88 protein-coding genes and 1 riboswitch (1 of these 89 cut by a window edge) are annotated in these 84,288 nt (G+C 60.9%); of the genes, 60 read left to right on the top strand and 28 right to left on the bottom strand.

Translation table 11 applies throughout. The features are described 5' to 3' along the window. Positions 1–304: 304 nt before the first annotated feature. The 3 genes from IG616_RS18615 to IG616_RS18605 all read left to right on the top strand — a co-directional run bounded on the left by IG616_RS18615 (position 305) and on the right by IG616_RS18605 (position 3,514). Positions 305–1,786: a methyl-accepting chemotaxis protein gene (locus IG616_RS18615; RefSeq protein ID WP_209007743.1), complete on the top strand. Its 1,482-nt coding sequence runs from the start codon at positions 305–307 to the stop codon at positions 1,784–1,786. A gap of 235 nt (positions 1,787–2,021) precedes the next feature. Further along, positions 2,022–2,477, top strand: coding sequence for a c-type cytochrome (locus tag IG616_RS18610; protein ID WP_192149680.1), 456 nt, complete (start codon positions 2,022–2,024; stop codon positions 2,475–2,477). Positions 2,478–2,593: 116 nt separating this feature from the next. Then, positions 2,594–3,514 (top strand): c-type cytochrome, encoded by a 921-nt coding sequence (locus IG616_RS18605; RefSeq protein ID WP_192149679.1) that lies wholly within the window; start codon positions 2,594–2,596, stop codon positions 3,512–3,514. Positions 3,515–3,567: 53 nt separating this feature from the next. Here IG616_RS18605 and IG616_RS18600 read toward each other — a convergent pair whose 3' ends face one another. Next, positions 3,568–3,909 carry a hypothetical protein gene (locus IG616_RS18600; protein ID WP_192149678.1) on the bottom strand — a complete coding sequence of 114 codons (342 nt, stop codon included), beginning with the start codon at positions 3,907–3,909 and terminating at the stop codon, positions 3,568–3,570. 161 nt (positions 3,910–4,070) lie between these two features. On the opposite strand from IG616_RS18600, the gene IG616_RS18595 reads away from it, so the two are divergent. Both IG616_RS18595 and IG616_RS18590 read left to right on the top strand, forming a co-directional pair. After that, positions 4,071–4,739 (top strand): Crp/Fnr family transcriptional regulator, encoded by a 669-nt coding sequence (locus IG616_RS18595; protein ID WP_192149692.1) that lies wholly within the window; start codon positions 4,071–4,073, stop codon positions 4,737–4,739. Between the two features lie 120 nt (positions 4,740–4,859). Then, positions 4,860–5,057: a YgaP family membrane protein gene (locus IG616_RS18590; protein ID WP_192149677.1), complete on the top strand. Its 198-nt coding sequence runs from the start codon at positions 4,860–4,862 to the stop codon at positions 5,055–5,057. 28 nt (positions 5,058–5,085) lie between these two features. On the opposite strand, the gene IG616_RS18585 is transcribed toward IG616_RS18590, so the two are convergent. From IG616_RS18585 to IG616_RS18570, 4 genes are all read right to left on the bottom strand, one after another. Continuing rightward, positions 5,086–8,871, bottom strand: coding sequence for an autotransporter domain-containing protein (locus tag IG616_RS18585; RefSeq protein WP_192149676.1), 3,786 nt, complete (start codon positions 8,869–8,871; stop codon positions 5,086–5,088). Positions 8,872–9,576: 705 nt separating this feature from the next. Next, the gene (locus IG616_RS18580; protein WP_192149675.1) at positions 9,577–11,661 is read right to left on the bottom strand and encodes a S9 family peptidase; all 2,085 of its coding nucleotides are present in this window, start codon (positions 11,659–11,661) and stop codon (positions 9,577–9,579) included. A gap of 48 nt (positions 11,662–11,709) precedes the next feature. Beyond that, positions 11,710–12,606 carry a hypothetical protein gene (locus IG616_RS18575; RefSeq protein WP_192149674.1) on the bottom strand — a complete coding sequence of 299 codons (897 nt, stop codon included), beginning with the start codon at positions 12,604–12,606 and terminating at the stop codon, positions 11,710–11,712. A 230-nt stretch (positions 12,607–12,836) separates the two neighbouring features. Next, entirely contained in the window at positions 12,837–13,973 is a 1,137-nt protein-coding gene (locus IG616_RS18570; RefSeq protein ID WP_246476306.1) for an MFS transporter, read from the bottom strand. Between the two features lie 212 nt (positions 13,974–14,185). Next, positions 14,186–14,398: riboswitch (cobalamin riboswitch) on the top strand. 411 nt (positions 14,399–14,809) lie between these two features. On the opposite strand from IG616_RS18570, the gene IG616_RS18565 reads away from it, so the two are divergent. Genes IG616_RS18565 through IG616_RS18555 form a run of 3 tightly spaced genes read left to right on the top strand, consistent with a single transcriptional unit; the run spans position 14,810 to position 17,704 of the window. Then, a complete protein-coding gene (locus IG616_RS18565; protein WP_192149673.1) occupies positions 14,810–15,589 on the top strand; it encodes an ABC transporter ATP-binding protein in 780 nt (259 codons plus the stop codon). 15 nt (positions 15,590–15,604) lie between these two features. Next, entirely contained in the window at positions 15,605–16,540 is a 936-nt protein-coding gene (locus tag IG616_RS18560; RefSeq protein WP_192149672.1) for an ABC transporter substrate-binding protein, read from the top strand. Between the two features lie 3 nt (positions 16,541–16,543). Then, the gene (locus tag IG616_RS18555) at positions 16,544–17,704 is read left to right on the top strand and encodes a FecCD family ABC transporter permease (protein ID WP_246476305.1); all 1,161 of its coding nucleotides are present in this window, start codon (positions 16,544–16,546) and stop codon (positions 17,702–17,704) included. A 250-nt stretch (positions 17,705–17,954) separates the two neighbouring features. On the opposite strand, the gene IG616_RS18550 is transcribed toward IG616_RS18555, so the two are convergent. Then, positions 17,955–18,806: an SDR family oxidoreductase gene (locus IG616_RS18550; protein ID WP_192149671.1), complete on the bottom strand. Its 852-nt coding sequence runs from the start codon at positions 18,804–18,806 to the stop codon at positions 17,955–17,957. A 113-nt stretch (positions 18,807–18,919) separates the two neighbouring features. Here IG616_RS18550 and IG616_RS18545 point away from each other — a divergent pair, with 113 nt between their 5' ends. Together IG616_RS18545 and IG616_RS18540 are read left to right on the top strand one after the other, a co-directional pair. Then, entirely contained in the window at positions 18,920–19,369 is a 450-nt protein-coding gene (locus IG616_RS18545) for a winged helix-turn-helix transcriptional regulator (protein WP_192149670.1), read from the top strand. 288 nt (positions 19,370–19,657) lie between these two features. Then, positions 19,658–21,451: an SDR family oxidoreductase gene (locus IG616_RS18540; RefSeq protein ID WP_192149669.1), complete on the top strand. Its 1,794-nt coding sequence runs from the start codon at positions 19,658–19,660 to the stop codon at positions 21,449–21,451. A 468-nt stretch (positions 21,452–21,919) separates the two neighbouring features. Here the strand turns inward: IG616_RS18540 and IG616_RS18535 are convergent, their stop codons facing one another. From IG616_RS18535 to IG616_RS18525, 3 genes are read right to left on the bottom strand one after another with little or no spacing between them, the layout of a single operon-like run. After that, on the bottom strand, positions 21,920–23,266 hold the full coding sequence (locus IG616_RS18535) for a sensor histidine kinase (protein ID WP_192149668.1): 1,347 nt from the start codon (positions 23,264–23,266) through the stop codon (positions 21,920–21,922). Then, entirely contained in the window at positions 23,263–23,928 is a 666-nt protein-coding gene (locus IG616_RS18530; RefSeq protein ID WP_192149667.1) for a response regulator transcription factor, read from the bottom strand. The genes IG616_RS18535 and IG616_RS18530 overlap by 4 nt, the downstream gene beginning before the upstream one ends. Further along, complete coding sequence (locus IG616_RS18525; RefSeq protein WP_192149666.1) at positions 23,928–24,284, bottom strand: PepSY domain-containing protein; 357 nt, start codon at positions 24,282–24,284, stop codon at positions 23,928–23,930. Before IG616_RS18525 ends, IG616_RS18530 begins: the two co-directional genes overlap by 1 nt. A 148-nt stretch (positions 24,285–24,432) precedes the next feature. Between IG616_RS18525 and IG616_RS18520 the strand changes: the two genes are divergently transcribed. Together IG616_RS18520 and IG616_RS18515 are read left to right on the top strand one after the other, a co-directional pair. After that, positions 24,433–24,714 (top strand): PepSY domain-containing protein, encoded by a 282-nt coding sequence (locus IG616_RS18520; RefSeq protein WP_192149665.1) that lies wholly within the window; start codon positions 24,433–24,435, stop codon positions 24,712–24,714. After that, complete coding sequence (locus tag IG616_RS18515; RefSeq protein ID WP_192149664.1) at positions 24,714–25,316, top strand: cytochrome b/b6 domain-containing protein; 603 nt, start codon at positions 24,714–24,716, stop codon at positions 25,314–25,316. The genes IG616_RS18520 and IG616_RS18515 overlap by 1 nt, the downstream gene beginning before the upstream one ends. Positions 25,317–25,585: 269 nt before the next feature. Here IG616_RS18515 and msrB read toward each other — a convergent pair whose 3' ends face one another. Beyond that, positions 25,586–26,008: a peptide-methionine (R)-S-oxide reductase MsrB gene (gene msrB, locus IG616_RS18510; protein ID WP_192149663.1), complete on the bottom strand. Its 423-nt coding sequence runs from the start codon at positions 26,006–26,008 to the stop codon at positions 25,586–25,588. A 198-nt stretch (positions 26,009–26,206) separates the two neighbouring features. On the opposite strand from msrB, the gene IG616_RS18505 reads away from it, so the two are divergent. The 12 genes from IG616_RS18505 (at position 26,207) to IG616_RS18450 (ending at position 38,005) form a co-directional block, all read left to right on the top strand. Beyond that, positions 26,207–26,845, top strand: coding sequence for a glutathione S-transferase family protein (locus IG616_RS18505; protein ID WP_192149662.1), 639 nt, complete (start codon positions 26,207–26,209; stop codon positions 26,843–26,845). A 1,391-nt stretch (positions 26,846–28,236) separates the two neighbouring features. Beyond that, positions 28,237–29,184, top strand: coding sequence for an ArsR/SmtB family transcription factor (locus tag IG616_RS18500; RefSeq protein WP_192149661.1), 948 nt, complete (start codon positions 28,237–28,239; stop codon positions 29,182–29,184). 511 nt (positions 29,185–29,695) lie between these two features. Then, positions 29,696–32,077, top strand: a complete 2,382-nt coding sequence (locus tag IG616_RS18495; RefSeq protein WP_192149660.1) for a putative monovalent cation/H+ antiporter subunit A — start codon at positions 29,696–29,698, stop codon at positions 32,075–32,077. Then, complete coding sequence (locus IG616_RS18490) at positions 32,077–32,496, top strand: Na+/H+ antiporter subunit B (protein ID WP_192149659.1); 420 nt, start codon at positions 32,077–32,079, stop codon at positions 32,494–32,496. The genes IG616_RS18495 and IG616_RS18490 overlap by 1 nt, the downstream gene beginning before the upstream one ends. Beyond that, positions 32,496–32,873 (top strand): Na+/H+ antiporter subunit C, encoded by a 378-nt coding sequence (locus IG616_RS18485; protein WP_192149658.1) that lies wholly within the window; start codon positions 32,496–32,498, stop codon positions 32,871–32,873. The genes IG616_RS18490 and IG616_RS18485 overlap by 1 nt, the downstream gene beginning before the upstream one ends. 4 nt (positions 32,874–32,877) lie before the next feature. Beyond that, positions 32,878–34,464, top strand: a complete 1,587-nt coding sequence (locus IG616_RS18480) for a Na+/H+ antiporter subunit D (protein WP_192149657.1) — start codon at positions 32,878–32,880, stop codon at positions 34,462–34,464. Then, entirely contained in the window at positions 34,465–34,941 is a 477-nt protein-coding gene (locus tag IG616_RS18475) for a Na+/H+ antiporter subunit E (protein WP_192149656.1), read from the top strand. It begins immediately after the preceding gene. Then, positions 34,938–35,294 carry a cation:proton antiporter gene (locus tag IG616_RS18470; protein WP_192149655.1) on the top strand — a complete coding sequence of 119 codons (357 nt, stop codon included), beginning with the start codon at positions 34,938–34,940 and terminating at the stop codon, positions 35,292–35,294. Before IG616_RS18475 ends, IG616_RS18470 begins: the two co-directional genes overlap by 4 nt. Beyond that, on the top strand, positions 35,291–35,635 hold the full coding sequence (mnhG, locus tag IG616_RS18465) for a monovalent cation/H(+) antiporter subunit G (protein ID WP_192149654.1): 345 nt from the start codon (positions 35,291–35,293) through the stop codon (positions 35,633–35,635). Before IG616_RS18470 ends, mnhG begins: the two co-directional genes overlap by 4 nt. Positions 35,636–35,977: 342 nt before the next feature. Then, positions 35,978–36,394, top strand: a complete 417-nt coding sequence (locus tag IG616_RS18460; RefSeq protein ID WP_192149653.1) for a Ros/MucR family transcriptional regulator — start codon at positions 35,978–35,980, stop codon at positions 36,392–36,394. Between the two features lie 388 nt (positions 36,395–36,782). Continuing rightward, positions 36,783–37,196, top strand: a complete 414-nt coding sequence (locus IG616_RS18455; protein WP_209007739.1) for a helix-turn-helix domain-containing protein — start codon at positions 36,783–36,785, stop codon at positions 37,194–37,196. Further along, positions 37,196–38,005: a DUF6456 domain-containing protein gene (locus IG616_RS18450; RefSeq protein ID WP_192149652.1), complete on the top strand. Its 810-nt coding sequence runs from the start codon at positions 37,196–37,198 to the stop codon at positions 38,003–38,005. Before IG616_RS18455 ends, IG616_RS18450 begins: the two co-directional genes overlap by 1 nt. Positions 38,006–38,025: 20 nt before the next feature. Here IG616_RS18450 and IG616_RS18445 read toward each other — a convergent pair whose 3' ends face one another. Together IG616_RS18445 and IG616_RS18440 are read right to left on the bottom strand one after the other, a co-directional pair. Beyond that, on the bottom strand, positions 38,026–38,460 hold the full coding sequence (locus tag IG616_RS18445) for a SufE family protein (RefSeq protein ID WP_192149651.1): 435 nt from the start codon (positions 38,458–38,460) through the stop codon (positions 38,026–38,028). Positions 38,461–38,847: 387 nt separating this feature from the next. Then, complete coding sequence (locus IG616_RS18440) at positions 38,848–39,342, bottom strand: DUF5330 domain-containing protein (RefSeq protein ID WP_192149650.1); 495 nt, start codon at positions 39,340–39,342, stop codon at positions 38,848–38,850. A gap of 331 nt (positions 39,343–39,673) precedes the next feature. On the opposite strand from IG616_RS18440, the gene IG616_RS23385 reads away from it, so the two are divergent. From IG616_RS23385 to IG616_RS18425, 3 genes are read left to right on the top strand one after another with little or no spacing between them, the layout of a single operon-like run. Further along, positions 39,674–41,479 carry an ATP-binding protein gene (locus IG616_RS23385; RefSeq protein ID WP_192149649.1) on the top strand — a complete coding sequence of 602 codons (1,806 nt, stop codon included), beginning with the start codon at positions 39,674–39,676 and terminating at the stop codon, positions 41,477–41,479. 14 nt (positions 41,480–41,493) lie between these two features. Continuing rightward, on the top strand, positions 41,494–42,300 hold the full coding sequence (locus IG616_RS18430; protein WP_192149648.1) for a peptidoglycan-binding domain-containing protein: 807 nt from the start codon (positions 41,494–41,496) through the stop codon (positions 42,298–42,300). Positions 42,301–42,357: 57 nt separating this feature from the next. Then, positions 42,358–42,744, top strand: coding sequence for a DUF1491 family protein (locus IG616_RS18425; protein ID WP_192149647.1), 387 nt, complete (start codon positions 42,358–42,360; stop codon positions 42,742–42,744). A 309-nt stretch (positions 42,745–43,053) separates the two neighbouring features. Here IG616_RS18425 and IG616_RS18420 read toward each other — a convergent pair whose 3' ends face one another. Further along, a complete protein-coding gene (locus IG616_RS18420) occupies positions 43,054–44,121 on the bottom strand; it encodes a DUF2336 domain-containing protein (protein WP_192149646.1) in 1,068 nt (355 codons plus the stop codon). A 339-nt stretch (positions 44,122–44,460) separates the two neighbouring features. Here IG616_RS18420 and IG616_RS18415 point away from each other — a divergent pair, with 339 nt between their 5' ends. Next, positions 44,461–44,676 (top strand): hypothetical protein, encoded by a 216-nt coding sequence (locus IG616_RS18415; protein ID WP_192149645.1) that lies wholly within the window; start codon positions 44,461–44,463, stop codon positions 44,674–44,676. Positions 44,677–44,722: 46 nt separating this feature from the next. Continuing rightward, positions 44,723–45,595: a hypothetical protein gene (locus tag IG616_RS18410; RefSeq protein WP_209007737.1), complete on the top strand. Its 873-nt coding sequence runs from the start codon at positions 44,723–44,725 to the stop codon at positions 45,593–45,595. A gap of 42 nt (positions 45,596–45,637) precedes the next feature. Here the strand turns inward: IG616_RS18410 and IG616_RS18405 are convergent, their stop codons facing one another. The 5 genes from IG616_RS18405 to IG616_RS18385 all read right to left on the bottom strand — a co-directional run bounded on the left by IG616_RS18405 (position 45,638) and on the right by IG616_RS18385 (position 50,399). Then, positions 45,638–46,006, bottom strand: coding sequence for a hypothetical protein (locus IG616_RS18405; RefSeq protein WP_192149644.1), 369 nt, complete (start codon positions 46,004–46,006; stop codon positions 45,638–45,640). After that, positions 45,981–46,421 carry a Panacea domain-containing protein gene (locus tag IG616_RS18400; RefSeq protein WP_192149643.1) on the bottom strand — a complete coding sequence of 147 codons (441 nt, stop codon included), beginning with the start codon at positions 46,419–46,421 and terminating at the stop codon, positions 45,981–45,983. Before IG616_RS18400 ends, IG616_RS18405 begins: the two co-directional genes overlap by 26 nt. 485 nt (positions 46,422–46,906) lie before the next feature. After that, on the bottom strand, positions 46,907–47,464 hold the full coding sequence (locus IG616_RS18395; protein ID WP_192149642.1) for a DUF1254 domain-containing protein: 558 nt from the start codon (positions 47,462–47,464) through the stop codon (positions 46,907–46,909). Then, on the bottom strand, positions 47,461–48,183 hold the full coding sequence (locus IG616_RS18390; RefSeq protein ID WP_192149641.1) for a DUF1214 domain-containing protein: 723 nt from the start codon (positions 48,181–48,183) through the stop codon (positions 47,461–47,463). The genes IG616_RS18395 and IG616_RS18390 overlap by 4 nt, the downstream gene beginning before the upstream one ends. Continuing rightward, a complete protein-coding gene (locus tag IG616_RS18385; protein ID WP_192149640.1) occupies positions 48,180–50,399 on the bottom strand; it encodes a PBP1A family penicillin-binding protein in 2,220 nt (739 codons plus the stop codon). Before IG616_RS18385 ends, IG616_RS18390 begins: the two co-directional genes overlap by 4 nt. Before the next feature lie 94 nt (positions 50,400–50,493). On the opposite strand from IG616_RS18385, the gene IG616_RS18380 reads away from it, so the two are divergent. The 3 genes from IG616_RS18380 (at position 50,494) to IG616_RS18370 (ending at position 51,627) form a co-directional block, all read left to right on the top strand. Next, entirely contained in the window at positions 50,494–50,985 is a 492-nt protein-coding gene (locus IG616_RS18380) for a YcgN family cysteine cluster protein (protein ID WP_192149639.1), read from the top strand. An 84-nt stretch (positions 50,986–51,069) separates the two neighbouring features. Beyond that, complete coding sequence (locus tag IG616_RS18375) at positions 51,070–51,333, top strand: type II toxin-antitoxin system ParD family antitoxin (protein ID WP_192149638.1); 264 nt, start codon at positions 51,070–51,072, stop codon at positions 51,331–51,333. Between the two features lie 3 nt (positions 51,334–51,336). After that, complete coding sequence (locus tag IG616_RS18370; RefSeq protein WP_192149637.1) at positions 51,337–51,627, top strand: type II toxin-antitoxin system RelE/ParE family toxin; 291 nt, start codon at positions 51,337–51,339, stop codon at positions 51,625–51,627. A 159-nt stretch (positions 51,628–51,786) separates the two neighbouring features. On the opposite strand, the gene IG616_RS18365 is transcribed toward IG616_RS18370, so the two are convergent. The 7 genes from IG616_RS18365 to IG616_RS18335 form a co-directional block, all read right to left on the bottom strand. After that, on the bottom strand, positions 51,787–54,084 hold the full coding sequence (locus IG616_RS18365) for a UvrD-helicase domain-containing protein (RefSeq protein ID WP_192149636.1): 2,298 nt from the start codon (positions 54,082–54,084) through the stop codon (positions 51,787–51,789). 1 nt (position 54,085) lies between these two features. After that, positions 54,086–54,922: a hypothetical protein gene (locus tag IG616_RS18360; protein WP_192149635.1), complete on the bottom strand. Its 837-nt coding sequence runs from the start codon at positions 54,920–54,922 to the stop codon at positions 54,086–54,088. A gap of 715 nt (positions 54,923–55,637) precedes the next feature. After that, positions 55,638–56,564 carry a bifunctional helix-turn-helix transcriptional regulator/GNAT family N-acetyltransferase gene (locus IG616_RS18355; protein WP_192149634.1) on the bottom strand — a complete coding sequence of 309 codons (927 nt, stop codon included), beginning with the start codon at positions 56,562–56,564 and terminating at the stop codon, positions 55,638–55,640. Between the two features lie 162 nt (positions 56,565–56,726). Further along, complete coding sequence (locus IG616_RS18350; RefSeq protein WP_192149633.1) at positions 56,727–56,960, bottom strand: hypothetical protein; 234 nt, start codon at positions 56,958–56,960, stop codon at positions 56,727–56,729. A gap of 184 nt (positions 56,961–57,144) precedes the next feature. Further along, positions 57,145–57,381, bottom strand: a complete 237-nt coding sequence (locus IG616_RS18345; protein ID WP_192149632.1) for a hypothetical protein — start codon at positions 57,379–57,381, stop codon at positions 57,145–57,147. Positions 57,382–57,551: 170 nt separating this feature from the next. Continuing rightward, positions 57,552–57,788 carry a hypothetical protein gene (locus IG616_RS18340; protein WP_192149631.1) on the bottom strand — a complete coding sequence of 79 codons (237 nt, stop codon included), beginning with the start codon at positions 57,786–57,788 and terminating at the stop codon, positions 57,552–57,554. 225 nt (positions 57,789–58,013) lie between these two features. Then, on the bottom strand, positions 58,014–58,655 hold the full coding sequence (locus IG616_RS18335) for a TetR/AcrR family transcriptional regulator (protein ID WP_192149630.1): 642 nt from the start codon (positions 58,653–58,655) through the stop codon (positions 58,014–58,016). 113 nt (positions 58,656–58,768) lie between these two features. Between IG616_RS18335 and IG616_RS18330 the strand changes: the two genes are divergently transcribed. Next, positions 58,769–59,353: an NAD(P)H-dependent oxidoreductase gene (locus IG616_RS18330; RefSeq protein WP_192149629.1), complete on the top strand. Its 585-nt coding sequence runs from the start codon at positions 58,769–58,771 to the stop codon at positions 59,351–59,353. A 47-nt stretch (positions 59,354–59,400) separates the two neighbouring features. Here the strand turns inward: IG616_RS18330 and IG616_RS18325 are convergent, their stop codons facing one another. Both IG616_RS18325 and IG616_RS18320 read right to left on the bottom strand, forming a co-directional pair. Beyond that, positions 59,401–61,002, bottom strand: a complete 1,602-nt coding sequence (locus tag IG616_RS18325; protein ID WP_192149687.1) for an FMN-binding glutamate synthase family protein — start codon at positions 61,000–61,002, stop codon at positions 59,401–59,403. A gap of 203 nt (positions 61,003–61,205) precedes the next feature. Then, complete coding sequence (locus tag IG616_RS18320) at positions 61,206–61,739, bottom strand: DUF3833 family protein (protein ID WP_192149628.1); 534 nt, start codon at positions 61,737–61,739, stop codon at positions 61,206–61,208. A 553-nt stretch (positions 61,740–62,292) separates the two neighbouring features. Here IG616_RS18320 and IG616_RS18315 point away from each other — a divergent pair. The 14 genes from IG616_RS18315 (at position 62,293) to IG616_RS18250 (ending at position 71,731) form a co-directional block, all read left to right on the top strand. Further along, a complete protein-coding gene (locus IG616_RS18315) occupies positions 62,293–62,844 on the top strand; it encodes a hypothetical protein (RefSeq protein ID WP_192149627.1) in 552 nt (183 codons plus the stop codon). Beyond that, positions 62,813–64,117 carry a DNA-packaging protein gene (locus tag IG616_RS18310; protein ID WP_246476303.1) on the top strand — a complete coding sequence of 435 codons (1,305 nt, stop codon included), beginning with the start codon at positions 62,813–62,815 and terminating at the stop codon, positions 64,115–64,117. Before IG616_RS18315 ends, IG616_RS18310 begins: the two co-directional genes overlap by 32 nt. A 526-nt stretch (positions 64,118–64,643) precedes the next feature. Beyond that, positions 64,644–65,858: a phage portal protein gene (locus tag IG616_RS18305; RefSeq protein ID WP_192149625.1), complete on the top strand. Its 1,215-nt coding sequence runs from the start codon at positions 64,644–64,646 to the stop codon at positions 65,856–65,858. Then, entirely contained in the window at positions 65,855–66,160 is a 306-nt protein-coding gene (locus IG616_RS18300; RefSeq protein ID WP_192149694.1) for a hypothetical protein, read from the top strand. The genes IG616_RS18305 and IG616_RS18300 overlap by 4 nt, the downstream gene beginning before the upstream one ends. A 241-nt stretch (positions 66,161–66,401) precedes the next feature. Next, positions 66,402–66,578 (top strand): hypothetical protein, encoded by a 177-nt coding sequence (locus IG616_RS18295; protein WP_192149624.1) that lies wholly within the window; start codon positions 66,402–66,404, stop codon positions 66,576–66,578. Further along, positions 66,575–67,132, top strand: a complete 558-nt coding sequence (locus tag IG616_RS18290) for an HK97 family phage prohead protease (protein ID WP_192149623.1) — start codon at positions 66,575–66,577, stop codon at positions 67,130–67,132. The genes IG616_RS18295 and IG616_RS18290 overlap by 4 nt, the downstream gene beginning before the upstream one ends. Then, positions 67,132–68,460, top strand: coding sequence for a phage major capsid protein (locus tag IG616_RS18285; RefSeq protein WP_246476302.1), 1,329 nt, complete (start codon positions 67,132–67,134; stop codon positions 68,458–68,460). Before IG616_RS18290 ends, IG616_RS18285 begins: the two co-directional genes overlap by 1 nt. A gap of 158 nt (positions 68,461–68,618) precedes the next feature. Beyond that, positions 68,619–69,188 carry a head-tail connector protein gene (locus IG616_RS18280; protein ID WP_192149622.1) on the top strand — a complete coding sequence of 190 codons (570 nt, stop codon included), beginning with the start codon at positions 68,619–68,621 and terminating at the stop codon, positions 69,186–69,188. Further along, entirely contained in the window at positions 69,185–69,505 is a 321-nt protein-coding gene (locus IG616_RS18275) for a phage head completion protein (protein WP_192149621.1), read from the top strand. Before IG616_RS18280 ends, IG616_RS18275 begins: the two co-directional genes overlap by 4 nt. Then, the gene (locus tag IG616_RS18270) at positions 69,502–69,918 is read left to right on the top strand and encodes a DUF3168 domain-containing protein (protein WP_192149620.1); all 417 of its coding nucleotides are present in this window, start codon (positions 69,502–69,504) and stop codon (positions 69,916–69,918) included. Before IG616_RS18275 ends, IG616_RS18270 begins: the two co-directional genes overlap by 4 nt. Positions 69,919–70,110: 192 nt before the next feature. Next, entirely contained in the window at positions 70,111–70,524 is a 414-nt protein-coding gene (locus IG616_RS18265) for a phage major tail protein, TP901-1 family (RefSeq protein WP_192149619.1), read from the top strand. A gap of 29 nt (positions 70,525–70,553) precedes the next feature. Further along, complete coding sequence (locus tag IG616_RS18260) at positions 70,554–70,910, top strand: gene transfer agent family protein (protein WP_192149618.1); 357 nt, start codon at positions 70,554–70,556, stop codon at positions 70,908–70,910. Between the two features lie 23 nt (positions 70,911–70,933). Beyond that, entirely contained in the window at positions 70,934–71,113 is a 180-nt protein-coding gene (locus IG616_RS18255; protein ID WP_192149617.1) for a phage tail assembly chaperone, read from the top strand. A 15-nt stretch (positions 71,114–71,128) separates the two neighbouring features. Beyond that, complete coding sequence (locus IG616_RS18250; protein WP_192149616.1) at positions 71,129–71,731, top strand: phage tail tape measure protein; 603 nt, start codon at positions 71,129–71,131, stop codon at positions 71,729–71,731. A gap of 23 nt (positions 71,732–71,754) precedes the next feature. On the opposite strand, the gene IG616_RS18245 is transcribed toward IG616_RS18250, so the two are convergent. Further along, positions 71,755–72,009, bottom strand: coding sequence for an HP1242/YdcH family protein (locus IG616_RS18245; protein WP_192149615.1), 255 nt, complete (start codon positions 72,007–72,009; stop codon positions 71,755–71,757). A gap of 95 nt (positions 72,010–72,104) precedes the next feature. Here IG616_RS18245 and IG616_RS18240 point away from each other — a divergent pair, with 95 nt between their 5' ends. From IG616_RS18240 to IG616_RS18180, 13 genes are all read left to right on the top strand, one after another. Beyond that, positions 72,105–72,743: a DUF2460 domain-containing protein gene (locus IG616_RS18240; protein WP_192149614.1), complete on the top strand. Its 639-nt coding sequence runs from the start codon at positions 72,105–72,107 to the stop codon at positions 72,741–72,743. 45 nt (positions 72,744–72,788) lie between these two features. Continuing rightward, the gene (locus tag IG616_RS18235; protein WP_192149613.1) at positions 72,789–73,685 is read left to right on the top strand and encodes a DUF2163 domain-containing protein; all 897 of its coding nucleotides are present in this window, start codon (positions 72,789–72,791) and stop codon (positions 73,683–73,685) included. Further along, positions 73,675–74,136, top strand: coding sequence for an NlpC/P60 family protein (locus tag IG616_RS18230; RefSeq protein WP_343072396.1), 462 nt, complete (start codon positions 73,675–73,677; stop codon positions 74,134–74,136). The genes IG616_RS18235 and IG616_RS18230 overlap by 11 nt, the downstream gene beginning before the upstream one ends. Beyond that, the gene (locus IG616_RS18225; protein ID WP_192149611.1) at positions 74,124–77,999 is read left to right on the top strand and encodes a baseplate multidomain protein megatron; all 3,876 of its coding nucleotides are present in this window, start codon (positions 74,124–74,126) and stop codon (positions 77,997–77,999) included. Before IG616_RS18230 ends, IG616_RS18225 begins: the two co-directional genes overlap by 13 nt. Then, positions 77,992–78,720, top strand: coding sequence for a DUF2793 domain-containing protein (locus IG616_RS18220; protein WP_192149610.1), 729 nt, complete (start codon positions 77,992–77,994; stop codon positions 78,718–78,720). Before IG616_RS18225 ends, IG616_RS18220 begins: the two co-directional genes overlap by 8 nt. Before the next feature lie 44 nt (positions 78,721–78,764). Continuing rightward, positions 78,765–79,706, top strand: a complete 942-nt coding sequence (locus IG616_RS18215) for a glycoside hydrolase family protein (protein WP_192149609.1) — start codon at positions 78,765–78,767, stop codon at positions 79,704–79,706. Positions 79,707–79,736: 30 nt separating this feature from the next. After that, positions 79,737–79,949 (top strand): hypothetical protein, encoded by a 213-nt coding sequence (locus IG616_RS18210; protein ID WP_192149608.1) that lies wholly within the window; start codon positions 79,737–79,739, stop codon positions 79,947–79,949. 93 nt (positions 79,950–80,042) lie between these two features. After that, entirely contained in the window at positions 80,043–80,411 is a 369-nt protein-coding gene (locus IG616_RS18205) for a VOC family protein (RefSeq protein WP_192149607.1), read from the top strand. Between the two features lie 12 nt (positions 80,412–80,423). After that, positions 80,424–81,122, top strand: coding sequence for a helix-turn-helix transcriptional regulator (locus IG616_RS18200; protein ID WP_192149606.1), 699 nt, complete (start codon positions 80,424–80,426; stop codon positions 81,120–81,122). A gap of 378 nt (positions 81,123–81,500) precedes the next feature. Further along, positions 81,501–81,767 (top strand): hypothetical protein, encoded by a 267-nt coding sequence (locus IG616_RS18195; protein ID WP_209007733.1) that lies wholly within the window; start codon positions 81,501–81,503, stop codon positions 81,765–81,767. Between the two features lie 42 nt (positions 81,768–81,809). Beyond that, positions 81,810–82,478: a winged helix-turn-helix domain-containing protein gene (locus IG616_RS18190; RefSeq protein WP_192149605.1), complete on the top strand. Its 669-nt coding sequence runs from the start codon at positions 81,810–81,812 to the stop codon at positions 82,476–82,478. Next, positions 82,468–83,916, top strand: a complete 1,449-nt coding sequence (locus IG616_RS18185) for a sensor histidine kinase (protein ID WP_246476300.1) — start codon at positions 82,468–82,470, stop codon at positions 83,914–83,916. Before IG616_RS18190 ends, IG616_RS18185 begins: the two co-directional genes overlap by 11 nt. Positions 83,917–84,076: 160 nt before the next feature. Beyond that, on the top strand, positions 84,077–84,288 hold the beginning of the coding sequence (locus IG616_RS18180) for an RT0821/Lpp0805 family surface protein (protein ID WP_192149604.1). The gene runs 217 nt beyond the window's last position; the window shows 212 of its 429 coding nt (coding positions 1–212); it begins with the start codon at positions 84,077–84,079; its stop codon lies off the right edge, out of view.

Genomic DNA, 84,288 nt, shown 5'->3' with positions numbered 1-84,288 from the left:
CGAAACAAGCCCCAGCATGAGACGAAACGGGCTATCTCTCAAAGATCCCAAAACTTGGACACCTGAAAACCTGAACTGCAAAAAAACAAACCCGCCGAAAACGACGGGTTTGTCAGCAGTCTGAGGCCCCGGACCGGATGGTTCGGGGCCTTTTTTGTTAATTCAGTGTAAGATGAATTATATATTTGATGATGTGTTTTGTTAATCAAGAGTTGTATTTATTATACTTACGCTGCGTCGCAATTTATTAATTAATTAATACATGTGAGGGAGATTGGAGTTAAGTTTCTTTTCGGAGGAAAGAATGTTGGGAATTTTGTCAAGTAGTATCGGCGATATCGTAGTGGAAGCACTTGGGAAAATTTCTCAATGCGTCATGATTGCTGACAAGAACTACAATATCGTCTATATGAACAAGGCCGTGCGTGATCTTCTCAAAGAGGCTGAAGCCGACATTCGTGAGAAGTTCCCTGACTTCGATGCCGACAAGCTCATTGGTCAGTCAATTGACCGTTTCCACGCAAATCCGGCAAGCCAAAGGTCCGTGCTTGCGGATCTCAGCGGCACTCACAGGGCGACGATCAAGATCGGAAAGCGCAGCTTTGATCTCGTTGCCACCCATGTCGGTTCTGGCAAAAAACGCCTGGGCATTGTTGTCGAATGGGCGGACGCAAAGGCGCGGCTTCTGAACCTGGAATATAGCGCCAAACTTGAGGCGCTCGGAAGGTCTCAGGCGGTCATCGAGTTTGATATCGAAGGAAACGTTCTAACCGCAAACGAGAACTTTCTGAACGCACTCGAGTATCGTCTCGAAGAGGTGCAGGGCAAGCACCACAGCATGTTCCTCTCGAAGCGCGATCGGGAAGCTGCGTCCTACGCTGACTTCTGGCGCCAGTTGCAGGCGGGGCAGTATCAAGGGGGCGAATTCTGCCGGATCTCGAAAACAGGTAAGGACGTCTGGATCCAGGCAACCTACAATCCGATCATGGGACCTGACGGCAAGCCTTTCAAGGTCGTGAAGTTTGCAAGCGACATCACTGAACAGGTCATGGATCGTAAGCGGAGAGCCGATGTCCAAAAAGTAATTGACGCAGACCTGACGGAAATCAGTATTGCGTTGTCGACGACTTCGGAGCAGGCGAACAGTTCCGCGACAGCGTCCGTCCAGACTGCCTCGAACGTGCAGGCCGTGGCAGCTGCGGCTGAAGAACTGGTCGCGTCGATCCACGAAATCAGCCGGCAGGTGAAAACCGCTCTGGAGGTTTCGGAAAAGGCGGTTGTCGAGGCGACGAAGTCCAGTGAGATTATGAATGGTCTCTCCGAGGATGCTAAGACCATTGGAAATGTGATCGAACTGATCGACAACATTGCCAATCAGACAAATCTGCTGGCCCTGAATGCGACGATCGAAGCCGCCCGGGCTGGAGAGGCAGGCAAGGGGTTTGCTGTCGTGGCGTCTGAGGTCAAAAGTCTGGCGTCTCAGACAAGCAGCGCAACCGAGGACATTTCCAAGCAGGTTCAGTCCGTTCAGCAGACCACGGAAGAAGCGGTCCATGCTATCGAGACGATCATGGCCATCATCAACCAGATCAGTGAAATTTCGGCGAGTATCTCCTCCAGCGTCGAAGAGCAGTCAGCCGTTACCGGAGAGATCTCTTCGAACATGCAGGCGGCGACCCAAGGTGTCGATTTGGTAACCACCAACATTCAGTCCATATCCTCGGCGACGACCCAAATCGATGCGGCGGCACGGAAAGTTCGCGAAGCATCAGCGTCCATTGCCTGACGGGCAATGGATGATCTGGGGTAGAATGGGAAGAGATGTGAGATCCGGCGATACCTGCAGCATTGGCCGCGGTAATCGAGGCTTCCAACTGTGCCGGCGCTTTGGCTGTCCTTGGGCAAAACAAACATTATTTTCCGCGCGGGATGATCACAGTGCCGTGAGGTCCCATTCCTGTCTTGCGCGCGACTTGGTGCCGCGTCAGGTTTATTCCCTCTGAGAGAGGGAGAGTTTTCACATGAGAAATTGGTTAGTGCACGGCCTTGCGGCTGGATTTGTCGTTGTGGGCGCGACGTCTGTCATTGCTGCAGGCGATCCTTTAGAGACCCGCAAGACCATTATGGATTCCGTTGCCGCTGCCGCAGGCCTTGGCGGTGGCATGATGAAGGGCGAAATCGCCTACAGCCCGGCAGCGGGCAAGGCTGCCATAGCCACCATGGCCGCGGCTTCCCACTCCTTCGGCAGCTTCTTCCCGGCAGGTTCGGATGCGGGCGACACCACAGCGTCTCCGGCGATCTGGTCTGATGCGGCCGGTTTTGAGGCGGCGCTTGCCAAGTTCGCTGCCACGGCGGACGCTGCCGTGCAGGCCTCCGGCAAAGATGGCCCTGCGGATGTCGATGCTTTCAAGGCCGCTTTCGGTCCGATCATGGGCAACTGCAAGTCCTGCCACGAGGCGTTCCGCGTCAAGAAATAAGCCGGTCAAACCGTGCCTGGTGCCTTGTCCCACGCGGGCAAGGCACCAGGCACGGCTTCGGTCTGCTGCCTGTTTGCGGGCGGCCTTGACACTCTCCCGTCAGCGGCGAGGATGATATGCTGAAGAAGATCCTGGGCCTTGGTGTTGTTCTGGCTGTTGCCGGTGCCGGAGCAGGGTGGTTTCTGAGTGCCTCCCGTTCCTTGCCGGAGGCAACCCTTGCAGCACTGCCGCAGGGCGACGCGGCCCGGGGCGAAGCGGTGTTCTGGGCGGGGGGCTGCACCTCCTGCCACTCGGCCAAGGGGGCGGAAGGCGAAGACAAGCTGAAACTCGGCGGTGGCCTGAAACTGGTGACGCCGTTCGGAACCTTTGTGGCCCCCAATATTTCAAGTGATCCCAACGATGGGATCGGCGGCTGGAGTCTTGCCACCTTTGCCAATGCCATGATGACGGGCACCGGCCCTCACAGCGAAAATCTCTATCCGGCCTTTCCCTACACCTCCTATGCCCGCATGGACGTGCAGGACGTGGCCGATCTGTTTGCCTTCATGAAGACCTTGCCTGCGGTTTCCGGCAAGGCGCCGCCTCACGAACTGGGCTTTCCATTCAACCTCCGCCGGGGCCTGGGGCTCTGGAAGCTGCTGAACCTTAAACCGGAGCCCGTGATCGCGGCCCCCGCTGCCGGTGCGGATGTGGACATGGCGGTCTGGCAGCGCGGCCGCTATCTGGTGGAAGGTCCGGGCCACTGCGGCGAATGTCACACCCCGCGTGATGCCATCGGCGGCCTCGATTATTCCGCTTGGCTGACCGGTGCTCCGGCGGCGGCAGGGGACGGCAAGGTGCCGGGTCTCGATCCCTCGTCGGAACTCGGCAACTGGAGCATAACGGACGTCGCCTATTATCTCGAAAGCGGCTTCACGCCGGACTATGACAGCGTGGGCGGGGAAATGGTCGAGGTGCAGGCCAATATGGCCAAGCTGCCCGCCAGCGACCGCGAGGCGATCGCGGTCTATCTCAAGGCTTTGCCCAACGCGCAATAGCCGTTCAGCGGGGCAGGGAGAGGCGTTCCGGCAACGTGCTTTTCCAGAAGGCCTTAGAGCGGCTGGCAGCGGTTGTAGATCGCCAGATCGATGTAGCCGGACATGTAGTTGAGGAAGGTCTGGCATTCCGCCTTGGTCTCGAAACAGCCTTCGCGCGAAACGTTGAAGGTGCGGTCGAAATCATAGGTCTTGCCGCCGATGATACCTTTCCAGCCCGGTTTTCCAGCCGGATAGGCCTTGCAGTCATAGCGGGTGCCGGTCGTCTGCGGGATCTTCAGCTTATTGTAGGTCGGGGCGAAGAACAGGTCCTCCAGGAAACCGGCCTGGGCAGCAGGCGCGGTGAGGGCGAAACTCAGAAAAGCGCCTGCCAGAACTGCGGTTACGGATTTTCTCATCTGGATTCTCTCTCTTCGGCCAATTGCCGTGATGCCTGCGGCCCAAGTAGCATACAGCCGGGCCTGTGCATTTGATATATGCCTTCAAGGCGGGGTTTCCACCGGGGCAGTGAAGAAACTGCCCTGCTTGTGCCGGAGCGCCGAAACAAGGTTTGAAGCAGATGGTGTGCGAAGCCGGAATTCTGGACCGTCTCGGTCTGGACGATATTTCCGAAAGCGAAAAGGCCATGCTGGCAAGGTCCGTTCAGCGGATATCCTTGCCTGAAGGCGCCGTGCTCTTTTCTCCGGGATCCGCCTGCACAGGCTGGATCCTGCTGGAGGAGGGATCCGTCCGCGTGTTCATGACCTCCAGCACCGGGCGCGAGATCATGCTCTACCGGGTTTCAGCCGGGGAGAGCTGCGTTTTGACGACCTCCTGTCTTCTGGGGGATGAGCTTTACTCTGCCACCGGCGTGACGGAGGCGGCAACCCGCGCGCTCTTGGTGCCTGCAGGCGCCGTCATGGAGTTGATCGGCCGCTCCGGCTCTTTCCGCAGGACCGTCTTTCAAGGCTTTGGCCACCGGATCGCGGAGATCCTGCACAAGATGGAAGAGGCGGTCTTTCACCCTATAGACGCCCGGCTTGCCGCCCTGCTGCTGGACCGGGCGGACGAGGGGCGTGAGGTGAAGGCGACCCAGGCGGAACTTGCCGCAGATCTCGGGTCCGCGCGTGAGGTCGTCTCCCGCCAGCTGGGAAAATGGTCCGAGCAGGGGCTTCTGGAGCGCGCGCGCGGCAGCATCCATCTGCTGAAGACGGACCGGTTGCGGCAGATCGCAGGCAGCTGCCCCTGACATTTTTTGCAAGGAGCGTGACTAAGTCACAGACCTGGCTGGGACGAAGGGCTAACCTTCCCCCGGATTCACCGGCACCCGCGCGGTTTCGCGTGCTGCCCAGCTGAAAGGAATGGTTCGATGAAAAACATGGGGTCGATTGACCGGATCTTGAGGATTATCGCCGGGATCGCGCTGGTTGCTTTCGCGCTTCTCGGGCCCGCCGAACTGGCTTGGAAATGGGTCGGCTGGATCGGCGTCGTGCCGATTGTGACCGCGCTGATCGGCTGGTGCCCGGCCTATACGCTCCTCGGCATCAAGACCTGCAAGGCCTCCTGAGAGGGAAGAGGGGGAGCTGTTGCCCCTCTCAGAACCGGTAAAGCAGGCTCAGCCGTCCAGAATGAGTCTGGGCGGAGGCGCCGAGTTCGCCCTGGTAGGTCAGGTTGAGCCCGAGGGTCTTGTCCTTTTCCAGTGACAGGCCCGCCTCGAACAGCGCCGTATCGCCGTCAATCGGCGTGCCGGTGACGGCAAAGGCGTTGCCGCCGCTTGCAAACCGCATGGTCGAGGAAGGCTCGACATCGCCGAAGGCATGGCGCCAGGCGAGCGAGCCGGTAAGCGAGGCGGAGATACCGTTCAACCTGGCAATCTCCACCTCACCGCGCAGACCCAGCGTGGTCACGCCCATGACATCATTGCTGCTGCCGCTGGTCAGCGCTGCTGCGCCGCCAGTTTCGGTAAACCCGTCCGTGTGCTGGTTGATGACGGCAATGCCGGCAAAGGGTTCAAAGGCCGCCGGGGCCAGATCAAAGGCATAGCCGATCTCCGCAAAGGCCTGGGCGGTGGAGGCGGTATAGTCCGCCTCCAGATGATCGGTGAAGCCGGTGAAGGCGACATCACGACGGGTAGCCAGATCATGCCACGTGTAGGCCGCGCCGAACCGCAGAGCCATCGCATCCATCTGCGTGCCCGCATAGGCCCCGATGTGATAGCTGTCTGCAGAGCCACTCGAGCGGTTTGCGGAGGACCTGAACTGGTTTCTGGAATAACCGGCCATCACGCCGGTGCGCCAGCCCTCGATAATTTCCGCATCAAAGCCGGTCAGGAACCCGCCGCCATAGCTTTCGGAGGACGCAGTTTTTGAGGTGGCGTCCACCTTGCCCCAGCCGCCGAAGGCTTCTCCCCACATCTCCGCATTGATCTGGCCCAGCACGGGAACCTCGCCCTTGCCGTGGAAGCCCATGGAGACCTGATCGCCCGAAGAGGCGCCAACCCCGCCGGTCGAAGTGACAATCCGCCGGGTCAGGACGCTGCGGCCCGTGTTGGCCCCGCTTATGAGCGAGCCTTGCATCGTCGCATGGCTTTCGCCGGAGAGCGCCTGGAAGCCTTGCTCCGTCTCTCCACCACGCATCGACTGAACGGCATCATGTAGGGTGCCAGAGCCGGTTCCTTCGACCGTATCCGCAACCGACTTCTGGTTGGGCGTCGAGGCCAGATCGGAGAAGGCCAGCAAAGAATTGTCCGGCGTGGTGGCGCGGTTCAGGGTGAGGGTTACGTCGCTTTCCGAATAGGCGACCGAGGCGTCAAGAAAAGCGAAGCTGTCCTCTACCTTATCGAACCTGCCGACCACCGCAGCCTGAGCCTCGATGATTGAATAGCTGGTGGAGGGGTTGTAAGCCGATCCGCCGTCCGTTTCGTCTGCAGCTAGGACAGAAAGCGTTACGCCGCTGTCAATCTCGATAAAATTTTCGGATATCAGTTTACCGGAGCCGCCAGAGGCATTCACTGCTGCCTGAAAGATAGATCCGGTGTTGAAGCCCACGGTTTTGACCGTCAAAGTGCCGACCGGATCGCCAGGAGCGAGCGTGCCCCCGGAGAAAACGGTCAAACCGTTTGCGCTGCCGGAACCGCTAAGAGTGCCACCGGAGCGAACGAGGAAGTAATTTTCATAGTCAGTGTTGGCTTCGAAGAGCACACCATCGTTGAGCCCCACGGCCCCGGGAAAATTGGAAGTCAGGTTCAGCGCACCTGTTTTGTAGATTTCCGCAACACCGTCCCCGTCTTCATAAAAACCACCTAAGCCCTGCGGGGTAAACCCATTATAATTTCCGGTCAGGGTGGTTACCCCGGAATAGAAGGCCAGCGTGCCAGATTCGTCGATAGAGTGATCGAACTGATAATCCATGTCCGTGTGGTTAAAGACGATGCTGCTGGTGTTGCCGCTAAGGCTGATCGAACTCGTATCCAAAACGCCTGGCGCAAGAGCCGTCTCGCCCGCGGCCGCTCCGATGTTCAGCGTACCCATTGGGCCGACTGAGATAAATCCGCTGCCGCCACCGGTTGAGAGGGTTCCGCCGTCAGAGACCGTCAGCGCACCCGCCCCTTGACCTCCGACGGTAAGGGAGGAGTTGCTGCCCGATCCGATATTCCATATCGACCCTGATCCGGCGATGACAACGGTTCCGTTGGATCCGGAGGCGTTGCCGATGACGGACTCACTGCCGTTGGCGCTTGTTAGCGTCGCCCCGTTGGAAATCCGCAGTGTACCGCCATCAACAGTGAGGCCAGCGGCCAAGGCTGATGTCCCGTCGCCGAAAAAGTCCAAAGTGCCAGCGGAAACAGACAGGTCTTGAAGGCTTGTTCCATTTGGCAAGACGCCCGTTACGATCCAGGTGGACGTACCGCTTTTGGAGTAGGCCTCGAAGCCGGAATATTGAGCGCCGATGCTGCTGAGGTCAAAGTTTGAGCTGGTGCTGCCGCCGAAGATCAGCGTGTCCTGGCTGCCATTGGCTACGACATTGCCGTTGAATACCAAACCGGCCTGGAGCTCCAAAGAGTTGGTGCCAGAGGTGAATTCAATCGCATTGGCCCGGGACTTCCCGTCTCCGGACAGGCCACCGGAAACCGTGCCGCTGTTGACGACCGTCAGATTGCTGCCGCTAATCCCGGCACTGCCTGCGCCTGCGGGTCCGGCGATTGTCCCGCTGTAGGGGATGACGGAAGCTCCTCCGCTTCCGCCAGAAATTGTGCCACTGTTGACGATGGTTGTGCCTGAGCCAGAAACGCCGATGCCACCCGTGCCGGCAGCTCCGCCAGCTAAGGGTATGATCATTCCGGTACTCGCAATGCCGGCAGCGCCGCCGCTGCCGCCAGCAATCGTGCCACTGTTCGTTATGGTTGAGCCCGCGGAAACAATTCCCGCACCACCTGCGCCCCCGTTGCTGACGTAGTAGGTATTCGCATTAAACGAAAGCTGAGTAGCGCTGCCCTCATAACCATTCCCACCGGCAATCGTTCCGCTGTTGATGAGGCTTATGTCAGTGCCGGAAACGCCGGCTCCTCCCATACCTCCTGAGCCATAGGCACCAAAACTATCTCCATCAATAGATTGTCCATCGCCGCCGGCACCGTTAAGGCCACCGCTTCCTCCGGAAATCGCTCCATCATTGGACAAGGTGAAATGACTGCCTGAGACCCCCACCCCACCTGTGCCGCCATTGCCACCACTGCCTCCATCTTTGTTGTCGCTCGTATTGCCTCCGCCGTCGCCGCCTACTCCGCCGGATCCTGCTGTGAGCGTCCCCTTGTTTGTGATTTTGGAATAGCTGACGTCCAAAGCCGCGCCGCCTGTACCACCTGTCCCGCCCGCAAAGCTGACGTTTGAACTGCTGGAATCGGCTCCAACTCCACCACGTCCACCATCTCCTCCGGTTAAATTTGCGGTGCTGGTGACCACAAAGCCGCGTACCAAAAGGGGCGTGCCGCCGTTTTGCCCGTTGCCGCCAATCTGACCCGCGGCGGATGATCCCGTCCCGCCCGGCGCTGCGGCAATCCCCCCGGACAATCCGGTGGTGACCGCCTGCGACAAGGAAGCTCCGGAAAGCTCCAGCGAGGATGCGTTGGTGTTAGAGAGCGAAGCGCCCGTGATCTCGACCGCTTGCTCCGCAGCAATTGTTACGTTGGCTTGAAGACCTGGCAGGGTTCCGCCGGTAACTGTGATGCTGGAGATGGCAGGAGCTATTTGGATGATATCACCATCGGCGGTCGCGCTCTGAATGGCCCAGCTCAGGCTGCCGCTAGTGTTGCCTGAACCGTCATCCGTGGATTGTGTGACCGTGAAGACTGCGGCAGAGGTCTGACCGGCGCTGGCAGCCAAGACAGCCGCCGCACAGAGCGCCGTTGAGGCAAGCAGCCGGGAGCTCAGAAGACCGGCGCGGCATCCGGACTTTGCAACACGGAGAGCCGACGGGAAGCCCGGCTTTGAAACGTCACGGGTTAAATTCCAAGACTGCTGCATCTGCCACCCCAAACCCGAGACTGAAATACTGCCTTGGCACCGCTGGTGCCGCCGGATCAGACCTGACAAAAAAAGGGCGGGCGCATGCATCGCTGCGTCCACCGTGCCGTGCCTGACCTGAGAAGATCCTCAGACCTCGAACACCATTTCCGCAATTTGCTTGGGAGACGCGGCAAAAACTCCCAAGAATGCGCCTTGGAGCTGCGCTCCCGCGCAAGGAATATCGCTTTACTTTAACTGGATGTTTCTGAACGGAAAGTGTCAGAACGGCAGCACAAAAGCTTATCCCCGACCATATTCGGCCCTTGCGGCGGGAGGCCGGGCGGGAGGGGGTATCGCGGCCGGAGGTTGGTGACAAAGGTATCAACCTCTCGATCGTCATTCCGGGCAAGCATCGCGCGACCCGGGACCGGTGAGCCAAAAGAGTACCGGTGTCAAACGGTTAACGACCAGAACGCATTGTCTCACCGGTCCCGGATCTCCGCTTCGCTGCGTCCGGGATGACAAATTTTGAGGTTTGTCAGCAGTCTGAGAGGGGGCATTGCCCCCTCTCAGCAGCTGTTCTTATGCCTTGCCGGTCACCATCAGGGCGAAGGCCTGGACGTGGGCGACTTCCTTCAGGCGGTCGAAGCGGCCAGATGCGCCGCCGTGGCCGGCTTCCATGTTGGTCTTCAGCATCAGCAGGCTATCACCGGTCTTGGTGGCGCGCAGCTTGGCAACCCACTTGGCGGGCTCCCAATAGGTCACGCGCGGATCGGTCAGGCCGCCGACGGCCATGATCGCCGGATAGTCCTTCGCCTCGACGTTGTCATAGGGCGAATAGGAGGCGATGTAGTCATAGGCTTCCGGATCGGTGACCGGGTTGCCCCATTCCGGCCATTCCGGCGGGGTCAGCGGCAAGGTGTCGTCCAGCATGGTGGCCAGAACATCGACGAAGGGCACCTCGGCGATGATGCCGGCGAAGGCCTCCGGCGCCATATTGGCGACCGCGCCCATCAGCATGCCGCCCGCAGAGCCGCCCTGGGCAACGATGCGGTCATGGGCTGTGAACTTCTCCGCCACCAGATGGCGTGCCCCTGCGATGAAGTCGGTGAAGGTGTTCTTCTTGTCCTTCCGGCGGCCATTCTTGTACCAGCGGAAACCCTTGTCCTTGCCGCCGCGGATATGGGCGATGGCATAGACAAAGCCCCGGTCCACCAGCGACAGGGCGTTGGTGTTGAAGCTGGCGGGAATGGAAATGCCATAGGAGCCATAGCCATAAAGCAGGCAGGGGGCGGAGCCGTCCAGCGGCGTGTCCTTGCGGTAGATCAGCGACACCGGCACGGTCTCGCCATCGGCGGCCGGGGCTTGCAGGCGGCGGGTCACGTATAGCCCAGCGTCATGGCCGGAGGGCACTTCCTGCTCCTTGCGCAAGACACGCTCCCGGGTCTCCACGTTATAGTCGTAGACCTGAGCCGGGGTGGTCATGGAGGAATAGGTGAAGCGGATGGTGCGGGTGTCGAACTCGTAGCCGTCGGACAGGCCCAGCGAATAGGCTTCCTCGTCAAACTCGATGGCGTGCTCGATGTTGTCAGCCAGGCGGCGGATGACGATGCGCGGCAGGCCGTTGTCCCGCTCCAGGCGGGTCATGAAGGTCTTGTAGACCGCATGGGACAGGATCAGGCGGCCCGGCGTATGCGGCACGAGATCCGTCCAGTTGTCCTTGCCGGGGGCTGACTTCGGTGCGGTGACGATCTTGAAGTCTTCCGCATCCCCGGCGTTGGTGAGGATGTAGAAAAGATCGTCGTTGTCCTCGAGCGAGTATTCGATGCCGGTCTCGCGCGGGGCCACCAGCTTGGGCTCAGCCAAAGGCTGATCCGCCGGAATGGTCCAGACTTCCGAGGTCTCGTGGTCGTGGATGTCGATCAGGATCGTATCGCCCGACTGGGTCCGGCCAACGCCCATGAAGAAGCCGGGATCCGTCTCTTCATAGACGAGGACGTCCTTTACCGGATCGGTGCCGATCTCGTGGCGGAACAGTTTGGACGGGCGGTGGTTGGCATCCAGCCGCACATAGAAGAGATACTTGCTGCAGGCAGAGAAGACCCCGCCGCCGCCGGTGTCCTCGATGCGCGTGGCGCTGTCCTCGCCGGTCGTCAGATCGCGGATGCGGACGGTGAAATACTCAGAACCCTTGTCGTCATAGCCCCAGGCGAGCAGCTTGTGGTCGTCCGAATGGCCCGCGCCGCCGAACTTGAAATAGGCCTTGCCCTCGGCTTCCTTGTCGCCATCCAGCAGAATTTCCTCGCCCGAGCCGTCGCGCTTTGAGCGGGTGAACTTCGGGTGCTGTCCGCCGGTGACGTATTTCAGGCCATAGAGATAGTCGCCATCCGGGGAGGGAACGGAGCTGTCGTCTTCCTTGATGCGCCCGCGCATTTCGGCAAAGAGCTTGTCCTGAAGCTCTTTGGTCGGCGCCATGATGGCGTCCTGATAGGCGTTTTCCGCATCCAGATAGGCTTCGATGTCCGGGCTGAGCGCCGCGCGCCCGTCGCGCATGACCTCCTGCCAGTTTTCGGCCCGCAGCCAGGCGTAATCGTCCTGCCGGGTCTTGCCATGGGTTTCAAGGAGGAGCGGACGCGCCTCGGCGCTGGGGGGAGTGAGCTTTGTCATCATGCTCAACGAGGTAGGATTTTTTGAAAGGCGCGGCAAGGGGGGCGATTACGCAAATAAACGCCAAGAAGGCTCTAGCTCAAATATGTAGTCATCTACATTCTGACAGAAAACTTTAACATCCCTCATTACCGACTCAAGGTATTTTTTTGTAAATATTTCCAGCTTATAGCCATCGACTGTATAGCCGTTCCTGTGAACACAGTCATGTCTATAGGCTACCGCTATTTGGAGGTTTGAAAGTAAATCCTGCTTAATTTGAAATTTTTTTCCTGAAATTATCTTCAATGTTGCGATTACTCTAGGGATGTTGTGGTAAAGAATTTCTCTCAGATGCTTTTGAGACTCGATTTTCACAATATCTTTCTCATTCATAATCTGAAATAAATTGAATTTCTTTGATCTTAATTCCTTGTCATTAGCTATTAGGTTCATTTGGTTTTTCTCGTTGAAAAGTGCAAATTTTGTAATTGTGTCTTGTAAATATGACTCCATTGATGAGATAGTTAGAACTAAAACCATGCGATATGTTGCTGAATTCGCATAATCTTGAGCGGTATTTCTATTTTCTTGCAGAATTTCCTTTGCTTCTTCTATGGATTTTTGTAGTATTTCGAGGGGGTTGTCTGGAATATCAAAGTTTGACCAGTTGTCTTCTGGGGCTTCGTCGAATGGATCCGCATCTACTATCTCTGCGTGCGAGCAATTCACGAGTGTCGATGGGTAGTCAAATAGGCTAGCGGTACAGTTGCCGGCGTTGTTTAATACAATTAAAGTGAACTCTTCGTTGCAGCTTTTGCACCTTACGTAAGCTTCGCCTTCGGCCTCTGTATCTTCGAGGGCCGCTTCATTCGCAATGAACGGGTCGGGAGCAGCTATATCTTCGGTAATGTGGTTTCCGCATTCAGGACAGGTAAACGATATATGAGAAATATAGTCTAACATTATGAAATGTTCGCTCGTCTTATAAGTCTAATTTCTGATTCTTAGAATAGTAATTTTTTCTTTCCTGTCAATTTGAAGATTTTTATCTTGGTTGATTGTTTTCTGTTACGAGAAATATTGTAATGAATTCTGTCGTTCTGATTCGAGACATGAACTTTGATTCCGAAACGTCTTGTTGTTGTAGGCCAAGATGCTTAGGTTGCTGATGAAGCTTCTCCTCCGCCATGGTCTCACGCCAGCGCTTCCTGCCTCTGCTTTCCCCGCAGCAGGACAAACACCATGATCGAGATATTCATCAGGTTCCAGGCGATGCCATCCAGGAATGCGGCCTCATAGGGACCGGTGAGGTCATCGATCCATCCGGACAGCCAGCCGCCAAGGGCCATACCAAGGATCGTTGCGGCAATGACCAGGCCGATGCGCTGGCCAGCCTCGTGGGCGGGCAGGTATTCGCGCACCACTATGGCATAGCTCGGCACGATGCCGCCCTGTGACAGGCCAAAGATCAGCGAAACGAGATAGAGCGAAGCCAGCCCGTCGAAGGGCAGGTAGAGGAACAGGGCAGCGCACTGGGCAAGCGAACCCAGCAGCAATGTACGCACGCCGCCGATGGCATCGGCCAGAACCCCGGAGAGAAGGCGGCTGACAACGCCGCCCGCCACCATCAGCGCCAGCATGTCCGCCCCGCGTGCGACGCCATATCCGAGGTCGACGCAATAGGCGACGATGTGGACCTGCGGCATGGACATGGCGACACAGCAGCCAAGGCCTGCCAGAAACAGCAGCCATTGCAGCACGGTGGGGGACAGGACGGGCTTGCCGGGCCCGGCACTTGCTCCACTCATGACCGTTGCCGTGTGCAGAGTCCTCTCCGGCGGCGGTTGGCGCAAGAACAGGGAAAGCGGCACCATGGTGACGAGGATGATCGCGGCGATGAGGAAATAGGTCGACCGCCAGTCGGTGCTGACCAGCGACCATTTGATCAGGGTTGGCCACAGGATGCCGGCGAGATAATTGCCGCTGGCAGCGGCTGCAACCGCTATGCCGCGCCGCTTTTGAAACCAGTGGGACAGATCAGCCAGAAGCGGACCGAAGGTTGCCGCGGTGCCTGTGCCGACCAGCAGGCCCTGCGCCAGCGAGAACAGCAGGATGTTGCTGGAAACGGCCGCCAGGGAGAACCCGGCAGCCAGCGCCAGTGCGGAGCCGATGACCGGCAGCAGCACCCCGGCCCGGTCCACCCATCGGCCGATGAGGTAATTGCCGAGGCCGAAGCCAATCATGGTCAGCGTATAGGGCAGTGAGGCGTCCCCCCGGTCGACGCCGAATTCGGTCTGCACCGCGGGCAGAACCACCACCACAGCCCACATGCCCGCTCCGCCTAGGGTGCTGAGCAGAATGCAGATGGCCAGACGGAACCAGGCCTGAGGGCCGTCAACCTGATTGACGGCAGCGGAGCTTGCGGCAGGTGATAAGAAAGGGGCTCCCGAGATGGACCCGGACACTAGCACCCGGTTGTAACAGCTGCCAAGCACTCTTCAGCAAAGGGGATGCTTGCGGAATTGACAAACCAACCGGGCCCGCTATGGTCCGTGCCGATGGTTCCCGGGGCCAAGGCTTGGACCGGGATGAAAAGGGAATACGGTAAGGTGTAGCCAAAAGGCGCCGAGTCCGTGACTGCCCCCGCAACTGTAGGCGGCGAGCAAACCTGAAGACGGCCACTGGAGTGATCCGGGAAGGCTCAGGGATGCAGCGACCCGCAAGTCAGGAGACCTGCCATCTGACTTTCACCCTCAACCCGGGCGGGGTGTCCCGGAGGAGCTGACAGAGATGGCAGTCGATTCCCCCTTCATGTGGTCCGGGTTACGGACATTTTCCGCAGCTGGCCTGCGCAGTCCCCTGGGCTGTCTGACCGTGGTTTTCTGCGCGCTTCCGCGCGCGGCCTAGGCGTCTGCGCTGAGGTCAGGACTTGTGTGCGGGCTGGTGCGGAGCGCGATCCCGTTCCTCTATCCGGACGGCAGCGGGCGCAGCAAACGGCCCTTCTGCCTTTTTTACGGGCGGCAGAGTATATGGGTTGAGTTTTGTAACGTAATAACATAACAAATTATCCGGTGGGTCGTCGCAACGCAAGATCAGGCGGGATCCGGGGAGCGTTTCCAGGGCATTGGAACCGGTGCTGATGAAAACAGGCAGGAGAGAGCGGCAGATGTGTGCTGCAAGGCTGGACATTGAAGAGGCAAGCTGGGGACCCAGCCGGGCTTTGACCCTGCTGCATCCGGTCAGTCTTGCGCTGGCGCCGGGGGCCTGTCTTGGTGTCGTCGGCGCAAATGGTGCCGGCAAGTCCACCCTTTTGCGTCTCATCTACCGCTATCTGAAGCCGCGCACGGGCCGCATCCTGCTGGATGGGGAAGATCTTTGGCGCATGAGCGCCCGCCAGGCCGCCCGCAAGGTGGCCGCGGTGCTTCAGGAGCAGCCGACGGATTTTTCCCTGAGCGTGCGCGAGATCGTCGCCCTTGGCCGCCGCCCGCATCTCTCGGGCCTTGCCGCGCCTTCTGGCCGGGATCAGGAGATCGTCTCCAGGGCTCTGTCGGACATGCAGTTGCACGGTCTGGCGGCGCGCAGGTTTGGCACGCTGTCCGGCGGCGAGCGCCAGCGGGTCATGGTCGCCCGGGCTCTTGCCCAGGAGCCGCAGCTGCTGGTTCTGGACGAGCCGACCAACCACCTCGACATCCGCCATCAGCTCGAAATCCTTGAACTGGTGCGCAATCTTTCGGTGACCATCGTCACCAGCCTGCATGACCTCAACATGGCAGCGAGCCTGTGCGATCAGGTTCTGATCCTGTCCTCTGGCCGGGCCTTGGCCTACGGGCCGCCGGCCGAGGTCATTACCCCTCATCATGTGCAAGCCGCCTTCGGCGTTGTCTGCCACCGGGAGCAACTGCACCCCAGCGGCCGCCCGCATCTCACCTTTTCGCTTTCCAACTGAACCGGACCCATTCTCATGAAACGCCTGTTGACCGCCGTTGCCCTTCTGCTTTCCGTCTCGCCCGTCCTGGCGCAAACCACGGTGAAAAGCTGCAACCGCGAGGTCACGTTCGATCATCCGCCCAAGGCTGCCGTCTCCAATGATGTGAACCTGACCGAGATGATGCTGGTTCTGGGCCTGCGCGACCGGATGGTGGGTTACACCGGCATTTCCGGCTGGAAGACGCTGGATGAAAAAATGCGCGAAGGCGTTGCCGAACTGCCGGAGCTTTCGGAAAAATACCCCAGCAAAGAAGTGCTGATCGGCGCGGATGCGGATTTCTATTTCGCCGGCTGGAACTACGGCATGAAGGTGGGCGGCGAGGTGACGCCGGAAACCCTCGAGCCGTTCGGTATCAAGGTCTATGAGCTGACGGAATCCTGCATCCACATCGGCAGCAAGCCCAAGGTGTCGATGGAGGACATGTACAATGACCTCCTGAACCTTGGCCGTATCTTCGATGTTGAGGACAAGGCGGAGGCGCTGGTCGCCGGATACCGGAAGGAACTGGCCGGTTTCCGCGCCTCCCTGAAGACCGGCAGCGAGCCGCTGAAGGTGTTCGTCTATGACAGCGGCGAGGAAAAGCCCTTCACAGCGGGCCGCTACGCCATGCCCACAGCCTTGATCGAAGCGGCTGGCGGCGTCAACGTGCTGGATGACTTTGAAAAGAGCTGGGCCACCATCGACTGGGAAACCGTCGTCGAAAAGAACCCGGATGTCGTGGTCATCGTCAACTACGGCAATGTCACTGCGGAGCAGAAACGGGACTTCATGCGCAGCAATCCGGCTCTGGCGAAGATCAACGCGGTGAAGAACAACCGCTTTGTCACGCTGGATTATGTCCAGGCGACACCCGGCCCGCGCAACATTGAAGCGGTCAAGACCCTCGCCACCGCCTTCTGGGGGCAGTGACGGATGCTGGACCGGACAGCCGGACAGGCGCTTGAACGGGAAGACCTGCACGCGACGGGCGGAATGCCAGCCATGTCCGGGCGGGCGGTCCTGCGGCCGGGAGATCTTCCACGCGAGCTTCCGGTACGGGCAGCGCATGCTTCTGACGGCAAGGGGCGTTTCCGGCTTGTGGTGCTCTGCTGTCTGGGCCTTCTCGTTCTGTCCTTCCTGGTCGCTGTCGGCACCGGCTCCGTTCCGGTGCCGGTCGGCCATGTGGCCGGCATTCTGATCAACAAGCTGCTGCCGGGAGCGGTGGAGCCGGTCTGGTCCGCCGGGCGCGAGGCCATTGTCTGGGACATCCGCATTCCAAGAGCGATCCTTGCCGCCTGCGTCGGGGCCGGGCTGGCTGCCGTCGGGGCCGCGCTTCAGGCGGTGACCCGCAATCCGCTGGCCGATCCGCATCTTCTGGGCATTTCAGCGGGCGGGGCCTGCGGGGCCATCACCGCGCTGCTGCACACGGGGCTGTTTCTGGGATTGCTCACGGTGCCGGTCATGGCCTTTGGTGGAGCGCTGTTGGCAACCGCCATGGTTCTGGCGGTGACACGGCTGACCGGGGCCACAAGTGCGGACAAGCTGGTGCTGGCAGGCGTTGCCGTGTCCTTCATCCTCATGTCCCTCGGCAACATGCTGATCTTCATGGGCGATCCGCGCGCGACCCATACGGTGATCTTCTGGATGCTGGGCGGACTGGGGCTGGCACAATGGAGCCATCTGGTCTTTCCGATCGGCGTTCTGGCGCTGACCGTTCCCTATCTCATCGCCCGCGCGGAAGACCTTAACGCCATGACCATCGGCGACGAGACCGCTGCCACCCTGGGCATCGCCGTGACACGTTTCCGGCTGACGATCTTTGTTGTCTGCTCGCTGATCACCGGCGTGATGGTGGCTTTCTCGGGCATCATCGGCTTTGTCGGGCTGATGGTGCCCCATATCGTGCGGCGGATCACCGGCGGCAGTTACCGCCGGGTGCTGCCTGCCTCGCTTTTGGCTGGAGCGCTGATCATGATCTGGGCGGATCTCGCCGCCCGTACCCTGCTTGCGCCAGAGGACATTCCGGTCGGCATCGTCACCGGTTTTCTGGGCGGCGTGTTTTTTCTGGGGCTGCTGCGGCGGCAGAGCGGGTGAGGCAAACCCAACTGCGGCTCCCCGCAGAATGGGTAAGAGACGGCCGGAAAACCTCTCCTCCGCGCCTTCCCGGACGCAGCGCAGCGGAGATCCGGGATCTGCAGCCCATTCGCCCGGATGAATAGGCGAAGTCGCTAGAGCAGGTCCCGGCTCAAGGCCGGGACAGCGCGTGTGACGCTGGCCCGGTTAGAACTTGTGTCATCCACCCTCCGGCCTCTTGAAGAGAGGGCCGGAGGATGGGCCGGACAGATCAGTGTGCCACGAAAGCCCGGACATAGTCCTGATAGGACAGGCTCTTGCGGCCAATCAGCTTTTCCAGATCCTCTGACGAACCATAGAGCGATCCCTTCGCCGCGTTGGCAGCGCTGTCGGAGATAATATTGGCAAAGCCTTCTGGCAGACCGGCCTGCAGCAGCATCTTGGCATAGTCGTCCTTTGCCATGTTGGTGTAGGGGATCTCCTTGCCGGAGGCTTCCGACAGGCTGGCCGCCAGCTCGCTCATTGTGAAGGCGGGGCTTCCGGCCAGTTCGTAGATGCGGCTGGAGCTGTCTGGATCAACGAGCACAGCGGCGGCAGCGTCCGCGTAGTCCTTGCGGGAAGCGGCTGCGATCTTGCCGTCACCGGCGGCACCGGTGATCGCACCATGCTGCAGGCCGGCGGCCAGAGAACTGTCGTAATTTTCCAGATACCAGCCGTTGCGCAGCAGAACATAGGCCAGCCCCGAGGCCTTCAAAGCTTCTTCCGTTGCCTTGTGTTCAACGGCCAGAGCCATCTGCGAGCTGTCCGCATGAAGAAGGCTGGTATAGGCGATCAGTTTCACGCCCGCTGTCTTTGCTGCTTCGATCACCGCCGTGTGCTGGGGAATGCGCTGGCCGATTTCGCTGCCGGAAATCAAAAGAAGCCGGTCGGCGCCCTTGAGCGCACCGGCGAGCGTTTCCGGCTTGTTGTAGTCGGCCTCAACAACCGAAACCGTGCTGCTGGCAAGGTCCTGCGCTTTTTCCGGGCTGCGCACCAGCGCGCGGACAGAAGAGGCGCCCTTGGTGGTCAAGGCTTCAAGAACAAGGCGGCCCAGCTGGCCATTGGCACCGGTCACTGCAATCATGTCGATCTCCATTTCGTGGCTGTGATTTTTGCGATGCAGTGACATATGTCTTGCAAACTTTCTTTTGGTAAGTACATACAAAAAGGTAAGTTTGAAAAAAGTTGGAGAGTGCCATGGGCGCACAGCCGCAAACCCGCGCAAACGCTGAAGGTTCCGCTGGTCAGGAGCGGGATCTTTCGCTCGATGGCATCCTGGGACGGGGCAGGGTTCTGAGCGAGCGCTGCCCCTCGCGGGAAATTCTCAGCCACCTGACGAGCCGATGGGGCGTTCTTGTGCTGATCGCGCTTTTGGAGCACACGCACCGCTTCTCCGAACTCAGACGCAAGGTCGGCGGCGTCAGCGAAAAGATGCTGGCCCAGACCCTGCAGACGCTGGAGGCCGATGGCTTCGTCCTGCGCCAGTCCTTTCCCGTCGTCCCGCCCCACGTGGAATATTCCCTCACGCCGCTCGGCGAGGAAGCTGCCCTGAAGGTGCGGGATTTCGTGGTCTGGGTTGAGGACAACATTGGGCGGATTCTGGAAATCCGCGAAACGATCGCCGGGGTGGGAGAGGGGGCGGAATAGGGGGCTTGTCCTGTATGTCCCTCTAGCTCCGCGATCATCTCGCACTTAATGCTGGATCCAATCCAACTTCCGTCGTCATCTTGATGTTGGAGATAATTCTAAGCCTTGCACTCTGCGCGTAGAAAATCTTTTCGTGATGCCGGGACTTGGATTAGCACCCCGTTCGGGGAGGATGACCGGAGAAGACTCGAACGTGCATCGCACCTGTGCTGTCGGTGCAGACTTGTGTGAGGTCTTGAGAGCCTACAAAACCTCCCCTGAATAAGACCTATTCGGTGCAGTCATGAGTTGCAGCAGGATGAGCGTGCGGCTAGCCTGAAAAGACACCTTTTCAGCAAAGTGATTTTCATGCTCATTCGCACATTTTCCGATATTCAAACTCTAATTGAAGCTGGAGACCTTTCTGAGGCCGAGCATACACTGATCCACAATTGCAAATCTGGCCGGTTGACCAAACTTGGCGATGGTACCTGTCCAGATGGACCAAGCGAAGGACGAACGATCCGCGCCGCGCTTCTACGTTATCTGATCCTCGGAGGTTGCGAGAAGTGCCAAGTTCATGAGTGGGGAGTAAAATTAGAAGGAGCGTGGATTTCTGGTCTGCTTGATCTGAGCTTTGCATCTTCTCGTGGTGCAACAGGTCTTATTAATTGCAACTTTGAGCACAAGGTCGTGGCGCTTAAGACAAGGTTTGAGTTTCTCAATATGACAGGTACTAAGCTGCCTGGCCTCTACGTCCAAGGTATCATCGTGATGGGAGATGTGTTTCTGCGTCGGTTGATAAATACGGGGGATGTCAATTTGGCCGGAGCTGAGATTGGCGGTCAATTGATCTTCACGGGAGCACAACTCGGCAGTGGCGACGGAAGGGCTCTCAACGCACAAGGTGTCAGAGTAAAAAGTGATTTGGTTCTTTGTGATCTAAAAAGCAAAGGTGAGGTTCGTCTCGCCGGTGCAGAGATTGTGGGTCAGCTGGATTTTACAGGAGCAGAGCTAGACGGTGCAGATGGCCAAGCTCTCAACGCGCAAAGATTGACTGTGGCTGGCGGCTTCGTCTGGCGTCAAATCAAGTCAGTCAAGGGGCGCATTGCTTTTAACAGCGCACAGCTTGGCGGGTTGGTAGACAGCGCTGCAAGTTGGGAGATGGTAGAAAATCTAAATCTGATAGGCTTAACCTATGAGAATCTAATTGGTCCGCTAGATCTGCGGTTTCGCAAATCATGGTTGAAAAAGGGCGCGCAATTTAATGGAAGTTTTTATCCTCAGCCCTACCAGCAGTTAGCCAGGTTCTACAGAGAAACTGGTCACCGACGCGAAGCTCGGGAAATCTTGATCGAGAAAGAGATCCAGCAGCGTAAAGCTGTGAGGGGACGATGGAGGGATGAGCTTCGTTTCCGTCGCAATTTGCGAAAATTTCTTGAACACGTAAACAATAAAGAGCCTCTGCAGGCACTTAACGTAAGTGCGACTAAGGTCGCGGAGTTGAGCGAGAACTGGGGAGAGTTGTTTAAACAGCGTTTTGGCAAGTCTGATTGGGTTCAAAATCGTGACCCTTTGGTTGTGAGTCTTCTCCGGCAGGATTTCCGAAATCAACTCCTTTGGGACAATGCAAAGACCGTCTTGCGCTTGTTATTTCATCGAAGCGCCGACCGAGTTTATCGATATGTTACAGGCTATGGCTACAAGCCGGGGCGGAGCTTGTTGGTTCTTGCGTTCCTGATTGCCTGCATGACGGCTTTGGCTCAAGTATCGTGGAACATGGGAGATCTGACGCCGAACTCCGATGTCATCCAGATCTCGTCGGAGTGGCAAAATCTGTCGAGGACGGAAGAGCGGCCTGCGGAAGTCTGGGCTAAGCAGTATGGAAGGGATTACGAGACCTTCGAACCCTTCTTCTATGCAGCAGATGTAGTGATCCCGATCATCAACATCGGCCAAACCGACGCCTGGGGCCCCTCGACCGAGAGAAGCTGGTGGGGCTGGTCGATGTTCGGTGTTCAGAAGCTCTTTGTTATTCTTGGCTGGGTTGTCACGGCCATAGCCGCTGCGTCCGTTACCAACATGATCCGGCGCGACGATTGAGCGCACGGCTTTCGTTGGAAAAAACGAAATGAAGAAGTAGTATTTTCATTGGTACGCCGCTCCCTCCGCACCGTCCTGCCATGGCTTGACCATGGCAACCATGCGGTACCCTTCCGGCTTAAAGCTGGGGGATACACGAAAGCGGCACGGCATATCCTCGTCTCCCCCCCTTGCGGGGGAGATGTCAGCGGCAGCTGACAGAGGGGGGTAAGGCATCCGCATATTCAGAAAGCCGCAATTTTCCGAGGGGCTTATACCCCCCTCTGCCCCCATTCAGGGGCATCTCCCCCGCAAGGGGGGAGACGGGAGCAAGTTGGAGTGCCTCAATATCCCATGACGCCCCTCTAAACCGAACAGTAATGGATCAAGTCCGGCAATGACGGAGAACGAGGGGCGTGTGAGGCGAATTCTGCCTTGCGGATGAGAAACCGGCCAAAACCTGAGTGCGGGACGAAACGGGCGGGGGAACTATCCCCGCCGCAGGCCCACCTTCGCGCAGGTGCCGTCTTCGCTGGAGGTGATGTCCAGCGATCCGTCCCAGGCGTCCAGAATGTCCTGAACGATGGCAAGGCCGAGGCCAGTGCCGCCGGGGGTCTCGTCCAGGCGGCCACCACGCCGGAGGATCTGGTCCAGCTTGCCCGGCGCAATGCCCGGACCATCGTCCTCAATGGACAGCGCGATCCTGTCGCTGGAATGTGCTGCCGATACCTTGATCCTTGTGCCAGCGTGGCGGGAGGCGTTCTCGATCAGGTTGCCAAGGATTTCTGACAGATCATCCGGATCGATCGCGGCCAGAAGGGCGTCCGGCAGCTCCGTGGTCCAGCTCAGCGCCTTTCCTTGCGGCGTGCGCTGGATGACAGACACCACCTTGAGAGCCGCCTCTTTCACATCGGCCCGGGCCGTGTTGCTGGCTGCGGCCATGCGGGCGCGGGCTAGCTCCCGGTCCACGTGGCGGCGCATGCCGTCGGCCAGGGTCTCAAGGTCATGTGCGACCTCCTCCTGACCAAGCGCCCGGAGCCGGGCAACATCGCCTGACAGAACCTGTAAAGGCGTCTTGAGCCCGTGGGCAAGATCCGCGGCGCGCGCCCGCGCCTTGCCGATCTGCTCTTCGCGGGCAGCCAGAAGCGCATCGACCTCGCTCGCGATGGGCTGGATTTCGGCAGGAAAGTCATCGCCCAGCCGTTCGGACGGGCTGGAATGGATGGCCTGGAGGGCCGTCCGGATGCGGCGGAGCGGGCTCAGGCCCACGGTGACCTGCACATAGGCGGCGCCGGTCAGGAACAGGGTCAGCAGCGCCAGATAGGGCATCAGGCTGATGGCAAATTCCTGGGACGCGGCCTGCACATCGGCAAGGCTCACGGCGGCGGCGACCTCGGCCTCCGCACTGCCCATGCGTGCGGGCAGCGTGATCCCGCGCTCAAGGATCAGAAGATCTTCCCCCGCTGGCCCCTTGCCCGTGTGCCGGTGCAAGGCACCATCGTTGAGGCTGTCTTCGGGCATCGGCATCACACCATCCCAAAGGGAACGGGAGCGCAGGGTCTTTCCACCGGCCTCTACCTGCCAGTAGCGCCCGGACAGCGGTGTGTCGAAGCGCGGGTCACTGGGCGGGCGGGCCAGGGTCAAGGCCCCGGTGGCGGGATCCCAGTCCACATTGCCGGCCAGCTGATCGAGAAGGATGAAGAGTTCCGCCTCCTCGCGCTGCTCCACATGGCGGGAGAACAGCAGCGTCAGACCCGCCGCCGACAGGGCAAGGGCAAGAACCGTCGAGACCGCGCCCGCCAGAAGCAGACGCAGACGGAGCGAGCGGCCCTTCATCCGGCTTCGCCGGACATCTGGTAGCCGAAACCGCGCCGGGTTTCGATCGTGTCCGGCCCGAGCTTTTTCCTCAGGCGTGTCAGCACGGCCTCCAGCGCATTGGGGTCGCGCGCATCGTCGTCGCCGTAAAGATGCTCCAGCAGCTCCACCGGCGGCACGGTCCGGTCCTTGTGATGCATCAGATAGGAGGTCAGGCGGTATTCCAGCGGGGTCAGGCTGATCGGCACCCCGTTGCGGGTCAGGCGCATCTGGCGCACATCCAGGCTCAGCGGGCCGATCTCGATCATCGGGCTGGCAAGACCGGCGGAGCGGCGGATCAGGGCGCGCACCCGGGCCGTCAGCTCCTCCATGCGGAAGGGTTTGGGCAGATAATCGTCGGCCCCCGCGTCAATGCCTTCCACCCGTTCGGGCCAGGAGCCGCGGGCGGTCAGGATCAGAACCGGCATCAGCCGCCCGGCGGCGCGCCAGCGCTTGAGCACCGACAGGCCGTCCAGCTGCGGCAGGCCCAGATCCAGCACGATCAGGTCATAGTCTTCCGTGTCGCCCAAGAACCAGGTGTCCTCGCCGTCCTCGGAGGTGTCCACCACATAGCCGGCGGCCTTCAGCGTGGTCGCCACATCCTCGCGGATGCGCGGTTCGTCCTCGGCGACAAGCACCCGCATCAGTCATCCTCCTCGGACAGGATGGCACCGCTGGCAGCATCCACATAGATCTCCCGTACCCGGCCGGACGGAGAGATCACCTTGAATTCGTAGACATAGCGGCCGTGTTCTTCTTCAAATTCCGTGCCGATGATCCGGCCGGGAAGGGACGGCCGCACCTTGGAAAGGATCTCTGCCAGCGGGCGCACCTTGTCGGCCTCCACCGCATGGCGTGCCCGCTCGTGATCTTCATCATCGGCGTTTGCGGTCTGCACGCCAGCTCCCAGCATCGTAACGGCAAGCAGAAGGCACGCATAAAGCGCCGTCCGGCGGGGCCGGGCTGAAACTGGGGGAGGGAAGGCGGACGCAAGAGTCATGATCCTTCTTACTACCGCAGACAAGCTGACAAAAGCCTGACAAAGCCCACAAGCGGGGCGTCAGTCAGGGTGTGCGAAACAGGGCCCGTCATCAACGAGCCCCGCCGCTCAACCCCTTCTAAGGCCGGGCCAGCACAGGAACTTGACCATGAAGAAGCTGATTGCCGCCACCGCTATTGCTCTTTCCGTTGCCGCCGCAGGCAGCGCCTTCGCCTCGGGCAAGGAGTACAAGATCGATGCGCCCCGCGACCAGTGGATGACCACCGACGCCATCAAGGCCAAGTTCAAGGCGGAAGGCTATGACGTGCGCAAGGTGAAGGAAGAAAAAGGCGTTTATGAAGTCTACGCCATCGATCCCAAGGGCGCCAAGGTTGAGCAGCTTGTTCATCCGGTGACCGGCGAAATCCTCGGCGCCGACAAGGACAACTGATGACCTCCTGCCCGGATACGTCTCCGGCGGGCGGCGGGATGCCGCCGGCTGGGGCGGACGGGACCGTCTCCCCGGCGTCTGCCGGGGGCATGGTCCGGGTGTGGGACCCCTTGGTGCGGATCTTCCATTGGTCACTCGTGGCTCTGGTTGCCATTGCCTGGCTGACCGGAGACGAGGTCCAGAAAGTGCACGAGCCGGTTGGCTATGTGATTGCCGGTCTCCTTGCCTTCCGCCTGGTCTGGGGTGTGATCGGCAGCCGTTTCGCCCGGTTCACGAGCTTTGTGCGTGGCCCCGGCACCACCCTTGGCTATCTGCGCGATATCGCCAGCCGCAAGGCCGGGCGCCATCTTGGCCACAACCCGGCCGGGGCGGCCATGATCGTGGTGCTGATCCTCGTGCTCTCGGGCACGGCGCTGACCGGCTACATGCAGACCACGGACACCTTCTGGGGTGTCGACTGGGTGTCGGAAGTCCATGAAGTTCTGGCGAACCTGGTTCTTGTTCTTGTCGCGCTTCACCTGCTTGGCGTCCTCGTGGCCAGCCTGGAGCATGGCGAGAATCTGGTGAAGTCCATGATCACCGGTCTAAAACGCCCCCTTTGACCGGGCCTCTTCATCAGAAAGGGCCGGAGACACAGCCTCCGGCCCTTGTTCTTTATGGTGGACCTGAAGGTCACAAGTTCTCTCCGCGCTGTCCCGGCCTTGAGCCGGGACCGGCATGAAAGCTCTGTATCATAAGAAAGAGGAGACGGCGTTAGATCCCGGATCTCCGCTTCGCTGCGTCCGGGAAGGCGCGTGCGGAAAGTGTGCCAGCCGTCCGATGGTCTGAAGATACTGTCCCCAGACCTTGCGGTTTGCCCGGATCCTGGCTGCTACCGCTCGTCCAAAGGCACGAAGGCCATGGCGTGGCCGTTGAGGCAGTAGCGCAGGCCGGTGGGCGGCGGGCCGTCCGGGAAGACATGTCCAAGATGCGCGTCGCATTTTGAACAGCGGATCTCCGTGCGCACCATGCCGTGCGACCTGTCTTCGATCTCGGTGACCGCGTCCGGTGTCACCGCCTTGAAGAAGCTCGGCCAGCCGCAACCGGCGTCGAATTTCGTATCGGACAGAAACAGCGGCTTATCGCAGCACACACAATCATAGCGGCCCGGCTCGAACGAGTTCCAGTAAGGTCCCGTGAAAGGCCGCTCCGTGCCATGCTGCCGGGTGATGTAGAACTGCTCAGCGGTCAACTGATCGCGCCAGTCGTCCAGGCTCTTGATCACCTTGCCGTCTTTTGCTGCAGCATCAACCATGGCGGGTTCCTTCACTCTTGAAAACTCTGGTGTCCACACATAGGCAGCACTTTGCGCTGCGGCAAGAGCACAGGCGGTCCGCGCCTTCACACTTGCGTGCCACCGGCGCGTGAAGTCTTTTCCCGCCCTCACGGCCCTGTTATGTCCGGGTGCGGGGATGGCAGGCCTGCCGTCCACCGCCGTCAGAAGGGGGATCTCATGTCTGGAATCGTTTTGTACACAAACCCGATGTCGCGCGGCCGTATTGTCCGCTGGATGCTTGAGGAGCTGGGCCAGCCCTACGAAACCCAGGTTCTGGACTTCGGGCCCCAGATGAAGTCGGCAGAGTATCTGGCGGTCAATCCCATGGGCAAGGTTCCGGCTCTCAGGCACGGCAACGCCATTGTGACCGAAACTTCCGCCTGCTGCCTCTATCTGGCCGCCGTCTTCCCCGAAGCCGGACTTGCCCCCGCGCCGGGAACCCCTGAAAGTGCGGACTATTTCCGCTGGATGCTCTTTGCCGCCGGGCCGGTGGAAGCCGCGCTCAACAATGCCCGGCTCGGGTTTGAGATTCCGGACAGCCCGCAGGCGCGCGGCCAATCGGGATATGGCACGCTGGAGATGACTGCGGACACGCTGGCCCTGATGCTTGCGGACGGGCGGGAGTATGCCACTGGCGGAACCTTCAGCGCCGCAGACGTCTATATCGGTTCGCTGATCCAATGGGGCCGGATGGTCGGCACCCTGCCGGACCGGCCAGGGTTCGCGGACTATACCGGCCGCTTGATGACCCGCCCTGCCGCCGTCCGGGCCAGAGAGCAGGACGACGCCCTGATGCCCCAGGACCATAAGGGCTGACGCCCGCCGCTTCGCGCCGACCTCTCCCAATCTTGGGAGAGGTGGCGGTGAGGCTTTTCGTGGGGAGGGGGGGGGCGTTGTCCGGAGATCCAGAGAGGGCCCGCCGACTGGCAGCTTTCCGCAGCCTGCCCCCTCCCCCTCCAGGAAGAGCGTTGGGGAGAGGGCTGGGGTGAGGGCGCGCGCTCAGATCTCCACCCGGTCATCCCCGGCTCGACCGGGGATCCACTCGCCCTTCCGGCAGAACGGAAGGGGCATTTTTCTGGGCCGTCCCACGATCCGCATCTTCCCTCTGGCCAGTCCTGTGAAGGGAAGTGGATCCCGCATCGAGTGCGGGATGACCCGTGCGGTGAGCCTCTGCCTTGCCCGCCTCCGCAGGGCGGATGTTCGCCCCGTCTGCCTCTCCTCCATCGTCATTGCAGCACTCGATGCCGCAATCCACTCCGTGACCTGTCCACCCAGAAAAGCCCCGGTTTGTGGGAAGATCACGGCATCGGGTCAAGCCATGGCAGGACGGAGGCGAGGGGCGTCATAACAAGGAGAGGGAAAACCTGGCCCCACTCTGCCCTTTAACCCTCACCCGCCGCTTCGCGCCGGCCTCTCCCAATCTTGGGAGAGGTGGCGGTGAGGCTTTTCGTGGGGAGAGGGTGCGTTGTCCGGAGATCCAGAGCTGGCATGCCGCCTCACCACTTGCCGCAGCCTGCTCCGTCTCCCTTCAGGGAGAGGGCTGGGGTGAGGGCTGGGGTGAGGGCTGGGGTGAGGGCGCGCGCTCAGGTTTTCGCCCCGGTCATCCCCGGCTCGACCGGGGATCCACTCGCCTGTCCGGCAGCACGGAAGGGGCATTTTTCTGGGCCGTCCCGCGATCCGCATCTTCCCTCTGGCCAGTCCTGTGAAGTGGATTGGATCCCGCATCGAGTGCGGGATGACCCGTGTGGTGAGCCTCTGCCTTGCCCGCCTCCGCAGGGCAGATGTTCGCCCCGTCTGCCTTTCCTCTTTCGTCATTGCAGCGCTTGATGCCGCAATCCACTCCGTGACCAATCCACCCAGAAAAGCCCCGGTTTGTGGGAAGATCACGGCATCGGGTCAAGCCATGGCAGGACGGAGGGGAGGGGGCGCACGGCGCGTTGAGAACGGGCTGCCTCCCAGTCCCTCACCCGCCGCTTCGCGTCGACCTCTCCCAATCTTGGGAGAGGTGGCGGTGAGGCTTTTCGTGGGGAGGTGAATATGTGGTCCGGAGATCGAGAGATGGCATGCCGCCTCACCACTTGCCGCAGCCCTCTCCCTCTTCCTTCAGGGAGAGGGCTGGGGTGAGGAGCAGAAAATGCACATTGGCAAATTTTATAAAGGCTGCGAGGTTTTGCAGGCGCAAAGGAAAGTGTCTAATAGGAGGTCTTATGTCCGATGAAGAAGAAATTCGCTCGCAACTATTTCACGCGCTTTCAAATGAGGTACGGCGCAAAATTTTGCTCCAAATTTCTAAAGGTCCTGCTTGCGTAAATGACCTGGCGGCGAACACGGGACGCAAGCCCGGTACCGTTCGCCGTCACCTATCCATTCTGCATGAGGCGGGTCTTGCCACATCGACCAAAGATGGGCCTGTTCGAAACTGGAGTTATGTCCCTGAAGCTACACAGTCCGTGCTGAAGTGGTGTCAAAGTTTAAAAAGCGTGGCAACTCCAGATGCCGCCACTCCGAATTATGTCGAATTCCTCGATCTTTTTGAGAAATCTTTTAGAAACCTCTGTATCGATTATGCTTTTGTTGTTGAATATCTTTCGCGCCATGAGCTTTTAGCGAAAGCTGACCGGAGCCTCGCTCAGCAGGCTCTTGATAATGCCTTTTGGACTTACCGTGATAGCTTGTATCTTGGAGTGGCGAAGTTGTTGGATGGTGTTCGGAATTCACTTTCCTTGAAGTCTTTTATATCCGGGAACATCGCTGCAGAGAGATGGAGCTTATCTGAATTTTCTGAAGCCTTTTGCGAGTGGAAACAAGATTTTAATGTTTGGACAAAAGGGGAGGGTATGACTACAGTTTTATTGTATCGAGATGAAAACATTGCGCATAGCTTGGAAAAAGGAGCAGGAGAAAAACGAAGATGGAGTAAAAGCTCCTACAAGAATTTCACTCAAAACTCCATGGGAGAATATCTGGGAACGAATCAGGAGCACTTGGAAGCATGCAAGGAAGGCATCTTACTGCTGGCTCGATTGATGACGCTTTGCGAACGCGGGCGAAACCAACCTTCCTATTTCGGCTTTAAACGGGCAGCTGAAAGAGATTTCGATAAAGAAGTTAGCGACTGCCGACGTGGCCATGCGGCTTTGATTGATCTTCTGTGAGCATTAAAAGGTTCTGTGCGACAGCCATTTTAGATTTTGTTTGTCTTGTTCATATTTCGATCACCTTTGAAAGGTCTTCGCCCTCCCCTGCGCCCCTTTCCCCCACTCCCGCCGCAAAACCGCCCCCTGACAGTATTTCCGCGCAGCTGTCCAAGAAGAAACCAGCCGCCAGCCGTGGGAAAAGGAACTCCTGCCGGTCAAGTGTGCACTGCGGGCGGGGCTGTGCGGGCGGGGAGGGGAAAAGTCTCGGGAGACTATTGAAAAGCATCGGCGCTCCTCCCAAGTGGGACGGGACTGCTGGCAATATTGCGCCTCAGTCTAAAGTCTAGCGGCCCATGAATAGTGGCGGGAGGTGGTTTTTCCTTGTTTGCGTTGCTGCCGAAACTGTTTCCTAACGCTTGCGTGCCATGAAGGGGCAAACTATGACAAGTGCCGTTAACCGGTTGGCGCAGGGGCGCCGATTCGACCCGCCGTCCGTCCAGTCCCTTCCGGAAAAAGTGACCGAGCCCGCATGACGACCGCCGCGATAGACACCACCATCCTGGCCATTCTGGCGCCTTTCGCCGCCGCGGCCGCCGCGCCCATTGCCACAAAGCTGCTCAAGCACAACGCAGCCTGGCTGCTGGCCCTGGTTCCGGCCCTCATCTTCTTCCATTTCGCAGGCTTCGTTGCCGCCGTGTCCGAAGGCCAGACCTTCGTGATCTCGCGCGAATGGGCGCCCAGCTACGGCATCAACCTGTCCTTTTATGTCGATGGCCTGTCGACGCTGTTTGCGCTGCTCATTTCCGGCATCGGCACCTTCATCATTCTTTATGCCGGCGGCTATCTGAAGGGCCATCCGCAGCAGGGGCGGTTCTTCTCCTTCCTGTTCCTGTTCATGGGCGCAATGATGGGCCTCGTGACCGGCAACAACCTGATCACGCTGTTCATCTTCTGGGAGCTGACCTCGATCACCTCCTTCCTGCTGATCGGCTTTGACCATCTCAGAGCTGCCTCGCGCCGGGCGGCGCTGCAGGCGCTGGTGGTCACGGGCGGCGGTGGGCTGGCCCTGCTGGCAGGGTTTATCCTGATCATCGGCGTGACCAAGGAAATCGAGATGTCGGTTCTGCTGCAGAACCCGGACATCATCAAGGACAGCGGCTGGTACCTGCCCATCTTCCTTCTGGTTCTGGGCGGCGCCTTCACCAAGTCGGCCCAGTTCCCGTTCCATTTCTGGCTGCCCAACGCCATGGAAGCGCCGACGCCGGTCTCCGCGTTCCTGCATTCGGCCACCATGGTCAAGGCCGGTGTCTATCTCTTGATGCGCATGCATCCGCTCCTGGGTGACACGGCGCTTTGGACCACGGTTCTGCCGCTCTTCGGCGGAGCGACACTGATCATCGGCACGCTGCTGGCCGTGCGCCAGACCGACCTGAAGCTGATGCTCGCCTATACGACAATGGCCTCCCTCGGCCTGCTGGTCATGCTGGTCGGCACCAGCACGGAAAAGGCGCTGGAAGGGGCGGTGCTTTATCTTCTGGCCCACTCCCTGTTCAAGGGGGCGCTTTTCATGGTCGCCGGCACGGTCGATCATGAGGCCGGAACCCGTGACATCACCCGTCTCGGCGGGCTGAAGGGCGCCATGCCCGTCACCTTCACGGCGGCCTGCCTTGCGTCCCTGTCCATGTGCGGCATGTTCCCCTTCATCGGCTTCATCGCCAAGGAAGTGCTTTATGAAGGCACGCTGGAAGCCGGATCCGGCGCGGCGCTGATCACCGCCACAGCGGTTCTCGGCAATGCCCTGATGCTGGTGATTGCCGCAGCCGTTGCCCTCAAGCCGTTCCTTGGCGCGAAGGTGGAAACGCCCAAGCATGCCCATGAAGGCCCGGTTCTGCTCTTCGCGGGCCCCGTCGCCCTGTCGGTCACCGGTCTTGTGGCCGCGCTTCTGGCTCATTCCACCGGCACGCTGTTCGTAGGCCCGATGCTGGCGTCGATCACCGGCCATGCGGCGGAAACGGAACTGCATCTGGTGCCGGCTCATGTCGCGGCACCACTGTTCCTGTCGCTGGGCACCTTTGCGCTCGGGTTTGTGTTCTATGTGCAGCTGACCCGGATGCGGGCGCTGATGACCAGCGTTCTGACCGCCATTGGCTGGGGTCCGGACAAGGGGTTCGACCAGTTCGTGGCAGGTCTCGTGTCTCTGTCCAACGGGGTGACGCGGTTCGTGCAGGGCGGCAAGATGCAGACCTACATGACGCTGACCTTCATCGCGACCGCTTTTGCCGTTCTGCTGCCGCGCTATGTGGCGGGCGGCTGGCCGGAGGTTCCGGCGATGCCGCAGTACACCTTCTATGAATGGGGCATCCTGTTCATCGCGGCGATTGGTCTGGTCGCGGTGCTCATCGCCAAGACCCGCCTGACGGCCATCGTGTCCCTCGGCATCCAGGGCTTTGCGGTGGCGCTGATCTTCATGCTCTTCGGTGCGCCGGACCTGAGCTTCACCCAGTTCATGGTGGAAACCCTGTCGGTGGTGATCCTGGCCCTGGTCATGACGCGCCTGAACCTGAACCCGCGCGATCACCGGCCCTTCGGTGCCGCGGTCATCTCCGCGGTCATCGCAGCGGGCGTTGGCATCGGCATGGGTCTGACCCTGATGGCGGTCACCCAGCAGCCGTTCGACACCCGCCTGTCGGATTTCTTCGCCAATTTCTCGCGCACCATCGCCCATGGCCGGAACATCGTGAACGTGATCATTGTCGACTTCCGCGGCTTTGATACGCTGGGCGAAATCTCGGTGGTGGTTCTGACCGGTCTCTGTGTGCTGGCTCTGATCCGGGTGCGCACCAGGCCGGAGGACAGGCTGACTCCGAAAGCGGGCACGGAAGCCCGCAACAAGAAGCTGGAGGCCCGCTGATGCGCACGATCATCTTCCGCACCGTTGCGCCCTATCTGGCGGCCCTGATGGTTCTGTTTTCCATCTTCGTGCTGCTGCGCGGCCATAACGAGCCGGGCGGCGGTTTCATCGGCGGGCTGATCGCGGCCTCCGCGCTGGCCATCTACGGTATCGCCTGCGGGGTAGCCCCGGTGCGCCGCGCCATCGTGTTCCACCCGATGAGCATCTCGGCCTTCGGCCTGTTCCTCTCGGCGCTGGCGGGTCTGCCGTCCCTGCTGCTGCACCAGTCCTACATGACCAGCCAGTGGGTCTCCTTCCCGTTCTTCGACGTGGAAGTGGATCTCTCCACCCCGATGATGTTCGACATCGGCGTCTATCTCGTCGTGGTGGGGGCGATCGCGTCCATTGCCCTGGCTCTGGAAGAAAGGGAGAGCGACTGATGGAAACCGGTCTTTCGGTCCTGATCGGCCTGTTCTTCGCCGTATCCGTCTATCTGATGCTGTCGCGCCAGCTGGTCCGGATCCTGCTCGGCATTGCGATCCTGGGCAATGCGGTGAACCTCCTGATCTTCACGTCCGGGCGGCTCACCCGGGCGGTGCCGCCACTGATCCCGGAGGAGTCCTATCATCTGCTGACCGAGGCAGCGAACCCGCTGCCTCAGGCACTGGTGCTGACGGCCATCGTGATTTCCTTCTCCTTCTTCGCCTTCCTCCTGGTGCTGGCCTTCCGCGCCTATCAGGAGCTGGGAACGGATGACGCCAATGAAATGCGCGTTGCCGAACCCGTCGACGAACCTGCTCCCCCGCAAGGATACTGACCGCATGGCCGGTGTTTCTCTCAATCCCGAACTCGTGGCCCAGGCCATGAACACCACGCCCGTCACCCCGGGTGACTGGCTGGTGATCGCTCCGTCGATCCTGACGATCCTTGGCGGCACTTTGTGCCTGATGGCGCGCAAGAACACGGACCTGCAGCCGAAGATCGGCATCGGGTTCCTTGGGCTGCTTGTCCTTGCCAATGCCGCCTTGCTGGCGCGGGTGATCGACCGCGGCGTTCTGACCATGGTCATGGGCAACTGGCTGCCGCCCTTCGGCATCGCCTTCACGGTGGATGCGCTGGGGGCAGGGCTGTCTCTGGTGGCCTCCATCGTTGCGTTCTGCGCGGGCCTTTATGCCTCCGTCTCCGTGGACGGAACCGGGCGGCGTTATGGCTTCTATCCGTTCCTGCTCCTGATGATGACCGGTGTGTCCGGCGCATTCCTGACCGGCGATATCTTCAACCTCTATGTCTGGTTCGAAGTGCTGCTGATTTCGTCATACGGTCTCCTGGTGCTCGGCAATGACCGCGCCCAGCTGGATGGCACGGTGAAATACGGCATCTTGAACCTGCTCGGCACCAACCTGTTCCTGGTGGCAACCGCGCTGCTTTATGGCGTCTTCGGCACGTTGAACATGGCCGATCTCTCCCAGAAGATCGCAGCTCTCAGCGGTTCGGAGACGGGAACCCTGTCGACGATTGCTGCGCTGTATCTTCTGGCCTTCGCCATGAAGGCGGCAGCTTTCCCGGTCAACTTCTGGCTGCCAGCCTCCTATCACACCCCGAACATTGTCGTTTCGGCCGTTTTTGCGGGCCTTTTGACCAAGGTTGGCGTCTATGCGCTGATCCGCGTCTTCGTGCTGATCATGCCGGCGGCCCGCGCCGATCTGGGCGATCTCATCGCCCTGTTGGCCATCGCGACCATGATCACCGGCGCCATGGGCGCGCTGTCGCAAGGCGAAGTCCGGCGCAGCCTCGGTTATATGATCATCACCGGCATCGGCTCCATGCTTGGCGGCATTGCTGTCGGCACGACCCTGGCGATTTCCGGCGCAATCTTTTACGCGGTGCATTCGATCATCGTCATGACGGCGCTTTACATGGCCGCAGGCATCATGCGCCTGATGGGCGGCTCCTACCGGCTGCGCGAGCTTGGTGGCCTCTATGCGGCGAGCCCCGCCTTCGCGGCGGTCTTCTTGATCCTCGGCTTTGCCGTCTCCGGTCTGCCGCCATTCTCGGGCTTCTGGCCGAAGATCATGCTGCTGGACGCCATGCTCAGCTCTGGCCGGATCTGGGTCGCAACCGCGCTTCTTGTGTCCAGCTTCCTGACGACCATCGCCATCGGCCGCATCTGGATCTATTCCTTCTGGCGCGGCGGTCCGGAAGGGATTGCTGACGGGACGGCCATTGCCCTGATGCCGTCCGACAAGGCCTTGTCATCTCCGGCCCTGTGGCTGTCGCTGGGCATCCTGACAGCTCTGGTGATCTTTATCGGCCTGCAGCCGGAATGGATGCTGCAGCTGGTCAGCCGCGGCGCAAGCGGTGTTGTCGAGCCCATGGGCTATCTGCGCTCAGTCTTTGGAGGGGCCTAAATGTCCGGCTTGTTCCTGATCAACATTCTGATGGCCCTGTCCTGGGCCGCGGTCACCGGCAGTTTCTCCGTCGTCAATCTGGCGTTCGGTTTTGTGCTGTCGCTCGCGGCTCTGTTCCTGATCCGCGAGCAGGTGGGCACCACTGCCTCGTTCCAGCGTGCGGGCAAGGTTGTCAGCCTTGCAGCCCTCTTCGTCTACGAGCTGGTTCTGTCGGCCTGGCGCGTTGCGCGTATCGTGATCCGTCCAAAGATCGAGCTGCAGCCGGGCATCATTGCCTATCCCCTGACGGTTGAGAGCGACTTCGAGATCACCCTGCTTGCCAATCTGATCACCCTGACGCCGGGCACCTTGTCCGTGGATGTCTCCGAAGACCGGCAGACCCTCTACGTGCACTGCATCGACGTGCCGGATCCGCAGGGAACCATTGATGACATCAAGAACGGTTTTGAACGCAAGATCCTGGAGGTGTTCCGATGACAGCCTTTGAGGCCTTTGCGGGCACATTCCTGGATGCCTGTGTGCATATCGCTCTGGCGATCCTGACGGTCTCCTTCATCCTGATCGTCGTGCGCACCATCAAGGGGCCGACACTTCCGGACCGGATCGTCGCGCTCGACATGCTTGTCGCTGTCGGGATCGGCTTTATTGCCGCCATCGGGGTCCTGACCGATTACTACCTGTATCTGGATATTGCGATTACTCTGGGTCTGGTCGGTTTCCTGGCAACGGTGGCCTTTGCCCGTTTCGTCCTGAACCGCGGCCTTGCCGGGGACAAGACGATCTTGCAGGAAGTCAAGGAAAGCATTGAACGCAGAAAGGCCGGGCAATGAGCGCGTTTGTCGACATTATCGTGGGCCTGATGCTGATCACCGGCGCCCTTTTCTCTCTCGTTGCTTCTGTTGGTGTTCTGCGTCTGAAGGACGTCTACATGCGCATGCATGCGGCCTCCAAGGCCGGCACGCTCGGTTCTGGTGTCATGCTGCTCGCTCTGGCCGTCTATGCCGGTGAGCTCAGCGTTGTCACGCGTGCCATTGCGGGCGTGGTGTTCTTTCTACTGACTGCGCCGATTTCCGCGCATCTCCTGGCAAAAGCCGCCTATGCGGTCGGTTACCGTCCTTGCGCAGACACCAAAATCGACGAGCTCAAGACGGTGATGCGTCCTAAAAACTGATGGGACAAACCTTACCTGCAGGGCAGAATTTCCTGTAGGCCCCGCCTTGTTTTGAACGATTTTGGCCACAATTACTGATGAATTCATTGTTCTGAATTCCGCCCGAAAGCTGGAGTTATTAGAGTTTCTACAGGAAACTAAGATAACAGAAACGAATTCTTTGTTTTTAGGGGTTGTCGACCGTTTCGCGCAGGGATATAAGTTCGCCATCGTTTCCGTTAAGTAGAATCGCTTTTCCATTCGCGAGCGCCGAAGTAAACCTGACTGTGCTCCGGGTCCTTGAAGCCAATCTTCTCGCTTGATGGGAAAATATTTCGAAAATGGCTACAGAACGGGTGAAAAATGACTGATAGTCCGGTAGATGCAAACCTTATTGATCTGACAGCAGATATTGTTTCCGCTTATGTCAGCAACAACACCGTGGCATCTTCTGATCTGCCGAGCCTGATCAACGAAGTTTACGGTGCTCTGCAGCGCACGTCCGGTACGGTGAGCGAGCCTGAGCCGGAGCCGCTGAAGCCTGCCGTTCCAGTAAAGAAGTCCGTCATGCCGGACTACATTATCTGTCTTGAAGACGGTAAGAAGTTCAAGTCGCTGAAGCGCCATCTGCGCACGCACTACGACATGACCCCGGAAGAATACCGCGAGAAGTGGGATCTGGGCGCCGACTATCCGATGGTTGCTCCGAACTATGCTGCAGCCCGTTCGGAACTGGCCAAGAAGATGGGTCTCGGCCAGCAGCGCAAGCGGTCCCGCTAAGCGCAGCAGGCGCGGAGACAGATTTCCACAGTCTTTCGAAATGAAAGAAAGCCGTCCGGTTTCCGGGCGGCTTTTTTATTCTCCGCAGGGTTCCGGCCACGCGAAACCGCCTGATTTGTCAGGTTTTTCGCAGGCGCGAAAACTTGTCCCTCAGCGCAGGTTGAGGAGGGCCGTGCGCACAATCAGATTCGGTTTCGGCGGCTGATTGAAAAATACAATTAAATTCAATTACTTAATTTATATTCGATGTACTTTATCACAAAGCGAGGATCGCACGGTTTTAAGGTTGCTAGGAAACTTATCCCTAACCATGAATTGCATTGCTACACTTGTAGGAAAATAAGCCTAGGTCGGGAAGGCTTGGATCCTGCGGGAGTGGAGGGGTGCAATGGCAGTAATGCGGCCTTTTGAAACGCGGCAGCCTATTGGGGGGTACGAGCGGAAATCATTTATCTGGCTGATCCGGCGCAATCGCATTCAGGCGCATCTGCATCTGGCCGAAGGCTATGCCGCCCGCGCCTATTGCATCATGCCGGAGGAACTCTACCGCAACACCCGGGGCAAGATGCATGTGTGCGAGGCGCGGCAACTCGTCATGTATATCGCCCATGTGGTGCTTGAGCTGTCTCGCTCGGAGGTGGCGCGCCGCTACAACCGGGACCGCTCAACCGTCGCGCACGCCTGCCGGACGATTGAAGAGCGCCGTGAAGATCCGGAATTCGACAGGCTCGTCAAATCCATCGAGGGCCTTGTGACGCTTGAAGACGATCCGGCAATCGGACATTTGGGAGGACTGGTGTGATGGTGGAAAAAGACACGGCAGCTGACGGTCTTCCGGGCAGGGAATTGGTCCGTCTCCTGAAGGTGCTAGCCTCGCCAGGGGGCGAAATCCGGCGCGACAGCGACACGGGAGAGACATGGCTTTGCGCGCCAAACCGGGCGCCGCGGCCTGTTGGCGAAGGCCTCTTGCGGTCCCTGACCTCGCGCGGGGTCCTTTCGGGCCGGGAAGACGGGCGCTTCTGCTTGTCGGGTACGGGGCGTCAAACCTTGCGCCGCTTGTTGAGCGGTGGCGGTTTTCAGGACCAGCACCGGGAAATGGCAGTTGAACCGCGCCCGTCGCCCTCAGGAGAAGGGGAGGCCATGGTAGGCATTAATCTCTCTGAGAGCCCGCTTGCCTGGCTGGCCAAGCGGCGGGATAGAAGCGGCAAGGCCTTGCTGGACAGGGCTCAGGTCGAAGCGGGCGAACGGCTGCGCGCCGACTATAGCTTTGCGCGCCTTATGCCCGCCATGGCCGGAGGATGGCGCGTGGAAGCGCCTCTGGGGCAAAGAGGGGCAGGGGGCGGTTCAGGTGCGGATATGACCGACGACGTTCTTGCTGCCCAGAAGCGGGTGGAGCGGGTGCTGGGCTCCCTTCAGCCGGTGCTGGCGGGCCTCCTGATCGACGTTTGCTGCCACCTCAAGGGGCTCGAAACCGTCGAGGCTGAACGCGGATGGCCAGCCCGCTCGGCCAAGGTCGTTCTGCAGATCGCTTTGGATGGATTGGCAGACCGCTATGGCTATAGGGTAACCGCACCGGACCGCTCAAGAAGGATAGTGGCCGAGCGGCATTGATCTGGTGAAGGCAACTGCTGTCAGACGGCTTCGGCGAGCACCCGTTCGGCATCGGCGCGGATGCGGCCGACCATGGACTTCAGGCCGTTGGAGCGCTGCGGCGTCAGATGCTCCTTGAGGCCGAGACGGTTGAACAGGGCGTCCACATCCGTCTCAAGCACATCAGCGGCGGTCTTGCCGGAATAAAGAGCCAGCACGATTGCGACCAGCCCCTGAACGATAAGCGCGTCGCTATCCCCGCGGAAGGTAAGGACGGGTCTGCCTTCGCTGTCCTTGCTCGTTTCCGTCACCAGCCAGACCTGCGAAACGCAGCCGCGCACCTTGTTGGCCTCGGTCTTCTCGGCTTCCGGCAGGCCGGGCAGCTCTTTGCCAAGATCGATCAGATACTTGTACCGGTCTTCCCAATCGTCGAGGAAGTCGAAGCTTTCGAGAATATCGTCCAGAGAAGTCGTCATGATCTGCGGCAGGCCCTGCGTGCGAACGGAGAATTGGGGGCGCTCCGGCAAGCCGCGGGCACCAAGTCTTTGCCTGATATAGACCCGGAGGGCGCTTCTGAAAACCGGAAGCCCGGAAAAACCCGGGAAAGTTTTTGTTCTTGCCTTTAAGGCGTGCGGTCTTCCGGCCAGGACGGGGACACTGCCGGGCGGGCCACTGAAAAGGCGCCGCAGATGGAATGGGCAGCATACCATCTGCGGCGTGCGGCAAGATCCGCTTCAGTGAGGCCGTCAAAACCGTTGCAGCGCAGGATCCTGGATCCGTTGCCGGTTCGGCAGGCGGTGGCGCAAACAACCGTTTTTCGAGAGGAGCGCCTGCTGCTCCCTAAAAACGGCCCCTCAAGGCTTTTAGCCTGCGCGAGGGTTGGGCCGGGGCAGCGGCCCAATTGGAGTTTCGGTCCGGACTTTCGCCGACTTGGCTGCTTTCCAGGGCAAGGTGAGATCCTGCTCAGTCAAGGTGCCGCCTTTGGGCGCAGCTTCCTTGGAGCCGTGAACCTCGATCACCTGTTCCGGAATAGAGCCGGTGACAAGGCCTGGCTGGTCGGAGAAGCCCTGACCGGTTCCGGACTTTTCGTCAGCGACTTGCGTGTCCAGGTATTCATAGACGATGCGGGCACCATCCCGGGCGCGGGCACCTATTGCAGAGATGGCCTCGCTGCCGGTTTCACACGCCGCTGGGTTGCGGTCGCAGAAGCCGCTGAGGTCAGATACGGCGGCTTGCGCAGCGAAATACGCGGCAACCGGATCAATTGATTTCGTTTCACTGTCGCTTCCTCCCGATCCAATCGGGATCAAGGCCAGTACCAGCGTCAGCCAGAACGCGGTCCTCAAGAGAAAGAACATGATGCTACCCTTAGAGTTCAGACTTTCGGCAGCGAAGTCCGCCACACCGGCGTCTGCGCTTTTCGTTATGAGGCCACATTAGCACCCACATCCGAAAGCCGGGTTGCATCCCATCGTGCGATTTTCATCAAATGAAACATGTATTTGAGCCAGTTTTTAGGCGAATTTGATTCAAATTTTACCGATTGGCCCGCAAGCCTCTGACAAGACTTCTTTTTTGCCTTCCTGGAAGCTCAAATCCCTATCCTTTATCGTTCCTTAAGTGGTCGGCGGCAAAAATGTTTCCACCAACTGGTTCTGTTGCCCGCGTTTTTGGGCTTGGTAGAGTAGCGTGCGTAACCACATTTCGACGTTTTCGGGTCTGACCGATTCCCTGGCCGTCTGGCTGGAGGCCTGGGTGCATCCGGCTGTGGCCGATGACCCCATTGCCTTGCCGCGCCATCGCTCGTTTTTGGCTGGATGTCTGGCGTCGGGCTCAATGGCTCTTCTGGTTCTCCCGCTTTATCTGGCGTTTTTCGGTGCCACCAACCTTCCGGCAGCGCTCGCGCTCGCCTGGATGCTGGCCCAGCTTCCGCTGGCTCTCTACCTGAGCCAGACCGGTGACCTCGTGCGGGCACATGCCGGGTCCGCCACGGTTTTCGCCTGTTTCCTGACCGGCATCTGCCTGATGACCGGGGGCGTTCATTCCTTTGCTCTTATCTGGCTGACCATTGTCCCCCTGGAAGCGGCCCTGTCGGGGGCGCGCAAGGTGATTGCCGGGGCAACAGCGGGATGTGCGGCAATCGTGCTGGCCCTGGCTGTTTTCCCCTCAGCGGATGCGGCTTATGAAGTGGCTGGCGGCAGCGGGCTGTTGATCTCGGCCATCGCCGCCTGTCTTTACATGAGCATTCTTGCATTCCGTCTGGCGGCTGATCAGGCGCGGTCACGTAGGCTTCTGGAGCAGACGGCGGCCCGTCAGCGCCTGTTCAACGGCACGATTGGCAGCGTCACCTGCACACTTTCCGACGATGGAACGACGGATGTGATCGGTGGCTCGCTTGAAAAGCTCCTGGATCTGAACCCGCGCCTTGCCCGTGGCGACTGGCTGTTCCAGCGGCTCCATGTCATGGACCGCCCGCTCTATCTGACAGGACTGTCCAATGTGCGCGAGACCGGCAAGGAGTGCCGTGTCGAGCTCCGGCTGCGCTACGGGGCCGCCCAGCCGGGCGAGGCGGGCCTTGCGGATTATGTCTGGACTGCCTTGACCATCCGCCCTGCCAATGGGCCGGATCTGGCTGAGGGGACCTTGTGCCTGACGCTTGAGGACATCACCGGCAGCCGGGCCCGCGACGAGGAACTGCAGCTGGCCTTCCGCAATGCGCAGGAAGCCAGTCTTCAGAAGACCCGGTTCATCGCCAGCGCCAGCCATGAGCTGCGCACCCCGCTCAACGCCATCATCGGCTTTTCCAGCATGCTGCGGAACGGTTCCGCCGAAGGCAGCAGTGGCCCGGCCGGGCGCGAATACGCCGACCTCATTCACCGCTCAAGCTTGCATCTCCTGCAGGTGGTGGACGAAATCCTCGACAGCTCACGGCTGGAAACCGGTTCGGTCAAGCTGGCCATCGAACCGGTGGATCTCGCCGATCTTGTACAGAGCTGCGCGGCCATGCTGAAACCGGAAGCCGAGGCAAATGGCGTTTTGCTGGTTCTGCCCTCCCTGGACGGTCTGCCGGCACTTGCCGCCGACAAGCGCGCCCTGCGGCAGATCCTGATCAATCTGGTCAGCAACGGCATCAAGTTTTCGCCCGAGGGCGGCAAGGTGGCGCTCGGCATCCGCCGGGAGGGCGCACTGGTGGTGCTGAGTGTGAGTGATGAGGGCGAGGGGATCGCCCGCGATCAGATCGAGCGGATTGGCCAGCCCTTCGCGCGCCTTGAGGGGCGCAACGCGGCCAGCACGCCCGGCTGCGGCCTTGGTCTTTCCATAGTCAAGGGTCTGGCCGCCCTTCATGGCGGCAGCCTGAAAGTGGAGAGCCGCCCAGGCAAGGGAACCCTTGCAGAAGTCTATCTGCCTGCGGCGAGCCGGAAAACCGGCAGCCGCGGGAATGGCCCAATCGAACAAGCCGGAGACAATCCGGCGGTAAAACGGAAAAGCGCATAACGGAGGCGCGGTGCATGAGCCGGAAACGGCGGCAGGAACAAGTGCGGGAGCCGGAAGGCTTGATGTCGCGGGCTGGCAGCCTGGCGCGGGACAATCCCGTGGCAGCTGGCGGGGCTGCCGTCATGGCCTTGACCGGGTGCCTGATCATTGCCAACGCGGTCGGCTTGCAGACCGGGCGTCATCCCGCTCCGCTGTACGCCACCCGCGAACGTCCCGTGATAATCGAGCCTCAGGACCGCAGAACGGCCGAGACGCCTGAGGTTTCGAGCCTTGTGCTTGAGCTGCAGAATGCCTTGCGCCGTGTCGGCATCTACGAGGGGCCGCTGGACGGCATCAATGGGCCTGCGACGGAGCGGGCCATCCGTCATTACGAGCGCCTTCAGGGCAAACCGGAAACCGGCCAGCCCAGCGAAGGGCTTCTGGCGCTGATCGTTCTGCAGGGCACGATCCCTGCTCCCATCGCAGGCGGGCCCGTTCCGGTGCCCAAACCCGCGGAGGAGGACACCTATGTGCCTCCCGTCCGGGTGACCGCCAGCGTTCCGGCCCCTGTGTCCTCTCCGTCTGCAAACACCGCACCTGTTCCGCCGGCGCCAGTGCCAGTGCTGAATGTGCCGCCGGAAAACCGGCGTCTGGCAAAGATCCAGGAACTTCTGTCAGATCTCGGTTATGGTCCCTTGCGGGCTGATGGCGTGATGGGAGAAAACACGTCCAGCGCCATCAGGCGCTTCGAGCTGGACCGTGGCCTGCCAATTACCGGAAATCCGTCCGACGCAGTTGTGGCCCGGCTGGAACTGGTCAGCGGCGCCACCATCCCCCAGTAAGGATCAGGCTCGGCTTTTCCGCCTGGCGGACCGGTTTGGGCCATCTGGAGTGCAGCCATGCGCGTGACATCGGACTTCTTCGTTTCGGCCTTTGTCCGGAAAGCCTTTGCCACTGGCGGCTTTGCCTCGGTCTCGCGCAAGGGCGCGGCGGAAGCCGGGGCGGTCTTCATCTCCGTCGACCGGATGGACGGCACGCTGGATCTCTATGGTCCCGCGCCCCAGGCCATGTTCATGGACCAGCCCCAGGGGCGCCTGTTCGAGAAAGTCCTCTCCAGCGTGGACCAGGAAGCCGTCACGGCACGGTTGGCGCGCGAGGCGCGTATGGACCCGGATTACTGGCTGGTGGAAGTGGAAGCGCGGGACGGCGCGGTGGACCTGCCGCTTGCCGAAGAGGACAGCCCGGCTCCCGGCGGAGAAGACCCGAACGCTTTTTTCAAGTTTTGAGCAGTTCACAGCGATATTTTTTATCCTGATTTCCGCCCAAGGCCGTATTGGGACGAAACCGTCGCGGCAGACACCCGTCTCCCCCCTTGCGGGGGAGATGTAAGCGATAGCTGACAGAGGGGGGACGTTACCGCATATTCAGCAGAAGTCGCAGTTTTTGGTGAGGCTTATACCCCCCTCTGCCCCCATTCGGGGGCATCTCCCCCGCAAGGGGGGAGACGGGAGCCAGCGGAAACGCCACGCCTCAAAAACCACTTCCCTCGCTGCGCTGAAAATCTCAATCAGCACGCACTGGCACTTTGCGGCCACTCATCCGATCCGGAGCAAGCGCTCGATGTCGTCGAGATCCTGCCAGATCGTGTCGCCGGTGACAGGGCGGCTGCCGCGGGCGGGCTTGGTTTCCTGATACTGTGACTGGTGCGGGCCAGCTTTCCGCGCGCCCGGTTCTTCTGCGGCGCGCCACTGATTGACCAGCGCGACCGCAGCTCCCTCGCTCAGGCTGTCATAAAGCGCGGAAAGCCCCCGGATTTCAAGGAAGCCGAGATGCTTGCCAAGAAGCCGGACGAACATACGTTCCGCGCTGATCTGCGGGATCCCCAGGGCCTTCAGGCAGACGGCGAGGGCCTCGCCGCTGTTGTCACCGGCGATCTTTGACGTGGCGGCCAGGGCCAGGCCTGTGGCATCGGACAGACGGTTGGAAAAGGCCTCTGGCGTGCCGGAGAGGGCCGTCTTTTCCAGCTCAATCAGCACCTCTTGCCGGATCTGCGGGCGGGGCGGCTTGCGGCCGCCGTTGCGGGCGAGCGCGACGAGGGCGGTCAGCTCGGCGGAGGCCAGCGCTTCCATGCGCAGGTCTGAGGCAAGGGACAGGAAGCTGCCCATCATCTGCCGCGAGGTGAGAACGCCTCTGGCAGCCAGCTGGCTGCCTATGGCGGGCAGGATCTCGTGACGGGTGCACAGAAGGTGGACGGTTTCCTCGTCCAGAATGAAATCCGGATGGTGCAGCAGCTCGCGCACCGCATCGACGCCGCCATGTTCGGCGATGGCGTCCAGAATCTCCAGCGTCACGTCCGTGCGGCCAAGGATCGCCCGGCGCAGGCTGTCCGGACCACCAACGGCCTGTTTCAGCAAAATATCGTGATCCACATGGAGCGCGTTGCGCAGCACCGGATAGGCCGTCGTTGCATCCTCGTCGACGGCAAGCCGGGCCAACACGTCCTGCGGAGCATCCGGATGGCGGACCAGCTGAAAGGCGATCTGACGCCGGTCCTCTGTGCTGACACGGTCGAGCGAACTGACGGCCAGTTCCCGGTAGAGGGCCTTTTCGTGCGGATCGTGGCTCTGCCGGCTGACATAGAGATCGGTCGCACTGCGTAGCACGCCGCCCTCAACAGCGGTGTGAGCGGGGCGGTCAACTGGAGCATGTGCGGAGCCGGCTGCCGGTGTTCCGGCAGTTTGCTGTCCTGCCGCGGGGGCGGGGGCACTTTTCCCGAAGGGGCGCCGGGGCACCGGCGGACTGGAAAAACTCATCTGGGTCGAGGCTCTCGCTAAAACGCAAAACAAACAGCAGAGCAGGCGTTTGAGCGCCTAATGCATAAAATAGGCTGTAAACCGTTAGCATCCTGTTAACCCTGAAGGCGCCTAATCGATTTCAGGAAGTATTGCGTCACCTGTTGGACTGAAACCGCCCCTGGCGGTGCATTCTGGAAGGAGGAGACGATGGGCACCTTGCTGGACTTCGCATCCGCGCCACGGCCCCATGCCCGTGTGAAATCGCGCCTAAACACCGCCGGATCGGACAAGGACCGGGCCAAAGGAGAGGTTGTCCTCTTCCCCGGTGTCCGTTACGAGCACGAGAGTCTTGATCTTGCCGCACGAATCGCGACCATCGGTCAGGTGACCGGCACGCGGGCAGGAGATCAGGAAAGCTTCTGATCTGCCGCGCTCCGGTGAGGACACGCTCTTGCATCGGAGATGCCCCATGGGGCTCGGCAGACGGACAGATATGCGCGCCTTAAGGGATCGCGCTTGCGGCAGGAAGAGGGCCGACGTTCCCTCCTGCCTGCGCCTGCTGACGGTTCTGCCGCTGCTGGCCGTTGCCGCCTGCAGCCGCCCGACCGGTGACTTCGACCGGGCCCGCCCGAGCGTTCTCCATGACAAGGTCATGATGCAGACCGGCGAGCTGGCGGCCCGCTACCGGGGCGACCCTGTCTCGAAATTCAACTACACCGACGACGAGAACCTTTTGCGCGACCGGGGCTGGGGACTGATCCGCCCGCCCTGGACCAAGGACTGGATCGGCGGGACCATCGTTGAAATGGCCCGGACCCGGAACATTCCAGAAGCCGAAGGCCGCGTGCCGCCGGACCTATATTATATTTTCCTGAGTTCGGACAAATTCCGCTCCTCCAACGCCCGCTACGACCGGCTGGCGGCGGATGCCAGGGGCGATGCCGAGCTGATCCGCCCGTTCTGCGAGGTGGCAATGCGGGTGCGCGCGGCTGATGACGAGAGGTTGCGCGCCCTCTCCAGCCGCCAGGTGGTGACCCAGGAAACCTATGACGGCGCCAAGGCCCGGGTCTATGAGAACCGGGTGATGACCGCCTGGGTGGCCCAGGCCATCGGCTACCGCATCAAGGCCTATCAGAAGGCGCTGGACGGGCTGGAAATCGAAACCCCGACCGGCAACCGCATGTATCAGACCGACAAGGCGGTGCGGACCCTGGAAGCGGAAGCCTCGATCCTGCCCGACGGCTGCGCCCTGCCATCAGACGCCGCCACCGGCGAAACAGAAGGCCGCCGGTCCCGCATCTACACCGGCTGGGGCCTGGAACGGCCGGCGCCTGTGAAGTGAGGGGGGCGATTCTAAGTTGTTTTTGACTCAACGATAAGACGATCAGGAGTCCTTGTCGGATTTATCCTTATTTCCTTTGTATCGCTCAATTCCATCGAATATTAGCTCGGTTAGAACTAATATGTCATTGACACGGCAAATGCGCGCGAGAATGAACAAGAAAGCAAATTCAAACAATCCTATTATAATTGGCGATGACCAAGTTTGCAGATCTGGAAATATGAATAAATCAACAAGAAAGAATATTATGAATGTGGATAGAAATATTACTTCGCCAAGCTTGTCTTTGAGTTGCTCGACCTCTTCAGATAGTCGGGCAATCTCTCTTGCTTCTCCGGCGCTCTGCGGTGAAGATTCAAAGAATTTTTTAAGACTAGGTTTTGTGCTAGGCGGATCTTCTTTTGAACTCATCTAAGATTTCTTGCTGCCCAATCTGCAGTCCCCTTACTCCTGGCTGATACACTTGAGCCCAAGCTCCCCTCGGATCATGAGTGATTTCAACCAGCCTTGCCGCAGTTGCATTCGACAAAGCGTTCCATACTTCCTGCACTGCACGTAATTGTGCGGGTTGTAGTTCTTTTGCGCCGTGCAGCATTACCCTTGGGATCGGCGCAGAACCGAAACCCCGTAGTTTTTGATAAAGCTTTGGAGACACTGGCCCATAGTCCCACGCCTGGAACGGCCCATCATCCACAAGGCAAGCGTTGTTGTTCTCGCCAGCATAAAGCATGTGAGCTAGATATACGTATTTCTGAAGGGCAAGATGCGACAGCTTTTCGCTGCTTAAATCCACGAAAGCAGCTGCAACATCAATTGACGTAGCCATCATTCTCCTCCGTGGTTACAGGCCAAATTGTTCAAAACTTGAAGTTTTCAAACTGTGTTCTATTTTTGTAGGTCTCTAAAATGAGAAGTTGAAAGAGGTTATGAAGATCGAAAACTCAATCAAGTCGCTATAAGGCGCGCAAATCCAACACTCTAAGTCGCCCGCCAATCCAGTTGGCGAGATCTCGCCAATCATGTGCTTCCCATTTCTGGTCCAAGTCCGAATCTCAGGCAAACACGCTTCGTCATCCTAGATGAAAGTCTATCACGCATTGCGATTTTCGCAAATTTTCTTGCGAAAATCGCAATGCGTGAATCCATTCTAGTCTCAGCTGCATTCGTCCAATAAATATTTAGGAAGGTGAGATAAAGAGTCAAGAACGAAATAGGAACAAAAAAGAGTGTGTCACGCTTCTTTTGATTTTCTTGTTGTATTTAGTCAAATAGCTAGAGTTTTTTACGGAGGTTTTAGGCGGTTAATCCCCCTCACAATCCCCCGCAATAAGACGTCTTCAGCGCTGTTTCGATTTCGCCGGACTGGAAATTGCCCGGCACGAAGGCGCGCAGGAGGGCGAAGCCGTTCATGGGGTTTGTCTCGATCACGATCAGTTCGTCCAGGTCTTCCGGCGGGTTCTCGCGCAGGATCGACAGCTGCTCGCTGGTGATCACCAGCATGGACAGGATGTCCGAGCCTGCCGTGCGGTTGTTCAGGCTGTAGACCGCTTCTCCCGCCTCGTTGAAGACGCCGATGGACCAGAAGGGCGAGGGAACCGCGGCGGTGAAGAGCACCGGCCCGTCCGCCAGGCTGAAGCGGCAGGACGCGTGTTTCATGGCCGGATCAAGCGCGGGCAGCGGTTCCTCTCCCGGTTTCACGTCCGGCAAGAGGTTGAAGCTGCGGTCCGGGCCGAAGGAGCCCACATCCGTATAGGCGCTGTGGACCACATTGAGCGGAATAGTCAGCACCACGAGGATATGGACGATCACCGCCACGCAGAAGGTGGCCAGCAGGCTGATCGCCCAGGTCATGCGGGTGGACAAGGTCATGGGCAGCTGAGCCTCACGATATCCGGCATGGTCACCCCATCCAGCGCAGCCCCCGTGGTGATGGGCGCGTCATAGATCCGGAGCGTGAACATGAGGCCTGCGTTCTCAGTGGGGGCGGCGGGAAGCGGCAGCCAGTTGCCCGAGCGTGGGCGGATGGAGGCGGTGATGTCGAAGCTGCCGTCCGCATGGCGCAGCACCTGGCGGCTGTCGATGCTTTCGCGGGCCGCCAGGGTCGGGCTCAGGCGCCCATAGCCATCGGAAGAGGTCAGGGTCCACAGCCGGGCCGCGGGTGTCTGGCCGGAGATCCTGTAGGAGCAACGCGGATCGAGCCGCGCGCCGGTGGAATCGGAGCGGGCAGTCAGGGCAAGCCCCTCGCCGGAGGCCAGCGGCACCCGGGCGCCGCGTGTGTAGATGGCAACCGAATAGGGATCTGCCTCGGCGGTTCCCGCTTTCGGATGCGCAGACCAGGGGCCGATGTTCACCGCCAGGAAGGGCCGCTCCCGCTCGATCATCAGGAAGGCGGTTGCAATGCCGGTCAGCGTGCCTGCCAGAAGGATGAGGCACAGCAGCACAAGCGTCTGTACCGGCGCGGCGCGGCGCGGGCGCAGAATGCGGGGCAGGGCGGGATCATACCAGTCCGCCTCCACATTCCTCGGCCGGCCCGTCTTCGGGTCGAACAGAACCGGCTCCGGGCGCGGCAGTTTCGGCAGGGCGGTCATTGGGCGCTCACCCCGTCCTCTGCGCCGCCGGGAAGCTGAACCGCGGCAGAGGTCCGCGGCGCGATGGCCTTGAGCGCTTCGCCGATCTCTTCCAGCACCGACTGGGTCTGCCGCTTCAGCAGCCGGGGCGCCGGGCGGTTTTCTTCTTCCGTGCGGGCAACGGCCTTGGTGGTGATGTGATAGGCCTCCGGGTCGACACCGGGAATGAGCGTCAGATCAATGTCCTGATGGGCATAGTTCATCAGGATCTGCCAGATGGTGGCCGGAAGCGAGCCGCCGGTGACCCGCCGTGTGGAGGTGAAATCGTCATTGCCCATCCAGACGGCGGCGACGAAATTGCCCGTGTAGCCGACGAACCAGGCATCCCGGTAGGCGGAGGTGGTGCCGGTCTTGCCGGCGGCGACAACGCCTTCGATCTGCGCGCGTCTTGCGGTGCCGTTCTGCACCACATTGACGAGAATATCGTTCATCTCGGCGACCTTGTCCGCCGGCAGAACCCGCTTGGCGGCCACCTCGTCCCGGTCGTGGTCATAGATCACCTGTCCGGCGCCATTGGTCACTTCCAGAATGCCATAGGGCGCGGCCCGGAAGCCGCCATTGGCGAAGGTGGCATAGGACGCCGCCATGTCGATGATCGACACGTCCGAGGCGCCAAGGGGCAGGGACTTGGAGATCTTCAACTCGTTGGTGATGCCCATGGCATAGGCCGTCTCGACGATCTTGTCCCGGCCCACCGCCTGGGCCAGGCGCACCGGCACGGTGTTGATCGAGCGGGTGAGCGCGTTCTTCAGCGTGACCGGGCCGGAGAAGCCGCCGGAATAGTTGCGCGGGCTCCAGCCGCCGATGGAAATCGGTGCATCCGGAACGATGCTTGCGGGCGAATAGCCGTTCATGAAGGCGGTCATATAGACGAAGGGCTTGAAGGAGGAGCCCGGCTGGCGCAGGGCATTGACCGCCCGGTTGAACTGGCTCTCGCCATAGGAGCGCCCGCCGACCATGGCCACCACCGCGCCGTCCGGCGTCATGGCGGTGAGCGCTGCTTCCTTCACGTCCCGCTCGGCCGCATTTTCCCGCAGCACGGTTTCCACCGCCAGATCCGCCTGTTTCTGCAGGGCCGGGTCGAAGGTGGTGCGCACGGTCACGATCCGGTCGCGGGCAAGGGCCGGAACCCGGCGGGCCAGTTTCTTGACCTCTTCCAGCGCCCAGTCGAGGAAATACTCCGGCAGCTGGTCCTGGGACCGGTCGACGGCGACGGCGGGGTGCCTGCGCGCGCCGATCACCTGGCCCTCGGTCAGGAACCCGGCCTGGACCATGTTGGTCAGCACCTCGTTGGCGCGGGCGCGGGCAGCGGGCAGGTTGATATGCGGGGCATATTTGGTCGGCGCCTTGTAGAGCCCCGCCAGCATGGCGCTTTCGGCCAGCGTCAGCTCGCGCACATTTTTATTGAAGTAGAATTCGGACGCGGCGGTCACGCCGAAGACGCCGCCGCCCATATAGGCGCGGTCGAGATAAAGCTTCAGGATTTCCTGCTTGGTCAGGTTCGCTTCCAGCCAGAAGGCCAGATACGCCTCCTTGATCTTGCGGCCCAGCGTCCGCTCATTGGTCAGGAAGAGGTTCTTGGCCAGCTGCTGGGTGAGCGAAGACCCGCCCTGCACCACGCCGCCTGCACGCGCATTTTCGACAATCGCCCGGAAGGTGCCGAGGAAATCGATGCCGAAATGGACGAAGAACCGCCGGTCTTCGGTGGCCAGCGTCGCCTTGACCAGGCTGTCGGGAATTTCCTCCAGCGGCACGGTGTCGTTCAGAACGATGCCGCGCTTGCCGATTTCCTTGCCGAACCGGTCCAGGAAGGTGACGGCGAAATCATCGGTGGTGCGCCAGTCGGAGGAGCGGGTCGCCTCCATGGCAGGCTGCGCGAAGGCGAGCAGAATGACGAAGCCGACCGCGCCCCAGGTGACGCTCTCCGAGCCGATCTCCGCCAGCGCCTTCCAGATGCCGCGCGCACGGAACCGGCGCAGGAACGCATCATAGCCTTCCAGCCCCCGGCGCAGAAAGCTGCCGGTGTGCCACAGCGCCGTGTCGACAAAGGCGTCAATGCCGAGCAGAAACTGGCCAAAGCTGCGCCGGTTGCGCGGCACGGCGTCCCGCCCGCCGTTTGGCGGCGGCTGGCTGCTGTCCCCGTGTTCCGGGCCTTTGCTCTTGTCGTCCTCAACCACCCGTACGGCCTTCGCTTTGCGTCAGAAGCGCGGGCATGATACGCCCGGACGCTTGCTCGCAGAACCCCGGTGCCAAAGGAACTCGAAACCGCCGATGAAATCAATCGTTTCCCCTGAAAATCCAGAGACGCAACCGTTCTGGAAGCAAAAGACCCTGGAGCAGATGACCGGGCCGGAGTGGGAATCCTTGTGCGATGGCTGCGCCCGCTGCTGCCTGAACAAGCTGGAGGACTGGGACACCGGCGCGATTGTCTGGACGGATGTGGCCTGCGAGCTTCTGGACGGGGACAGCTGCCGCTGCCGCGACTATCCCAACCGGCAGGCAACTGTGCCCGACTGCATCCAGCTTAACGTCGAAGAAGTCAAAACCCTGACCTGGCTGCCGCCCACCTGCGCCTACCGGCTGATCCGCGACGGCCAGGACCTCTACTGGTGGCACCCGCTGGTCTCGGGCGATCCGGACACGGTGCACCAGGCCGGTGTGTCGGTGCAGGGCCGCACGGTCAGCGAAGCGGGCATGGCCCTTGAGGACTACGAGCACCACGTGGTCACCTGGCCGCAGGAACTGCCGGAGACGGCGGGGTAGGGGCGTCCTGCGCGGGCAGGGGGCAAATCTGTTTTCCGCATACCAAGTATGATAGGATATGCTGGTCGAGCAGGAGGTAGAGCCGTGTCCGCAGTCGAAAGAATGACGATCACCATGCCGGCGGAGATGGCCGAAACGCTGCGCCGCACGGTCGCGACAGGCGAATATGCCTCGGCCAGTGAGGTGATCCGGGAGGCCCTGCGCGAATGGGCCCGCAGCCGGGATACAGAGCGGCAGGAGCTGGAAGCCTTGCGTGCGGCGGTCAAGGCGGGCCTGGACAGCGGACCTGCGCTTGCCGCAGATCAGGTCTTCGCAGAGCTTCGCGCCCGCTACACAGCAAAATCCTGACCCGTGCCGCGCCTTGTCCTTCTCCCTGTCGCAAGGGATGACCTGATCGGGATTTGCGATTTCATCGCGCAGGACAATCCGGAGCGGGCCTTGACATTTCTGGCGGAGATCGAGGCCAAGCTGCACGAAGCCGCAAGACATCCCAAGGCTTTTCCCGCGCGTGACGATCTCCATCCCGGCCTGCGCTCCGCCCGGCACGGACATTATCTGATTTTCTTTCTGGAAGCCGGGGATGAGGTGCGGATCGTCAGGGTGCTTCACGGCGCCCGGAATCTGACCGGGCTGTTAGGGTGACGGAGAGGGTTTTGGAGGCTTTGGCGGAAGCGGTGCTTCCCGCAGCAACGGTCCCTTTGCCGTAAGGGTTCACCCCCCTCTGTCTCCTGACTTCGGCCTTAATGGAAGAGCAAGAAAAATCAAATGCCTGTCGATCAGAAGAACGAGGCAACTCTACGGCTACTCAGCGATCGTCAGGATACGGGATTGCACCGCTGGCTCTAGCAGGATACTAGGTCCACGTGACTGATCTCCTAGGAGTTCTACTCTATATTTTGCACGGCTGACGGCTACATATAATCTATTATGCGAAGCATAGGATAGAAAGTGCTTGCTGTTGTCACTCGACTGATCTTTGTTAGGGGGCAGACGGCCTTTGTCTACGCCAACGGCAACCACCCCAAAGAATTCGAGCCCACCAACGAAGTCCGCGTGTGCCAAGACAAACTTTCCAGATGCTTCCGCTTTGCCGACAGCCTCTACGTCTCCTCGCTTTTTTAATAGTAAATGGGGTTTGTTCCTACTACTGGCGTATTCATGTAGGCAATCAACAACTTCTTTGTCGAACCCGACAATTAGAACTTTACCTTTCTTGCAAGTCATTTCTCTCTGCATAACCTCAGCACGTTCGAAAGCCGCTTCGATCATCGCTTGATCGTTGGGGTAGGAGCGAAACACAGATTGCGCTGCCATTCTTTCTTCTTTGTCTGTGAAGCTTGAGGCGGTCGCTTCCAGCGGGTTATCAAAATTTGTAAAGAGCGTTGCACCGGAAGATACGATTGAGAATGCTAATTCTACTATTTGAGGTGATGATCGGAATACTGTTTGCAGTTTGCTCCGATCCTCTGGTTCAGCCCCTCCAGAAAGTGTTTCAGCTATATCTTGATTGGTCCATCCGTGGTCACCAACAGCTTGAGTTCGGTCTACCGAATAAATAATAGGGAAGTGAGCATCGCTCTTCGTGAAATAGTGAAAGATGTGCAACTCGTTGATGTTAAACAGATGCGTCTCATCGATGAAAATCACGTCATATCCATCACGTGTTCGTCTCCGTCTCCAGACAGGAGTATCTAGCTGGCCAATCGCAGTCAAAACTACATCATCTGTGTCGAACTGAGATACTGCTCCAAGTTGTTCTTGGTATTTCCGGAAGATTGAGAAAATAAATCCTTTATCAGCGTCGCTATTAATAGGGATTCCATACTTTAGTGGTGGAGCCTTTTTGTAGGCGTCGATGTCCTCAGAAGCTCTGCCTTTTATTACCACACTAATCTCATGTTGGAGCATTTGTGTAACATTCCAGCTTTCCGTTTTCTTCAAGAAGTCCTTGAGCTCCGCTGATAAGAACCTCTCGTGAGATGGATAGTCGGCGTTCATAGCGCTGTTGTAGGCTTCACTCACATATAACAGCTGAGTTTCCTTCGACTCTAGGGCATCTCTGTCGATAAACTCAGAATCACTAATCCGATGGGCTAGTTGCTCGGCACAAAGTTCACTCAATGTGCAGACTTTTAATGTGTTCTTTTCAAGAAGTCTGTCTCTGCTCGCAAAATTGTCCTGATCAATAACCACAAGAAATTCTTTGATTGAGCGTTTTGTCGCTTCGCTATGTGTCACAAAGACAATGTGCTTTGAAGAACCGTTGACTTCTGACTTTCTTAGAAGCGAGATGGCTTTCAACATTAGGCACAAGGTTTTTCCTGTCCCCGCAGCGCCTTCGATACGATGTGCGCCGGTAACTTCTGCATTGATGAATTCAATTTGTTTGTTCGTAAGCAATTTCATCCAGTCGTCAAAAGACTGAAATATAGAAGTTTCATTTGTACTCGGCACAGCATCTAAAGCAGATACCTGTACCACACCTGGTGCATTTGATGTCTGATCAGAGTTCAAAGCGCGAGCTTCGGATAGAATCTTGTCGATTTGTTCGAAAGCTTTCTTGAAATTCGTTAGACCCGCTTGCTCGGTGTTTGCATCACCTTTGCCGTAGCCAGTCTTGTACACAAGCAAAAATTTGCCCGCAAAGTTTCGCTTTTTTAGGCGCTCAGACCACGGAGCCTGCTCTATTACCACACGGTATGGAGTAGGTTTGTATGGGAAAGGAAATAGTATTGCTTTTGATGATGACGGAATAACTCGCTCTGAAAAATTCAAAGACAAATTTTGCCAGAGCTTTTTTGCAAATCTAAGTGTTTTTTGAAGTACGAATATAGTTTCATTTTCACTTATTTCTTTAATAAAATCTGATTGTTCCAAATCCAGTACTAGAAAATGAGAATTTTTGCTTGCTTTTTTGCTAGTAAATGCGATTCCTTCGTCAAGTTTAACTAGTGATATTTCGGGGGGCAGATTTGCTGTTGGGATATGACCTGCCACCAATTCAAAAAGGGCTCGACCGAGATCGAATTCGATAGTCTGGAAAAAGCGGTTGGAAACCAACTCGTCGACTGCGCATTCTTCAAAAACGATATACCTCATCTCACGCAGTCTCCTCTTTCAAGAAATTTCGAGCACATACATCTGAAACGAAATCAGAACTGTAGTCTTCCAGCCCAATTCGACCAAACATGTAAGAAAATGTCTGTAGAATATGCTCTATATTCGGCGATGGAATTCTTCCCACCGGCATCGCAAAGTCATCGTGTGCGAACGATAGATGGCTGTCTAGCCAGGAATTAGATGATACTGGTCGGTCCAAGCCGTTCGCGACTTCTTTTGCTATCCTTCTGGGTAGGAACGCGCTTTCTCTTAGTAATACTACATAACCTTCATTTTCGTTTTCGTCTGTCACACTTGGCAGGTAATAGAAGCTGGATACTTTGTTATTTATAAGTTCCTTAATTAATGCTGAGACTTCTTTTTGATGGGCGGATAGGAACCAATTTCTATCCTTCACGCAATCCAAATCCAGAGCCTCAAGACGGTCAAGTTGATCCGCTAGTTCATGGGCTCTCGCCGCCAACTTCTTTCGTGTTTTGGTTGCATTCGTATCGTCAAAAAAACTTGTAACCACAGTTTGTCGCGGTATGGTTTCTAGAACACTGGTAGCAATGCTTGCTTGCTTTAAAATAGTATCGAATGATCCACTTTGATTTTTTCTGGAGTTTTCAATTAAAATTTCTATTCCATCGCAATGAAGCCAGTCGAGTAGGGTCACAACGGGTAAATAATTTAAAACAGGGTATTTATTATTCGCGATGTCGCATCGTGCTGTGATGGCGAGGCCGTGAACTCTCTTGTCGGCATATCGATCTGCTATTGCGCAAGTGAAAAGCGTTCCCTGCGTAATCTCGCCCAGAACCGGTTTTTGAATCATTTTAGCGCTTCTTTGGGTGGTCTGTATGGCAAAAAAGTTACTGTGAGCTGTGTGCACTTTCAACGTTTAATAATACAATAAATATTCTCTTGGTTGATTTTTTGCCTTCTTAAACAGCGAAAACATTGGTGCCTTGCGTTCATACAGATGGGCTCTTCCGCTATTTGTTCCTGTCGATTACATCGGATATCCTATGCACAGTTCTTTTGACTAAGCTGGTGGGCTCCACATAGTCAAACTCAAAGCCGCAGCCCCCTCTCGGCCCTCTCCATCTTATCCCACCCCCCTTCCTTCCTAGCCCCCCGTTTCCCGCCCGAGCCGTGCGGCAGGCACCCATCTCCCCCCGTGCGGGGGAGATGTCAGCGGAAGCTGACAGAGGTGGGGAAACAGCCTCTCGTCCTCACTGCGTCTGTCCCTTTGCCATGAAGGGTTGCCTCGAGAACCCCGCCTCCGGAGATCCTCTCCTTCGAGACGGCCTGACGGCCTCCTCAGGATGAGGCGGGGCTGGTTTATCCTGGAATTTCAACGGGGTCCCCTCATCCTGAGGAACCGCGAAGCGGTGTCTCGAAGGATCGGCGGCTTGCGCGTCGCGGGCCGGAGATGACCTGTCTGCCGGTCTGTCTGAAGGCACCGGAGGCGGGCAGGGGGCTTGCGGTCAGGGCCGGGACCGGGGGCAAAATCGGGGCCCAGATCAAGTCCCAGATCAGGGCCAAGATCAGGGCAAGCGCCTGACGAAGCGCTGTTCGAGGACTTCGCTGCCCCATTGCGACCCAAAGCGTTCCTCCGCCAGCTTGAAGCCGCGCGTTTCATAAAGGTGGCGGGCCGCATGGAGCCCGGAGAAGGTCCAAAGGTGGGTTTCGGCAAAGCCCTGCCGGTCGGCAAAGGCGAGGGCCGCATCCAGCAGCCTTTTGCCTGCCCCGCTGCCCCGCAGCGCATCACCGGTGATGAACCATCTGAGATGGGCGAGGCCAGGCCCCAGATCCTCGCCGTCAATGGCGATGGACCCGGCGATCTCACCGCCGCTCATGGCGGCCCAGATCCCGTTTTGGGGCTTGCCCAGGCGGGGGGCAAATTCGGCCAGGCCACCGGCGACCACCGCCTCGAAGGTCAGGCCGAAGCCGGACGCGCGGGCATAATAGCGTGCGTGCATCTCCGTGATGCGGGCGATGAGGCCCGGCTGGTAGCCCGCCCTGATGTCTACGGCTGGAGCTTCAAGCGTTCCGCTGAGCGCGGTGCTGTAGAGGCTCAGCCCTTTGAGGACGGTCTGCCTTTGCTCCGCGGTCAGGTGCGTGACCGCCGCCTGAACCTGCGCCCGCGCGAAATCATGGATCCCGGCCACCCGGTCCCGGCCGGCCTTCGTCAACGACAGATGCTTCACCCGGCCATCGGCTTTGCCCGGTTCCTCCACCACGTCCCCGGACTGAACGAGCTTGCGCAGCATGCGGCTGACGCTCGACTTTTCCAGATGCAGAAGCGCGCCGAGATCGCGGGCGGTCATCCCGCCTTGCTCGATCTCGATAAGGGCGTGAACCGCGGAGGGCGGCAGGCCGGTTCCGGCAAAGGTGCTCCCGGTAAAGCCAAGCTCACGCACAAGCTGGCGCGAGGCGCTGCGGATCTCGTCGATGGTTTGCGGCAGGGACATGAGTAGAACCGGTATAAAGTTGTAATATACAACTAAATAGACGGTCAAATCCTGTCCTGTCAACGGCGGCGAGTGCAGTGCTGCATGAAATGGCGCTTCCGGCGCAGGCTTACCGGCTTCCTGGCTCACTGGGTCAGAGATTTTGCCTGAACCGGCAGGTCCTCATTCCGCCGAAAAAGAAACCTTGACGCCGCGCTGGCGGAAATAGGCTTGCAGCAGCTTGCGGCCCTGGCGGTTGTTCTGGACGAGGCGGGACGGGTCGAGAACCGCTTCCTTCTGGCCTTCGCGGGCGAGCGCTGCCTTGAGCGCGGCAATGTGCAGGTCGATGTCCAGATTGTCCGCCTGAAGGGATTCATAAACGCGGCTTGTGGCCTCTGCCACGGTCAGTTCGCTCACGGGTATACTCCTGATGATGCCGGGCCGGACTTTGGTCTGGCCGAATGTCTTCCGGCTGGCGCATAGCACATTTTCAGGCCGTGCCCTATTGCTCAGAAGACTGTCCACGTCAATGAGCGCCGGAGGGGCCAGAACGCCAGCCTTCAGGGAGGCTGCATCAGAAGCAGAGCTTATTTCAAACAGGTCAGCCGCGCTGGACGCCGGGGCGGGTGAACTGGTCCGGGGCCTTGCAATAGACCTTCACATATTCGCCCTCATGCACCACGCCGGAGGTGGCTGCATATTTTTCGCCATGGGACATGCAGAAGGCGAGGGTCTGGCTGTTGCCGGGCGCGACCATCCAGTTGAGGGCGGTGTCGCGGGTGCAGTCCTTGACCGCGACATTGGACAGGCAGACGGCGAGATAGGCGGTAAAGAGCATGAGCGGGTCCTGATCGTCAAAAGTCAGACCAGAGTGTCACGGACAGCCGGACGTGTCGATGCCGCCATTCAGGGCAAAAAACGGTGCAAATGCCGGTGCAAATGGCTGTGCAAATGGCTGTGCAAATGGCTGGCCTCATCCGCCGCCGCCACGGCCTTTTCCGCCCGCTGTCAGCCGCGCTGGACGCCCGGGCGGGTGAACTGGTCCGGGGCCTTGCAATAGATCTTCACATATTCGCCCTCATGCACCACGCCGGACGTGGCGGCGTATCTTTGGCCATGGGTCATGCAATAGGCCAGACCCCGGTTTTCACCAGGGGCAACCATCCAGTTGAGGGCGGTGTCCTTGTTGCAGTCCTTGATCGCGACATTGGACAGGCAAACGGCGAGATAAGCGGTGAACAGCATGGTCTTGTCCTTGTTCTGGCCCGGCACCTTGCCAAGCTTGGGACAGCCAGATCCCTCCGCAACACCAGTCCCCCTTACCGGCCCTTCCAATCTGCTGACAGGTCATCAGCCTGTCATGGAAACGCAGGGGTGTCGATGGAAATATTGCATCGCACCTAAAAATAATGCGCTGCGGTAGAGGTGTTCAATTTCCGCAAGAAACTGCCGTTTTTGCAACTTTTCCCGCTAGCCGGGAAAGGGCTCTGTCCGCTCAAGCAGATAGGCCTCCGCATGCCGTTTCAGCTTGTGGCGTGCCGCTTCGAGATCGTCGATCTGGCAGCTGCGGAACTGGATCGCCACATGGATCATGAAGGCGATGAGGGCATCGACCAGCTCGCGCGGGGAGCGGTCCTTGCGCAGTGCCGGACGGACCTCCGGCTGACCCTGCCATTCCTCCAGATAGTCGTGAAGAAGACCATCGAGCTGGTCCAGAATGGCAATGAATTCAGGGGCGCATTTGCCGTTTGTGGCGCCGGTGTTTTCCAGAAACAGGCGCAGGCTGAGCTGGCTGGAGGTGATGATGGTGACGAGGTCCATCATCATGGAGGTGATGCGCTCGAGCGGATCTGCAAAACGCGCCGTATCCGCCGCGCGGACGGCGGACAGATCCGCCGGAATGAGGCTGCGGATGTCGTCCAGCAGCACATAGGACATCAGCCCGTCCATGCTGGTGAAATGGGCGAAGACCGTGCCCTTTGCAACGCCTGCCGCGCTGGCCAGAGCCTCCGCGGTGATGCCATCCGCCCCGGTGCGGGACATGAGATCGCGGGCGGTGGCGAGAATGCGGCTGCGGGTTTCCTGGGTGCGCAGCTGCGGCTTGCGGGGCATGTTCTTGCGTCGCCGGTTTGGGATAAAAATATTGACCATGGTCAATATTAGCTTGACGGGAAAGTCTGGCTGAGTCAAAAAATGACCACGGTCAATTTATCAAAAGGTGTGTCATGTCACGGAAAATTCTGGTGTTGGACGGGCATCCGGCAGCTGAAACCCTCAACGGCGCGCTGGCGGCAACTTACGGGGAGGGCGCGCGCGCAAGCGGCCATGAGGTGCGGATCCACCACCTGTCGGCCATGCGCTTCAATCCGGATCTCGGCATCGCCTCCTACCGCAATGTGCCGGATCTGGAGCCGGATCTGGCGGCGTTTTTCGAGGATCTTCTGTGGTGCGAGCATTTCGTCATCACCCACCCCATGTGGTGGGGCGGCATGCCGGCCAAGCTGAAGGGGCTGATTGACCGGGTGTTTCTGCCGGGCAAGACCTTTCAGTATCAGGAGGGCAGACCCCTGCCGCTGGGCCTGATGAGCGGGCGCAGCGCCAGGGTGATCATGACCTCGGATACGCCGAATTTCTTTCTGGACTGGATCTATGGCAATGGCATCGGCAAGCAGACCAGCCGCCAGATCCTGAAGTTCTGCGGCTTCAAGCCCGCCCGTTTCACGCGGTTTGCGCCGGTTCGCAAGTCCAGCGACGCGCGCCGCGCCGGTTACTTGGCCAAGGTGCGCGCACTGGGCGCAAAGGGGGCGTGAGCCCTCTTCAGGCGGATCTCATCACCGCGAAGAGGGCGCCTGCCATCTCAAGCGGGCCGGTGAGCGTCCTTGGCGCTCTGAACCGAGCGGACCGGCTGGAACGTGTCCGGATCTGCCATCAGCCAATAGGTGCTGTAGCCCGGATGATCATGCCCGTCTGCGAGCAGGGCCCCCGGCCTCAGCCAGTCCATGGCGGTGCTGGCCGGCAGGACGGAGCGGTACCCCTCGCGCAGATAGAAATGCTCGGGCCCGAACTCCTTCGGACTTGAGAGCCCGGAGGCTTCGGCGAAATCCATCAGGGCTTTCATGGTGTTGTGATGGAAATTGGCAACCCGGGCGGCCTTGTCCGGAACGACCAGCGCCTTCTGCCGCTTGGGGTCCTGGGTGGCGACCCCGGTTGGGCAGCGGTTGGTGTGGCAGCTCTGGGACTGGATGCAGCCAATGGCGAACATGAAGCCGCGGGCGGAATTGACCCAGTCTGCCCCAAGGCACAGGGCGCCGGAAATGTCGAAGGCGCTGATCAGCTTGCCGCTGGCGCCGATGCAGATCTTATCGCGCAGATTGGTGGCGACCAGCGTGTTGTGCACGAAGGAGAGGCCGAGGCGCAGGGGCGTGCCGAGGCGGTTGGAGAATTCGACCGGGGCGGCCCCCGTGCCGCCTTCCGCGCCATCGACGACGATGAAGTCAGGCAGGATGCCGGTTTTCAGCATGGCCTTGACCACAGCCATGAACTCCCACCGGTGGCCGATGCAGAGCTTGAAGCCGACCGGCTTGCCGCCGGACAGGCGCCGCAGCGTAACAATGAAATCCAGAAGCTCGACAGGGGTGGAAAAGGCAGAATGGGCGGAGGGTGAGATACACTCCACACCGACCGGAACGCCACGGGCCTCGGCGATCTCCTGCGTGACCTTGGCGCCCGGCAGAACGCCGCCATGACCGGGCTTGGCCCCCTGGCTGAGCTTGATCTCGATCATCTTGATCTGCGGATTTTGCGCCTGTTTTTCAAAGGCTTCCGCATCAAAGCCACCGTCCGGGCGGCGGCAGCCGAAATAGCCTGAGCCCAGCTCCCAGATCAGATCGCCGCCACCGGCTCTATGATAGCGCGACACGCTGCCTTCGCCCGTGTCATGGGCAAAGCCGCCGGTCTTGGCCCCGGTGTTCAGCGCCAGAATGGCATTGGCAGACAGGGAGCCGAAGCTCATGGCCGAAATGTTGAAGAGAGAGGCCGAATAGGGCTTCCTGCAGTCCGGCCCGCCGATGGTGATGCGCAGACGCTCATCCGTCTTAGGGTCGACGGGCGGCGTGCCCGGGCCGCCCTTGGGCACCATGGAATGGTTCACCCAGGCATAGTCATTGGCATAGACGTTGTATTCGGTGCCGAAGGGCTTGTTGCCCTCGATATCCTTGGCCCGGTCATAGACCAGGGAGCGCTTTTCGCGCGAAAACGGCGCGCCGTCGAGGTTGGATTCAAAGAAATACTGGCGCAGTTCCGGGCGGATGGATTCCAGCAGATAGCGGGTGTGGCCGATGACCGGATAATTGCGCAAAACGGCGTGGGTTTTCTGCGTCAGATCCCAGATGCCGACAGCGGTCAAGGCAGCAAAGACCGCGAAAGGCCAGAGGAAAACAGGGGTGCCCCCGAGGATCATGGCCAGGCAGAACAGGGCCAATAGAATGATCAGGACAAAAACGCTATAGCGGGCAGACAAGGCCAAGGGCGGCTCCTCAAACAGCTTCCGGAACAGGTCTCTCTTTGGAGGACCTTAAGAGCCACAATGCCCCGGACCGGAGCGGGGTTCCAGTCCGGAAACGGGCTTGAGAGGGAAGGGGGCAGAAATCAGCCGTCACGCCGTCAGCGTGTGAAGGTGATGTCCACCGTGCCCACCGGGAAGCCCAGCTTGGTCACCTCGGACGTGTTGCGCACGGTGTTGGAGCCGGTGCGGGTGAGTGTGTCGGCAAAGCGCAGGGCCGTCGTGCCGCTGCCGGTCGGAACGTCCATCACGTAGGAAAAGCGGATCGCGCCGCCGGTGGTTGTGACCTGCACCAGGCCTTTCACGCCACTGCGCTGGCCAACATAGCGGCCTTCTCCGGTCTTCTGGAACACCCAGACGGCCTTTTCCCGCTCACCATCATCATAGCGGATGTCTTCGCGCAGGGTGAAGACGAAGGTTTTCGGGTTCCAGCTGCCGATCATATAGGCGGTGAGTGGCCGGTGAACCCCCGCGATTTCACTATCGAATGCGCCCCGGCCCACTGTGTGGCCTTTGAAAAACTCTTCCAGAACCAGCGGCTTGTCCGTCTTGGCAAAAGCGGGCAGAGGCGAGCTGAAAAGGCTGCTGAGCGTAAGCACGCCAGCTGCGGCGAAGCTGAGGGATTTCAATGGCATCACGGTTCTCCTTGGGCGGAAGATCAGGCCCCGGTGGAGATACGAAACTGGCGGCGCTATGGATTGGTGAAAGAATATAGGAATAAATTCCTTGACAGCGTGACGCTGTTGGGGTAGGGTTTTGTCATGATCGAAGAGTTGCGCCTGATGCGGCGCTGAGTGGATCAGACTCTGAGTATCGCACGGGTTTCGCGGTGGGGGACAAGTTCCGCAGATCTTCGGCAAGCTTCTGAAACACAAGCAGAAAATTTTGTGCAGTGAGGGACAGGCGCGTCCAGCCCTCACCCGGCGCTGAGGGCCGACCTGTCCCAGGCTTGGGAGAGGTGGTGGAGGGGGGAGATTGATGACAAACCCAACCAGCGAGCGTTCCCGGACGCAGCGAAGCGGAGATCCGGGATCTCCTATCCTAATGAAAATAATCGGTTTCTAGATCAGGTCCCGGCTCAAGGCCGGGACGGCGCGGAGATGAAATGCTGAAGCTTTAGGTTTGTCAGCAGTCCGAAGGCCGGGTGACCGGCCTTTTGCATGTCTGCGGGTCGGTGGGGGAGGCGGTATGGCGGGGCGGTTTTCGGGTAAGGGGCTTTGCGATGCGTTGCGCCAGGAACGGGCAGCCGTGCGGCAGGCGAAACGGCAAGCCTACCGGAAGGGCAGGCGGCGGGCGGTGCCGGAAGACGTGGCAGACGATGTGCCAGATGAGACCTCTGGTGCTGCACTGGTGGAGGGCCGGAAGGTGGTGCCTTCCGCCGCCTGCGATAGGCAGGAGCGTGCGCTACCGGATCTTTCCGCACTGACCATTCCGGATCTCGAACAACCCGGCATGATAGAGCGGCTCTACAAGGCCTTTGAGGGTCAGATGGAGAGCATGGAGGCGCGGCTGAGGGCGCTGGTGGCAGAGGCCGGCAGCCCGGCGAGCCTTGCCGATATCGACAAGACGGTGAAGACCCTGGCGAGCCTTGCCAAGACGCTGGGGGTTCTGATTGACCTGAAGCAGGCTTCCACTGAGGAGGCGGAAGAGGAGGGGGATGGTCTTGCCAAGGATGCAGACGCCCTCAGGGCGCAGCTTGCGGAGCGTCTTGGCCGCTTGTGCGAAGGCGGGGCGCATTGAAGACGCGCTTGGCGCGCTGAGTGATGACGAGATCCGCTTTCTTCTGAATGATTGGCCGACCTTTGCCCATGACCACCAGATGCCGCCGCCGGGAGATTGGCGGGTGTGGCTGCTGATGGGGGGGCGGGGCGCGGGCAAGACCCGGGCGGGGGCCGAATGGATCCGCGCCATGGCGCAGGGGGAGAGCTGGAACGGCGGCCAGTTTGCGGGCCGTATTGCCTTGGTCGGCGAAACTTATGCGGATGTGCGCGAGGTGATGGTGGAAGGGGTCTCCGGCATCCTCGCCATCCACCCCAAGGCAGAGCGGCCCCACTGGGTGCCAACGCGGCGGCGGCTGGAATGGCCCAATGGCGCGGTGGCTCAGGCCTTTTCAAGTGAAGATCCCGAGGCCCTGCGCGGGCCGCAATTCGACATTGCCTGGTGCGATGAACTCGCCAAATGGCGTCACGCCGAGGAGACTTTTGACATGCTGCAATTCGGTCTGCGCCTAGGTGAGGCGCCTCGCCAGCTGGTGACCACGACGCCCCGTCCGGTACCGCTGCTCAAACGCCTGCTTGGACTGCCTGGAACGGTTGTGAGCCATGCGCCGACACGGGCCAATGCGCCGTTTCTGGCGCCCGGCTTTCTGGAAACGGTGGTCGGTCGCTATGCGGGAACCCGTCTGGGACGGCAGGAACTGGAGGGCGAGCTGATCGAGGACCGGCCGGATGCGCTCTGGTCCCGGGAACGGCTGGAGCGGGAGCGGGTGAGTGCCCCTCCGCAGGATCTGGAGCGGATCGTGATCGCGGTCGATCCGCCGGCAAGTTCGGGCAAGAGGTCAGATGCCTGCGGGATCGTGGCAGCGGGATTGGGCGCGGATGGACGGGCCTATGTTCTGGCGGACAAGTCCTTGAGCCGGGCGCGGCCTTCGGATTGGGCTTCCACGGCCACTGCTCTTTGGCATGCGCTGGCCGCGGATTGTCTGGTGGCGGAGGTGAACCAGGGTGGCGAGATGGTGGCCGAGGTGATTGCGGGCGCAGACCCAGCGGTGCCGGTGCGCCAGGTGCGGGCGACGCGTGGCAAATACTCCCGGGCGGAGCCGGTGGCCATGCTCTATGACCAGGGCAGGGTCTGCCATGCGGGTGTCTTTCCGGAGCTGGAAGACGAGATGGTGGATTTCGGCCCGGGCGGGCTGACCTCCGGCCGGTCACCCGACCGGATGGACGCGCTGGTCTGGGCCGTGACGGAGCTGCTGCTGGGACCGAGAGCGGAGCCTAGGGTGCGGCGGCTTTAGCGCGGCTGCTTCTTCCGTGCTTCAGCCTTCACCCGGACAGGCTTTGCGGCCATGAAATCCGTGGCCTCCATGGCGGTGAAGGCAGCTGCTGCGGCGATGAGAATGGCATGGAACATGGTGACCTCCTGCAACTCACCGGGGCGGTTTCTCCCCGTCTGATCTCAAGCTAGCGCTGTTTTAAGGCTGATACCGTGATCTGGATCACAACCCTCACCCGGCGCTTCGCGCCGACCTCTCCCAGGCTTGGGAAAGGTGGTTGAGAGGCTGGCCGTGGGGAGCGGTTCGGGTGTCCGGTTGCCTTGTTTGGCGGAAGACAGGCGGCTGGGGGCTTGAGACGTTCATAACGGCACTGCCTTGCGGCATACCGTAGCTCGCTTCCTCTCCCTCCAAACAGGCGGAAATGGGAGAAGGCCGGGGTGAGGGCAACTGCAGAGAAAGTGCATAAATCAATGCATGCGCAACTTTAGCTCGTTCATTCGCCCACTGACTCAACTTCTTAACTTTAGCTTGAAAGGCCAATGAAACCATGGGCTTGAAACAGGCGTTTGACTCATTTTGGCGGCGTCATGAAGTGCCGCTGGAGACGCGGGCCTCGCGCACGGGGCCTTTGATCGCGGTGCAGTCCGCGGCGCAGCCGGTGTGGAGCCCGCGCGATTATGCCGGGCTGGCGCGGGAAGGATTTGCGCGCAATCCGGTTGTCTACCGGGCCGTGCGGATGATTGCGGAGGCGGCGGCGAGCATGCCGCTGACCCTGTTTGAAGGGGATCTGGAGCTGGACCGGCATCCGCTGCTGGATCTGCTTTCCCGGCCCAACGAGCACGAGGGCGGGGCGGATCTTCTGGAGGCGGTCTATGGCCATCTGCTGGGGGCGGGGAACGCCTTCATCGAGCAGGTGGGGCTAGGTGGGACGCCGCGCGAACTCTACGCCCTGCGCCCGGACCGGGTGAAGGTGGTGCCGGGTGCCTCCGGCTGGCCGGAGGCCTTCGACTATTCTGTGGGCGGGCGGACGCTGCGGCTGTCTGGCGAGACAGACCCGGAGACGGGGGCGATCGCCCAGGTGCGGCATCTGAAGCTGTTTCATCCCTTGAGCGACCATTACGGTTTTGCGCCGGTGGAGGCCGCTCAAATGAGCCTCGACATCCACAACGCCGCAACCCACTGGAACAAGGCGCTGCTCGACAATGCGGCGCGCCCCTCCGGCGCGCTGGTTTATGGGGCTGGGGACACAGTGAACCTGAGTGCTGATCAGTTCGAGCGGCTGAAACAGGAGCTGGAGAGCGGTTATCAGGGCGCGCGCAACGCGGGCCGACCCCTTCTGCTGGAAGGCGGGCTGGACTGGAAACCCATGGGGCTGACGCCCAAGGACATGGATTTCATTGAGGCGAAGAACCAGGCGGCGCGGGAGATCGCGCTGGCCTTCGGGGTGCCGCCGATGCTGCTCGGCATTCCGGGCGACAACACCTATGCGAATTATCAGGAAGCCAACCGGGCGTTCTGGCGCGGCGCGGTGCTGCCTTTGGTCCGCCGGGTAACGGGTGGGCTGGCCGCCTGGCTGAGCCCGGCCTTCGGCGGGGCTCCCTTGCGGCTTGAGCCGGATGCCGATGGCATCGAGGCGCTGTCGAGCGAGCGGGAAGCCCTTTGGCGGCGGGTGGAGGCGGCGTCCTTCCTCAGCCGGGATGAGAAGCGGGTGGCGGTTGGCTATGGGCCGGACGGGGGGATGCCCGGGGAGGCGCAGGGATGAGCGCGGAGATCGTCCGCTCGGTGATCGAGCGGGGGGATCTGGCGCATCTTGCTCTGTTTCTCTGGGCCGTGGCGGCCAGCCTTCTGGGCCTGTTGCTCTTGCGGGAACTGACGGCCTCCAACCGGCGGTTTTCCGAATTCGTGCAGGAGCTTGCCCGATTGAACAGATTGCTGTCAGGGCAGGAAACAGGCCGTGCCAGGAGCTGGGGAGGGGACAGATGTGACTCAGCGCATGAGGGGCATGAGGACCGGGATCAGTTGCTGCGCCCAAGCGGTTCAGATGTTTCAGGAAATGGCGGCTGAGAGCGGATGCCCCTCACCCCAGTATCTCTGAAGGGAGAGGGAGCAGGCTGCGCTTCGGACTAACGTTTGAGGAAAAACGGTGCCTTTAGCGTGTCCTGAGCAGTGCCGCTGGGACACCTCTCCCAAGCCTGGGAGAGGTCGGACCGCAGGTCCGGGTGAGGGCTTTCTCCTACAACCTCATGAATCAAAAGAAAAAAATCCTCTCACTTGAATCAATGTCCCAACAACGGGAGGCGGAGTGATGATTGAAATGATCAGCAAGGGCCTGAAGCGCGCGGCGCCCTTTTGGCTGCGCAGGGCCGGTTTGGCAGGACGCGGCAAGGAACCGGCACACCGGCAGGTGTTTGGCGGGTTTTCCGGAGCGGTGCTGGCGCTGGCAAGGGCCGAGCCTTCGCGGAAACCGGAGCGCGGGAGATGAGTGCGGGCGGCGTTGCTCTGGCCCGGCAGCAGAAGCGGGCGGAGGATCTCCTCAGCGGCAGAATTCCGGTGACAGGCTATGCCAGCCTGTTTGAGCAATTGGACGGGGCAGGCGACATCATCCGCCGGGGAGCGTTTCAGCGCAGCCTGGAAACCAGGGGCAGCGGCGGATTGGCGATCCTGTGGCAGCACGATCCGGCGGCCCCGATCGGGATCTGGACGTCCCTCCGCGAAGACAGGGTCGGCCTCCGGGTCAGTGGCTATCTTCTGAAGGACGTTGAGCAGGCCCGGGAGGCCGCGGTGCTGATCTCAGCCGGGGTGGCAACGGGACTTTCCATCGGCTTCAAGGCGCGCAGGTCGTTCCGTTCCACGGGCCGGGGGCCGCGCATTCTGACCGACATCGATCTTTGGGAAGTGTCGATCGTGACCTTTCCGCAGGCGGAAGGCGCGCGGGTGCAGCTCGCGGGGCCTGCGCCCGCACCCGCTATCCAATCCAGATCCAGGTCGAAGGTGTCCCTCGCCGGGCGCCTGACCGGTACACAAGGGAGAGTTTGATGCAGCATTCGGACGTGATGGGTTCCACTGCGGCGCTGCCGCTGGAGACAAAGGCGGGCGGCTTGCCCGCGGGGGTGGCGGCGCAGCCCTCTGCCTTTTCGGGCGGTGAGGATGTTGCCCGGACCTTCGACGAGTTCTTCCGTGCCTTCGAAAGCTACCGGGCGGTCAATGATGCCCGGCTGGCGGAAATCGAGGAGCGGGGCAATCCGGACATTCTGACGCTGGAAAAGCTGGACCGGCTGGATGCCGCGCTCGACATAACCCAGCGCCGTCTTGATCAATTGACCCTGAAGGCCCGGCGTCCGCAAATCGGGGCTGAGCTTGGTGCAAGGCCGGAACGGGCTGTCCCCGCCCAGGTTCTGGAGCACCGGGCGGCCTTCGAGACCTATGTGCGGACCGGTCAGGACGCCCGGCTGCGCCCGCTGGAGCTGAAGGCCATGTCGTCCGGCTCCGATCCGGACGGTGGCTATCTGGTGCCGGAGGAAACGGAAGCGGGCATTCTGCGCCGCCTGTCTCAGGTCTCGCCGATCCGGTCGATTGCGGGCAACCGGCAGGTGTCGTCGGCGACCTACAAGAAGCCCTATTCCCTGACCGGTCCGCAGACTGGCTGGGTGGGAGAGACGGATGCCCGTCCGCAGACAACAGCTCCAACGCTGGCGGAACTGGCCTTCCCGGCGATGGAGCTTTACGCCATGCCGGCGGCCAGCGCCTCGCTTCTGGATGATGCGGCCATCGATGTGGATGCCTGGATCGCCGAGGAAGTGGAAGCGGCCTTTGCCGAGCAGGAGGGCGCTGCCTTTGTCAATGGCGACGGCGTCAACCGGCCCAAGGGCTTCCTGGCGGCCGACCGGGTGGTGGAGGCCAGCTGGACATGGGGTAAGCTCGGGACGGTCAAGAGCGGCGAGGCGGGCGGCTTTCCGGCGCTCAGCCCCGGCGATGTGCTTCTGGATCTGATCTACACGCTGAAGGCCGGCTACCGGCAGAACGCGCGCTTCGTGATGAACCGGCGCACTCAGGGCGCCCTGCGCAAGCTGAAGGACGGGGACGGCAACTATCTCTGGCAACCGCCGATGAACGCGGGCGGTGAGGCGACCCTGCTGAACTTCCCCGTGACGGAAGCCGAGGACATGCCGGACATCGCGGTAGATGCACCCGCGATTGCCTTTGGCGACTTCCGCCGGGGCTATCTGGTGGTGGACCGGATGGGCGTGCGCATCCTGCGCGATCCCTATTCCTCCAAGCCCTATGTCCTCTTCTACACCACCAAACGCGTGGGGGGCGGCGTGCAGGACTATGACGCCATCAAGCTGATGACCTTCTCTGCCTGAGGGCGTGATGGTCACAGCCCGGGGACCTTCGCGTCCTTCTGACTGGAGCCGGTCAGTTTCAGCCGGCCGGCTCTGATATATCCTCCCCGACTGGCCGGGTCCTTGTTCAAGGATCCGGCCTTTTTTTGTTTTTCGACGCTGCTTCCGGAAGGTTTGCCATGACTGCAACGCGTGTGATCGAACCGGTAGTGGAGCCGGTGACCTTGACGGAAATGAAGGCGCATTTACGCCTGACCGGTACGGTGGAAGACGCTTTTCTGGAACAACTGATCGCTTCCGCAAGGGCGCAGGTGGAGCAGGAAACCCGCCGGGCGCTGATCACCCAGAGCTGGCGGCTCTATCTGGATGGCTGGCCTTTGGGGCGGGTCGTGCAGCTGCCGGTCGCCCCCGTACAGGGGATTAGCCAGATCCTGGTGTTCGATGAGGATGGCGTGCCCCATGCGCTGTCCGAGGGGGACTGGCGGCTGGACAAGAGCACCAGCCCGGCGCGGATCCGGGTGAAGCCCGGGGCGGGGCTGCCATCCTCTGCCGTGATGTCCATCGAAATCGACTTTACCGCCGGATATGGCACAGCTGCCAGTGATGTGCCCGCGGACCTGCGCCAGAGCGTGCGGCTGCTCGCGGCTCATTGGTTCGAGTACCGGGAAGCCGGAACGGAGCTGGCCATGGCGAGCATGCCGCATGGTCTGGACCGGCTTCTGGCCGCAAACCGGGTGCGTCTGCTGTGAGCGCGGGGCGGTACCGCACGCCGGTGGAGCTGGAACAGCCGGTGCGGACCCAATCCGCCGGTGGGGCAGCGGTGCTGGTCTATGCTGCCGCCGGACCGGATTTTGCAGAGATCCGCTGCTTAAGGCAGGGCGAAGCTGTGCTGTCGGACCGGCTTTCAGGAACCGTGACCCATGAGATCCGCCTGCGTTACCGGGAGGATGTTGCCGGAGGCTGGCGGGTGGTGGCGGGAGCGAAGACCTTCCGCATTCTCAGCGCTGCCGATGAGAACCTGCGCGGCAAGACCTTGCTCTGCCTGGCCGAGGAGGAAGACACATGAGCGTGCTTTCTGCAGAGCTGGCCCTGAGAAAGGCGCTTCTCACGCGGCTGAACGGGTCCACTGCGCTGACCGCCCAGATGGGGTCGGAGGGCATTTGCGACGTGCCGGCACGCGGTCAGGCCTTTCCGTTTCTGTCGCTGGAAACACTGGGGAGCAAGCCGCTCTTGAGCGATCCGTCAGAGGGTCTGTTGCATGATCTTCGGCTTCAGGTTCTCTCGCGTGCGCCCAGCCGGGACGAGGTTCTGACCCTGATGGAGGAAGCCTCCGGGCAGATCCTAGATGGGGCGCTCACGCTCGACGGGCATCACCTCGTTGGCCTGCAGCTCTCCGGCCGGAGCACGGCCCTGATGCGGGACGGCCGCACCTTCCGGGGCGTGATCGAGCTTCGGGCGGTGACAGAGCCGGTGGAATAGGGCTTTCCCTCACCCCAACCTTCTCCCTGAAGGGAGAGGGAGCAGGCCGCCCGTATGGAGAGACTGAAGACAAACGTGGTCCTGGGTTGCCTGAGCAGTGCGGCAGGGATGCCTCGCCCCTTTGGGGAGAGGCCGGGCCAAGGGCCCGGGCGAGGGACAATCTGATTTTCGAACACAGTGAAGGAGAATGCCATGGCGGCTCAGGCTGGACGGGATCTGCTGCTCAAGCTGGATCAGGACGGGAATGGGAGTTTTCAGACGGTGGCGGGGCTCAGAAGCCGCAGGATGGCGCTGAATGCCACGGCGGTGGACATCACCAGTTCCGATAGTGCCGGGCGCTGGCGGGAGCTTTTGAGTTCAGCCGGAACCCGCACGGCGAGCCTGTCCGGATCAGGTCTGTTCCGCGATCAGGCCAGCGACGCGGCGGTGCGTCAGCTGTTCTTCGCGGGGGAGATCCGGGACTGGCAGGTGGTGATCCCGGATTTCGGCACCTTGACTGGCCCGTTTCAGGTGACCGCGCTGGAATATGGCGGGCGGCACGATGGGGAAGTGACCTACGAGCTGGCGCTGGAGTCTGCGGGCGAACTGGTGTTCGCGGTGCTGTGACAGGCGGTCTGGCAGGAAAGGAGAAGGGAATGCCCAATCGCTTGCGCGGCGAGATTGCCGCTTGTCTGGATGGCCGCCAGTGGACGCTGGTTCTGACCCTCGGGGCCTTGGCGGAGCTGGAGGCGGCCTTTGCTCTCGACAGTTTGACGGCATTGGCCGAGCGGTTTTCGAGCGGACGGGTGTCGGCGCGGGACCTGATCCGGGTGATCGGGGCCGGCCTGCGCGGCGCAGGGAACTCTGTCTCCGATGATCAGGTGGCGGCCATGACTACCGCAGGAGGCGCGCTGGGCTTTGCCGCGATCGCAACGGATCTCCTCCAGGTGACGTTCGGAACGGACGATGAGGAGAGCGCAGAGGATCCGGGGGCAGATTGCCCTTTTGCCTGAGGTCTGCGGGGGAGCCTGAGCCCATGCCGTGGCAGACCCTGATGGAACGGGCAATGGGCGGGCTTTGCTGGCGCCCAGCGGATTTCTGGGCGGCAACGCCCCGCGAACTGGCGGCAGCGCTGGGCCTGATACGCCAGAAGGCTGCGCTGGGCCGCAGGGATTTCGACCGGTTGATGGGCCAGTTTCCGGACAGGCTTGACTGAAAAGGACCAAGCATAATGGCGAACGAGGATGATGGCGGACTGGTTGATCTGCCGCTTGGAGACCTGAGCCGGTTTTCCGGGCAGATGGAGGCGTTGACCCGGAGCGCGTCGCAGTTTTCCTCCACACTGACGAGTGGCATGAAATCCGCGCTGCTGGATGGGAAGTCGCTGGACGTGGTGATCCGGCAGATGGCGCTGACCCTGTCTACAAAGGTGCTGACCTCGTCCTTCAACTCCCTAGTCAGTCTGGCAGGCAGTGCGGTCAGCAGCGTGGCGGGATCTGGCGGAAGCAGCCTTCTGTCAGGGCTGGTAAGCGGCGCGGTGCCGCTGCTCGGGTCGGTCATGCCTTTCGCCAAGGGCGGCGTGGTAGCCTCACCGACTTATTTCGGGTTGGAAAGCGGATTGGGGGTGGCCGGGGAAGCGGGCGCTGAGGCGATCCTGCCTCTCAGCCGGGGAGCCGATGGACGGCTTGGCATCCGGTCTGGCCGGGAAAGCGCCCAAGGGCCGCGGGTGCAGATCAATGTGGCTGCCCGGGATGCCGAGAGCTTCCGCAGGTCGGAAGCGCAGATCTCGGCCATGGTGGCCCGCGCCGTCGGACGGGGACGGCGCGGGCTCTGACACCGGCCTGAAAAAGGAGGGGCTCAGGAGCCGGTGTTTTCGGTTGCCGCAAGCAAGGCGGCAATCTGATCCTTGAGGCCGAGGCGCTTCTTCTTGAGATCCTCCAAGGCCTGATCGGATGCGGGAGCCACTTCGCTCTCGATCCGGTGAATTTCGCGGTTGACCTCGTGATACTCGTCCGCCAGCCGGGCAAAATGCGCATCGGACGTCTTCAGTGCGTGCAGTTGCTCCGCAGCCTGCGGGAATTCTTCGTGCAACTCGTGCGGTACATGACTCATTCAGTGCCCTCCTTGGTTCGGGCAAAGATGACCGGGCTTGGGCCGGGGCACCTTGAGCCAGATCAATCCGGGCAGGGTGGGAAGGAGTTTTTTCCATGATTTCGATCCTCGACGAGCGTTTTCCCTCGGCGGTTGCCTTTGGAGCGCTGGGCGGACCGGAGCGGAGGACGGACGTGGTGCTTCTGGCCTCCGGGTTCGAGGCGCGCAATGCCCGCTGGGCCGATAGCCGCAGGCGCTATGACGCCTCGACCGGTATCCGCTCCCTGGCGGATTTGCGCGCGGTTTTGTCACTTTTTGAAAAAGCGCGGGGACGGCTTTACGGGTTCCGCTTCCGCGATCCTTTCGATCATTCCACCCGCAGCGACGGCGGGCTGCCACTGGCAACCGACCAGCTGCAAGGCATAGGCGACGGAGCGGCCACCCGGTTCGTGCCGCGCAAGACCTATGGCAGTGGTGAGACGGCCTATGTCCGTGAGATCCGGTTGGTCGACGCCGGGTCCCTTAGGGCGGCGCTGGACGGGGTGATGCTGGCGACGGGAAGCGACGTCACTCTTGATGAGAGCACCGGGGAACTGGTGTTTGCGGAGCCTCCGGCGGAGGGCGTGGCGATTACCGCCGGGTTCCTCTTTGACGTGCCCGTCCGCTTCGATACGGACAGGCTGGAGGTGAGCCTGACCCATTTCGAGGCCGGCGATATTCCGACGATCCCGCTGGTGGAAATCAAGATCGCCTGAGCGGGCAGCGCTCAGCACAACCTTTCTTTCTGACGGGACACTCTCATGAAAACGATCCCAACGGATCTTGCCGCCCGGCTGGCGCGGCGGGAGACGACGCTTGCGCTGTGCTGGGTGGTGACCCGGACGGATGGCGTGCGCTGCGGCTTTACCGACCATGACCGGCCGGTGCTGGTCGAAGGAGTGACCTGTCTGCCGGAAAACGGGCTGGAGGCATCCGCTCGCACCAGCGGGCCAGGCTTCGCCGCAGCTGCGGGAGACGTGGCTGGCGCCATCAGCGGTCCGGCCTTAAGCGAGGATGATCTGGAGGCAGGGCTCTGGGATGGGGCGGAAGTGACGGTCTATCTCGCGGACTGGAGCGCTGCCGGTGACGTTTCCATGGCTCTGCGGCGGGCAAGGATCGGAGAAGTGAGCCGGAAGGGGACAGCGTTTCAGGCTGAACTCAGAGGGTTGGCTCATACGCTTGAGGCGCGGCATGGGCGGGTCTATTCGCGCAGCTGCGATGCGGATCTGGGAGATGCGCGCTGCGGGATCGATCTGGAAGGCCCGGTGTACAGCACGGTGGGAGTTGTCATCTCCGCGAGCGCTACAGGGGATGTGCAGCTGGTGGGAGCCGGAACCTTCGAAGAAGGCTGGTTCACCGGTGGCCTGCTGAGCGTTCTGGATGGGGAACGGCAAGGCTTTTCCAGCGAGATCGCCAATCACACGCTGACGGAAACAGGCGCGCTGATCACGCTGTGGCAGGCGCCGCCTTCTCCGCTGGCGGCAGGCGTCCAGGTCAAGGTGACGGCAGGCTGCGACAAGCGGTTTGCCACCTGCCGGTCGAAATTCGGCAATGGGTTGAACTTTCAGGGCTTCCCGCATCTGCCGGGAACCGACTTCGTTCTCTCTTATCCCTCCCGCAATACCGGAACAAATGATGGAGGTGCCCGTGTCTCTTGAGGAAGAGAGCGCTGACATCCGGTCAAGGGCGCTCGCCGAGGCGCGGCTGTGGCTGGGAACGCCCTATCGCCATCAGGCGAGCTGCCGGGGGGCGGGGTGCGATTGTCTGGGGCTGCTGCGCGGCGTGGTGCGCGGGCTCTACGGGCGCGAGCCCGAGGAAGCGCCCGACTATGCGCCGGACTGGTCTGCGGCTGGACGCGAGGAGCTGAGGGAGGCGGGCAGGCGCTGGCTGGAGGAAATCGCCATTGAGGCGGCGCTGCCCGGTGACGTTCTCCTGTTCCGCTGGCGCGACGGCGTACCCGCCCGGCATGTGGGGCTGCTGGCCGATGGGCAAAAGCTCATCCATGCCTATGAGCGGGTGGGCGTGATCGAGAGCCCGCTGGTGCCAGCCTGGCGCCGCAGAATTTCCAACGCTTTCCGTTTTCCGGAGGAGCCGTCATGGCAACTTTGATCCTGGCCGCAGCTGGCTCTGCCGTTGGCGGCCTGTTCGGGCTGGGCGGTATCGGCGCGATCCTCGGCAAGGCTGTGGGGGCGGTGGCCGGGGCCGGTGTGGACCGCCTGCTGTTCGGCTCCAGGCGCGCAGTCGAGGGATCGCGCCTGTCCGACCTGACGGTGCAGACCTCGAACGAAGGCGCGCCGCTGCCGCTCGTCTATGGCCGGGTGCGGCTGGCGGGGCAGGTGATCTGGGCCACCAACTTCGAGGAGGTGGTCAGCGAGGAAAGCGCAGGCGGCAAGGGCGGAGGTTCGTCGACCACCGTGCGCAGCTATTCCTATTTCGCCAACTTCGCGGTGGCGCTGGCAGAGGGGCCGATTGACCGGATTGGCCGGGTTTGGGCCGATGGCAAGGAGCTGGACACCGGTCCGCTGACCATGCGCGTCTACAAAGGCACGGAGGATCAGGAGCCGGACCCTCTGATTGCCGCCGTTCAGGGCGAGGCGCCAGCCTATCGCGGCACGGCCTATGTGGTGTTTGAACGTCTGGCGCTGGCAGGGTTCGGCAACCGAATTCCGCAGCTTGCTTTTGAAGTGATCCGCGCGATCGAGCCTCTGGAGGCGCAGGTCCGGGCTGTGACCATGATCCCGGGGGCGGGGGAGTTTGTCTATTCGGCGGTGCCAGTCAGCCAGACCTTGTTGCCGGGAGAAGCCGAAAGCCTGAACCACCACACAAGCCTGGCCGATACGGACTGGACAGCCTCGCTGGACGATCTGCAGGCGGTTTGTCCCTCGCTGGAAAGTGTGGCGCTGGTGGTGACCTGGTTTGGCGACGACCTGAGAGCTGGCGCGTGCCGGTTCCGCCCGAAGGTGGAGACGGCGGAAAAGACGACGGCAGGATTGATCTGGTCGGTGGCAGGGCTCAGCCGGGAGCAGGCTCCGGTCGTCTCTCAGAGGGACGGAGCACCCGCCTTTGGCGGTACACCTGCGGATGCAAGCGTGCTGTCTGCGATTGCCGACCTGAAGGCAAGGGGCCTCCGGGTGATGCTCTATCCCTTTCTGATGATGGACATCCCGGAAGGCAATGGCCTGCCGGATCCTTATGGTGGCTCTGAGCAGCCTGTCTATCCCTGGCGGGGAAGGATTACCTCAACAGGCGATGCGGCGTCCGATGCGTCGAGTTTTTTCGGAACTGTCACGGCTGCGGATTTCACGGTTTCCTCCGGAGCGGTCAGCTATCATGGGCCGGACGAATGGTCCTACCGGCGGCATATCCTGCATATGGCTGCACTGGCGAAGGCAGCCGGCGGGGTGGATGCCTTTCTGATTGGCTCGGAGCTGCGCGGGCTGACGGTTGTCCGGGCCGGGGACGGCAGCTTTCCCTTCGTCGAGGGTCTCGCCGCACTGGCGGGGGAAGTCCGCGTGCTGTTGGGGGCATCCACCAAGATCTCCTATGCGGCGGATTGGTCTGAGTATGGCGGGCGGCAGATGGATGGCGGGGACCTGCGGTTTCCGCTGGACCGGCTCTGGGCAAACCCGGCGATCGACTTTGTCGGCATCGACAACTACCTGCCCATGGCAGATATGCGCGAGGGGGGCGACCCGGACGGCAACCGCGATCCCTATGATATGGACGTCCTGAGGGCCGGGATTACCGGCGGCGAATATCACGGCTGGTATTACGCCTCGGATGCGGACCGGCGGGCAGGTTTGCGCAGCCCGATCGCGGATGGGGCCTACGGCAAGCCCTGGGTCTTCCGCTCCAAGGATCTCAAGGGCTGGTGGGCAAACAGCCATTTTGAGCGGACGGGCGGTGTGGAGGATGCCAGCCCAACGGCTTGGAGCCCCATGTCCAAGCCCATCTGGTTCACCGAGCTGGGTGTTCCTGCGGTGGATTTTGGCGCGAACCAGCCGAATGTCTTTTCCGACCCGAAGTCGTCGGAAAGTGCTCTGCCGTATTTCTCGAAAGGCACGAGGGATGACCTGATCCAGCGCCGGGCGCTGGAGGCTTCCTTAAGCTTCTGGGATGACCGGCATCCGGTGTTCCCGCAGGGGGACAATCCGGTCTCGCCGCTTTACGGCGGCCCCATGGTGGACCCGGCGAATATCCATCTTTGGACCTGGGACGCGCGGCCCTATCCGGCCTTTCCGAATTATGGAGACGTGTGGGCGGATGGGGAGAACTGGCAGACCGGCCATTGGCTGAACGGGCGGCTGGGCAGCGTGTCGCTCGGTGGTCTTGTGCGGCGGTTGCTTGATGACTTCGGCATTGCCCCGGAAGATGTGTCAGTGGGGAGCCTCAGCGGCTTGGTGGAAGGTCTGGCAGTCGCCGGACCTGTGTCCGCCCGGCAGATCCTGGAGCCTTTGCTGGATGTTTTTGGCGGAACCGCTAGCGATCAGGGGACGCGGGTCCTCATCAGCGATGCGGGAACGGTTGCTACGATTGAGCTAACGCTTGAGGATCTGGCCGATCCGGCGGACGGAGAGGGCATTTTGAGCCGGACCCGGGCACAGGAGAGCGAGCTGGCCTCGGAAGTGCGCTTGTCTGCGGAAGATCCGGCCTCTGATTATCAGCGCCGGGGCGCCGCGTCGCGCAGGCTCTCCGGCGGAAGCCGCGACGTGGAGACTGTGGATCTGGAAGCCGTCGCGGACCCGGGCGTCTTGCAGCAGGCAGCCGACCGCCGTCTGGCGCGGATCTGGGGTGAGCGGGAACGGATGACGCTGAGCCTGTCGCCGTTGCGGCTGGATCTGGAGCCGGGGGACGTGTTGTCGCTCGCCAGCGTGCCGGGGCAGAGCTTTTCACCGCCGCTGACACTGCGGATCGAGAGCATCGAGGATACGGACCTGCGCAAGGTGGAGGCTCTGCGCACAGGAGCAACGCGGGCAGCTGTTTCGGCAACGCCTCTGTCCGGGTCTGCGCCCTTCCGCAGTTCCGATGCAGGCGTGCCCCATGGCTTTTTGATCGATCTGCCGGTTCTGGAGAGTTCTGAAGACGGGCTTGCGCCCAGGCTCGCCACCTTTGCCCGGCCTTGGCCGGGAAGCATGACCCTGATGCGCTCAGTGGGAGACAGCGGGTTTGAACCGGTGCTGACCGTTTCCCAGCCTGCCACCATGGGACGGCTGAAGACGCCGCTTGCCCTTGGTCCGGTGGATGTCTTAGACCGGGCAAACGCGCCGGAAGTGGAGATGTTCGGCGGGCTGCTGCAGACCCGTCCCCTGCAGGCGGTGCTTGCAGGGGGCAATGCGCTGGCGGTGCGGACCAATGGCGGCGGTTTCGAGATCCTGCAATTTGCCGAGGCGGTGCTGACAGGTGTGCGGAGCTGGCGGTTGAGCCGGCTCTTGCGCGGGCAGCGCGGCACGGAACCGGAGATGCTGACCGGCGCTCCGGCGGGGGCAGATGTTGTGCTGCTGGACAGCGGCGGGATCAGCTCTGTTCCTGTTGCCGCCGGGCTGAAGGGCCTGAGCCTTTCCTACCGGCTGGTGCCGGGGAGCCTGCCGCTGGACGACAGCCGGGTGCTGGCCTTCAGCCATGCGGCCAGCGGGCGGGGGCTGGTACCTCTGGCGCCGGGGCATCTGAAGGCCAGGCGCACAGCGGGCGGTGTCGCCTTTTCCTGGATCCGCCAGACACGGCTGAGCGGAGACAGCTGGGAGCAGGCGGAAGTGCCGCTGGCGGAGGAGCGGGAGGCCTATGTGGCCGAGATCCTGGGACCGGGAGAAACGGTCTTGCGCAGCTTCAGCCTCGAGACGCCGGAGATGCTTTATCCGGCTGCCAGCGAGATTGCCGACTTTGGCGCGCAGCAATCAACCCTGACGCTGTCCGTCTGCCAGTTCTCCGCAGCCGCCGGGCGCGGGCATTCCAGAAAGGCGACCCTTCATGTCTGACACGATCCGTCTTGCCCTGCCGCTGCTTGCGGCAGCGCAGGCCCAGAAACATGTGACCCACAACGAGGCCCTGCAGCGTCTGGATGCCCTGACACAGCCGCTGATTCAGAGCCGGTCCCTGTCCGGGCCTCCGCTTGATCCGGACAGTGGCGCGCTCTGGCTGGTGGCTTCCAGTGGGACGGGAGACTGGTCGGGCAAGGACGGCAGGCTTGCCCTGTGGCTGGACGGGGCCTGGCTGTTTCTCACCGCCTTCGAGGGCATGACGGCTCTGGTGGCGGACGAAGAGGCGGTGATCACCTATCTCGGCGGTGTCTGGCGGCAGCAAGCGGGGCTCATCCGGGAAAACACGCTGCTTGCAGCCTCGTCCCATGGGGCGGAAACGCGGATTGCCGTGCTGGAAGAGACCTTGAGCGGTCTTTCCGGCGCCTACGTGGAGACTTCTCCGCTGATCCCGAACCGGGCCGTGGTCTTCGGGGTGTCCACCCGCACCGTCACAGCTGTCACGGGTGCTGCGTCCTACGACTGCGGATTGGCGGGGGAAGTGTCGAAATTCGGCGGATCGCTTGGCATTTCCCAAGGTGCAAGCAATGCGGGAGTCATTGGGCCAACGGCCTTTTACAGCGATACGCCGGTGCGCCTGACGGCCAACGGCGGCAGCTTCACCGGCGGCACGGTCCGCGTCGCGGTCCACTGCATGCTGCCGGTGGTGCCACAGGGGTGAAGCGGGTTTTTGGCGGGTTCAGACGGATCAAAAAGGGGGGGCTCATGAAAGTCAGTGAGAGGGGGCTCGCGTTCATCGCGGCGCATGAGGGCTTTGCCTCGCGGGCCTATCTGGATCCGGCGGGTGTGGTGACCATCGGCTATGGCTTCACCATGCGCTCGCGCATTTTCGCCTCCTGGTGGCTGAGCCGCTACGGCAGCGCCCTGAAGGTCGGGGATGTCTTGAGCCGGGCGGATGCGAACAAGCTGCTCCTGACCATGCTGGACGAGGAATATGCACCGCTGGCCGCCAAGGCTCTAACGCATCTGACCCAGACCGAATTCGATGCCTGTGTGTCCGTTGTCTACAATCTGGGCGCAAGGGCGCTGCGCTGGAAATGGGCGGATGCCCTGCGCAAGGGAGACAGGGCAAAGGCTGCGGATCTGCTCGCCCGGACGGGGGTGACCGCGGTCGGGCGGGTTCTGAAAGGGCTTGAACGCAGGCGGAGCGACGAGGCGAAGCTGCTGGCGTCGGGCGATTATGGCAGTCCGCCGGTTGCTTCTACCGGTGACGAGGTCTCAGCAAATCCGGCCGTCAGGGAAGCGCAAGCCGTCCTGACGAAGCTTGGCTACACGCCCGGTCCTGCAGATGGCTTGGCCGGGCAGCGCACCAAGGCCGCTGTCCGCGCCTTTCAGCGGGACAATCCGCCCTTGCTGGTGGACGGGCAGATCGGCCCGGCGACGCTGTCCCTTCTCTCCCGGCTTTCTGCCAAGCGTGGAACGGAGCATGCGGGGGCCGGGCTTGGGCTTGCCGGGGCCGGGGGCGCCAGCCTTGCCGGCTTTCATTGGCAAACCGCGCTGCTGGCCGGGTTCTGCCTGCTGCTTCTGGTGCTGGTAACCGGAGTGATTTGGCGGTTCAGAGGCCGGATTTCAGCCTTCGCCACATCTGTCTGGCGCAGAAGCGGGGCCGCCCGCTGGTCCGGGCGCGCAAGCACGGCTTCATCCTGAGCAAACGGATATCTGAAAAGGAGACGGCAGATGACGGGCTGGAAAACGCTGATTTTCAACGGGGCGGTTGGCCTGATTGTGATTCTGAAGGAACTGCTGACCTATACCGCGGGGGTCGACTGGTCTGACTTCCTTCCGCCGCAGAGCGCGGAAATGGTCGTTCTGGGTGTTGGCGTCGCCAACATCCTGCTGCGCCATGTCACCGTTGGCCCGGCGGGCTGGAAGGCGCGGAGCGCTGGTTGAGTTTCTAACATGGTTTGAAATGGCTCCTGACAGAAGGCTGTCAGGAGGGGTTTGCTAGATCTGCCTCGTCAACACGTATGAGGGAGATCCCCGATGACTTTCAAGCCTGCGCATACCATGGTCTGGTTCGAGCTGCCCGTGTCCGATCTGGACAAGTCGATTGCCTTTTACAACGCGGTGTTTCAGACACAGCTGGAGCGGGTGGACATGGGCCCGAATGAGATCGCCATGTTCCCGGTGGAAGAGGGCGGCCGTTCCGGCCATCTCTATCCAGGCAAGCCGCCGGCGCGGGGAACGGGCATGACCATTCACCTCAGCTGCCCGGACAAACTGGTCGACACGATGGAGCGTTTCGTGAAGGCTGGCGGTGAAATGGTTTCCGATCCGATCACCATTCCTGCGGGCACCTTTGCTTATGGGATGGATCCGGACGGCAATTCCATAGGGCTGTTCACCAAGTAAAGGGGCAAGGGGATGCGCCGCGCTGACCGGTTGTTCCAGATTATCCAGCATTTGCGGGGCGGACGGCTTGTCCGTGCCCGGCAGCTGTCGGAATGGTTGGAAGTGTCGGAGCGGACCATCTACCGGGACATTGCCGATCTTCAGACCTCGGGCGTGCCGATCGATGGCGCGGCCGGGGTCGGCTACATTCTGCGCGCCGGGTTCGACCTGCCACCGCTGATGTTCTCCCGTGACGAGATCACGGCCCTGATGGCGGGCGCAAAGCTGATCAGGGCCTGGGGCGGAGCGGAAATGGCGCGGGCCGCCGAGGAGGCGCTGGTCAAGATCGACGCGGTATTGCCCGACACCTTAAGGGAAAGCACCTCGGAAGTTCAGATCCACGCCATTGCCCCGGAAATGACGGAAGAGTTGCGGCTCAGGATCGATCTTCTGGAGCGGGCCAGCAACCGGCGGGCCCGGCTGCATGTGCTTTACGAAGACAAGGAGGGGCTGGCGAGCGAGCGTACCTTGCGGCCTCTGGGATTGTGGTTCTGGGGCAAGGTCTGGACGCTGGTCGCCTGGTGCGAACTGAGGGATGATTTCCGCATGTTCCGGCTCGACAGAATGCAGTCCATCGCCGACACGGGCGAAACCTTCCGCAAGGAGCCAGGCAAGACCCTGCAGGATTTCTACCGGAGTATGCCGGAGGATAGACGCTCAAAGCGGTGCTAGACCTGCGCCTCATCATGTCTTCGCGCCTTGCCGGATACAGCGGAGCGGAGATCCAGGATCTTGCAGCATATCTAATGCAGCGGGATCTGTTTCGTGGTTGATTGGTCCTGGCGCAAGGCCGGGACGGCGCGGGTGATGCTCAGAAAGCCCAATCCGTGATGGGCAGCCGCAATGTGCTGAGATTTGCTTCTTCCCTTTCCCTGAAGACCCGGTTCAGGTTCCATTCAGGTCTCTTCCCTTATTGATAGCCATATTCCGGTTGACGGGCATGGCAGTCCTGCCAAGTTACGAAACCGGAACAATCCGGAGGCGGGATGGTGTGGCCGTTCTGCCTGAAATAGAACAGCGGCCCTGGCCGCAGGCTCGTGGGACAGACAGGTGAAACATTTTCTTGCCCTGATCATGCTGACATTTCTGGCGCTGGGCCAGATGCAGGCCGCGGCACAGGCTCAATGCCTGTCGCAGGCAGAAGCCCGCGATGCAGTGGCCAGCGGCAAGGCGGCTTCGCTCGGGTCCATGAAAGGGGCCGCCGGCGGGGAAATCGTCAAGGCGCAGCTCTGCATTGAAGGCGGCCAATATGTCTACCGGTTGTCAGTCCTGATTGGCGGGCAGGTCAAGACAGTCGTGCTGCCTGCCAGCCGCTGAGTTTTGCTTTAGACCCGGACATCAATTTTTAGGAAGAACCGCATGCGTTTGCTCGTCGTGGAAGATGATGCCGATCTGAACCGCCAGCTGGTCACGGCTCTTGGAGAAGCCGGCTATGCCGTCGACAAGGCTTTCGACGGCGAGGAAGGCCATTTCATGGGCGATACCGAGCCTTATGATGCGGTGATCCTGGATCTTGGTCTGCCGAAACTCGATGGGCTGTCCGTGCTGGAAAACTGGCGCCGGGATGGCAAGACCATGCCGGTTCTGATCCTGACGGCCCGCGACCGCTGGTCGGACAAGGTGGCCGGGATCGACGCGGGCGCCGACGACTATGTTGCCAAGCCTTTCCACATGGAAGAAGTGCTGGCCCGGGTGCGGGCGCTGGTCCGCCGGGCTGCCGGGCATGCGTCCAACGAGATCATCTGCGGGCCGGTACGGCTGGATTTGCGGGCGGGCCGGGTGACCGTGGACGGTGCGCCGGTCAAGCTGACCTCGCATGAATACCGGCTCCTGTCCTATCTGCTTCATCACCGGGGCAAGGTGATTTCGAGAACCGAGCTGACCGAACATCTTTACGAGCAGGACTTTGACCGGGATTCCAACACCGTCGAAGTGTTTGTCGGACGATTGCGCAAGAAGATCGGTTCGGACATGATCGAGACCGTGCGCGGCCTGGGCTACCGTCTGGGAGACCCGGTTGAGGAATAAGGCCGACGCACCACCGCAAGAAGAGATCCTGGCGGCTGCCAAACCGGTCAGCCGCTGGCGCAAGCGGTCCCTATCACGCCGCCTCGTCGTCGTTGCTGCCGTTTGGTCGGTGCTCGCGCTGGCAGTTGCGGGCTTCATTCTGGTCAGCCTCTACCGGACCGCGAGCGAGCGGGCCTTCGACGCCCAGCTGGAGGTCTATGCCAAGACCATCCTGTCCGAGATGCTGCCCGACGCGGCCTCGACGGATGTTCCGCGCGCGCAGCAGACACAGCCTGCCATACAGGCGCCCAAAGGCGTGATCGAACCCAGGTTTTCCCTACCGCTTTCGGGCTGGTACTGGACCGTCCGCAGCGGTGAGACGGGACGTGTTCTTTTTGCCTCCGAGTCGCTGGTGGGTGACCCCTTGAGTGTTGGGGACATGGCCGGGGAAGACACGCAGAGTGCCTTCGGTGTGGGGCCGGGCGGGGAAGAAGTCCGGATCCGCCAGGAAAAAGTCCGGTTCGGCAATGCCTCCTACATTATTGCCGTTGCCGCCAGAACCGCCGGTTTCCGGGCAGATCTGGCGCAGTTCACGCGCATGGCGTCCTTGACGCTGGCCGTGATCGGGGCCGGGCTGGTCGGCGCGGTGTTTCTGCAGGTCCGTGTCGGTTTGAAGCCTCTTGTCCGGCTGCAAGCCTCGCTGGCGGCTGTCCGCCGGGGGGACGAGGACGCCATCGACGAGGATCTGCCGGTCGAGATTGCGCCGCTGGCGGTGGAATTGAACGCGCTGATCCACTCCAACCGGGAAATCGTGGAACGTGCCCGGACCCATGTGGGCAACCTCGCCCACGGCCTGAAGACACCGCTCAGCGTCATTTCAAACGAGGCCCGCGCTGCCCAGGGGCCGCTTGCGGACAAGGTGAGCGAGCAGGCGGCGATCATGTCGACCCAGATCCAGCATCACCTGGAGCGGGCGCGCATGGCCGCGCAACGGCGGGTGATAGGTGTTTCCTGTGATGTCGAGCCGGTTCTGAGCCGCCTCTGCCGGGCCATGGGCAAGATCTATCAGGGGCGGGGGATCGAGCTTGAGCAAGTTGTTCCGGCAGGGCTGCGGTTCCGCGGCGAACAGCAGGACCTTGAGGAACTGTCGGGAAATCTCATCGACAATGCCTGCAAGTGGGCCAAAGGCCGGGTCAGTGTCACGCTGCGGCCCTTGACCTCCAGCGGCGTCGGACGGGAGCTTTTCGAACTCGTGGTTGAGGATGATGGCCCAGGCCTGAGCGAAGAAGAGCGCCGGGAGGCAGTCAAGCGCGGAAAGCGGCTGGACGAGACGGTTCCGGGCACGGGCCTTGGCCTTTCCATCGTCGCTGATCTTGCCGCGCTGTATGGCGGACGCCTCGATCTGGACCGTTCGAAAATGGGTGGCCTGAAGGCGAGTCTTGTGCTGCCGGCCATTTGACAAGCGCCGGGCGTAGGGTAAAATCCCGTCTCAGGTCACATTGCTCCCAAATGTGACGGGGATCACAAAATATTTTCGATGCTTGGCCTACTCCGGCCATAAAGTACCCCTATTTCTGACAGGGTCCGGCAGCGTCCGGATCTTTTGACCGGAGCGATAGATGCGGTTCCTACCCGCGGCAGCAACAGTTTTGATGATGTCGGCAGCGCTCGCCGGCTGTTCGTCCGTATCAGGAGACGGCCAGGCGAGTTCCTGGGCCGGTTCTTCAGGTGTGGCCGAAGCCGAAGCAAGCACCGCGATCGCCGTTCTCCTCAACAACGAATTCGGCCAGTCCCTGGATGTCTCCGATCACAAGGCGGTTGCCGAAGCCCA

The sequence above is a fragment of the Roseibium litorale genome, from assembly GCF_014842915.1.
Classification (GTDB): Bacteria; Pseudomonadota; Alphaproteobacteria; order Rhizobiales; family Stappiaceae; genus Roseibium; species Roseibium litorale.
This window is presented reverse-complemented; position numbering and strand designations above follow the sequence as displayed.

Excerpts from the sequence above, each read along its gene's own strand:
- IG616_RS18395 (WP_192149642.1), bottom strand. The coding sequence starts at position 47,464 with ATGACCTTGTCCACCCGCATGACCTGGGCGATCAGCCTGCTGGCCACC.
- IG616_RS18360 (WP_192149635.1), bottom strand. The coding sequence starts at position 54,922 with ATGATTCAAAAACCGGTTCTGGGCGAGATTACGCAGGGAACGCTTTTC.
- msrB (WP_192149663.1), bottom strand. The coding sequence starts at position 26,008 with ATGGTTGATGCTGCAGCAAAAGACGGCAAGGTGATCAAGAGCCTGGAC.
- IG616_RS18520 (WP_192149665.1), top strand. The coding sequence starts at position 24,433 with ATGAAGAAGCTGATTGCCGCCACCGCTATTGCTCTTTCCGTTGCCGCC.
- IG616_RS18240 (WP_192149614.1), top strand. The coding sequence starts at position 72,105 with ATGATTTCGATCCTCGACGAGCGTTTTCCCTCGGCGGTTGCCTTTGGA.
- IG616_RS18235 (WP_192149613.1), top strand. The coding sequence starts at position 72,789 with ATGAAAACGATCCCAACGGATCTTGCCGCCCGGCTGGCGCGGCGGGAG.
- IG616_RS18330 (WP_192149629.1), top strand. The coding sequence starts at position 58,769 with ATGTCACGGAAAATTCTGGTGTTGGACGGGCATCCGGCAGCTGAAACC.
- IG616_RS18440 (WP_192149650.1), bottom strand. The coding sequence starts at position 39,342 with ATGTTCTTTCTCTTGAGGACCGCGTTCTGGCTGACGCTGGTACTGGCC.
- IG616_RS18190 (WP_192149605.1), top strand. The coding sequence starts at position 81,810 with ATGCGTTTGCTCGTCGTGGAAGATGATGCCGATCTGAACCGCCAGCTG.
- IG616_RS18220 (WP_192149610.1), top strand. The coding sequence starts at position 77,992 with ATGTCTGACACGATCCGTCTTGCCCTGCCGCTGCTTGCGGCAGCGCAG.
- IG616_RS18265 (WP_192149619.1), top strand. The coding sequence starts at position 70,111 with ATGGCGGCTCAGGCTGGACGGGATCTGCTGCTCAAGCTGGATCAGGAC.
- IG616_RS18470 (WP_192149655.1), top strand. The coding sequence starts at position 34,938 with ATGACAGCCTTTGAGGCCTTTGCGGGCACATTCCTGGATGCCTGTGTG.
- IG616_RS18550 (WP_192149671.1), bottom strand. The coding sequence starts at position 18,806 with ATGATTGCAGTGACCGGTGCCAATGGCCAGCTGGGCCGCCTTGTTCTT.
- IG616_RS18200 (WP_192149606.1), top strand. The coding sequence starts at position 80,424 with ATGCGCCGCGCTGACCGGTTGTTCCAGATTATCCAGCATTTGCGGGGC.
- IG616_RS18325 (WP_192149687.1), bottom strand. The coding sequence starts at position 61,002 with ATGATCCTCGGGGGCACCCCTGTTTTCCTCTGGCCTTTCGCGGTCTTT.
- IG616_RS18555 (WP_246476305.1), top strand. The coding sequence starts at position 16,544 with ATGCTGGACCGGACAGCCGGACAGGCGCTTGAACGGGAAGACCTGCAC.
- IG616_RS18560 (WP_192149672.1), top strand. The coding sequence starts at position 15,605 with ATGAAACGCCTGTTGACCGCCGTTGCCCTTCTGCTTTCCGTCTCGCCC.
- IG616_RS18300 (WP_192149694.1), top strand. The coding sequence starts at position 65,855 with ATGAGCGCGGAGATCGTCCGCTCGGTGATCGAGCGGGGGGATCTGGCG.
- IG616_RS18405 (WP_192149644.1), bottom strand. The coding sequence starts at position 46,006 with ATGAGTTCAAAAGAAGATCCGCCTAGCACAAAACCTAGTCTTAAAAAA.
- mnhG (WP_192149654.1), top strand. The coding sequence starts at position 35,291 with ATGAGCGCGTTTGTCGACATTATCGTGGGCCTGATGCTGATCACCGGC.
- IG616_RS18495 (WP_192149660.1), top strand. The coding sequence starts at position 29,696 with ATGACGACCGCCGCGATAGACACCACCATCCTGGCCATTCTGGCGCCT.
- IG616_RS18255 (WP_192149617.1), top strand. The coding sequence starts at position 70,934 with ATGCCGTGGCAGACCCTGATGGAACGGGCAATGGGCGGGCTTTGCTGG.
- IG616_RS18305 (WP_192149625.1), top strand. The coding sequence starts at position 64,644 with ATGGGCTTGAAACAGGCGTTTGACTCATTTTGGCGGCGTCATGAAGTG.
- IG616_RS18450 (WP_192149652.1), top strand. The coding sequence starts at position 37,196 with ATGGTGGAAAAAGACACGGCAGCTGACGGTCTTCCGGGCAGGGAATTG.
- IG616_RS18535 (WP_192149668.1), bottom strand. The coding sequence starts at position 23,266 with ATGAAGGGCCGCTCGCTCCGTCTGCGTCTGCTTCTGGCGGGCGCGGTC.
- IG616_RS18340 (WP_192149631.1), bottom strand. The coding sequence starts at position 57,788 with ATGCTGTTCACCGCTTATCTCGCCGTTTGCCTGTCCAATGTCGCGATC.
- IG616_RS18260 (WP_192149618.1), top strand. The coding sequence starts at position 70,554 with ATGCCCAATCGCTTGCGCGGCGAGATTGCCGCTTGTCTGGATGGCCGC.
- IG616_RS18365 (WP_192149636.1), bottom strand. The coding sequence starts at position 54,084 with ATGAGGTATATCGTTTTTGAAGAATGCGCAGTCGACGAGTTGGTTTCC.
- IG616_RS18250 (WP_192149616.1), top strand. The coding sequence starts at position 71,129 with ATGGCGAACGAGGATGATGGCGGACTGGTTGATCTGCCGCTTGGAGAC.
- IG616_RS18315 (WP_192149627.1), top strand. The coding sequence starts at position 62,293 with ATGGCGGGGCGGTTTTCGGGTAAGGGGCTTTGCGATGCGTTGCGCCAG.
- IG616_RS18565 (WP_192149673.1), top strand. The coding sequence starts at position 14,810 with ATGTGTGCTGCAAGGCTGGACATTGAAGAGGCAAGCTGGGGACCCAGC.
- IG616_RS18345 (WP_192149632.1), bottom strand. The coding sequence starts at position 57,381 with ATGCTCTTTACCGCCTATCTCGCCGTCTGCCTGTCCAATGTCGCGGTC.
- IG616_RS18290 (WP_192149623.1), top strand. The coding sequence starts at position 66,575 with ATGAGTGCGGGCGGCGTTGCTCTGGCCCGGCAGCAGAAGCGGGCGGAG.
- IG616_RS18530 (WP_192149667.1), bottom strand. The coding sequence starts at position 23,928 with ATGCGGGTGCTTGTCGCCGAGGACGAACCGCGCATCCGCGAGGATGTG.
- IG616_RS18295 (WP_192149624.1), top strand. The coding sequence starts at position 66,402 with ATGATTGAAATGATCAGCAAGGGCCTGAAGCGCGCGGCGCCCTTTTGG.
- IG616_RS18590 (WP_192149677.1), top strand. The coding sequence starts at position 4,860 with ATGAAAAACATGGGGTCGATTGACCGGATCTTGAGGATTATCGCCGGG.
- IG616_RS18490 (WP_192149659.1), top strand. The coding sequence starts at position 32,077 with ATGCGCACGATCATCTTCCGCACCGTTGCGCCCTATCTGGCGGCCCTG.
- IG616_RS18615 (WP_209007743.1), top strand. The coding sequence starts at position 305 with ATGTTGGGAATTTTGTCAAGTAGTATCGGCGATATCGTAGTGGAAGCA.
- IG616_RS18610 (WP_192149680.1), top strand. The coding sequence starts at position 2,022 with ATGAGAAATTGGTTAGTGCACGGCCTTGCGGCTGGATTTGTCGTTGTG.
- IG616_RS18430 (WP_192149648.1), top strand. The coding sequence starts at position 41,494 with ATGAGCCGGAAACGGCGGCAGGAACAAGTGCGGGAGCCGGAAGGCTTG.
- IG616_RS18525 (WP_192149666.1), bottom strand. The coding sequence starts at position 24,284 with ATGACTCTTGCGTCCGCCTTCCCTCCCCCAGTTTCAGCCCGGCCCCGC.
- IG616_RS18485 (WP_192149658.1), top strand. The coding sequence starts at position 32,496 with ATGGAAACCGGTCTTTCGGTCCTGATCGGCCTGTTCTTCGCCGTATCC.
- IG616_RS18400 (WP_192149643.1), bottom strand. The coding sequence starts at position 46,421 with ATGGCTACGTCAATTGATGTTGCAGCTGCTTTCGTGGATTTAAGCAGC.
- IG616_RS18280 (WP_192149622.1), top strand. The coding sequence starts at position 68,619 with ATGACTGCAACGCGTGTGATCGAACCGGTAGTGGAGCCGGTGACCTTG.
- IG616_RS18245 (WP_192149615.1), bottom strand. The coding sequence starts at position 72,009 with ATGAGTCATGTACCGCACGAGTTGCACGAAGAATTCCCGCAGGCTGCG.
- IG616_RS18355 (WP_192149634.1), bottom strand. The coding sequence starts at position 56,564 with ATGTCCCTGCCGCAAACCATCGACGAGATCCGCAGCGCCTCGCGCCAG.
- IG616_RS18210 (WP_192149608.1), top strand. The coding sequence starts at position 79,737 with ATGACGGGCTGGAAAACGCTGATTTTCAACGGGGCGGTTGGCCTGATT.
- IG616_RS18205 (WP_192149607.1), top strand. The coding sequence starts at position 80,043 with ATGACTTTCAAGCCTGCGCATACCATGGTCTGGTTCGAGCTGCCCGTG.
- IG616_RS18460 (WP_192149653.1), top strand. The coding sequence starts at position 35,978 with ATGACTGATAGTCCGGTAGATGCAAACCTTATTGATCTGACAGCAGAT.
- IG616_RS18455 (WP_209007739.1), top strand. The coding sequence starts at position 36,783 with ATGGCAGTAATGCGGCCTTTTGAAACGCGGCAGCCTATTGGGGGGTAC.
- IG616_RS18380 (WP_192149639.1), top strand. The coding sequence starts at position 50,494 with ATGAAATCAATCGTTTCCCCTGAAAATCCAGAGACGCAACCGTTCTGG.
- IG616_RS18285 (WP_246476302.1), top strand. The coding sequence starts at position 67,132 with ATGCAGCATTCGGACGTGATGGGTTCCACTGCGGCGCTGCCGCTGGAG.
- IG616_RS18335 (WP_192149630.1), bottom strand. The coding sequence starts at position 58,655 with ATGCCCCGCAAGCCGCAGCTGCGCACCCAGGAAACCCGCAGCCGCATT.
- IG616_RS18475 (WP_192149656.1), top strand. The coding sequence starts at position 34,465 with ATGTCCGGCTTGTTCCTGATCAACATTCTGATGGCCCTGTCCTGGGCC.
- IG616_RS18545 (WP_192149670.1), top strand. The coding sequence starts at position 18,920 with ATGGGCGCACAGCCGCAAACCCGCGCAAACGCTGAAGGTTCCGCTGGT.
- IG616_RS18595 (WP_192149692.1), top strand. The coding sequence starts at position 4,071 with ATGGTGTGCGAAGCCGGAATTCTGGACCGTCTCGGTCTGGACGATATT.
- IG616_RS18225 (WP_192149611.1), top strand. The coding sequence starts at position 74,124 with ATGGCAACTTTGATCCTGGCCGCAGCTGGCTCTGCCGTTGGCGGCCTG.
- IG616_RS18500 (WP_192149661.1), top strand. The coding sequence starts at position 28,237 with ATGTCCGATGAAGAAGAAATTCGCTCGCAACTATTTCACGCGCTTTCA.
- IG616_RS18515 (WP_192149664.1), top strand. The coding sequence starts at position 24,714 with ATGACCTCCTGCCCGGATACGTCTCCGGCGGGCGGCGGGATGCCGCCG.
- IG616_RS18415 (WP_192149645.1), top strand. The coding sequence starts at position 44,461 with ATGGGCACCTTGCTGGACTTCGCATCCGCGCCACGGCCCCATGCCCGT.
- IG616_RS18390 (WP_192149641.1), bottom strand. The coding sequence starts at position 48,183 with ATGACCGCCCTGCCGAAACTGCCGCGCCCGGAGCCGGTTCTGTTCGAC.
- IG616_RS18425 (WP_192149647.1), top strand. The coding sequence starts at position 42,358 with ATGCGCGTGACATCGGACTTCTTCGTTTCGGCCTTTGTCCGGAAAGCC.
- IG616_RS18600 (WP_192149678.1), bottom strand. The coding sequence starts at position 3,909 with ATGAGAAAATCCGTAACCGCAGTTCTGGCAGGCGCTTTTCTGAGTTTC.
- IG616_RS18320 (WP_192149628.1), bottom strand. The coding sequence starts at position 61,739 with ATGCCATTGAAATCCCTCAGCTTCGCCGCAGCTGGCGTGCTTACGCTC.
- IG616_RS18580 (WP_192149675.1), bottom strand. The coding sequence starts at position 11,661 with ATGACAAAGCTCACTCCCCCCAGCGCCGAGGCGCGTCCGCTCCTCCTT.
- IG616_RS18505 (WP_192149662.1), top strand. The coding sequence starts at position 26,207 with ATGTCTGGAATCGTTTTGTACACAAACCCGATGTCGCGCGGCCGTATT.
- IG616_RS18570 (WP_246476306.1), bottom strand. The coding sequence starts at position 13,973 with ATGTGGGCTGTGGTGGTGGTTCTGCCCGCGGTGCAGACCGAATTCGGC.
- IG616_RS18215 (WP_192149609.1), top strand. The coding sequence starts at position 78,765 with ATGAAAGTCAGTGAGAGGGGGCTCGCGTTCATCGCGGCGCATGAGGGC.
- IG616_RS18605 (WP_192149679.1), top strand. The coding sequence starts at position 2,594 with ATGCTGAAGAAGATCCTGGGCCTTGGTGTTGTTCTGGCTGTTGCCGGT.
- IG616_RS18480 (WP_192149657.1), top strand. The coding sequence starts at position 32,878 with ATGGCCGGTGTTTCTCTCAATCCCGAACTCGTGGCCCAGGCCATGAAC.
- IG616_RS18445 (WP_192149651.1), bottom strand. The coding sequence starts at position 38,460 with ATGACGACTTCTCTGGACGATATTCTCGAAAGCTTCGACTTCCTCGAC.
- IG616_RS18575 (WP_192149674.1), bottom strand. The coding sequence starts at position 12,606 with ATGTTAGACTATATTTCTCATATATCGTTTACCTGTCCTGAATGCGGA.
- IG616_RS18270 (WP_192149620.1), top strand. The coding sequence starts at position 69,502 with ATGAGCGTGCTTTCTGCAGAGCTGGCCCTGAGAAAGGCGCTTCTCACG.
- IG616_RS18410 (WP_209007737.1), top strand. The coding sequence starts at position 44,723 with ATGGGGCTCGGCAGACGGACAGATATGCGCGCCTTAAGGGATCGCGCT.